Here is a 115343-nt window from a genome sequence, read left to right on the forward strand (position 1 = left end):
TCTTCAAGACTTCCAGATTTAAACCCTTTAGGCTAAATCCTTGTTTCTCAACAAGTTTTAATCAACATCACCGCCGATGGATGTGCATTCTACAGCATTTCAGAGGGGTTGCAATACTTCCGGCTAAGAAATTATTTTGAGTGTTTATTTTTCAAACCAAGAAAAACATAAGTCAATGTTATATATATCTAAATTATATTAATTTTTTTCTAATTTTATTTAACCGAGCTACTCATTCCTACATTTATTCATCTCAAGGCATTGTTTTAATTAACTTTAAAATATAAAAATATTTATCGCACGACTTATATTACTTAATACTTACTCTATTTTTGCTTTATTCTTAGCCAACTTGCTTTTTATATATACAAAACTTGTTTTATTTGGTCTTATTTCTACAGATAAATTCTCAATATAAATATGGCAAAATTAGTTTCAAAGTTCAGAAATTAAAAAACCACTACTTTTTAGCAGTGGTTTTTTAGAATACTTTAGAACAGTTAGAACTTCATACTGACACGCGCCCAGTAGTTACGACCAATATTATTAAATTGCTCATCCGCCGCAAAACCAAAGCCGGCACTACCCGCTTTATTTAAGTGCTCGCTATAGGTTTTATCCAACACATTATCAATGCCTACAGAAAGATCCACTCCATCGCGAATATGGTAGGTGCCATTCAGCGACAAAGTTCCAAAACCGCTGCTTTCACCTAAATCATATCCCACAATATTGCCTTGATCTTGACTGATACGATTTTGACTATCTACCACACGCCACAATGCACCTAAAGTATATTGATCTTGCACATAACGCAGATTGACACGCCCTTCAAGAGGTGAGATTTGGGGTAAAGGTTTATTGTCGGTGGTATTTTCACCCCAAGCATACATCGCGCTTATATCTGCTTGCAGATGGTCGGTAAGTTGATAGCCAATTCCTGCTTCTGCTCCTGCAATGGTCGCATCCACATTTTTAGCTCCTACCGTTTTGCCATGACTCATCATGCCCGGCATGCTATGCATGTCATAGCTCATTAAAATATAATCATTAATTAAGCCAGCATAAGCTGATACCCAAGAACTGAGTGCGCCATGCTCATGCTGATAACCTAAATCAAGCTGTAGGGTTTTCTCTGTATCTATTCCATTAAAGGCATTCACCGTACCGGGATTACCATGTGCAGTACTGAACAGTTCCCAATAGTCTGGCATGCGCTCGACATAACCCAGGCCGATATAAGTTTTGGCGTCATGTTCTGGATGCTGGCTTTCTAAACGTATAAATGTGCTTGGTAAGGTTTCAGAACGACTATCATTCAATTTAAGTGCATCAATTTTGACTTGATCAACGCGTGCACCCGTCACCAATTTATTTTGTTCACTCAATTGATAACTGAGTTCACCAAAAGCACCATAAGATTGGAAACGCATATCACTGCTAAATGGAACATTCATCGTTGGCATTGTCGGCGATGACATACTGCCACCATGTTTATTAAACTGAGCATCTACCCCAGTGATCAAATTCCATTTATTCCATTCACTGGTCATCGCTAAACGTGAATTCAAGGTACGGCGCGTGACTTGCATTTCTGATGGGTTTGGCATTTCCATCAGCATTCCACCATGATTCATTTCTACCATTGGTGGCGTACGTAAATGGAAATTATCCATTACATGATCGTTATAGCTATAGTTTACTTGCCCTTCAATTTTCTTGATGACGTCGGTAACATTTTTCTTTTCAAACCTTAAACCGAGGCTTTCACGGGCAAACTGCGTGCCATCCATTTCACGACCTGCATAGACCGCTTCGCCATCTGCTTTGCCGCCAGTAAGTTCGATCCAGGTATTTTCATCCGGTGTCCATCCCAAAGCTAAATCAGCATTCCAGCGTTGCCAATCTGAAGGAACGGTTTTGCCATCCCCATCTTTATAGCTATCTGAAACAGAGCGGTTGGCATTTAAACGAATATATTTTTTCTCATCTCCAACTGCCGCTTCAATATTATGATCCAGACGACCATATGAACCCATCAGCACACTGGCTTGACCTCGGTAAGGCTTATCGTGATTCAGTTTTTCCGCTTCGCGCTCAAAAATGACGGTTGCAGCCGAACCGGTATTGGCATATTGAACCGTTTGCGGACCTTTAATCACCGAAATACGGTCATAGCTTTCTGGTGAAATATAGGAAGTTGGCGCATCCATACGGTTTGGGCAGGCACCTAGATTTTCTGTGCCATCCGCTAAAATTTTAATCCGCGAACCAAACATGCCACGGAAAGTGACATCACCATTGGTGCCACCATTTTTGATAGAACTAAATCCCATGATGCTTTGCAGATAATCAGCACCATCGCTGGCTGGAATCGGCTGGATAGGCTGTTTCGGATCGGCACGCACAATCAAACCATTGGCATCATTGCCTGAATGGGCCGTTGCCACAATCGGCGCTAAAGTTTGAACGATGGTATTTTGTTGCTCGGCAAATACCGAAGCTGAATAACAAGCCATACAAATTGCAGCCGCAAGAGGCTGTAAATAAAATTTAGGCTGAGCCATTTTTAAATCTCACTAATACATAAATACAACTGGGCTGGAGTCATTCAAGACCCAGACATTCCAAATGGTTGAATTATGCAAATAGTGGTGGAGCACGCCCTTGCGGCAGCAGAAAGAGTCGTTGTAAAACAAACCAGACATGACTAAAGGTCTTTTGGAATGCCAATAAACGAATTTGAATACGATCTAAAACTTCTTTCACATCCAATTCTGGCGGTAAAACCAAATTACCGTAGACGGTACAGTACTGACACTGATGGCTGGCATCATGATCATGCCCGGCATGCGAATCATGCTGTTGAGTGTCATGATTGACTTGATGATGGGAATGTTCAGAAGCAGAAGAATGAATAGAACTAGGGCTGAGTAATAATGCACGCGTAATGGTTTCACAGACCGGCGCAATCTGATATTGCTCCGGCAGCAAAGGCTGTAAAAAAACAGCAATCTGTAAAAATACGGCCATACAAGCGAACAGTAGACCACTACGCAGAAGCACCAGCAAACCCTAAAATTTGTCTAACCCAAGTATAACAAAGCCCAATCGAAATTGGACTTGTAAATTTTTATTTTATCTACATCGTTGGGCTTAACGTTTGACGGTAACTTTGTCTTTTTGACGTTGACGAACAGTTTTTTCGACTTTTTCACGTGCCCGTTGACGCTTTAATGGCGATAAATAATCAACAAATAACTTGCCATTTAAGTGATCCATTTCATGTTGAATACAAACAGCGAGAAGTTCGTCTGCTTCTATCTCAAATGATTGACCTTCAAGGTTAATTGCCTCGATTTTTACACGTGACGGACGCTCAACTTTATCGTATATTTGAGGGACTGACAGGCAGCCTTCTTCATAGGGCTGAGTTTCTTCAGTTAACGGTGTGACTTTGGGGTTAATAAATACCATGGGTTGATCTTTATGTTCAGATAAATCCATGACAATCAGCTGAATATGATGATCAACCTGTGTTGCTGCCAGACCGATACCGGGTGCTTCGTACATGGTTTCAAACATATCTGCTACAAGCTGACGAATTTCATCAGTGACTTCTTCGACTGGTTTAGCAATGGTACGAAGACGGGGATCCGGGAAACTTAAAACAGGTAATAAGGCCATACGGTGTCCTCACTTATGCCATTGATCAAAAAACAAAATGAAGGAATGCTTCATCAAAAAAATGTGTGTAATATCGTTATTATAACGCAACTACATACATAATTTTAGGAATTATGATAATGAAAAAGGTTTTCAAGGGCGCACCAAATTTTAGTGCCTTGGGGTTTAAAAAACAATTATTGGCACTTGCCGTATGTGTAAGTGTTGGAATCGGGATGGTCAGCCTTGCTGAAGCCGCCCCTGCCCGCAATGTCAATCCACCTGCCTTAAAAGCCGGAGCACCACAAGTTTATGTGGTGAAAAAAGGTGATACTTTATGGGATATTTCCAAAAGATTTTTGAAAAATCCGGTACGTTGGCCTGAAATCTGGGCAAGCAACAAACATGTGAAAAATCCGCACTGGATTTTCCCGGGCGATCGTCTGCTGATGTGTACCTATAACGGCAAACCAATCATCGGTAAAGATGAAGGTGATGGCTGTGAAGGGATTATCCGTCGCTATACCGGTGGCAGCACCAAGCTACAACCTCAAGTCCGCATCGAGTCTTTAAATAACGCTATTCCCGTAATTCCACTGGAATACATTCAACACTGGTTAGAACGCAGCACCATTGTGGCACCTGAATCGATTCAAGGTACGCCATACATTTTAGGTACAGCCGATCAACGTGTAATGGCTGCCAAAGGTCAAACTGTTTATGCACGCGGCAATGGGCTGGAAGTGGGACAACGCTATGCCGTTTACCGTGAAGGCGAACCGTATATGTTTACCGATGCCAAAGGTAAAAAATACAATGCTGGTCTTGAGTTAATTCAAGTCGCCTCAGGTGTTGCAGTTCGCGGTGAAAATGACATTACCACCCTTGAACTGACAGATACTTATAATGCTGAAGTTCGTCGTGGTGATCGCGTTCTGCCTGAATATGATCCAATGCTGCCAACCTTGTTCTACCCAACCAATGCAGAAGATGTGGTTGCAGGGGGCCAAATTGTTCGCGTGATGGGATCAATCGGTACTGCAGCAAAACACAGTGTAGTGACGATTGACCGTGGTAGTTTGCAAGGAGTTCAAGTTGGACACGTGCTGACTGTTAACCAAAAAGGTGAAATCGTTACCGATCCAAAAACCAAAGAACGTGTTCAATTACCTGGACAGCGTATTGGTAATATTATGGTATTCAAAAGCTTCGAAAACTTAAGCTATGCCTATGTGCTTGATAGCGAATTACCGATTAAAGTCGGTGCTGGCATTCAGCCGCCGCTTATGGATGACTAATCATTAAATCAAAATCTAGAAATGAGGCTGAGATTCAGCCTCATTTTATTTTTAAACAATAAAAAGAAGACATCATTAAAGGTCTCGTTATGCTCAATTCATTAAGCTCCGTGCAGCTGGACTATATTCGTTTATGGTTTCTGGTCCACCACTCGCTGACCAGCTTTTATAAAATCAGTAAACACTATACCCATCTGGCTGAGGCAACACAGCCTGATCAAATTGAAACATGGAAAAAGCTGGGCATTCACAAAAACCATATTCAGCGTCTGCAAGATTTTCATCTTCCTGAAGCACAGCTGCAATTTCAGCGTTGTGTTGCTCTGATTCAAAAACATAGCGACTTCATTCTGACTTTCGACCATCCTGACTATCCCACCCAACTACTACCCTATGCTGAAAAACCGCCCATTCTGTTTGGTCAAGGTGATGCTCAAGCCTTGTTGCAACCGCAAGTTGCCATCGTTGGCAGTCGAAAACCGAGTAGCCACGGACGACAGGTGGCTTATGATTTTGCCTATTATTTAAGTGATCAAGGTTTTTACATTATTAGTGGTTTAGCTGAAGGGATTGATGAAGCCGCACATCAAGGTGCTTTACGCCACAGTCGAACCATTGCTGTCATGGGCACAGGATTAGACCAGACCTACCCGACCCAACATCAGCAACTGCGACAACAGATTATTGCCCAGTCAGGTACAGTGGTGACTGAATTTTTACCCGGAACACCGCCTTTACAACAGCATTTTCCACGGCGCAATCGCCTGGTGAGCGGTTTAAGTCTGGGTGTTATCGTTGCAGAAGCCGCACTGAAAAGTGGTTCTTTAATTACGGCAAAATGGGCAGCCGAACAAGGCAAATTGATCTTTGCTATTCCAGGTCATATCTATAGTGAGCATCATCAAGGCTGCCATCAACTGATTCGTGAAGGGGCTATTTTGGTCGACCATCCGGAGCAGGTGATTGAAGATTTGGCACTGCCCACGCAATGGCAAAATCAACAACAGATTGAACAGGTAAAAAATTCAAATAGCCTTCAAGCACCCAACGAAGCACCCACTGCATTATCGCCCCACCTAACTCACCTGTATAACCAGCTGGATTGGGTCGGGCAAAACATAGATAACATTGTCGCTAAGCTGCAATCAGATATCGGCACAGTGACCAGTCAACTGATGGAATTAGAATTACTTGGATTATGTATGCAACAGGCGGGCCTGTATCTACGTTGTCGTCCAAGCAAATAAAGTTCACAATAAGCCTTTAAATGTATTTGAAGGGATAAAATTCAATGATTACCACCTCTGTTGCCGAAGCTGCTGAATGTTTAAAACAAGGACAGGTTTTAGCATATCCCACAGAGGCAGTTTGGGGCTTAGGCTGTGATCCCTTTAATGAACAGGCTTTCTTGGAAATTCTACGCTTAAAGCAACGCCCGATTGAAAAAGGGGTGATTTTATTGGCCGCACAGATCGCGCAAGTTGAGCCTCTATTAGAATCCCTCACTGCAGAAATGCATCAAAAAGTGATTGATTCTTGGAGTCATCGTTCTCCCACTGAACGAGCAAGCACCTGGTTATTGCCTGCAGGTGACCATATTCCCCACTGGATTAAGGGCAACCATCCTAAAGTGGCGGTACGTGTCACCACCCATCCTTTATGCGTGGCGCTATGCAATGCGTTTAATGGTTTTATTGTATCGACCAGTGCCAATCCTGCCGGTGGCAAACCTGCCCACTCACTGCAAGAAGCCAATCAATATTTTTCAACTCAGATCAATTATTTGAATGGTGATTTGGGTCTCAGCCAAGAACCGAGCCGTATTATTGATGCTGAAACAGGTGAAGTGATTCGCGCTTAATGCGGATCATTTTTTTAGTAGAATCATAGCAATTTTCAGGCAAAAAAAAGCTCAACCATATAGGGACGGCTGAGCATAAAAAAGGATGTGCATAAATCACATCCAGAGGGTCTGTGAATCTGGTTGCAAAAGTTTAAATTTGTTAATAATCACTTAAACATTCACTATATAAATATTATCTAATAAATTGTTTTATTATACAAATAGATTATTTATCTCATAAAACACTTAAAAACTATGAGACATTTAGCATATTTTCTTAAAAATTTAAATTATCTCACTATTTTTTAATCATCTTTTTTAAAAAAAATCGTTTCAATCTATTGGCAAAATGCTTAGGCCTTTCCCACTTCCATTAAATAACAAGTAAAAAAATAAATGTGTTTGTTGGTTTTTTCATCTATTTTTCACTTAAGCATTCAATTTTTCTGCTGCTACTGCGGGTACTTTCTTCTGGGCCAATAAAATTCCCAGTAAAATAATGACTCCCCCAATACTGTGATAAATCGTCCAAGCTTCTGCTAACCACACATAGGCAATAATTGCGGTGCAGACCGGCATTAAGTTCATAAAAATACTGGTCCGGTTCGGCCCAATCATTTGTACTGCCAGCATCCAGACTAAGGGTGCAATCAAGGATGGAAAAATACCGGCATACAACACACTACCGACATTATGCTGATCAATGGCATCGAGTCCTAAATATAAAACAAAGGGTAAATGGTAAAGCAGGGCAAAAGCGATCTGCACATACAAACTAATCATCAATGGAATTTGCAGTTGCCACTTTTTAAGAAATACACCATAAAAAGCATAGAAAAATACCGCCAGTACCATCATGGCATCGCCCAGATGGCCGCCTGACTGTATCAAATTAAGCAGACTCCCCTGCGCCATCACATAGAGCAAACCGGCAAAAGATAAAATACTACCCACCACAGCAAAACGGTTAGGAATCTCCTTGAGCATGAACATGGAAACAAAAATGGTAAACACGGGAATGAAGGCATTGATAATGCCCATATTGGTTGCCGTCGTATAATGTGCTGCGGTATAGCCCAGCCCTTGATACAACACCATGCCAAAGGCGCCCAATACGGCGAGCTGTTTCCAGTGTTTAACAACCAGTTGACGTTCATGCCAGACCTTATTCAGCATAAAGGGGGTTAATACCAGAAACGCCACTAGCCAGCGATAGAAACTGATGCTCACTGGAGAGATATAATCTGCCACATAGCGTGTCACGGTGATATTCATGGACCAGATTAAAACCGCCAGCAATGGCAAAGCGAGTGCCCACCAGAGTGGTTTGCTTTGCAGTGTCATCCCCTTTCCTCACACTAGAATATTTATTATCCATTTTCACCGAAGTCTGAAATAATTAGAATATCGGATTTCAGACATCAATATTGAGCTACAGACACATCTAGATCGTTTCACTGCTGTGCAATTAAAATTCATTCTTTTTATGAAATGGATGTAGGAATATAGAAGAACCTAGAACAAGGATATAGACATGCTGGAACATATTGAGCGCTATATAGAAGTAGATGATTTCTTTTATCAAAAGGATGAAATTGTTGCGCCACACAGTTCGGTATGGGGCGATTTTAATTTCAGCTTGAACGGTATTTTGGAATATGAAATAGAGGGACAAATTTATCTGTCGCCACCGAATTATGGCCTCTGGTTGCCACCCCAAACAGCGCATACCTCTATCGCACTGGATGAACAAATCACCCACTATGTCTGTATCCGCATCCATCCTTCGCTATGTGAGCATTTTGCATCTTGTACCAAGACTTTAAGCATACGCCCCTTTCTTCGGCATCTGGTGCATGAAATCCTGAAGCAAAAACAGCAAGGCATAGTGACCCCACATTATTCGCACTTATTACAGGTGTTATTCGATCAGCTGAAAACTGCACCAGCGTATGAGCATTATTTACCACAAACCAATCATGTTTTGCTTCAGCCCCTATTACAGCAATTGGCCAGTCCAGCGCTATTTCACAAAAGCTTGCAGCAACTTGTTAGCGACTCATCCATCAGCGAACGACATTTACTGCGTTTAAGCCAGCAGGAATTGCAGTTGAGTTTATCGGAATGGCGCAATCGGGCCAAAATCTTATATGCCATCACCCAGATTCGCCAAGGCAAAACAGTAAAAAAACTGGCCTATGAATTGGGCTATCAGCACAGTTCCAGTTTTATTGAATTCTTTAAGCGTTATACCGAACAAACCCCTGCACAATTACGTGATATCTAAATTTCCATGTTATTAAATAAGTAACTCTTTTTGCAATTTGCAGCAGCTTACCAACAAAAACACCATAGTCAGCAGCCAGTCAGATATGCGACTTTAACAGTTGGACTCCACCCAGTATGTGCAGTATTTTTTAAATTTGAATGAATAGAATCAGGTTTAGTGATGTAAACCTGTGAGGATGCATTATGAAAAAACGATTATTAGCTTCACTGTGTTTTGCCGCTTTGGCATTAACAGCATGTGATAAAAAACCAAATAATGAAGCACCTGCATCGTCAGCGACGAGTAGTTCAGCGGTATCTACGCCTGCTAGTACTCAGCCCGCAACTGCTGTCTTAAGCACAAACAATGCTGCAGATATTAAAAATGATTTAAACCAGATCGAAACCCTCTCTACGAGCCGAACCAAAGAAGCTTCTGCTTTGCAAAATAAAGCCAATGAAGCTGCACAAAAAGGTGACAAAGCTGCTTTAAATACAATTGTTGCCGAAATGAAAACCTATATTGGACGCTTTAACCAAGACCTTGATGCTTTAAACCTGAAAAGTTCAGAAGTCGATGCATTACGAGGAAAAATTAAAGAATCTAATAATGTCGGTGTAGAATTTTCTGAAGCAAGTATTGCCAATCCCCAGGATAAGGCGAAAATCACCGAGCTTCAAAACCGTGTCACTGCATTGCAGAAAGAATTGGTCTCTGAAACCCAGGCTTTGCAAAATAAAGCCAAAACAGCAGCTTAATCTAAGCTTAATATTAAAAAACAGGTCTATTGGCCTGTTTTTTATTTCTTTTATCCTACAATAAAATTAATCTACAAATCAAAATAAAATAAAGGCTTGTCGATAGCGTTAATAACCGTTAAAACAAAACAGTGATTATCTCAAGTATTTAAGGACAATAGAATGAGCCATTCCGTTTATGACATTCCTGTCAAAACTATTCAAGGCAACGAAACGACACTGAACCAATATCAAGGTAAAGTTCTGCTCATTGTAAACACGGCCTCTAAATGTGGATTAACGCCACAATATGAAGGTTTAGAAAAACTGTATAAGGACAAGAAAGATCAAGGACTTGAGATTTTAGGTTTTCCGGCCAATAACTTCCTGGCACAAGAACCAGGTTCTGATGACGAAATTCAAGAATTCTGTTCACTCAATTATCAGGTGGATTTCCCGCTTTTTTCTAAAATTTCGGTTGCTGGTGAAGACAAGCACCCGCTTTATCAAACTTTGACTCAAGCCATACCAGAACGTATGGGTGAAGGGCCTTGGTGGAAAGATCTGGTCGATTATGGTTTAACACCGAATCCAAAACCGGAAGTGCTGTGGAACTTTGAAAAATTCCTGGTGAATAAACAGGGTGAAGTGGTAGCGCGTTTTGCACCGGATATTACTGCAGATGATGCACGTATTGTTGATGCAGTAAATGCCGAACTTGCCAAGTAGTTGGTAATAATAGTAAGCATTGACACCTTGTGTAGATGCTTACTATTTTAAATTGAAAACAATAATTTAATACCATAAAAATAATGTTCTCTGCTTCACACTTCATCCTTTATTTTAATGATTCAACAACATCACGTTCACTATTTATCAAGGGCTTAGGTATAGGATGAATCTATAAACCAACCGCCATGAATGAAAGGTGAAGTATGAATATTCTCGTGAAAGCAATTGTTTTATCATTTTCCACTGCTTTAGTGGCTGCACCTGCAATGGCTGCCCCACAAGATCATTACGGTCAATCTCATCAAATTCAAAATCACCATAAAGCACCTGTTCAACAGCATCAACATGCGATTCATAAAAAAGCAGTAAATCCGTCCCATGACTGGAGAGTCGGTCAAAAAGTTCCAACTCAATACTATGGTCAAAGCTATAAAGTGGATCACAAAAAATTTAAAAAATTGAGCAAACCTGGTAAAAACCAGCAATGGATTAAAGTGAATGGCGATTATGTGTTAACCAATGTCATGAGTCACAAAATTATTAAAATTATTGGCGGTTAATTCCAACAATCTTGGTGCTAAAAGAGTACTTCGGTACTCTTTTTTAATGCCAAAAAATAAATTTGTTATTGCTTTGCAACAATCATTTTTTTCTCCACATTTCACCCTTATATTAACCATCATTAAAGTAATGATATGAATTGGTTATGAAAAAATTCATCCAAAATGTGGTTTCTCCTTTTGTGATGTTTAGTGCGGGTCTGTTATTGATTGGTTGTGAACAAGCAAACTCACCTGATTCAACAGAAACCCAAACTTCACAATCAAACGAAATATCTGAACCGGTATCTCAAGAATCAGCAGTAACATCTAAGGCTGAACTGAAAAGTGGCAACATGTTTTATATCGTGCGTGATGTTGCGGATATGCAACTGAAAGCCGGTGATTATGTTGAGCAGCTCAAGCAAACTCAAAGTGAGTTGCAAACTGCGATTAATGATAAAGATCAACAGCAGTTACAAGCGACTGCGAAAAATCTGCGACACGAACTGACTGGATTTAATCAGGCATTGACTGGCTTGAACCTGAAAAGTCAGGAGATTGATTCGATTCGTCAAAATATTATGCAAGCCAATCAGCAAGTTCTGGCTACCCCATTGTTAAATGGAGATGTCGATTTGAGTCAGGTGGATTTCAAGAAAATTGAGAAACAGATGGGCAGCATCCAGATGGAAATGATCAAACTGGCTGGGATGATGATTCCACAAGGTCAGGATGAAGCAGAACAGAATGAAGCTGATCAGGAAAGCTAATATATAAAACCATTTCGACAGACCAATTCAGCATCATTGAATTGGTCAGGTCAAATTGATCATGACTTAACAATAACGAAAAATCGTGCATTTAAAATCCTGCTATTCACATTAATTTTCGCCATCTCGGTCATTGCATGATTTAATCAAGATTGTGTTTTATAAATCGCAGATTTTTCATGCAACTGATTATTTTTAGCGGTGTTCAGGCTTCGGGTAAATCCTCTTTTTATTTACTGAATTTACATCATAGCCACTTGAGAATTAATCTGGATATGCTGAAAACGCGGCATCGTGAAAATCTCATTTTTGAAGCGTGCTTAGCCAGTCAAGCCAAATGTGTCATTGAATACCAACCCGAGCAAAGCAGATCGTGCACGTTATATTGAGCGTGCTCAAGCCGCCGGGTTTGAAGTGATTTGCTATTTCTTTGAAACAGATTTAAACAGTGCTTTAGAGCGAAATAGCCACAGAACGGGCAAAGCCAATATTCCTGAAGTGGGTGTTCGAGCGACTTATAAAAAATTAGAATACCCCACTTTAGACGAAGGATTTGAGGCAATCTTTAAGGTGAAAATTGTGGGGAATGGAGAGTTTCTGGTCAAACCTATTTAATGCCATGGAACCTAAAAAAGCGATCCGAAGATCGCTTTAAGACACAACCTTAATGTCTAACAACCACCAGTTTTTTCTGTACAAACTCGTTAAAACCTAAATCTGCCAGCTCATGACCATAGCCTGAGTTTTTAACACCGCCGAAGGGCAACTCTGGAGCAGAATCGGTTAACCAGTTAATCCACAACATACCCGTTTCTACACGTGACGCTAATTTCTTCGCACGCTCAATATTTTGCGAATGAATTGCACCCCCTAAACCATAGTTTGAATCATTGGCAATCTTCACGATTTCATCATCATCTTGTGCCACATAAATTTGCGCCACCGGGCCAAAGAATTCTTCGTACCATGCTTCATTTTCTCGGCTGATATTTTCTAAAATTGTAGGTTCATAGAAGTAACCGTCATGATCAATCGCTTTACCGCCTAAAACTAGGGTCGCGCCTTGCTGAACTGCTTTATCAACCTGTTTAACCAGATTTTTTAATGCACTTTCAGAGGATAAAGGACCCAAGGTTGTTGAACGATCCATCGGATCACCGGTTTTTAATGCTTTAAATGCATCTACTAAACCTACTTTAAATTGTTCAGCAATATCTTTATGCAAAATGAAGCGTTTCGCTGCCGTACAAACTTGCCCCGTGTTGTTGACCCGCGCTTTACAACCAATCTGTATCGCTTTTTCTAAGTCTGCGTCATCCAGTACAATGAACACGTCATTTCCGCCCAACTCGAGTGTCGACTTCTTAGTATATTTACCTGCTTGCTGCGCCACCGCACTACCTGCACCTTCTGAACCGGTGAGTGCCACACCGCGCACACGTTTGTCTGCAATAATATCTGCAACTTGATCCGTGCTAATAAATAAATTCGTCCATACGCCTTTGGGCGCACCTGCTTCCAACACTAAATTTTCAAACGCTTCAGCACATTGCGGTACAATTCCGGCATGTTTGGCCAACACTGGATTACCAATCGCGCAGTTCGGTGCGAAGACACGCATGAGTTGGTAAAACGGGAAATTCCACGGCTCTACCGCCATAATAATACCCAGCGGATGATGTTCCACCCATGCTTCACCATGATCTGTCGGATAGTTCACCGGCGCCAAAAACTCCTTAGCTTTCTTGGCATAGTATTCTGCAATTTGAGCGCAGGATTCAATTTCGCCTTCGCTTTGTTCAATCAGTTTTCCCATATCCTGAGTCATGAGCTTGGCCAGTTCAGACTTTTTCTCTCTTAATAGCCTGGCCATGTTCTGTAATACGTCGACTCTTAAATCAGTTTTTTGCGACCATTCTGACTTTAAAATTTGCTGGGCTTGATCAAGCGCTTTTTGAATATCTTGTTCTGTGTGGGAGGAATATTCTTTATTTTGTTGATTGGTAAATGGGTTAATTGATTGATACGTCATAATTTTTCTCTTCTTCTTTGCCAAAAATAAAATTTGCATAGGCTTTATGCGTTAGGCGTAATGAATAAAATTTCCTGCGTGTTATATATAATAATTAACTTATCACGTATTTTTTTGATGTGAATGTAGCTTTACAGTTTGGTTCAAAACATTACGTATAGAGGGTAAAAGCTATGAGTAGTTGAACAAATCCTCGACCTATTTCATATGCTGATCAATCTAAATACGATACTTCCCCCTACCCATGCTCCTAAAGCTGAAAAATTAAAGCAATTGATTAGGAGGTAAAATGACAAGTGAATCGAATGTTGTTAGCTCAGGTCAGCCCTATTAAAAGACAATAAAAATTAGAATTTTAGTTCAGGAAAATAGCTCAAACAGTTTTGATGAAATTTTTAAGGTGAAGATTGTGGGGAATGAAAAATTTTCTATTTCCCCCTTCTCCTTTTAAATAAATCAATTTAATACAATCTGCTGAGACATCAGGTCTGAAATACTTTCATCATATTGATTTACAATTATTGGTAGTTGCTCTTTTAAATTTTTAGCATCATAAAAATGTTCAGAATGATGAACATTTCCCTGTCTTTCATTATATTGCTCTAAAATTGGATCTAACACTTTATCTAGTTCGGCTTTAAATTCTTTAATGGTCTGGCCATAAGTTTTATCTTTAAAAATAATTGCATAATAATCAAATGTATTCGTTATTTCCTTCAAATGGATTTTGACCTTGTAAACGCCTTTAATTAGTCCACCATCCTCACAATCATCAATGTGACACCGATATCGATCCATATCTTGAATCCAAGAATTATGAATATTTTGAAGCACATAAATAGCATCTTTTAACTCTATATATTTATTAAAAGTTTTCTGAAAATAGGCACTTTTTAAGTTTTCTCTATGCTGAATTTTCCAATTATCAAGTAATAGATATGCAACCACAGCAGCATATAAAGTTGCCCCAAAACTTAAACAGGAAGCTAGAGTAGCTCCTCGATCAACAGAGATGGGTAAAATAAAAAAAATTGCTATCAATACTGTATAAGAAAAAATAAGCAAAAACATAGAAAACATCTTTCTATAAAGACTAAATTCTGAAAACTTTTTCAACTTATATTCCTTTTTATTTTTAATTATTTATAGCATAAAAAAACCACCCTTCCGGGTGGTTTCTTTAATCTCGAACCGTCTCTTATTGAGCGCGGTTTTTGATTTTGCGGATCGTTTCTAACTGAGCAACAGTTTCTGCCAAAACAGCAAGTGCAGCAGCAGTATCCAACTCGCTCTTTTGATTCGCAAGCAATGTTTCAGCGTGTTTACGCGCTTCAAGAATTGCAGCTTCATCTAAATCGTGTGCACGAACTGCAGTATCTGCAAGAATCGTAACCACGTGAGGTTGAACTTCAAGAACACCACCTGATACATAGATTAACTCTTCTGTACCATTTTCAAGCAAAACGCGAATTGCGCCTGGCTTGAGCAAAGTTACCAACGGAGCATGGCCAGGCATAATACCCAACTCACCGCCAGCACCTTTTGCAATTAGCATCGTTACAGTGCCCGAGTACAAAGACTCGTTTACACTTACAACATCACACTGCATAGTCGCCATGAGAATCTCCTAAATTAGAGTAGCTAATTAAAGTTTCTCGGCTTTAGCAATAACTTCGTCAATACCACCAACCATATAGAACGCTTGTTCTGGAATGTGATCGTATTCACCAGCAAGAAGACCTTTAAAGCCACGAATCGTTTCTTTAAGAGATACTAATTTACCAGGCGCGCCAGTAAATACTTCAGCTACGTGGAACGGTTGAGAGAAGAAACGTTGGATTTTACGCGCACGGTAAACAACCAATTTATCTTCTTCAGCAAGCTCGTCCATACCCAAGATCGCGATGATGTCTTTAAGCTCTTTATAACGTTGCAATACGTTCTGTACAGAACGTGCAATTTCATAATGCTCTTGACCAACAACTAACGGATCTAATTGGCGTGAAGTTGAGTCTAGTGGATCGATCGCTGGGTAAATACCAGATGATGCGATGTCACGGCTCAATACAACAGTTGCGTCTAAGTGAGCAAACGTTGTAGCAGGCGATGGATCTGTTAAGTCATCGGCAGGTACGTATACCGCTTGGATTGACGTAATAGAACCAGACTTAGTCGATGTAATACGTTCTTGAAGAACACCCATCTCTTCTGCAAGAGTTGGTTGGTAACCTACTGCAGATGGCATACGACCTAGAAGTGCAGACACTTCGGTACCAGCCAATGTGTAACGGTAAATGTTGTCAACGAACAACAATACGTCACGGCCTTTACCGTTTTCGTCTTTCTCGTCACGGAAGTATTCTGCCATAGTCAAACCAGTCAACGCTACGCGTAAACGGTTTCCTGGTGGCTCATTCATCTGACCGTAGACCATTGCTACTTTGTCTAGAACGTTAGAATCTTTCATTTCGTGATAGAAGTCATTACCTTCACGAGTACGTTCACCAACACCAGCAAACACAGATAAACCTGAGTGAGCTTTCGCGATGTTGTTGATCAATTCCATCATGTTTACAGTTTTACCAACGCCGGCACCACCGAACAGACCAACTTTACCACCTTTCGCAAACGGGCAAAGTAAGTCGATGACTTTAATACCAGTTTCTAAAAGGTCAGTAGAAGCCGCTTGTTCAGCATAAGAAGGTGCTGCGCGGTGAATCGGCAAACGTGCTTCTGTCGCAACAGGACCAGCTTCGTCGATTGGGCGACCAAGAACGTCCATGATACGACCCAAACATGCTGTACCTACAGGTACAGAGATTGGAGCACCAGTGTTAACTACGTTCAAACCACGCTTAAGGCCTTCAGTAGAACCCATTGCAATAGTACGAACTACGCCATCACCAAGTTGTTGCTGAACTTCTAAAGTAGTTTCAGTACCTTCAACATGGAGAGCGTCATAGATCTTAGGAACGCTGTTGCGTTCAAACTCGACGTCGATTACCGCGCCGATGATCTGAATGATACGACCGCTATTCATTGCTGTCTCCTCAATTCAAAATAATGTTAAACGGCAGCGGCACCACCAACGATCTCAGAAATTTCCTGAGTAATCGCGGCTTGACGCAGCTTGTTATAAATAAGTTGTAGGCTCTTGATGATGTCACCCGCATTGTCGGTAGCAGCTTTCATTGCCACCATACGTGCAGATTGCTCACATGCGATGTTTTCAATCACACCCTGATACACCACAGACTCGATATAGCGAACCAATAAACCATTTAATAGCTCTTCAGCTTCTGGTTCATAGAGATAATCCCAACCGTATGAACGGTTCAGATTCTCGCCTTCTTCAGCAGCTGCCAAAGGAACGAGTTGCTCAATCTTTTGATTTTGAGTCATGGCATTCACGAAGCCGTTAGACACTAGATAAATACGATCTAACTCGCCTTTATCAAATGCATTCAACATCACCTGTACAGAACCAGATAACTGTTCAAGACTAGGAGAATCACCCACTTGAGTGTTTGCACCAAGCACTTTACCGCCGTAGTTTTTAAAAAACGAAACCGCTTTTTGACCAATTAAAGCAAATTGAACTTCAATTGACTGCTCTTGTTGCTGTTGGACGTGTTTAACCACTTTCTTGAACAGGTTAATGTTCAAACCACCAGCAAGGCCACGATCTGAAGAAACAATGATATAGCCAACCCGTTTTACCGGACGTTCAACCATATAACGGTGTTTGTATTCAGGATTCGCTTGGACCAAATGAGCAATTACACGGTGCATATTTTCGGCATACGGACGGCCTTGAGCCATGCGCTCTTGCGCACGACGCATTTTAGAAGCAGCTACCATCTGCATCGCACGCGTAATTTTCTGCGTCGACTTGATACTAGCTACTTTGGCGCGAATTTCTTTTAAATTTGCCATACGCTTAACCTAGTATTCGAAGGCTTTTTCAAGCCTCCGAAGGTTGATTCCGTGAACCAAGCCTACTAGCTTTTAGCTATTGCTAAAATTAGTAAGTTTGAGTCGCTTTAAAGCTTTCAATACCAGCTTTGAATGCAGCTTCGATTTCTTTATCCCAAGCACCAGTCTCGTCAATTTTTTGCATTAACGCAGCGTTTTCTGAACGGAAGTAAGAAACAAGCGCAACATCAAATGCAACGATTTTATTCACTTCAACGTCAGTCATATAACCTTCGTTAGATGCATAAATTGAAACAGCTTGGTCAGCAATTGAATATGGAGCATATTGTTTTTGCTTCATTAATTCAGTTACACGTTGACCATGTTCAAGCTGTTTACGAGTTGCTTCATCAAGATCAGAAGCGAACTGAGCAAACGCTGCCAATTCACGGTATTGCGCCAAAGCGGTACGGATACCACCAGACAATTTTTTGATGATCTTAGTTTGCGCAGAACCACCAACACGAGATACAGAGATACCCGCGTTTACAGCAGGACGAATACCTGCATTGAATAATGATGTTTCCAAGAAGATCTGACCATCTGTAATCGAAATTACGTTAGTCGGTACGAATGCAGATACGTCACCGGCTTGAGTTTCAATAATCGGTAATGCAGTTAATGAACCAGTTTTGCCAGTAACTTCACCGTTAGTGAATTTCTCAACGTATGCAGCAGATACACGTGAAGCACGTTCAAGTAAACGTGAGTGTAAATAGAATACGTCACCAGGATATGCTTCACGACCTGGTGGACGGCGTAAAAGCAATGAAATTTGACGATACGCAACAGCTTGTTTAGACAAGTCATCATAAATGATAAGCGCGTCTTCACCACGGTCACGGAAGTATTCACCCATTGTACAGCCAGAGTACGGAGCCAAATACAGCATTGCTGCTGGATCAGATGCACCTGCTGCGACAACAGTTGTATACGCCATAGCGCCAGTTTCTTCTAGCTTGCGCACAACGTTAGCGATAGTCGATTGTTTTTGACCGATTGCTACGTATACACATTTAATGCCAGAATTTTTCTGCGCGATGATCGCGTCGATCGCCATTGCTGTTTTACCAGTTTGACGGTCACCAATGATCAACTCACGTTGACCACGGCCTACAGGGATCATTGTATCTACTGATTTATAACCAGTTTGTACAGGTTGATCCACTGATTGACGCCAAATTACGCCTGGTGCTACTTTTTCAACAGCATCAGTTAATTTAGCATCAATTGGGCCTTTAGCATCAATTGGGTTACCCAAAGCATCTACCACACGGCCTAAAAGTTCTGGACCAACCGGAACTTCTAATACACGACCTGTGCAACGCGCTTTTTGACCTTCTTGAAGGCTTAAGTAGTTACCTAAAACAACGACGCCCACTGAATCCTGTTCTAGGTTCAGTGCCATACCAAATAAGCCGCCGTCGAATTCGATCATTTCACCGTACATTGCATCAGCAAGGCCGTGAATACGCACAATACCGTCGGAAACCATAACAATGGTCCCTTCGTTCTTAGCGGTTGCGCTGGTGTCCAGATCGCCGATACGCTGTTTAATGAGCGCACTGATCTCGGATGGATTCAGTTGTTGCATTGCGCTATACCTCAATCTTTTTAAAGTTCAGTCTTCTTCTATGCAGTAATTTTTAAAAAAAATTACGCAAGAAGACGAGTCCGCATTTTTTCAAGCTTGTTAAGTGCAGAGTCATCTATCACTTGGTCGCCTGCACGAATAACAACACCTGCAATTAACGCAGGATTCACTTCTACAGTTACATTTACCGCAGCGTTAAATTTTTTCTCTAACGCATGAACCAGTAATTGTTCCTGTACAGCAGTTACAGGGAATGCTGATTCAATCACAACATCCACAGTATTGTTATTCTGTGATTTGAGCAGTTCGTATTCTGTTTCAATTTCAGGTAACAACGCTAAACGATCGTTGTCTGCAAGAAGAGTCAAAAAGTTTGACACTTCTTGAGTTTGATTCTCACCTAAAACTTTTGCAAAAACACTCACCTGCTCAGCAGGAGTAAGCTCAGGGCGATTCAAATAAGCGGAAAATGCTTCGTCTTGCACCGCAGCACTGAGCACTTGTAACACATTCGACCAATTGTCAGTTGCACCTTGCTCAGAAGCGAAAGCAAATGCTGCTTTTGCGTACGGGCGTGCCAACGTCAAGAGTTCAGCCATAATCGCCTCGCTTAAAGTTTAGCAGCCAGCTGAGTAAGCATGGCATTGTGAGCTTCCGCATCAACTTGCTGGTTCAGAATTTTTTCTGCACCAGTAACTGCCAAGGCAGCAACTTGTTGACGTAATTCTTCGCGTGCAGTATTGATTTCAGTATCAACAGTTTCTTTCGCCTGTTGACGGATACGCTCACCTTCAGCAGATGCTTGGGTACGCGCTTCTTCGATCAATTGTGCACCACGACGGTTCGCTTGTTCGATCAATTGAGCCGCTTGTGCTTTTGCTACATCTAATTCAGCTTTCACTTGAGCTTGCGCATCGGCAAGGTCAGCTTTTGCTTTTTCAGCAGCATTTAGCCCATCAGCGATACGACGCTGACGTTCACTAATCGCATTGATTAGTGGTGGCCATACAAACTTCATGCAGAATGCGACAAACATCGCAAACGCAATTGCTTGGCCAATCAATGTGAGGTTGATATTCATAGCTATTCCTCAATAGTTTAATTTAGGAATTAAGCTGATTAACCTACAAATGGATTAGCGAAGATGAAGAACAAGCCAATACCAACACCGATCATAGGCACAGCATCAAGAAGACCTGCGATTAAAAACATACGAGTTTGAAGTTGTGGAGCCAATTCTGGTTGACGTGCAACAGCTTCAAGGAAACGGCCGCCTAAAAGACCAAAACCAATCGCAGTACCTAAAGCACCAAAAGCGATCAAGATAGCAGATGCAATTGCAACTAGACCTAAAGTGAGTTCCATGAAAAATTCCTCAGAGGTTAGGTTTTACCCAATTAAATTAAAAATTGTACCCAACCATCTTATGATAGTTAGGCAATTACCATTAATGCTTTTCGCTTGCCATGCTCAAATATACGATAGTCAGCATCATGAAAATAAATGCTTGTAGCGTGATAATTAAGATATGGAAAATAGCCCATGGCACAGACAATGCCCATTGGATCCAGAACGGTAGTAACGCGATAAGGATGAAGATTAACTCACCCGCATACATGTTACCGAACAGTCGTAGAGCCAATGAAATTGGACGTGCAAGGAAAGTTACCAATTCCAAAAGCAAGTTAAATGGAATTAAAAGCGCTTTAGCGATTGGATTCTTTGGATTGAACGGGTTCAGCGCCAACTCACCAACAAAGCCACTCAAACCTTTTTCACGAATACTGTAGAAAATAATGAGAGCGAATACAGATAAAGACATCCCTAATGTGATGTTTGGATCTGTTGTTGGTACGATTTTGAAATACACACTATGTGGATCCATTCCGAATACATTGCTACCAATAAGTGTAGCTAAATGAGGAATGAAATCTACTGGCATCAAATCCATTAAGTTCATGAGGAAAATCCACACGAAAATGGTCAGTGCAAGCGGTGCAATCAAACGTGACTTTCCATGGAAAGTATCACGAACACTTGAATCAACAAACTCAATGATCATTTCAATTGCTGACTGGAACTTGGTAGGAACACCAGAGTTTGCAGCTTTCGCTACACACCAGAACAACAAACAGAAAATCACACCCAGCGTGATTGACCAACCCATTGAATCCAAGTGAATAGCAGTGAACCCCATCTGTTGAGCTTCATCAGTAGTCTCAGCCAACTTCCACGAGCCATCAGGCATCTTGCCATAGGTCATATTGGTCAAGTGATGCTTGATATACTCGGTCGAAGTAAGCGCATGTTCTTCAGCAGCCATAAATCACACCTGGTCAATGTCAAATACTAAATAGAGTGAACGAACATCGCGTGCTGCCTGATATCTCGTCCATCTCCTAAAAAACTTTTCAATTTTTTGTTGTGCTTAAACCCGTTTTTGTAGACGTGACGCTAAAAAAGGAGCGACCCACGACATGGCTTGAACGAGGATAAAACCACAAAACAACGCTCCCGCTGACAACGGTTTAACGTTACTTAAAATTAAAATGAAACCAACGATCACAATTGCAAACTTGCCCATCAGGCCTCTATACATGTTCGAAAGAACCTGCTTTGAAGCTCGTGCACCTGCGGCTCGAAATGATTGCCAAGAAAAATAACAACTTGCAAGCCAGCACACCAACGCACCAAGCGCAGCGCTGTAAGCTGCAGTTGAGTCTTTCAGGACCCACCCTATCAAGGCTGAAACAGGAATCATACATGTTTGTAAGATGACCAAAGCTTTCGCTAATCGTCGATCAATCATGCGACTAGTTCGGCTCATTATTTATTCACTCACAGCAATCATGCTTGACAAGTTTAGCTGATGATCGTTTTAATCGCAGGCATTATAGAGTTACACCCCTGAACATGCAATCTTTTCCCGACCTAAGTCTTGTTTTTTTCAACGATTAAGTTGCTTTGTTACTAATCAATAGTTGTTTATTTTTTGTATTACTTTCGTGCATTTAGCACGCAGTTATGGGTTTGCTCGGCAAGTTTCTTCCACGCCACCACAAAATCCCCTGCCCCGCGCATACTTTCATCTACGGCCTGAAAGGTAATCGGATTTAATTTTTGGTACTGGTTTTTACTGGCATGCCCTTCTGCCAACAGACACATATTGCGACTTGGACGACTATCATTTAAGTATTTAATTTGCGCCATAGTCGGTGCAACATGCGGATCATCGGTTAATGCACCGGCAAATTTCACATTTAAGGCACGTTCTAAATATTGATAAGCATCGTGATACGACCAGTAGGTCTTTGCAGGTGAACTCGTATTATATTGTTGTGTAGCCTGAAACATCTCTTGTGCAAAGCGCTTGGCGTTCGCCCAATAGACGTCTTTATATTCAGGTAATTGTTGTGAACGCAATGCAGCGATAAAGAAGCCAATCCGTACTGCATTATTTGGATCAAGCCAAACATGAGTATCGACCGTATTATTTAAAGCGACCCCACGGGTATTGCGCTGCGGCAACGTTTGCACGATACCTGAATCTAAAATTGAAATGGCTTTGGGATTATCCGACAACAGCTTATCAAGCGGTGCTTCATGTGCTTTGCCCAACCAGATCACCAATGATGCATCTAGAATGGCTTTGCGATGTGCAGGTGTAAGCGTGACATCGTGTCCGGTTTGATCTGCCAATAACAATACAGGCTTTTCAACCCCTTGCGTGATTTCTTCAGCAATAAGATAAATTGGATGCGTAGAAACCACTAAACTCTGTGACCAGCTTAAGCTACTGAATAAAGCAAGCGCACAAAATGCAAAGAAACGGGACATGAAAGAAGATCACCAAATATTCAACAGGTGTTATAATATAACAATTCGACAAAAATACCTACGTCTAATCGAAACCAGTATCGCTTCATGTTAAGATTTAGAGTTCGTTTGTTTTTATAAATTTCGCACTTGAGGTTAGCTATGAGCTCATGTTCTCATGAACATCACAATGCATTACATGGCGTACATGACCATCATAATGTCGAAACACGTCTTGCTGAAGCGGAAAATCTCTGTGCAATCACTGGTGCGCGTTTAACCCCCTTACGCAAAGAAGTATTAGGACTGATTTTAAATGCTACAGGTCCCATGGGCGCATATGACTTACTGGCTAAAATCAAGAGCGATTCAGACCGCCCTGCTGCCCCACCGACGGTTTATCGTACTTTAGACTTTTTATTAGAAAAAGGTTTAATTCATCGGTTAACTTCTATTAATGCCTACATTCCTTGTTGTCATCCGCGTGAAGGACATCAGGCTGCATTTTTAATTTGTACCGATTGCAAAAATGTGACCGAAGCTTCTGCACAGGGTTTATTAACACAATTAGATGCGCTTTCAGCATCTGATCAATTTACTGCACATCACAGTATTATTGAAATTTCTGGGATATGTCAGCAGTGTCGCAACAAATAATAACCGCCCTTCCACTGATTGCATTAGACAAAATCAGTGTACGTATCGATGAGCGTGACATTTTAAAGAATGTCGATTTCGCCTTGCATGAGCGAGAAATTGTCACGCTGATTGGTCCGAATGGCGCAGGAAAATCGACCCTAATTAAAGTCCTTTTAGGGATTGTAAAAGCCAATGCAGGCAAAATTCATAGCAATAAAAAATTAAAATTTTCTTATGTGCCGCAAAAGTTTAATCCCTCGCACAGCCTGCCTTTGCGTGTAAAAGACTTATTGGCTTTAGAAAAATGTGATGCCGATAGAAAAGCAGAAATTATTTACGATACCGGTATTACTAAATTACAAGATGCTAAAGTTCAGCAACTTTCAGGTGGTGAACGGCAACGTGTCTTGCTGGCACGTGCTTTACTGCGCCAACCCGATGTTCTGGTTCTGGATGAGCCGATGCAAGGCTTAGACATTCAATCTGAAGCTGAACTGTACGAATATGTTAGAAGCTTGCCGATCAAATATGGCTGTGCCGTATTAATGGTATCGCACGACCTGCAATGGGTGATGCAAGGTACGCACCGCGTGGTGTGTTTGAATAAGCACATTTGCTGCAGCGGTTTACCTGAAAATGTACAGAAGCATCCAGAGTATCAAGCCATTTTCGGTACCAATCGCGCTTTCTATCAGCATCATCATGATCATTGCGCGCATGGTGACAGTGCAACTCCGTGCCAGCATGACCCACGCCCTCATATTCACCCAGAACCGGAAGCTTAAGCCATGATGGAATGGTTACAACTATTGTTACCTGCATGGACCATGGGAACATTACTGGTGTTTCTGACTGCGCCACTGGGTTGTTTAATGTTATGGCGACGGATGTCGTTTTTTGCCGACACCATGGCACATGGCACTTTACTGGGTGTTGCTATTGCCGGTGCCTTAAGTCTGCCACTGTGGTTAGGCGTGACCTTTTTGGCATTTTTATTGGTCGGTGTTTTATGGGTGCTGCATGACCCTCGTCTGCCCAATGATGCTTTGCTGGCGCTCTGTTCAGCCACCCTGCTCTGTTCAGGATTAATGTTTATTCAGCATATTCCAAGCTTAAGACCGGAACTGCTCAGCTATTTGTTTGGTGATCTGCTACAAATTTCCTGGTCAGATCTACCGATGTTTGCTTTTGTCATTCTTGCTGCACTGGCTGTGCTATATAAAAACTGGCAAGCGCAAATTCAAATGGCAATTGATCCTGATATGGCCGTCAGTGAAGGTGTGAATGCCAAATGGCAACGTCTGGTGTTTATGTTGTTATTGGCACTCTTTACCGTATTGGCTTTACGTGCGGTAGGTTCATTATTGATGGGTGCTTTACTGGTGATTCCGGCATTAACTGCACGCTTACTGGCACATTCTCCGAAACAGATGGTGATTTGGGCTTTTGTGATTGCTCAAATTGGAATAACCGTTGGTCTATGGTCTAGTGCAGGTTTAGATACCTCCACCGGCTTAACCATTGTGCTGACCATGGCGATTTTATTTGCACTGATTTTTGCAGTGCAAAAAGTGAAGAAGATGGCTTAGTCTTTCCTTTATATGCATTATTTTTAAGATGCTTTTTATTTTCCAACAAACTCTGCCTAACCCTCTCCTTTTCAGGAGAGGGAAAAAGTCTTTACTGATGACTGATCAAACTCAGTAATCCGGCTGCACAGCTGAATAATATCGCAAAAGTACGGTTCATATACTTTTGCTGTTTTGGCGATTTCAGTAACCGTAAAACTTTAGCTGCCAGTCCGGTATAGCCCGCCATGACAATCAAATCAATTGTAATCATGGTTATCGCCATAATCAGATATTGGATCCATTGCGGTTTGGACAAATCCAAAAACTGCGGCAACACTGCAAGTAAAAATACAATGGCTTTGGGATTACTCAGATTAACCAAGAAACCATGCAAGACCAATTTAGCAATTGATTTATCCGGTTGTTCCTGTTGAATCTCAATCGACTGGGGCGCTGCGTTCCATTGCAAATATGCCAGATACAATAAATACAGCACGCCAAACCATTTCACCACTAGAAAAGCCCAAGGCGTAGTTGCAAACAGCACCCCTACCCCAGCAGCTACAATACCAATTTGCAGCAACAAGGCAACTTGCAGACCTAAAGCATTCCAATAGCCGCGTCGAAAACCATAGTTTAAACCGCTCGACATTGAGGCAATTGCACCTGCGCCAGGAGAAATACTAATTACCCAACACGCCAGCATATACGCCAGCCAAACTTGGTAAGACATAAAATATAAGCAGATAAAAATTTGTGACTATTATAAGACTTTTCACGCTTATGAAACGTTAAAAATCAATAATCAAAATAAAACTTTGGACTATTCACCTTGGCAGTGATAGGGCACAATAAAGCCAGCCACATATTTTGCAAAAATTGTTAGGAGCCCTGTATGACTGCCCAATCTGTAATTTTACCGTTACCTTCAGATCATGCGCGGTTTATTGTTTTGCGTTTAAAAGACTTAACAATTGATGAGTTAAAAGAAAAACTTGAAGATTTATTTACGACACGTGATCGTTTAATCACCCAGCATCCTAATGCACAAATTAAAACCGCTGTAGCGTTTGGTCCCGAACTTTGGGCAAAACTCTATAACCAGACACCTGCAGGTTTTAAACAGCTTGAGCCGATTCAAGGTTCATTTCAAATGCCTGTTTCTATTGCTGATATATTGATTCATGTGGCATCGCAACGCACAGACATCTGTTTTGCATTAAGCCAATCTTTCTTTGAAGGCATTCAGGATAAAGTTGAAGTACTGGATGAACGTGTATGTTTCCGTTATTTCGATGGGCGTGACATTACCGGTTTTATTGATGGAACTGAAAATCCACAATTCCCCGATGACCGTGCCGAAGTCGCTTTATTGGGTGAAGATGCGGGAATTTTTGCCGATGGTTCTTTTGTATTTGCACAGCGCTATACACATAATCTGGAAAAATGGAAACAGCTAAAAGTTGATGCGCAAGAAAATGTAATGGGGCGAAGCAAGTTAGAATCGATTGAAATGGACGATGAGGTTAAACCAAAGAATGCTCATATTGCGCGCGTAGTAATTGAGGATGAAAAAGGCGAAGAAATGGAAATTTTACGTCACTCTCTGCCATATGGTGAAGGTCGAGGTGACCAAGGTTTATTCTTTATTGCTTATACCAAGAACTTAGAAATTGTCGACCATATGTTGCAACACATGTTTGGTACAGCTGGTGATGGTATTCATGACCGCCTGCTTCACTTTGTAACTCCAGTAGATGGTGCTTATTACTTTGCCCCAAGTGAGGAGTTGTTAGAGGAAGTGTTGGAAGGGTGAAGTAAAATGTAGCTATTATTTGCATTAGCCTGAATCCCAGGAAAAAATTTAATGTTAAAGAAAGATAACTAGAAGCCATTTAGAAAGTTAATTTACACCTTAAAGCTTCTAGTACACTTTTTTTAATTTAATTTAATTTTATCAATTATTCAGATTATTTATAATTTTCTAAAAATTTTATTCGTTTATGATTTTCTTGTGCATAACAATCAATTAAATAAATGGGTGCTTCTCTCCCCCCTTCTGCCTCTTTATATTCAGCTGTACATTTATTTTTTCGGTTTTTCAACCATACTCTTTGACTTATTAATAATTCTTTTTTCTTAACTTTATTCATTAATTTAATTTTGTCTTTATATTTTATATTTAAAAACTCATCTGACTCTAAATAATCCCTTGAGACACAATACATTAAGTCCTCTTGCATAGAGCTTCCTTCTTTACATTTCACTTTCAGAGCATCTTTGTATAAAAAATCTTCAGGAATAACTGCATGAGTATTTAAAGAAACCAATAAAACTAAGCAAAATAAAAATTTATTTATAACAATCACATTTTAATCCTTTTTCAAAAATTTTTGCTTCATCTTCTCGTCTCGCTTGTAAACCTCTATTTTGTTTTGTTGTCCACAAACGTTTCATATTTCTTAAAGATATAGAAACATTACTTCCACTTTTTTTCAAATCATCCTGAATTTCTCTCATTTCTTTTCGTCTATTTCCTTTAAGACCTATATATCGATTATATACAAGCGATAAAATCGCACCTTGACAATGAGGATGATATTTTAAAATATCAGGGTAAATTTTTAATGTATCTTTTGCATATCTTTTCTTTACTATCATTACCATATCATAAGCTTTATTTTTACTTATCGTAATATCAGATAGGCTACTAACTAAGGCTTGTGCAGATACGCCTTTTTTCCCTTGAGCTTTTAATAAGCGTTGGATTTGATCTGGATTATAATATAAAGCTAAATCTTTTTTAATTTGTTCTATACTCTGTTGTCCTAAATCATAACCATATCCTAATGTTACCCCACTTCTACCATCTCCCCCTTTACTCGGCACATAAGGTTTAAATTCATATTTTTCCCATTTTAGAATTGATTCAAGAGATTCTTTGGAAATAATCATTGTTCCTAAAGATGTTTCAAAAGAATATGTTTGAATAATGCATTCAGAAGAGCACTTTTTATGATTAATGCTTTTATTTATAACTGGTTCATCTTGTTGAGTAATTCCATTCGTTACATCCACGTCTAAATGCAACTTAACTGAACTTTCATTTATTATTTTTGGTAAATAGTTTATAGATTTTAATGGTGTACCATCAGGTTTATATACTGTTATCCTTAGCCACTTTCCAATATGACCACGAACTACAATTTTTCCATTTGAAGTAGTGATTATATTCTTTTCTCTACTCTCTAAAGCCAATATTTCAACGTTCGTTTTTTCTACAATATAGTTATTATCATTTCTATCTAGCAGAGTTATTGTAAATAAACTTTTAAAATTATCATATGGTTCATCTAATTTAATAAGAATTGGCTGTTGTGACCCATTGCCGGAATTTACAGATTTTTTTAAAAGAAATCTATCACTCGATGTAAGCACTAAAATTTCTATTTCTCTATTTGGAGAGGATTCTATTTCTACAATCCCATCTTTATTAGTAGAACGTTCAAAAGCTTTTTTACCTTTGGGTCTAGATTGAACAGGAAAATTAACCATAACTTTTCCTTTACTATCTATAACTTTAAAGAGAGTAATCACTATTCCATTTGCAGGCTGTTTTACCTTTCCCGTTTTATATTCCTCAATAGTTTTTGGCAATTGAACTTTTATCGGATTAAGTTCAGATGAAACTATCGATGAGCTGATCGTTTTAAAAACTTTATAATCGCTAGTATTCGGTGGTTTAGCTAAAATCTCGATTGTCCTATTTGGAGATGCGTGAAAGATGAAAAATCCTTTTTTATCTGTATTTTGCTGATTTTCTTTGGTTGATCCATGATAACGAGACTTTACATTTAAATTGATAATTCGACGTCCCGATTTATCATAGAATTTAGAGGTAATAGTGACTAAATTACTCATTAATCAAAGTCCTCTTCCGTATAAACTTCATCATCCTCAAAAATCTCTTCTTCAATTTCTTCCATCAGTTCATCAATATTGTCATTTGGTATTTCCTGACTTAAATAAGTATTTAAAGAGTTAAATCCCACTGCGGTAAATTCTGATTGTTGTGCAGTATAGAATCTTAAGGAACTAATATTTTTTTCGCTATCTAATTCATTTTTAGTATTTTTAATTAATTTTCCATCTGATTTACCCACAATGAAAATTTCCTTTTCACCTGCAGATGATCTGCTCCAACTATAATCAATTTGATTGCTATACGGAGTTTCAAGCATTGGTAAACTTACCTGAGGTGTTAATACTTTCCCCCCTCCCACAAAACTATGCTGCCCCGCCTTGCTCTCAAACTTGCCACCCGTGGTGGTAAAAATACCTTCACTATTAATTTTTATTTGTGAACCACCAGCGGTCAGTACAATCTCTTTCGGACTGGTGATCTCAATCTTATCTTCAGTCGAAATCAGCTTAATGACTTTGCGAGCAATGACTTCAATTGCATCATCCTGTGCTTGTAATTCAACTTTTCCTTTTCCTGCATAAAACTTTGCTCCTTCTTGTGCGGCAAAAAGACTAATTTTTTTATGTGCATGCCCAATCAAAGACTTTTGTGTACTGAAGTTAATACTTTCGCCTGCATTATGGTTAATCTGTTGATCTGCTGAAATATGAATATCTGCATTTGTCGCCAGGGCAATCGAATGAGGGGCAGCGAGTAGCATTAAAGCCTGTTTAAAATTATCCGCCCTTTCTTTTTCCCCACTTTCAATTTGCTCAAGAAAAACCTTTAAATTTTCTAAAACATCTAACGGATCTGTCAGCTGATTCTTTGCGATTTGACTCAATGCTTCAGAATTATTTAGACTCGATTGCAGTTGAGTTCTTGCTTCATTTGTACTGAGATGATGAGCACTGGCTTGATCTTGAGGATGTGTCGAAATCAGTAGCCCCTTACCCGCACGAACAGCTCCATATTGGTCGGTTCTTAGCTCAAATCCTTCACCACGACCGCTACTGGTTTCGGCAGCTTTAGGATGGCTCAAGTTACCCAAATTCAACTGACTGGCACCATGACTGCTCTGCAATTGGCTACTGATCTGTCCTGTTGTGTCATCAAAACGGAGTTGGTTAAAGCCCGCACCACCGACCTCTTGAGAGCGAATACCACTCAGTTTTTTGGTATCAGGCAACTGACCTTTAATATCGAACATGGTCTGATGACGTTCAGCCTCATGAATACGCCCGACGACAAATGGTCGATCAACATCACCTTCAAAAAAGTCGATCACCACAATTTCACCAATTCGAGGATGAAATCGCGCGCCATACCCTTCACCGGCCCAAGGGGTTAACACATCCACCCAAGCGGAATCGGTATCGTTGTCATTACTCCCTGCACCGCCATCGTGATCATGGTCGTCCACACGCGTAAACATGAAACGGACTTTGATACGTCCCCATGCATCCACAAAAATAGTTTCACCTTCAGGACCCACCACTTTGGCACGTTGCGGATAGGCTACCGGTCTATGCACTAAAGGATTATATTCAGGTATCACGGGAATATTGCGACGAACCACATACAGCTCATTGGCTTGTCGTTCATCGCCCTGATGCTGCCAGCGACTCAAGCTTAATAATGCATCTAGCTGACGAAGAATGTCTTTGGGTAAATTATTTTGGTTATAAAAAGCTTTGCCCAGAATTAGAAATTCTTTGTCCGAACCTGAATGCAGGTCAATTTCTGGATGATCAGTTAATTCAAACCAATATCCCACCTGTGCATCACGCACACTGCTATTGGCCGTGAAGTATTTGGCCTGCAAGTCTTGATATTGAGACAACTGCTGATTGAGTTTTTCTAACTGCTGACTGCCCGAAGTCGTGGTCTGATCCTGACCGGTTAAATCTGCTGTCCATGCCGGGCTGATGCTCCAGACTTGCTCCAAGCTTAAGGTTTCATTGTCTTGTACATCACTATGCCGATGATTAGTCAGCAAACTATTGGCTTGATCTTGAGACTGACTGCTAGGTTGCCAGCGTTGTAGCTGAATAGCGGTAGACTGCAAAGAGCGTTCGGCAACAAAACTGGTAATGCTGTCTAAGCGCTCTGTGGCATGACTGCGATGGAATCGGATCGATCTTCTGCTTAAAGCACTATATTGATTGTTATCATCAATTAAACGTAGTTTCTGCGGCTGAATTGCGGAGCAGGAAACTGCAACGCGGTGTTCAGTCTCATCAATCAGCCAGTTAATGCCTTCACTGCGCCACAGTCGGGTCAGAAATTCATAATCCGTTTCATTGGATTGCATCACAAAAGGACGGATATCGTATTCTCGGATTAAGCCTTGAGTATTTAGACTTAAGCTGGCTGCAAATAAGCTACTTTTAGCTTGCCACTCCTTGAACAGTATTTCACTGATATCGCGCACACTTTTGTTCATAAACACACGACTATTCCGGCGCTTGTGCCAGAGTGCTGTCGCATCTTCAATGGTCAGCTTATACAGGGTAAGTGCCCCATCACTTTGACCTTGGCTGGCGCCCGTCACCATACCCGTAATTCGAGCGAGTTCACCGAGGTCCGTCACCTGATCGACCGCTACTCGTCCACCAATAAATTGCTTGAGGGGAATATAGGCATTGGTCGACAGGCAAATCAGTTCAGCCTTGAAGCCATGATTAACCCGATGTTGTCCTTCAATTCTTTGAATAAAGACCTGCGGATTGAGCAGTTCGTTGGAAAAAGATATATGCAGGGCGCGTTTTTGCAAACTTAAGCCCATAGCTTCAATTACAGTCTGAATAGTGTTTAACATAATAATTTATTGTTTTAAGAATATTATTTTAATAAGTGGCTGCATTCTAGGAAATGTTGTTTTTTTAGTCTAGTGAGTTTTTTGTTATTTTGATAAAACTGCATTCTTAAATGGATAAGATGAGCTTAAAAATGTAGCGATTAAATCTGGAGTTTTATTTTTCCAATCCATGCTTGCTGCTACACTGAAAAGAATAACAATATTCAAGAGTTCGGGTCATGCTTGACTTCCATTCCAAATTACCTGCACAAGGACTGACTATTTTCAGCGTGATGACTGCAATGGCACATCGTCTGAATGCGTTAAATCTCTCTCAAGGTTTTCCCGATTTTGCAGCTCCGCCGGCATTATTAAAAGCTTTAAGCCAAGCGACTTTAGAGGGTTTTAATCAATATGCACCCAGTGATGGACTGATTTCGCTACGTGGACAATTGGCACATCAATTTTTAAAACGCGATCAACTGGTGATTGATCCCATCACTGAAATCACCATTACTCCAGGGGCAACCATCGGGATTTTTTGCACCATTCAGGCCCTCATCCATGCCGGTGATGAAGTTATTATTTTTGATCCCTGTTACGACAGTTATGGCCCCAGCGTGAAACTGGTGGGCGGCAAAGCCATTCATATTCCGCTGCTTGCGCCTGAGTTTTCCGTAAACTGGAATCAGGTTAAGGATGCCATTAACCACAAAACCCGAATGATCATTGTGAATACTCCTCACAACCCCACCGGTGCAATTTGGTCACATCAGGACTGGTTGAATTTAATTGAACTGATTCGGGACAAGAATATTGTGGTGCTGTCCGATGAAGTCTATGAACATCTGGTTTATGACGGTCAAAAGCATTATTCAGCGCTTTCTTTTCCTGAATTGCGTGACCGCAGTATTGTTGTGGGGTCCTTTGGTAAAACCTTTCATGTCACGGGCTGGAAAACTGGTTACTGCATTGCCTCACCCGAATTGATGAAACTATTTAGACAAGTGTATCAATTTGTCAGTTTCTGCGGTGTCACTCCCATACAAATGGCACTGGCGACTTTTATGCAGCAACATCCTGAACATATCGATCAGCTGGCCGATTTTTATCAAGACAAACGCGATCTTTTTAATGCTGGTATTCGCAACTCTCGCTTTTACTTTACCCCATCGCAAGGAACTTATTTCCAGAACCTAAATTACAGTGCCATTCGCCCCGATTTAAACGATGTCGAGATGTGTAAATTTCTTGCAGAGCATCATGGTATTGTTGCCATTCCAGTGTCGGTTTTTTATCAGCAAGCGCCCGAAAATTTACGTTTAATCCGTTTTTGTTTTGCCAAAAAAGATGAAACCTTGGAACAAGCCTCTGCCATTTTATCTGCTGTTTAGGTTCATGATTACTTCATAAGTTTAAGCCTTAGTTACTTAACAACTAAGGCTTTTTTAAGCTAATTCAGGTAGGGTGAGCTTAAATCTGAAAAATGATAAAAATACTTTTACAGGACGCTCAATGGCTCACCATAAATCACTGCTCACTCAACAGAAATTATGGAAAACTTTTTTAGTTTTCCTGCTGCCGTTGATTGCGACCAATATTTTGCAAAACCTGTCAGGAACGATTAATACCGTTTTTGTAGGGCAAATGATGGGAGTGAATGCCATTGCCGCCGTGGCTGTGTTCTTCCCGATTTTGTTCTGTTTGATGGCTTTTGTGATTGGCCTTTCAGCGGGTGCAACAGTATTGGTTGGACAAGCTTGGGGGGCTAAAAATGTTGAAAAAGTGCGCTGTGTGGTTGGTTCGACCCTGTTTATGACTTTAATTGGCGGCAGTATTATTGCCCTGCTTGGGGTGCTTTTTGCTGAACATATTTTGCTTGCCTTAGGCACAGATCCGGACGTCATGCATCTGTCCCTGCCTTATGTACAGTGGATGCTTGCCGGCAGTCCGTTGCTGTTTATTTATATTATTTATACTTCTATTTTGCGCGGTGTCGGTGATAGTACCACCCCGCTGATTGCATCTGGCATGACCATTCTGATTGGTGTCATGATCACCCCAGTGCTGATTGCAGGATATTTTGGTTTTCCGAAAATGGGCATTGTTGCACCTGCCATTGCCACCATTGTCGGATACCTTGCGGTACTGATCTTTTTGGCTGTGTACTTAAATAAAAAGGATCATCCACTTAAACCTGACCGTCATCTGCTCGGCCATATTCGTCATCAACCTGAACTCAGTAAAATTATTCTGCGTTTAGGCGTTCCAACCGGGATTCAAATGGTCACGACATCCGTTGCCGGTTTAGTGATTGTCGGCTTGGTGAATCATTATGGTTCTCATGCAACCGCAGCTTATGGTGCAGTCAATCAGGTGCTGAATTACATTCAGTTCCCTGCCCTGTCTATATCTATTGCTGCTTCCATTTTTGCCGCTCAAGCCATTGGTGCGGGTAAATCGGAACTCCTGAACAAAGTGACGCGTACCGCACTCGGTATGAATATCATCATTACAGGTGGCCTAGTAGCATTGGCCTATCTGTTCTCAAAATATCTGATGGCACTCTTTATCACTGACCCGACAGTGGTGGTACTTGGCCAGCAACTTTTATTTATTGTGTTGTGGTCGATTATTTTCTTTGGGGCGAGTGCCATTTTTGCTTCAATTATGCGTGCCAGTGGCACCGTAACTGTTCCTATGATTATTAATATTGTTGCGATTATTGGGATTGAAGTGCCGTGCGCCTATTTGTTCAGCCAATGGTGGGGCTTGCAAGGCATTTGGTATGCCTATGCTTTGGCTTTTGTCTGTTTATGTATTCTACAAGGTCTGTATTATCAGTTTGTGTGGAAGAAAAAAACGGTTGAAGCCCTGATTTGAAATTTATGTAATTAAATTATTTCTCTTTACAAAGCCTGGATCAAAAGGTTAATTGATATGTTCTTTTTCCTTATCCCCTATCGTGGATAAGGATTTAATTTTAGCGTATTTTCCACACTTCTGATTCTTGGATATCACCCTATATAAATTAATAATTACAACAGGATATAAACAGGTCTAAGCAACACATTAAACTTATTGCCTTTTATTCGCAACATGCAAATGGCTAGCCTCATCCTAAATCTTGTCCTCAAAATTCCTTGAATCTTGATTACCTTATTGAACTCGCAAAAATCGCTAAGAAAGGCTGATTTAATGCTTAATTCTGGCAGATGAACTACACATTAGGTCCCACCAATCAGGTACTCAAACCACGGCGCACAATAGTTCGCGCCATAATCAGCAAATGGCTTTATATCACCACGCACAATCAAGCCATTTTTGACGGGTAAATAGCCTTAATAGGTTGCTGCTGTTACAGCCTAAAAGTCGGGCTTAAGTTTTCAGGTAACTATTCATCTAAACGCCAAGGCAGCAGTCGCTGAGCTAAAATTTTATTTCGCTGCCACCCTGCCAGCTACATAAATTATTTTTCTATTTAATTTATTATTTTAATTTAATTTAGACTCTTGGCTTTACCGTGCTCTGCCTGTTGATATTTCCACACTTTCTTATTTAAATTCAGCTTGTTTCTGTATGTTTATTTCTTAATTTTAGATCCCCGCTCTTTTTAGACTTAAATCCTGTTTTAGTCAGTTTTGCAGTATTTTAGGTATAAAAAAACCCGCTATTTGCGGGTTTTAATATCTATGTTTTAAGCTGATTTCTTGTTCTTATTGCCTAATTTTGTAGCCAATGCAATAACACGCTGATAACCGCTCGGCAAAATACGCTGCATCAAATCAACCGCTTTAGCATCATTACCAATCAATAAACGGCGCTTGTCTTTTTGCACCGCTTCAATAATTTGACGAGCTGCTTCTTCAGGTGGACAGCGCAATAATTTATTAAAAGCTTTGGCTGATCGTTCCGGATGCATGCCTAAGCTTCGAATGCTGTCATTCATTTTTGCCGCATTGGCAATATTGGTCCGAATCCCGCCTGGGTGAACACATAGCGCACTCACGCCACAGTTTTCCATATCCAGTTCCTGACGCAAGGATTCAGTAAAACCACGTACCGCAAACTTGGTGGCATTATAGGCAGACTGGGTCGGTTGAGCCGTTAAACCAAACAGACTGGAAATATTAATGACATGTCCTTCACCGGATTTCTTGATTAAAGGCAAAAACTCTTTGGTGCCGTAAACTACGCCCCAGAAGTTAATATTGACGATCCATTCCAGTTCTTCGTAACTTGCCCCTTCAACGGTTGAACCCAATGCGACCCCGGCATTGTTAAAAATCATGTTGACTGAACCGTGATTTTGCACGGTATCTGCAGCCCATTCTTTCATGCCATCACGGTCAGCCACATCCAGCTTCTTGGTGGTTACCCGTACATGACTGTCTTTAACCAGTTCGACTGTTTGCGCCAAACCTTGCTCATTCACATCACTTAAGGACAAATGACAACCTTGCTTTGCCAACAGAACCGCCAATTGCTGGCCAATCCCTGAACCTGCACCAGTAATTGCCGCAACTTTATTTTTAAAATTTTTCATGACACATCCTTATCCAGTTTTTTCTGCACCATTCACCTAAACATCTCGATTGTTTTTCTGTTGATGAGGTACAGTTCATTGATCCAATATAATTTTGACAATACATATTGTCAATATAATATATGATCAATAGTAAGATCAAAGTGCATCTGGTCATTTGCAGCATAGGTCTACGAGTAAATTATTGTTAATATAAGGCGAAACCTAGATTTAATTCGGCACACTACATTTATGACTGAAGCATACGAAAATCTTGAAGAAAAACAAAATAAGCCGTCGCAAAGCAAAGAACGTCAATTTAAAGGTTTGTCTTTAACTGAGCGTAAACAGCTACGTCGTGAAAAGCTGATTGAAGCCGGCATTGAAGCCTATGGTACCCATGGTTTTTTTGCAGTGACGGTAAAAGATATTTGTAATGAAGCCAAACTGACCGAACGCTATTTCTATGAATCTTTTAAGAAAAGTGATGAACTTTTTCAAACCATTTTTTTAAAATTGATCGACCAATTGCAGCACAATGTCATGCAAGCCATCATGCAGGCATCCACCGATCCGCGAAAAATGATTGAATCCGGCTTAACCGCGTTGCTGACCACTTTAAAAGATAATCCACGTATGGCACGGATTATTTATATCGATGCCATGCTGGTGCAAGAACTGCATAATCAAGCCACCATTCATGAAACCATGTTGCGTTTTGACCGTATGATTCATGCCTTTGTCATGTTAATGATGCCGCATATTGACCGTTCTGAACGTGAAATTTCTCTGGTTGCAACCGGGCTAAATGGTTATGTCACTCAAATTGCCATTCGCTGGGTAGTCAGTGGTTTTAAACAGTCGATGCAAGAGGTTTTATCGGCTTGCAGTATTGTTTTCCTATCACTGCTGGATACTTTTTCAGAAAAAGACAAAATAGTGAAAAAAGAAAGTTTATCTTAGGCTTGAGTTTGAAATATATACAAAGCGTTGAATTCATTATATTTATATGACTGATTTATTTTAATTTATTCATTTAGGAATATAAAAATTGTCACATTTCTTTGCGAAAATTGGCAGATAGCCCCTTTCTGCAATGATACTGTCATAATTAATCTTTGTAATAAGCCTGTCATAAATACAAAACGGTTCACCGTTAACATCAAATAGGATATTGCGTTGTGAAAGATGACTATATATTAATCGTCGATGACGAACTTCCCATTCGAGAGATGATTCACACCTCTTTAGACATGGCAGGCTTTCAATGCTTACAGGCAGAAGACGCCAAACAAGCCCACCAAATGATCGTGGATCAACGTCCTGCGCTTATTTTATTAGATTGGATGTTACCGGGGGGGATTAGCGGGGTTGACCTGTGCCGTCGCTTAAAACGCGACGAAAGCTTAAATGAAATTCCGGTGATTATGCTGACTGCACGCGGTGAAGAAGACCATAAAGTACAAGGTCTCGATGCCGGTGCAGATGACTATATGACCAAACCGTTCTCGACCCGGGAACTGGTGTCACGTATTAAAGCGGTATTGCGTCGCGCCAATGCCTTGAGTGGTGAAAAAACCATTGATGCCAACGGTCTGATACTTGATCCGGTCAGCCAGCGCGTCAGTTTCGGTGATAATATTTTAGAGATGGGCCCTACAGAATATCGTTTGCTGGCATTCTTCATGACCCATCCCGAACGTGCCTATACCCGTGCTCAATTGCTGGATCAGGTGTGGGGTGGTAACGTATATATTGAAGACCGGACCATTGACGTGCATATTCGCCGCTTGCGTAAAGTGCTGGAACCTTTTGGGGTAGACCGCTATATACAAACCGTTCGTGGCACAGGTTACCGTTTTTCTACCCGCGCAGATGTCGCTTTAGGTTAGTCGTTTTTTTAGGTAAATCGCGTTTTATGTATGAGCCCTATCCCATCCCGGAACTAGCACGAGAACATAAACGGTTCCGCTACAGCAGTTTATGGAATTTTGCCAAGCAAGATTTACGTTTACTTGCCTTTTTACTGCTGATTGCAGGTTTAATGGGTATCGGGATTGGGTATTTCTGGATTTTTATTTTCATCGCTTTTGCGATATTTTTCGCTTTTCAATTACGTTCATTATATTTGGTCAATGAATGGATTTCCAATCGCCCTTACGATGTCCCACCAAATTTAGATGGAATTTGGGGTGCATTACTGTTTAATGTTTATCGCGCACAGCGCCAAGAACGTATTGTACAAGCAGAAATGGTCGGCTTAATTGATCGTGCTCAATCTTCACTGGTTGCACTGGCCGAAGCGGTAGTTTTGATTGATGAATTACACCAGATTGAATGGTGGAATCCCGCAGCGGAAAAATTATTGGGAATACAGCCTCTAGATCGGGGGCGTAATATCTTAACCCTGCTGCGTCAGCCAAATTTCATTGAATATTTCAACCATATTGACGAGGCGCCTGATGGCTTAAAAATGAAATCTTCTGCCTTTGAAGATCATTATGTACAAGTCAAAATGACCCGTTTTGGTGGCGAAAGTCGTTTATTGGTGGCTTATGATGTCACCCGTATGCATAATCTGGAACAAATGCGTAAAGACTTTGTCGACAATATTTCCCATGAACTGCGTACTCCCCTGACCGTACTCAGTGGTTATATTGAAACCTTTACCGATCAGGAAGATTTAAATCCGCGCTGGAAACGTGCTTTTGACCAGATGCAGGCACAAACCAGACGTATGAATGCCTTGGTCAATGACTTATTGTTGCTCTCTCGTTTAGAAAGCAACAAGCAGATTGCAAAGAATCAGATTATTGAAATGCCAAGTCTGATGAACCAGCTGTTTGATGATGCTCAAGCCTATAACGTTGATTATCACCATACCTTGAATTTAGATATCGACAGTCATTGCGACCTGATTGGTTCAGATACCGAACTGGCCAGCGCCTTCAGCAACCTGATTACCAATGCCATTAAATACACGCCTAAAGGCGGAACCATTACCATGGGTTGGCATGATGATGGCGAGCACGGCATCTTTACGGTTGAAGATACCGGCATCGGGATCGACCCCAAACATTTGCCGCGTTTAACCGAGCGTTTCTATCGTGTCGATAGTGCGCGTAGCCGTCAAACCGGCGGAACCGGTTTAGGATTGGCCATTGTCAAACACGTACTCATGCAACACGGCGCACATTTAGAAATTGAATCGAAAGAAAATAAAGGCTCAACCTTTAAAGTGATCTTCCCGAAAGAACGTCTCTACTACATGAGTTAGATGTACAGTACATCTAACTCAATCTAAACCAGGTTCTGTTCTTTAAACTTTGCGCGCTGATAAGCCGGACGCTCCGCCAAACGTTTTACATAGGCCGCAATATAAGGATATGACCCTGATGTTCTTGTCTGAATGGCCTCAAGTGGAAAGCCCATCTGAATATCGGCAAAAGAAAATTCACCTGCTACATATTCATGCTTCGCTAAATAATCTTCCAGATAGCTAATATGATCTTTTAAACGCGGTTGAATAAACCCGGCCTTCACTCCTGCTGTAATTTTTTTTGCCACCGGCCTTACCAGCCAGGGTACCTGTTTGGGTACATTATTCATCACCAATTGCATCACCAGTAAAGGCATGAGTGAACCTTCTGCATAATGCATCCAATAGCGATATTGCTGCTGATCTTTATTATTCTGCTGTTTAAATTGCTGTTTTTGATCATAGGTTTCTTGCAGATATTGCAAAATCACCGCAGATTCGGCAATGGTTTGATCCGCATCGGTCAACACCGGCGCTTTGGCTAAAGGATGCACCAGTTTTAATTCAGGCGGTGCAGCAAAAGTCGGTAAGCGTTTATAAAACTTGACCTGATAATTCAGGGCCAGTTCTTCTAAGGCCCATAAAATTCGAAAAGAACGTGATTGATCTAAATGGTGCAATGTAATCATTATTTTGACCTCTATTTTTTCTGCTCTGACTATACGCACAGCGCTAAAAAAATGACATCCTGCTTTACACAAAATGTCATTTCGATCTGTTGATCAAATTAAATCAGTACAGTATGAATCTCTAAACTACGTAACAAGGTTTTGGTCACCGGCGTTTTACTGCTGATGTCTAAAACCTTTTGTTTAAGCTCATCCGATAGAGAATGCGCAAAAGACAAACGCCGTTCAATCCATTCTTTACCTTCTTTATTGGCATTAAAATCGGCTTCAACAGAAAATTCGCCCAATTCTATGCCTTTATGACTGGCATACATGCGTAGCGTGATCATGGTACAGGCGATCAGACCCGAACAAATCAAATCGTAAGGTGCAGGCCCTTGATCTTGCCCACCAAAAGATTCGGGTTTATCAGTCATAAACTGGTGTATGCCACTTTTGATCTCGCCTGACCAGGGTTCAGCCAGGCTATGTACTTCTGCATTTGCAATAATGGCCATGAGAGTGATGGTTCCTAAATATTAGCTTTATTTTAAATTTTATCTTTATTTAGAGGCACGCATTTTGTCAGGAAATGCCGGGGCTTCCAAACGTGGTCCTGGATAATCAGCGATCTTGCCAAAACGTGCATGTTGTTCAATCCAGTGGTCACGCGCCTGGCAAAGTTCTTGCTGAGTACGACCGACAAAGTTCCACCAGAGTAATATTGGCGACTCAAAAGGTTCACCACCCAACAGCAGAATACGACTGCCCTTATGCAGCTGGATTTCAATTTGGGCCACGCCCGGCTCCAGAACGACCATATTGTCTTCAGTCAGTTCATGACCATTTACCACAGCAGCGCCATCCAACGCCATGAAACCGTATTCAAATTTTGGATTAAGTTTAATTTGGGTGGTGGTCGATTCTGTTGCCGTTAAATCCACCCCAACTAATTCTGTATGCACGGCTACCGGTGATTTGGTGTTTAAAAACTCACCGACCAATACGGTAAATTCGACCTGATCTTTTTCTACCACTGGAAGTTCTGGATAATGCTCAAAACAGGGTGCCATATTCATTTGATCATCTGGCAACGCAATCCAGAGCTGTGCAGCATGCATATGAGTTTCAGTTTCTGGTGCAACTTCAGTATGTGAAATACCATAACCCGCCGTCATCAAATTGACCTGCTTTGGGCGAATCAACTGTTTCGTGCCCAGACTGTCGGTATGCATCATGGTGCCTTCAATCATCCAGGTGAAGGTCTGCAAGCCGATATGTGGATGCGGTCCAACATCCAGTCCATCGCCTTGCGGAAACGTCACGGGACCGGCATGATCCAAAAAACACCATGCTCCAATTAAGCGTTTATGGCGGCTGGGTAAAGCACGTTTAATCACGGTGCCCTGTCCAATTTCCGCGCTCCGCAAAGGAAATTCCTGAATAAACTGATTTACGTATTTTTCACAATCGTCTGAATCAGAAAGCTCTGTATAGTTGCTATTGGTCATATTTTTATCCTGAATTGTAAGGACTAGACTGTTTTTAATGTCTGACTTATTCATATGATCATATAGGCTCTTACTGATTCAGCCTATAGCCAAATTAATATGCTGAATATCATGTATAGGACAATATTAGTTTTAAAATTTTCCTTAATAAAACAAGCCCTTCATTTTTCATTTGCTCCTTTATTCATCTCCTATTCATATGAATTTTATACATAAATAAAATTTTGTCACAATTGTCTGCCCCATTGATTGTTTAAGCTGTATACAAAATTTCTTACTGTCCCTATTATTCTTGCTTTACGAATCCCACATAGAAAGGGGTATCTCCATGTTGAGCGGAGATCAAGAAAATCCTTATAACAACAATGATAAAAATCCTCATCAGATTGGCACGAATGAGGACAAAAATTCACATCATGAAACTGCTTATATTTTACCCAAGCAGCTGTGTACAGTTGAAAATAGAAAATCAATAGAACAGGAATTACAAAATCCCACTACCCGTATTCCAGATCAATTTCAACCATACTACTTGGACTATCAAAATACACACCAACGACAATTTTTAAAATGCGTCAATTTTATTGGCCAGATTACATTTTTAAGTTATTTCTTTATAGACTGGTTGCTCATACCTGAAATTGGCATGCTTTCCGGTATTTCACGGCTCATTCTTGTGCTCTGTGCCATCATAATCAACTGGCTGGCCTTTCGTTACTGCAAAAATATTAAAATTCTAGATAGCTTGCTTCCCCTATCCGTCGCAGCAGCGGCTGCACTGTGGCTAGGTCTGCTGATTTTGTCACATAGCGCACTTGTGACAACGTATATATATGCTTCTGTAATTTTTATTTTATTGGGCAATTTATGTGTACAAGTCTCCTTTCGAAATTCAATCTTTACTTCTTTGCTGATTAGTGCGGTCATTTTTTATGGCGTATTTCAGCTGGTCAGCTTTGATGAAGTGGTTTTATTTTCGCTCATCTATGCCCCGGTTTTATTACTCAGCATGTATATCAGCTGGAATAATACTTTAAATTCAAAACGCAATTTTTTACGGGTGCTATTAAATGACTGGAATTACTATGCCCTAACTGAACTGGCACATACGGATGAGTTAACTCAACTCAATAATCGTCGCCAGTTTTTGCAGGTGGCTGAACAAACCATCCAGAAATGGCCAAAATATAATTTAGCCTGTTTATTGATGCTGGATATCGACTTTTTCAAAAACATTAATGACACTTATGGACATGATATAGGTGATGAAGTCCTTCGAGTGCTTGCTGAACTTGCGCGTAAAGAAATGCGATACACCGATGTGTTAGCACGTTTTGGCGGAGAGGAGTTTATTGCATTACTGCCGAATACCACCTTGGATGATGCAGTCGCGATTGCGAATCGCTTGTGCCGAACCATTGAAAGTCATCAAATCTGTATTAAAGATAAGTTGTTTTTAAATTTTAGTGTCTCGATTGGGGTGTCCCAATTACAACCAAATCAAAATGATTTGAGTTTACTGATTAAAAACGCCGATATTGCGCTGTATCAAGCCAAGAAAAATGGTCGCAATCAGGTGGCGATTTATACCTGTGAATGATTAAAAACCAATAAAAATTGAATAAAAATAAAACAAATCTGTATAGTTGATTTTTAGACTATGTCTGTGGGAAATTAATGAAAATCAAAAGAATAGCAGAAATACAGAACTTTTCGATTTTTAAGGACTTTGATTGGTCGCAAAACCTTTCGCTTGGAAATAATCAATTTTATGACTTTAAAGATATCAACATATTTTATGGTCGAAATTACTCAGGCAAGACAAGCCTTTCAAAGATTATTAGATCTTTAGAGAAGAAAGCTTTACCTCCTAAATATGATAATCCTAACTTTAAAATCCAATTAAATGATGATAGTGAAATTAATCAGTCTACACTTTCGAACTTTCAGCATTCAATACACGTTTACAACTCAGATTTTGTAAAAGAAAATCTAAAATTTATTCACAATGAAAACGAAAATATTGAATCTTTTTCAGTGACTCTCGGCGATGATAACGATAAAATTTTAACTCGTATCCAAGAATTAAAAAATGAATTAGGTTCAAATGAGGAAAATATTGAATCCAACCTCAATTTAACAATAAAAAATAAAAATTCAGAATTAAAAATAGCAAAAAAAGCACATAAAAATGCTGAAGATAAAATTGAGAATATTTTAAAAAACAAAGCTTCAGGTAATTTCAACTCCATTCGCTCTCAACCAAATCTTTTTGGTGATCAAGAGTATAATGTCGGTAAGCTAAAACGAACAGATATTCCTTTAATACTTAATACAACATATCAAGCTTTGACTAAAGAAAAAGAATTTGAGTTCCATCAAATTTTAGATCAGCGTAAAATAGATTCACCACCTAACATCTCGACATATTCACTAAACTTTTCATTATTCATTAAATCAACTAATGAAACTTTAAAAACAGTTGTTAGCCTGAGCAATAAAATTGAAGAATTAACAAATAACCCCACACTAAACTCATGGGTACAAACAGGTCTTCCTCTTCACAAAAATCGAGCTACCTGTCTATTTTGTAATAATAAAATTTCAACTAAAAGATATGAAGAGCTAGCGCAACATTTTGATCAAGAAACCCAAAAAATTCAATACAGAATTTCCGAAGGTATCGAACGCTTAGATCAGCTACTAACTGGTAATGAGCTTAAAATTAGCTTCGATATTAATCATTATTACTTACAATATCACCATGAACTCTCAGAGCTAAAATATGAACTAGAAAAATTTTTACAAAAGCAAAAATCATCAATTGAAGAGCTAAAAATGCTCTTAACACAAAAAATTAGCAGCCCATTCACTGCCTTAACGGCTGAATACCCTCAAGATTTCTCAGAAGAAATTATCAAGATTCTGGCAAAAGTTTCTGAAATACGGACGCATTGTATAAAACTGAATGATGAGCTTTCCAACACACAGAAAGAGGCAAAAGAAGCTCTGCGCTTAAACCATATTTATCATTTCTTACAAGATATTAATTACACGCAGTTAAATACGGATATAAGTCTAGCTTTTCAAGCCATTGGGCCATTAGATGCAGAACTTACAACACTGCAAACTCGCAAAAATGAAATTGAAGCTGAAATAAAGAGAGAAGAAGATAAATTAAAATCTGAAGGTGAAGCGTGTAACCGGATCAAAGATATTCTCAATCATGACTTTGGACATCAAACATTAAGTTTAGAACCACTCGAAATTCATACAACAAATGGGGAAGAAATTAAATTTGAAATTCAACGTAATGGTATGAAAGCTCATAACCTCAGCGAAGGTGAATGTAGCCTCATTTCTTTTTGTTATTTTTTAGCAAAAATTCAAGATGATTTGGATCAAGATAAACAGCCTATTATTTGGATAGATGATCCAATTTGTAGTTTAGATAGTAATCATATTTTCTTCATTTACAGCCTAATAAATGAAAAAATTTGTAGATCAAAAAAATTCTCTCAGTTGTTTATTTCCACACATAATTTAGATTTTCTGAAGTATCTAAAAAGATTGGATAATAGTTTCCATAATAACGGTATAACACCAAGTTTAAAGAGAGCCTCTTTCTTAATTCAAAGAACAGAAAGTAACTCTATTATTTCAAAGATGCCTAATTACTTGAGCGAATATGCAACTGAATTTAACTACCTGTTCAACCAAATTCACACATGTGCTAGCACGGATACTTTAAGTGATGAAAATCACTCAGTTTTCTATAATTTTAGTAATAATGCGCGAAAATTTATTGAAGTTTATTCATTCTATAAATTTCCAACCTATTTCAAAGAAGATGATGAAAGGTTAAAAGCTTTTTGGAATGATGAAATTTATAGGCTATTTATTGGAAGAGTAAATAATGAATACTCTCATTGTGCAGGTGTTTTAGAACGAGGAATGTCACTGATGGATGTTCCTGAAATGCATCGAGTTGCGAAAGCCATTATCCATAAAGTTAAACAAGACACTAATCAATATAATGCTTTATTAGAAAGTATTAATGTTACTGATGATCCATTAAGTCGAATTGAATCGCCAGCAGCTTAAATAAAAAAGAGCGCTTAGGCGCTCTTTTTTATTTAATAATTTCCGTTAGGAAATTATTCCCATTCAATCGTAGCGGGTGGCTTAGACGACACGTCATAAACTACACGTGAAACATCTTTAATTTCGTTCATGATACGGGTTGAAATTTTATCTACCAATTCGTATGGAAGATGAGCGAAACGTGCTGTCATAAAGTCAACCGTTTCTACCGCACGAAGCGCAATAACCCATGCATAACGACGACCATCACCGACTACACCCACAGATTTAACTGGTTGGAATACAGCAAATGCCTGAGCAGTTTTATCATACCAACCGCTGGCATGAAGTTCTTGCATGAAAATGTCATCCGCTAAACGAAGGATGTCAGCATATTCTTTTTTCACTTCACCCAAAATACGCACACCCAAACCTGGACCCGGGAATGGATGACGGTAAAGCATTTCGTGTGGCAAACCTAAAGTGGTGCCTAAACGACGTACTTCATCTTTAAACAAGTCGCGAATTGGCTCAACCAACTCAAATGCTAAATCTTCTGGTAAACCGCCCACATTGTGGTGGGATTTAATTACGTGTGCTTTACCGTTTTTAGTCGCAGCAGATTCGATCACGTCAGGGTAAATTGTCCCTTGAGCAAGGAAGTTCACGCCATCTAAAGCACGTGCTTCTTCAGCAAAGACTTCAATGAATTCACGGCCAATAATTTTACGTTTTTTCTCAGGATCAACTTCACCGGCCAGTGCAGTTAAGAAACGCTCTTCAGCATCGGCACGAATTACGCGAATACCCATGTTTTTAGCAAACATGTCCATCACTTGCTCGCCTTCGTTCAAACGAAGCAAACCGTTGTCTACAAATACGCAAGTCAATTGGTCGCCAATCGCACGATGTAAAAGTGCAGCGACTACAGATGAATCTACGCCACCTGAAAGACCAAGCAATACTTTTTGATCACCGATTTGAGCACGCAATTGTTCAACACGCAGGTCGATAATATTTTCAGAGTTCCAAAGATTACGACATCCGCAAATGCTGTGTACAAAGTTAGATAATAACTCTGCGCCTTTTGCAGTATGAGTCACTTCTGGATGGAACTGGACACCGTAAAAACGACGTTTTTGATCGCTTACCGCTGCAAATGGACAGCTTGGCGTGCTTGCAGTTACAGAAAAACCTTCTGGAATCGCACTGACTTTATCGCCATGGCTCATCCAAACATTCAGTTTGTTTTCGCCATCGTCCAAATCGCCAAGAAGCTGGTCACGGACTAAAACGTCAACCGCAGCATAACCAAATTCATGCACTGTACCTGGCTCTACTTTACCGCCAAGTTGTTCAGACATGGTTTGCAAGCCATAGCAAATACCCAATACAGGTACACCTAAGTTAAATACAACTTCAGGTGCGCGTGGACTACCTTCTTCATGAACACTTTCAGGACCACCAGACAAGATGATACCGTTTGGATTAAATGCGCGAATGTCTTCTTCAGACATGTCATAGGCATACATTTCAGAATATACACCAGCTTCACGTACACGACGTGCAATAAGCTGACTGTATTGAGAACCGAAGTCCAAGATCAGGATGCGGTCTTCAGTGATTTGAGTATTGGTAGTCATGACAAACAACTATGTAAGGCAAACGAAATAAGCGCTGCATTCTATCATTTTTCGTCGCATTAAGCACACTATTCGCGCAAGGCCTGCATTCAATTGATTGCGTTATATTTCGATCATAAAAAAGCACCCTTCTAAGTACTTTTTTATGCAGCATTTTTTCTATATTAACAGGATCATTACCCGCCGGTTTATTGCAATGCGTCTGGACTTGACCAATTACCTTAATTTGATCAAAGTTTAAAAGCCATAGCTTTGCAGAAACCCCCTCTGCCTCAAATCCGATGAAACCACGTCCATTTATCAGCTGAATTTTCCATTTTACCGATTTGAATCACCTCAATATCAGTTGATTGACCATTATGGGTATCAACTTCACCAATCACCTTAACGTTATCACCTGCTGTCAAGCGCATTGATTTTGATAAGTTAGCATCCACTTGGATACCAATTTTACCCGAGCTATCTTTCAGTTCAAAACGATCCTTATGGGTTTTTCGAACAATCACCCCGGAAAGCGTGACCGCAGTCTTATCGGGAAGTTGTTTTGCCTGTGCAATAGTCACCATATTTTGAGCAGCTTCAGCAATAATGACCTGATCACCTTGAGCTGCCCATACAGGTGCTGTAGAAAGCATTGAACCGGTAACAAACAGTGCCAATAATATTTTGTTCATGATTGACTCCTCTATTGCAGTTGCAATCATGATATTGAAACAACATTTAGGCAATTTGTACGCAGCTTTTATGTAGGGTAAGCAACTATTGTGTAATTACAAAAAAGTAATATTACAGCTTAAATCATGCTATTTTTTAGATTTAATGCTTATTTTCAATCCTCTACTTCACAGTCAACTTTCCTGTGCCATACCACCTCAGCAACAATAATCCTCCCGTCATAGCCATGTTTTTCATCAAGTGAAGTGTATTTATCCGAAGTGTCCGTCCATGAAAAATAAAGCCGAAAATAAAAGAGAAAATGGCTAAATCTAAAGCAGCCACCAGATTCAGCCAAGCATCGGGTTATAGGGATAAAACCTTATTTTTATAGCCATCTTGGGATTAAAGATCGAGTGACATTTTAATTTTTTTAATGATCTGTTCATCCTAAGCCTGTTTTTCTGTTTCTAGAGGAGTTCAAAAAATAATGTGCAAGATAAATCCGGACAAAAAGGAAAGGATGAAAAAGCAATTAATTTCTTTTCTGATACTGACTTTCATGTCCCAGACTGCTAGGATTTCAGCACATTTTTGTTGCCTGTAGCCCCATGGAACTGCTTGATTTTATCTTACATGTCGATACCCATCTGCTCGAATTTATCACCAATTATGGCATCTGGATTTATGCCATTCTCTTCCTCATTATTTTTGTGGAAACTGGTTTGGTAGTTATGCCATTTCTACCCGGTGATAGCTTATTGTTTGCTGCGGGCGCATTAGCGGCTTCAACCGGGGCAATGGATCCTGTCGTTCTGGTGATCCTGCTTTTTGTTGCTGCGGTATTGGGCGATACCCTGAACTATCATATTGGTAAATTTATCGGGCCACGAGTTTTTGAAATGGAATCCCGTTTTATTAACAAACAACATTTAGCGTATACACAAAAATTCTTTGAAAAGCATGGCGGTAAAACCATTATTTTCGCCCGTTTTGTGCCTTTTGCCCGTACTTTCGCTCCCTTTGTTGCCGGTGCCGGCAGCATGAATTATAAATTCTTCCTCAGCTTTAATGTGATTGGAGCGATTTGCTGGGTCGGTTCATTTATTACCTTGGGTTATTTATTTGGCAACATGCCGATTGTCAAAGACAATTTCACCCATCTGATTTTTGGCATCATTATTATTAGTGTACTGCCTGGCATTATTGGTTTTATCCGCCAAAAGCTGAAAAAGGCACATTAAACGAGTGTGTTGCAATAGCTGTGAAATTTAAAAGAAACGAATCATCACAGGCAACATCCCGAGCAACAGCAGCATGGCCGATCCTTTATATAAAAGATTGGCTTTTATTTGCTTCGATTGACCTGCCAAAATAACGCTTCCAAATGACATCCAGAACGCCACGGTAGGCAATAGCACCAAACTGAATGCGGCAAATACCAAGATAAAATTGGCTGGACTGTTCCAGGTTTCAATCGGTAAAACACCAGTGGCAAATAACAAGGCTTTCGGATTTTTAAAAGTCGAAAAAAACAGTTGTCGGGGTCGGATAGAAGGGTGACGTTGATTATGCGTTACTAAATCAGAAACTTTCCATAAATGGAAGGCCATCCAAATCACATAGAGGGCGCTAAAAAAATGCACAATATGAATAAAGTTCGGCCAAACTGGACTACATAAGTGAATCAGTAATGCCCATAAATTAATGGCATAAAAATAGCCAAGCAGCTCGGCTGGAATAAATAAACTGGTTTTGGCAATGCCTTGTTGGTGTGCAGAGCTTGCAAGTAATGCGTTAGTTGGACCCGGAATCATCAGAACCGCAATCACTGCCAACACAAAAAGCCAACTCTCAATCATAAAGACCTGATATCACCATTAGAAGAGTGGCACACCTTATACGAAAGTCACAAAAAGTGACAAGTATTTCGATCAGGAAATCATAACCTTATGCGTCTAAATTTCACCCTAAAAATTATTAAGCACTTGATAATAATATTATTTTCTTGAAACATTTTGCTAAGATTTCATCATCCTGCTGTACATTTAATATGCACAACAGAATGATTATGCGAAAGATTATGGCGCTTTATGACGAATAATAATCGGACAATTTTTAAATTGGGCTGCCTGAACTACAGCTTCTTGCTCACCCAACAAACGGGCTAATTCAGTTTTTTTGGTATTTGAAGACTGCCCCATGTTGACTGAAACACTTGGCCCAATGCCCCAACCACCACGACTGCCCCAACCTCCCCCAACGCCTACACCAACACCCACGCCGCTACGCTTAGGAGGTTGTACACCATTGTCAACATATTGCTGGATACGGTTATATTCACTTTGTAATTGCTGACAGTTCAAGGCCTGATATTGCGTCGGTGATACATAAGTCGGTTTGACGGTTGTCGCACATGCAGCTAATAAAAGCGTACTACCCACTAACAGGCTTAAATACATTGTTTTCATGGGAAACCTCAAATTTTATTTTGTTCAATTTCATTGAACAATGATTGATAGGCTTGCGTCAATTTATGTTCGGTAGCCAAATAAATGAGAGGCTGATTTTTAAGATGAGATTCTTTCATTAAAATTGACGGGGGCAACATACTGTCTAAAACAGGCAAACCTTCATCTTTAAGTTGCTGTACCACTTCACGTGGCAATTTTGCCTGAGCCTGAAACTGATTGACGATAATCCCTTCAATTTCCAGACGGTCATTATGATCATCTTGGGTTTCAATGACATTTTCAATCAGGGTTTTTAAGGCACGTTTTGAGAATACATCACAATCAAAAGGAATCAGCACCCGCTCTGCGGCAATCAGTGCAGATAAAGTAAAGAAGTTGAACGCGGGTGGCGTATCAATATAAACCCGGTCATATTGTCCAGCCAACTGTTGCAAGGCATCACGTAATTTATAAATTTTATGTTTCGATTCTAAAGCATGTGCCAGTGCGCCTAAAGTTGGACTGGCCGGAATCACATGCAGATTTTTAAATGGCGATTGATGCACATAGCTTTCCAGACCTTTGGAGCGATTCTTTAAAATCGAACCAATGGCATTGCCTAAAAGCCCTTTACTTTGGTTAGCACCCAGTACTTCTTCAAAATAGTTTTCAACATTCGGCTCCAATGCAGGTTTATCAACCGAGTAAGTCGCATCATCTCCCAACACATATTGACTGGAATTGGCTTGAGGATCGAGATCAATCAGTAAAGTTTTAAAACCTTGATGTGCACTGATTGCCGCTAAATTTACGGCAATACTTGACTTGCCCACCCCACCTTTTTGATTAAAAACCACACGTGTCCGCATTGCAGTCCTCTATGCTTTATATTTATTTATTGCTGGCAGTTTAACCTACCTGCCTTGCTTCAAAAACAATTATGTCTAACAATCAACCGAAATTTGGCTTAATGATGACGAGGCCAATAATCCCAATTAGTGCCACGATAGCAATGGCTAGGCCTGCACGGCGTTGTGCCAATAAAATACGGTCATCTTTTTTATATGCTTTGATTAAAGATGAAAACAAAACCAGAAATAAAACCACTTTGGCATAGAACCACGGCTGCACGTCAAAGTTTTTAATTACTAAAGATGTAACACCAGTCAATATAATCAAGGTCATCGACAAATGTTGAAGTGCCACCAAGAGTTTCCGTGCTACAGGATTAGGCTGATTACCCTGAACTCCGACAAACAGAGTAAAAGCCCGAGCAATCACCACCCCAATCAGCAATGCCACAATGCTCATATGTATAATTTTAACAGTCAGCTGCATGTCCATTGTTCAATATCCCTTATTCAGGTTTAGGTGCATGGGCACAGTCAGGACTCGGCGTGGATTGTCCTTGCCATTCCGACGGAACAAAAGCGTGGATTGCCAGTGCATGAATACGGCTTGGGCTCAGTAAATCACCCGCAGCAGCATAAATTTTTTGATGACGTTGCACTAAACGTAAACCTTGAAAAATATCACTGACCACAATCACTTTAAAATGTGATTCTTTACCCGGGAAATAACCGCCATGACCTGACGATTCATTTACCACTTCTAAATGTGTCGGGGATAAATCCTGAAGGCGTTGAATCAGTTGTTGTTCTAAAGTCATAATAATACTCCCAAATTACTTAAGCGCTGGATTGATTATAGCGTGTTCCGCTTCAATCTTTACCCAGACCTCGCTAAATCATTCAACAGTTTTATTAAGTAATCATTCTGATTTATAGTATTTTTGCTTACAAAATCATCAAAATCCTGGAAAATGGTTTTATTTTATGCAATTGATACAAGTTTTCTCACAAAGTTATTGACCCTGTTTTTGCATACTGTATTATACACGGCATGCGGGAATAGCTCAGTTGGTAGAGCATAACCTTGCCAAGGTTGGGGTCGGGAGTTCGAGTCTCCTTTCCCGCTCAAATTTTTTAAGTGTAAGTTTTTTATAAAACTGCTCAATTTGCGGAAATAGCTCAGTTGGTAGAGCATAACCTTGCCAAGGTTGGGGTCGAGAGTTCGAGTCTCTTTTTCCGCTCCAAATTTAAAAAGCCCTTATCGAAAGATAGGGGCTTTTTTTATGCAATAACAGTTTAAAATCTCGCCATTCCTGACCATTTTGCATAAGCTTGTCAGGAATTATGTATTTTAACTGCTTAAAAATTGGGCACAATCACGGCTTTTTAAAAGAAAGTCCTCTTTTCAAGCTTTCTATGACTGTGTATAACAATGGGCAGTTAGGGAAATCAATAAGCATAGGCAAATGACGTCAAAACACGTTAGACTATGCAGCAATCAATGCAAGCAAAATGTCATTTGAGACAAAAAGAAGGTGAAGGTTGATGCCGCTCAATACCGTTGAAGAGCTCGTAGCAGATATCCGTGCAGGAAAAATGGTCATCCTGATGGATGATGAAGATCGTGAAAATGAAGGTGATTTAGTCATTGCGGCGACACACGTACGTCCGGAAGACATCAACTTTATGATCACCCATGCACGTGGTTTGGTCTGCCTGACTTTGAGTAAGGAGCGTTGCCAACAGTTAAATCTACCGCTTATGGTGGATGCTAACGGCGCACAACACGGCACTAACTTTACCTTGTCAATTGAAGCGACGAATGGCATTACTACAGGTATTTCACCTGCTGAACGTGCCCATACAATTCAAACTGCGGTTGCAGCCCATGCAAAACCTGCAGACATCGTGCAACCCGGACACATCTTCCCGCTGATGGCGCAGCCAGGCGGTGTATTGCACCGTGCCGGTCATACTGAAGCCGGTTGTGACTTATCTCGTCTAGCAGGTCTTGAGCCCGCTTCTGTGATTTGTGAAATTATTAATGAAGATGGTACGATGGCGCGCCGTCCAGACCTTGAAGTTTTCGCAGAAAAGCATGGTTTGAAAATTGGTACGATTGCCGACCTCATTCACTACCGCATGACCAATGAGCAAACGGTAGAACGCATTGATCAACAAACCCTAGATACCGAATACGGTACCTTTGAATTGTTCCGTTACCGTGAACTGGGTAATCCAGATATTCATTTGGCTTTGGTCAAAGGTCAGCCGAAAGAAGGGGTGACGACTGTGCGTGTCCATGGCTTCAATCCGGCACGTGACTTACTCAAACTCAATAAGCAAGACGGCGAACCCGCGTGGAACTTAGACCGTGCCCTGAAAGAAATTGCACACAGTGATCGTGGTGTCTTGGTCTGGATTGGTCAACGCCACCTACAAGATTTAGGCCCGGCACTGGACAGCTTAACTGCACCGAAACCAACAAAATCCAATGCTGCCCTTTCACAGCAATATCAGACCATTGGTGTTGGCGCACAAATTTTACGTGATTTGGGCGTTGAAAAAATGAAGCTGCTGAGCTCTCCATTACGTTTCAATGCACTCTCAGGCTTTAACTTAGAAGTGGTGGAATATGTCACCGCACAACAAACATCTTAAGAAATAAACGAGGTTGCTATGGCAGTTCGCCGTATTGAAGGTATGTTACATCTCGCGAGCGAAGGCCGTTACGCGATTTTAGTCGGTCGCTTTAATAGCTTTGTGGTCGAACATTTGCTAGAAGGTGCAATTGATACATTGAAACGCCATGGTGTATCGGAGGATAATATCACTGTTGTTCACGCACCTGGCGCTTGGGAACTTCCTGTCGTTGCAAAAAAACTTGCCGCTTCAGATCGTTTTGATGCGATCATTGCACTTGGCGCCGTGATTCGTGGTAGCACGCCTCACTTTGATTTTGTTGCTGGTGAATGTGCCAAAGGTTTAGGCGTTGTTGGCCTGGATACTGGCTTACCAGTGATCAACGGTGTATTGACTACGGATAGTATTGAACAAGCGATTGAACGCTCTGGAACAAAAGCAGGTAATAAAGGTGGCGAAGCTGCCCTTACTGCAATTGAAATGGTTAACTTGTTAAAGGCTATTTAACGCTATGTCGCAAACACTTCAAGCAACTTATGCAGCAAAACGTAAAGCACGTCGCTTTGCTGTACAAGGAATTTATGAATGGCAAATGAGCCACAATCCGGTGCATGAGATTGAAGCACGTACGCGTGTGGAAAATGCCATGCATAAAGTGGATCTGAGCTATTATCATGAATTGTTGACTCAAGTGGTTGCCAATCATGAAGCATTGGATGCGCTCTTAATCCCTGTACTCGATCGTGAACTTAGCGCCCTTGACGGCGTTGAACTTGCGACCCTTCGTCTGGGTGCCTATGAATTGAAAGATCATCTTGAAATTCCATATCGCGTCGTTTTGGATGAATCAATTGAGCTGGCTAAACACTTTGGCGGTGCAGATAGCCATAAATACATCAATGGTGTATTGGACCGTTTAGCAACCAGCTTACGTGCAGCAGAAAAGCAATAAGCCAATTAATTTTTAAGTGGACTTGTTGCATGGCTGAGTTTTCGATTATTGACACCTATTTCAATCGTCAGACTGTTACATCTACTGATGTCAATTCTGTCGATTTGGGTGTTGGTGACGACTCAGCCTTGCTCACCCCCCCACCCAACCAGCAACTAGTCATCTGTGCCGATACCCTGGTTGCCGGCCGACATTTCCCTCTAGATACAAATCCCCATGCTATCGGCTGGAAATCTGTTGCCGTCAATTTATCTGATATTGCTGCAATGGGTGCCAAACCGCATAGTATTCTTCTTGCATTGAGCCTACCCCAAATTGATCATGACTGGCTGAAAGGCTTTAGCCAGGGTTTATATGAGTGTTGCGATCAATTTGGTGTGAGTTTAATTGGTGGTGATACTACCCAAAGTCCCCATCTGACCATTTCAGTTACTGCCCTGGGCTGGATCGAAACAGGTCAAGCCGTAACACGTGCTGGCGCCCAAGTGGGTGACTATGTTTGTGTGAGCGGAACTGTGGGTGATGCTGCATATGCTTTGCAACATTTGGGACATCCGCTACAACAACGTCTCGATTATCCAACGCCACGTTGTCAGCTTGGTCAACAGCTAAAAGGCTTGGCATCAAGTATGATTGATGTGTCTGATGGCTTGGCCCAAGACTTAGGGCATATTCTTAAAACATCACATGTCGGTGCAACTTTGGATTTAGGCCAACTACCGGTTAATGCCGCTTTAAAAAAATTACCACAAGAAAAGCAATGGCAATACGCACTCGCGGGTGGCGACGATTATGAATTATGCTTTACAATAAGCCCAGATAAGTATCAGCAGCTATTGCAACAAAAATTAGATGTAAATCTAACAATTATTGGACAAATTACCAAGAATTTGGGATTAACTTTTTCTCAGAATGGCGTAGATTGTTCCATTCAATTTCATGGGTATCAACATTTTGCATAAACCCAGCATCAACTTTAAAGACATGTCATGGTCAAACCGCTGCATCGTGTTTTGTGGTGTGGGATTCGGTTCTGGTTTATTACCCAAAGCTCCTGGGACTTTTGGTTCTGCTTTTGCATTGCTGTTTATTCCCGCATGGTTAAGTCTGGGTTTTTTAAATAGCCTTTTTGCCATTGTCATCATGTCCTTGATAGGTATATATATCTGCGGGCAAACTGCCAAGATCATGGGTGTTCATGATGATGGTCGTATTGTCTGGGATGAGTTTGCCGGGCAGTCCATTACCTTTTTACCGCTCATTTATTTAGGGCACATGAGCTGGTTATGGATACTGGTTGGATTTGCCTTATTTCGTTTGTTTGATGTATGGAAACCTTGGCCTATTCGCGTAATCGATCGTCAAATCGGTGGCGGCTTTGGTATTATGTTTGACGATATTATCGCCGGCATTTGGGCTGCACTATGCATTTACATTTATTTATCGTTCCTGATGGCTTAAGCTAAAAATTGTAGGATTACACATGTCTACTAGCGTTATTATTCTTGCTGCAGGTAAAGGGACACGTATGCGTTCCAATTTACCGAAAGTATTACAACCTCTTGCAGGACGTCCTTTACTGGGTCATGTGATTGAAACTGCAAAAAAACTCAATGTGGCAAATATTATTACCATTTATGGTCATGGTGGCGATAAAGTACAACAAGCCTTTGCGCAAGAACAAATTCAATGGGTAGAACAAGCAGAACAGCTCGGAACAGGTCATGCGGTAAAAGTCACCCTTCCTGTCCTTCCTGCTGAAGGTGTATCTCTTATTCTTTCGGGGGACGTACCTTGCGTCACTCAAAATACCTTACAACGCCTACTTGATGCCTCAGCACAAACCGGTATTGGTATTGTGACTTTAACTGTTGATGATGCAACAGGCTATGGTCGTATTGTGCGTGAAAATGGTCAAATTCAAGCCATTGTCGAACATAAAGACGCCAGCGATGAACAACGTCAAATTAAAGAATTTAATACGGGTATCTACTGTGTCAGTAATGCCAAATTGCATCAATGGTTACCCAAGCTTTCCAATGAAAATGCGCAAGGTGAGTATTACCTGACTGACATTATTGCTATGGCGATTGCAGATGGCTTAGAAGTTGCTTCTGTTGAACCGGACCTTGCTTTTGAAGTTGAAGGGGTCAATGACCGTGTACAACTGGCAAGATTGGAACGTGAATTCCAAGGCGACAAGGCAAAAAAACTCATGCAGCAAGGCGTGCATTTAATCGACCCTGCTCGTTTTGACTTACGTGGTAACTTAAGCGTTGGTCAGGATGTTCGTATTGACATCAATGTGATCATTGAAGGTGATTGTGAATTTGGTGATGATGTTGAAATTGGTGCAGGCTGTGTGATTAAAAATACGAAAATCGCATCGGGCACCAAAGTTCAGCCTTATAGTATCTTTGATCATGCTGTAGTGGGGAGCGATGCTCAAATTGGGCCATTTGCACGCTTACGTCCTGGTGCAAAATTGGCAAATGAAGTGCATATCGGCAACTTTGTTGAAGTTAAAAATTCAAGTATTGGACTTGGCTCTAAAGCCAATCACTTCACCTATTTAGGGGATGCAGAAGTCGGTGCAGGTTCAAATATTGGTGCGGGGACCATTACCTGTAACTATGATGGTGCAAATAAATATAAAACGATAATTGGCGATGCTGCTTTTATTGGTTCAAATAGCTCCTTGGTTGCTCCTGTCAGTATTGGCAATGGTGCAACTGTGGGTGCCGGTTCAGTCATCACACACGATGTTGCCGAGAATAGCTTAGCTTTTGAACGTTCAAAACAAGTGGCTAAAGAAAACTATCAACGCCCCCAAAAATTGAAAAAATAAGAGGATTATAAATATGTGCGGAATTGTCGGTGGCGTTGCTGAACGTAATATTAGCAATATTTTAATTGAAGGCTTAAAACGTCTTGAGTACCGTGGTTATGATTCAGCAGGTATGGCGCTGATTAGTGGCGGCCATGTTCTGCGTGAACGTCGTGTCGGTAAAGTCGTCAACCTGGAACAGGCAGTCGCTGAAGCTGACATTCAAGGTTCACTCGGTATTGCCCACACCCGTTGGGCAACGCATGGCAAACCGACTGAAAATAATGCTCATCCGCATATTTCAGGCACGGTAGCTGTGGTTCATAACGGTATCATCGAAAACTATCAAGAACTTAAAGATGATCTTGAAGCACTCGGTTATGTGTTTACTTCACAAACAGATACGGAAGTGGTGGCACATTTAGTCAATGATGCATTGCAATCGGCGACTAACCTGTTAACTGCAGTACAGCAAGTCGTTCCGCAGCTTAAAGGTGCGTATGCTCTCGGGATTGTACATACCGATTATCCTGATGAATTGATTACCGTTCGTGAAGGCTCGCCACTAGTGATTGGTGTCGGGATTGGTGAAAACTTTATCAGTTCGGATCAATTGGCGTTACTTCCCATTACCAACCGCTTTATTTACCTCGAAGAAGGTGATATTGCGCGTTTAACTCGTAATAGCATTGAAATATTTGTAGATGGTCAATTGGTTCAGCGTTCTGTGAAAGAATTGGATGCCACGGTAAGCAATGCTTCTAAAGGTGAATACAAACACTACATGCTCAAAGAAATTTATGAGCAGCCAGAAGCGATCCAGCAAACCATTTCCCAGGCATTAAATGGCAATGTTTTGCGTGAAGATTTCTTAAAAAATGCTGTCGTTGATTTTGAAAAAATTCAACAGGTACAAATCATTGCCTGTGGTACCAGCTACCATGCGGGGATGATCGCAAAATACTGGTTCGAGCAACTGATTGATTTACCGTGCCAGGTTGAAATTGCCAGTGAATTCCGCTATCGCACCCCTGTGATTGTAAATAACACACTCTATGTGTGTATTTCACAGTCAGGTGAAACGGCCGATACTTTGGCTGCGCTTCGTGATACGCAAAAACGTGCTGTTGCAAAAAATTTAAACATTGCAACCTTGACCATTTGTAATGTTGCAACCTCTTCAATGATTCGTGAAACCAACCATAGTCTACTGACGTTGGCTGGGCCAGAAATTGGGGTTGCATCGACTAAAGCTTTCACTACGCAACTTGCCGCACTCATGTTGTTGGTTTTAAAAATTGGGCAAGTGAAGCAAAGTATTACTGCTGAAAAAACCACGGCGATCATTACCGACTTATGGCATGTGCCGAAAGTCATTTTAGATACTCTGCAAAAAGATAAAGATATTTTGCGCTTATCTGAACTTTTTGTAGAAAAACAACACTGCTTATTCTTGGGTCGTGGTACAGAGTTCCCTATTGCACTTGAAGGCGCTTTGAAACTGAAAGAAATTTCGTATATCCATGCTGAAGGTTATGCCGCAGGTGAACTGAAACATGGTCCACTGGCATTGGTCGATAATGACATGCCTGTGGTGATTCTTGCACCTCAAGATGACATGCTGGATAAACTCAAATCCAATATGGAAGAAGTTCAAGCCCGCGGTGGTGAGTTATTTGTATTTGCCGATGAAAACAGTGGAATTAAAGGAAAAGACCGTCAACACGTGGTACATGTCCCAAGTATCAGTCCGATCCTTGCTCCAATTGTTTACAGTATCCCGGTGCAACTACTGTCTTACCATGTAGCCGTATTGCGTGGTACCGATGTTGACCAGCCACGTAACTTGGCAAAATCGGTCACTGTAGAATAAAGATTCATTTAATATATAAGAGGCTGGTAAAAACCGGCCTTTTCTTTATAGTGAGAAAATAAAAATGACGCAACTGACGTGTTTTAAAGCCTATGATATTCGTGGCAAGCTTGGCAGCGAATTGAATGAAGACATTGCCTATAAAATTGGCCGTGCTTATGGCCAGATTTATCAACCAAAATCAGTCGTCATTGGTTGTGATATCCGCTTAAGCAGTGAAGCATTGAAACAAGCCACCATCAAAGGCCTCAATGATGGGGGCGTCAATGTTCTTGACTTGGGCATGACCGGTACAGAAGAAGTCTATTTCGGCGCTTTCCATTTGGATGTACAAGGGGGTATCGAAATTACCGCCAGCCATAATCCAATGGATTATAACGGCATGAAACTGGTGCGTGAAAATGCACGCCCCATTAGTGCCGACACCGGACTTAAACAGATTCAAGCTTTGGCAGAAGCAGAAAACTTTACTGAGGTTGCAAAAAAAGGTACCACTCAAAATTACAATATTCTGCCTGAATTTATTGAACATTTGATGATTTACATCGACCCGACCAAAATCAGCCCAATGAAATTAGTGATGAATGCGGGTAATGGTGCAGCAGGTCATGTGGTCAATGCCATTGAAGAAAAATTTAAACAGCTGCATATTCCGGTTGAATTTATCAAAATCAACAATCAAGCTGATGGAACTTTTCCGAATGGTATTCCTAACCCGATTTTAATTGAAAACCGTGATAGTACCCGTGATTCAGTCATTCAGCATCAAGCAGATATGGGCATTGCCTGGGATGGTGACTTCGATCGTTGCTTCTTGTTTGATGAAAAAGGTCAGTTTATTGAAGGCTATTATATTGTTGGCCTACTTGCACAAGCCTTCTTGCTGAAGCAGCCTGGGGAAAAAGTTGTTCATGACCCTCGCCTGGTTTGGAACACCTTAGATGTGGTCGAGCAATATCAAGGTACTGCGGTGCAATCAAAATCAGGGCATGCCTTCATTAAAGATGTGATGCGTGAGCACAATGCAGTTTACGGTGGTGAGATGAGTGCGCATCATTATTTCCGTGATTTCGCCTATTGTGATAGTGGCATGATTCCGTGGTTACTGGCGGTTGTGGTTTTATCTGAAACCAAACAATCATTATCCAGTCTGGTCGAAGAGATGATTGCGAAATTCCCTTGTTCAGGTGAAATCAACTTTAAAGTTGTAGATACTCAAACCACCATTCAAAAACTTTTTGATCATTATGCCGATCAAAAGCCAGCAATTGACAAAACGGATGGCGTTAGTCTGGACTTTGGTGCATGGCGTTTTAATGTGCGTGCTTCAAATACCGAACCGCTATTACGTTTAAATATCGAAAGCCGCCGCGACAAAAATCCAAAACCGATGCAAGACTATGTGGATGAATTAACTTTACTCATTCAAAGTTAATTTAATTGGAGCAATAAAAGGGAGCCTATAAGCTCCCCTTTTTATTTAGATGATTTAGTTTTGATAACCCGTTGGGTTTTGCTTTTGCCAGTTCCAACTGTCCGCCAACATATCTTCCAAGCCATATTGGGGTGTCCAACCGAGTTCGGCCACTGCACGTGCATTATCGGCAAACGAGGTGGCTACATCCCCTTCACGGCGAGGTTCAATGCTATATGCCACTGGAACATTATTGACCCGCTCAAATGTCTTTACCACGTCCAACACCGAAGAACCCTGACCTGTGCCAATATTCCAGGCACGACAACCTTGAGTATTTAGACGGTTATTCAAGGCACATAAATGCGCATTGGCCAAATCGACCACATGGATATAATCACGCACTCCGGTGCCATCAACGGTATTGTAATCATTGCCATAAATGGCTAGTTTTTCGCGACGGCCTACTGCCACCTGAGTCACATAAGGCATCAGGTTATTGGGAATCCCGTGTGGGTCTTCGCCAATGCGACCACTTTTATGTGCCCCGACTGGATTAAAATAACGCAGTAAGGCAATCGACCAACGCTCATCAGCAACTGCTAGTTTTTGCAACAGCTGTTCAACCATCAGTTTGGTATAACCATAATTATTACTTGGCATACCTGTAGGCATCTCTTCATTCAAGGGAGATATATTGGCTTCATCATAAACTGTTGCAGATGAACTAAAAACCAAATTAAAGACTTCGGCCCGCTCCATTGCTCTGACCAGGCTAATCGAACCTGCAATATTATTGTCAAAATAGGTTAAAGGAATTTGCTGACTTTCACCTACAGCTTTTAAACCGGCAAAATGAATGACGGCATCAATTTGATGTCCAGCAAAGACAGTATCCAAAGTTTGCGCATCTCGAATATCACCTTCGACAAAGGTCAAATTTTTACCCGTCAACTGTTGCACACGGTGAAGAGACTCTTCGGAACTGTTGCAAAGATTATCCAGAACCACAACCTCATGCCCTGCATTTAACAATTCAACACAAGTATGCGAACCGATATAGCCGGCCCCGCCTGTCACTAAAATTTTAGCCATTCTTTTTTCCCAATAATATCTGGATTAAACCTTGAGTAGAGGCGTCTAAACGTGAAATATCCTGCACTTCCCCGTTTAAAATCGGTAACAGCTGATTGGCAATTTCCTTGCCTTTTTCAACACCCCATTGATCGAATGGATTGATATTCCAAAGTACAGACTGTACGAACACCTTGTGCTCATACATGGCAATCAGCATACCGAGGCTATAAGGATTCAATTCTTGTAGCAAGATGGTGGTGCTGGGCTGATTACCGCTATATTGCTGATACAGAGGCAAAGACTCGAGTTCTGCTTGATCAAGTGCCTGATTACCAAATGCCAATAAGCGTGACTGTGCTAAGCAATTCGACAATGCTAAATGGTGCTGCTCAATCAAGGCATCAGCATTTTCTGCATAGGTAAACTGATTGGAGTTATAACGTTGCACCGGGGCAATAAAGTCACAACTCACCGCCTGTGTGCCTTGATGTAATAATTGATAAAAGGCATGTTGGGCATTGGGTCCCACTTCACCCCAGACAATCGGGCAGGTATCTAATTGTACTTTTTCACCATTGCGCTGAATCGACTTACCATTCGATTCCATTTCTAGCTGTTGCAAATAAGAGGCAAAGTATTTCAAGCGGCCATCATAAGGCAGTACTGCATGGGTTTGAATATCAAGAAAGTTATTGTTCCAAACCCCAAGCAGGCCCATCAGTACCGGAATATTTTGATTTAAAGGTGCGGTTTGGAAATGTTGATCAATCGCATGCGCACCGGCAAGCAATTGCTTGAAACCTTCCACCCCGATGGTTAAAGAGATTGGCAAACCAATACATGACCAGAGAGAATAACGTCCTCCGACCCAGTCCCAAAGTAGAAACTGGTTTTCCTCGGCAATGCCCCACTCCGTCATTTTTTCAGGTTTGGTCGAAATACCGACAAAATGATGTTTCAGCATCTGACTATGTTGACCAAAGGCTTTTTCCAGCCACAAACGCGCTGTTTGGGCATTGGACAAGGTATCGATGGTGCCGAAGGACTTGGAAGAAATAATAAATAAAGTGGTTTCTGGACGCAGTTTGTGCAAGAGCTCGGACAACTGACTGCCATCAATGGTTGACACAAAATGGACATCCAGGGATTTTACAGTCGCCTGCTTAAAATCCGATAAAGCTTGCGTTACCATCAATGGCCCAAGGTCTGATCCCCCCACCCCGATATTGACCACATCCTGAATCACTTCACCAGTTGCCCCGCGACATTGTCCTGCATGGATTTTTTCCACCAGACTAAACATGCGTTGTAACTGTTCATGCACCTGACCTGAAAGTTGTGAATGTACTTGATCATTTTCAGGCAGCCGCAATGCCCAATGCATGGCTGCACGCTGTTCAGTGTAATTAATCTGTTGTTCGGAAAAAAATTTCTTAATCCACTGCCCTAAGTTTTGGGTTTCAGCAAACTCAATCAAATGATCTAATACACTTTGATCAATACGATGTTTACTAAAATCAACTACAAGCTGTTCAAATACGACTGAAAATTTTTCGAAACGCTGCTCATCTTGTGCAAACAGGTTATTTAAATGTAGTTTCTGAAATTGTTGTTTTAAATGTTCAAGCGTCGTTAAAATAGGCTGCTCTTCATTGAGAGCAAAAGGCTGAATTGGCTGAGTCATTAGCGTCCTACTCCCATATAAGCAAAGCCTTGTGCCTTCACATAAGCCGGATCAAAAATATTACGCCCATCTAAAATTAATGGATGTTGCATGGTATGTAATAATTTTCTGTAGTCTGGACTCCAATATTGTTTCCAGGCGGTGAGTAAACACAATGCATGGGCATTTTGCACTGCTTTATACTGATCATTACATAAGATCAGATCATCCCGCTGCCCATACAAGGCTTCTATTTCAGCCAATGCTTGTGGGTCATGCAGTTGAACTACCACGTCTTGTGCCCATAAGGCTTCCAGCATCACATGGATCGGCGATTGCTGAATCCGTGAAGTATTTTCTTTAAAGGATGCGCCCCAAATAGCGACAGTTTTGCCTTTTAGATCACCTTGGAAATAATTCCATAATTTTCTGAACAACAGCTCTTTTTGTTGCTGATTAATTTCCCACACTTGCGCCAAAAGCTGACTTTTCACCCCACTTCCAGACACGGTATGAGATAAAGTTAAAATATCATGCGAGAAATTTTCACCACCAAAACCGGCACCCGGACTTAAATAAGACAGGCCAATGCGACTGTCTGCGCCCATCCCCTGACGCACATGCTCAATATCGATGCCTAATTTTTCTGCGACCATGGCCAAATCATTAATATAGCTAATACGGGTGGCCAACATCCCTGAAATACTCAACTTGGTAAATTCAGCATCCAAAATTGGCATAAATAAATAATTTTGCTCTAGGGGAAATAAAGGACGCATTAATTCCTTAATTTTTAAGCGCGCAGAGTCTTGGGTTAAACCGACAATCAGTTGTTTGGCTTGGGTTAGGCTGACTAGAGCGTTGCCTTCCTGCACGGTATCCGGCAAATAGACCCATTCATCTTGAGCAAGAATCTGCTGAAATTTCTCTGTGCTGTGTAGTCCCAAAGTAGAGGCATTAATCATTAACTTTGGATGAATAATCGCACGCTGTTGTAATTGTGCTAAAAGTTCTAGTCCTGCCTGTTCTTCTGTCGGGCTAAAACTGAATAAATAGGTATCGATATCTAAGGGCAGATCAATAAATTCACAAAATTTTAAAAATCCGCTGCGCACTTGTTTTTTTAATAGATGATTAACCGATTCATCTTGAAAGTAATGGGCCTGCTGGCGCAAATCTGGACAGCTATCGCACCAATAGACTTGATGTCCACATTCAGCCAATAAGGCGGCCATCACACCGGCATATAATGTTTTTCCGAATACTGAGACCTTCATAATCGCGTTCTTTTTTAAAGTAAGAGTTCTTGGATCAGGAGTTTAAAATCTGCACCGAGTTGCGGATGCTCAACCCCATAATGCAACACTGCTTTAAGATAGCCGAGCTTGCTGCCACAATCAAAAGTTTGACCTTTCATGCGATAAGCTTCAACCAATTCGGTCTTTTGCAACTCTGCTATCGCATCGGTCAACTGGATTTCATTTCCCGCACCTTTCGGCGTATTTTCAAGCAGCTGCATAATTTTTGCCGGTAAAACATAACGACCCACCACTGAAAGATTGGAAGGTGCCGTACCTACTGCCGGTTTTTCAACAATGCCCTGCATTACAATGCTTTCACCTTCATTGGGTGAATGCTTAACATCGACAATGCCATATTGATTAACCAAATGATCAGGTACTGCTTCCACCATAATTTGCGCAGCTTTTGATGCATTGAAACGTTGAATCATGAGACTTAGATCATTGATTGGATCATGATCTTTGACCAATACATCTGGCAATAAAACAGCAAACGGTTCATTGCCAATCACAGATTTAGCACACAATACTGCATGTCCTAAGCCTAATGGCTGTGGCTGACGTACACTAATCACACTGATACCGGCAGGTAAAATCTCAGTAATTTCTTTAAGCAGATCAAATTTTTTTTTATGCTCGAGTATTGTTTCCAGCTCAAAATTACGGTCAAAATAATTTTCAATTGAAGCCTTGGACGAATGAGTCACCAGAATAATTTGTTCAATCCCTGCTGCAACCGCCTCACGTACTACATATTCGATCGCAGGACGGTCAACCACCGTGACCATTTCTTTGGGAATGGATTTACTGGCAGGCAAGAAACGAGTACCCAGACCAGCAACCGGGAGAATGGCTTTCTTGATCATCATCATACCTAACTTTAATTTACTTTAATTTCTTTACCACGATGATAGCCATCAACATAATGCTCTAATTGTGTTAATGCCCAATTTACATCATCATCAATAGCAGTAAGTGTATTAATTTTTTCAAAAATTTCAATTAACTCATCTAAAGGATAATGCTTTTCAAAAGATCTTAAAATACGAGTATGTTGCGTAATTTCAGTATCTTCGTGATCGATGAGTAATTCTTCGTATAGTTTTTCACCTGGACGCAAACCGGAATACTGAATTTCAATATCACCATTTTGAGTGCCTGTTTCACGCACTTTTAAGCCACTTAAAGCAATCATCTGGCGGGCCAAGTCCTGAATACGAACGGGTTCTCCCATATCCAACAAAAATACATCACCGCCCTGTCCCAAGGCACCGGCTTGAATCACCAGCTGTGAAGCTTCTGGAATAGTCATAAAGTAACGTGTTACATCAGGATGGGTCACAGTAATTGGACCACCTTTGGCGATTTGCTGCTTAAACAACGGTACGACCGAACCTGAAGAACCCAGAACATTACCAAAACGTACAATACTGACCTGAGTCTGATCTTGCGCTTCTGCCATGGCCTGACAATACAATTCTGCCATACGTTTGGAGGCACCCATCACATTGGTGGGGCGTACTGCTTTATCTGTTGAAATCAGGACAAAGGTTTCTACCCCTTTCTTTACAGCTGCATTTAAGCTAAATGCCGTACCAATCGAGTTATTTTTGAGTCCCGCCAGTGGATTACACTCCACTAAAGGCACATGTTTATAGGCAGCCGCATGATAAACAGTTTGAACTGCATATTGCTCAATGATGCGTTCGAGTTTAGCTTGATCGAGCACAGTACCCAAAATAGGAATAATTTCAATTTCACAGCGTAAATTCAATTCTTTATCAATACTGTACAGCGCAAATTCTGTCAGTTCATAAATCACTAATTTTTTAGGCTGATTTTTAATAATTTGACGGCAAAGTTCAGAACCAATTGACCCCCCCGCACCTGTCACCATCACCACTTTATCTTGGATATTCTTTGCCAATAATTCCTGAATTGGTGGAATCGGATCACGGCCCAGTAAATCAATAATGTCAATTTCCTGAATATCTGAAATACGGATGTCACCATCGACCAGCTTGGTCAAACCTGGAATTTCAGTAATTTTAAGATGTGCAGGTTCCAGAAATTTAACAATTTCACTTTTACGGATACGGCCCACTGAAGGCAGGGCGATAAGTATTTCATCCACCTGCTGTTTGGCAAATAAATTTAGAGCATGTGAAGGAGGATAAACCCGTAACCCTCCAATCATTTGACTTGATAAAGAAATATCGTCATCAATGAAAAATACCGGAAAATGTTCATTAGAGCGATAGAGCGTAGCAGCAACCTGCTGCCCAGCATAACCTGCACCGTAAATAGCCACACGTTTACGTGGAATATCAGACTGCAGGTAAGACTTTACAAGGGCCCGAATTAAACCGCGACTCAACCAGATCCAGGCAAACATCATAAAACCGAACATCATGGGAATAGATGTAGGAATAAATGCATGGGTAAAATATGCCATGCCATATAAACCAATGACTGTCAGTATTGTAGCTATTGCCAATTTAACAATAAATGCTTCATTAAATGTACGAACAATAAAGCGGTAAACACCGCAAATAAATAAAGCTAAAACTGCTAAAAAACTGACCCATAAAGTACCAAAAGCTAGATTGGGAACAACTTCTGTACCTAGGTCAAATTGACGAATGGCATAGCAGAGCCAGATAAGTATAGGAAAGATCACGAAATCTAAAGCAATAAGAAAGCTTTGTTTTAGGTGTCTTGGTGCGGTAGCAAATGGAACAATCATTGATTTCACGGGGCAAAGGCTTCTTTTTCAATTCTATTAGATAGCTAGCTTAGATAACCTTCTTAGATAAGCTTGTGTTTATCCAGATTCCCAAGCATTTAATTAATTATTTACATGATATGGAGAGTATATATTTTTATTCTCCATATCCATGGATAAAATGTTAAAGCTGATTAATGACTTGCTGAGTTACCGTTACCGTTTTATGCATACTTTCCTGGCTTAAGGTCGGGTGAACTAAAAACATTAAGCTGGTTTCCCCTAATGTTTTGGCATTTACAAGTCTTTCAACTGGACGCCAAGGTGTACCATCAAAAGCATGCTCTAAATAAACTTCCGAACATGAACCACTAAAACACGGCACACCTAAAGCTGCAATTTCATTCATGATACGGTCACGTGACCAACCGTCAGGTAAGGCTTCAATATTGACCTGTACATAACATTTATATGCCGCATGTACATAATCTTCAGATGGGCGATGTACGGTAAAATATGGACTGTTCTCAAATACAGCTAAAATCTTTTCCATATTTGCATTACGTTTCTGCGTCCACTGTGCCATTTTTTTCAGTTGAATTCGTCCAATGACCGCCTGCATTTCCATCATGCGCCAGTTGGTACCAAATGAGTCATGTAGCCAGCGAAAGCCTGGTGGGTGCTGCTTGTTATAAATGCTGTCAAAGTTTTTGCCATGGTCTTTATAGGACCACATTTTTTTCCAAAGTGATTCATCATTGGTGGTGACCATACCGCCTTCACCGCCTGTGCTCATGATCTTGTCCTGGCAAAATGACCAGGCAGCAATATGACCAATTGAACCTGCCGGCTTGCCTTTATATTGTGCACCATGCGCTTGAGCACAGTCTTCAATCACATAAAGACCTTTTTCCTGCGCCAGTTGCATGATTGGATCCATATCACACATCCAACCCGCCAAATGCACACAAATGATGGCTTTGGTATTTGGGGTAATGACGGCTTCAATAGTGCGACGCGAGATATTTTGAGAATCCAGTTCGACGTCGGCAAAGATTGGATTTGCACCTGCTGTGACAATTGAACTGGCAGAAGCTAAAAAAGTGCGCGAAGTAACAATCACATCATCCCCTACCCCAATGCCTAATGCCTTGAGTGCAACATCTAAAGCGACCGTACCGTTGGCAAGTGCTACTGCATATTGAGTTCCCGCGAACTGTGCAAATTCTTTTTCGAACTCACGGCATTCTTGTCCCGTCCAGTAATTGACTTTATTGGAAAGCAAGACTTGCGATACGGCATTAGCTTCTTCTTGGGTAAAGCTTGGCCATGGTTCAAATGCAGTATTTAACATTACCTATTCCTAGATTTTAAAAAGTTTAAAAATTATTTTTTCTCTAAAATTCGTGCCGGATTTCCGACAACGGTTACCCCTGCAGGTACACTTTTAGTCACTACTGCCCCCATACCCACAACCGCACCCTTACCAATCACTAAAGGTTTTTCGGGGGTTCCTTGTTTAATCACGGCACCCGTACCAATATAGGCATGGTCTTCAATATGAATATTACCATTACATTTCACCCCAGGCGCAAAGGTGACATAGTCTCCAATCACACAGTCATGAGCGACATAGCTATAAATATTGGCATGGAAGAATTTGCCAATTTTAATATTTGACGTCAGACAGGTGAAAGGACAAAGTAGGCTTCCTTCACCAATACTTACTTCATCTAGAATCACAGTATTCTTTGACTGAATCTCCAAATGCTGAATTTGATCTTCTGTTAAACGTTTAACCAGTTTTTCACGAACCTGACTGTTTGCTATAGCAATCGTTACAGCCTTATGGGTATTCGGTTTAGCAAGAAAATCCTGATAACTTAAAACGGTATAACCGTTTAAACTATTACCAGCTTGACCATCATCAATAAAAACAAAGCTATCTTTAGCTAAAGTTAGAAATTGCTGACGAACTAATGGCATTACTTCCTTACCAAAACCACTAGCGCCATAAACACCAATATATAAAGCTGTCATTATGTTTCATCCTTGTTTTGTGATCCAGTAAAGCGTGTCATGGTGGCTTCACCCTCGGCACTAATATCATCTTTTGCTAAAACTTTATGTACCGTTTTAAACATGATCTTAAAATCAAGTAGTGTCGACTGATTTTCCACATACCATGTATCCAGCTTAAACTTTTCTTCCCAACTAATCGCATTACGCCCATTGACCTGCGCATGACCTGTCATGCCCGGACGCACATTATGGCGTTTTGCCTGTTCTTGATTATATAAAGGTAAATATTCTGTCAATAATGGGCGCGGGCCAACAATACTCATATCGCCTTTAATCACGTTCCACAGTTCAGGCATTTCATCCAGACTGGTTGAACGCAGCATTTTACCGAATGGCGTTAGACGTTCAGTGTCGGGTAATGGATTACCTTGAGCATCCACCGCATCTTTCATGGTGCGGAATTTAATCATTTCAAAGGGTTTGCCATGTAAACCTGGGCGCAATTGGCGGAATAATACAGGTGAGCCTAAGTTTTTTTTCACTTTATAAGCGACAAAAGCATAAAGCGGTGAAAGCAAGATCAGGGCAATGGAGGCGATGATAATATCGAGTAAACGTTTAATCATGTTGCACCTTTTTAAAAACTCCAACGAACTGCTCAACTCCACTTTCTAAAGATAATTCTTGTAGATAATAATTACGCGCATTTAAGCCCATTTGCAGCTGTTCATTCGCAGACAAGTGATAAATTTTCAAAACAGCATCCTGAATACTTTCTACATTTTCAGATATTGCGACACAGCCACATTCAGCACTTCTTATAAGATCAGCAGCATCGCCCGCCACTGCCATTAATACTGGTTTACCCATTGCCATATAAGCCTGAGTTTTAGAAGGAACTGTTATTTCAAATAAAGGATCTTTTTTTAAGTGTACCAACAACAAGCTGGAAAGCTTTAAGACTCCCCCTACTTCTGCCATAGGCATACGAGGGATAAAAACAGTATTAGAAATATTTTCAGTAATTAAACGTTGTTTTAAACGCTCAGTTTCTGTTCCTCCGCCGACAAACACAAATTGAATATCCTGAATAGGCTGGACTTTTTTAGCAACATCTAAAATGCTATCTAAAGCCTGTGCTTTTCCCATATTTCCTGCAAAAACAATATTAAATTTATCTTGCATTAATTGTTGATATTCAACTTTTGCTGGTTGAGCCTGAGTTAAGCCTTGCTCATCACACCAATTATAAATAATACTGATTTTTTCTTCTGGAACGCCTCTTTCTATAAGTTTGTTTTTAAACCCGGGACATAAGACCACAATATGATCAACACATCGATAAACCAGCTTACATACCAAGCCAATAATATTTAAAATTTTATTGTTATTCAGCATTCCTGTAGACTGTAAGGTATCTGGCCACATATCCTGAATGTCATATACAATGGGTGTACGGCGAAAAAATTTAATAAAAATTGCAGCAATACCCACCGTTAATGGAGGGTGATAAGCATAAATAACATCCGCTTTCTTGGTTGTAAAAACACCAAACAGCATTGCCATAAATGCAAAGCTAATATAGTTAAAAATTCTCTTTAACGCAGAGCTATCATGATTTGGATATAGAGCTACGCGCAAAATAGAAATACCCTCTATTTCTTCTCGTTGATAAAGTTTTAATTTATATCCATCATAAATTTTCCCACCAGGATAATTAGGAAACCCTGTAAGAACCTGTACTTCATGACCCTGTTGCTTTAACTCTCTTGCAAAAGCAAGTCCTTTAAAAGTAGGCTCCGGATCAAACCACTGCGTTAAAAGAAGAATTTTCATAGCTTAGTACTTCTTCCACACCACACGGTTGATATAATCAGTATAGCTTAAAATAATTCGCGCAACCTTTTCACTCACGTTTGGCATACTGTAATCCGCTACTAAACGCAGTAATCGTTCTTCGCCACGTGGTTGATGATCTAGAATCTCCAAACCTTGCAAAATACGCTCTGCAGTTAAACCGACCATCATCACCGCAGCTTCTTCCATACCTTCAGGACGTTCATGGGCCTGACGCAAGTTCAAAGCTGGGAAATTCAGAATTGAAGATTCTTCATTAATGGTGCCACTGTCAGACAAAGTTGCTTTTGCAGCAAGTTGCAATTTGTTGTAATCACTGAAACCTAATGGTTTTAATAATTGAATTAAAGGATGAAATTCAATATTCAGCTCTTCAATACGCTTACGAGTACGAGGATGTGTTGAAACAATTACAGGATATTGATATTTTTCAGCAACTGCATTTAACATTTCAACCAAATCTAAAAAGTTTTGATCTGAATTAATATTTTCTTCGCGATGAGCACTCACGATAAAATATTCATATTCTTTTAAACTTAAATGCTCAAGTATCTCTGAAGATTCAATTTTTGCTTTATAGTGATTTAACACTTCAAACATCGGACTGCCTGTTTTAATTACTTGATCTGCTGGCAAGCCTTCAGCCAGTAAATAATCACGTGCAATTGTGCTATAGGTTAAATTGATATCAGCAGTGTGGTCGACAATGCGACGATTAATTTCTTCTGGCACACGCATATCAAAACAGCGGTTCCCTGCTTCCATATGGAAGGTTGGAATCTTACGACGTTTCGCAGGAATGACTGCCATACAGCTATTGGTATCACCTAACACCAACAATGCTTCTGGCTGAACTTGTTCCAAAACTTTATCGACTGCAATGATGACATTACCAATCGTTTCAGCACCCGTGGCACCCGCCGCATTTAAAAAATGATCAGGTTTACGGATACCTAAGTCGGTAAAGAAAATTTCATTAAGTTCATAATCATAGTTTTGACCGGTATGTACCAAAACATGATCAAAATATCGATCACACGTAGCCATCACACGGGATAAACGAATAATTTCAGGACGTGTACCCACCACCGTCATTAATTTTAATTTTTTCACAACTTTTACTCTCAATTAGTCAATGACATTGCATAAGTATCAGGCTTTTCACGGTCAAAAATTTCATTTGCCCATAACATGACCACCATTTCTTCATTACCAATATTGGTAATGTCATGCGTCCAGCCCGGTACAGTTTCTACAATTCGTGGTTCACTCCCACAAGTTTCAAGCTTATAGAACTCACCTGTCACCACATGCTGAAACTTAAATAATGCCTTACCTTTAATGACCAAAAATTTTTCAGTTTTAGTATGGTGATAATGGCCACCACGAGTAATACCCGGATGTGCAGTAAAGTAAGAAAATTGCCCTGCATCTGGGGTTTTCAACATTTCGACAAACACACCGCGCTGATCGCCATATTTAGGTACGCTATAGTCAAATTGTTCAGGTTTTAAGAAACTTAAATAGGTTGAATAAAGTGCGCGAGTCAAACCTGTTCCGACAGGACCGGTAATTAAGGTATTGCGAGATTTTTTAAAATCTTGCAGTGTTCGTGCGAGTTCACCGACAGTGATTTGATATTCTGGCTCAATACTAAACAACTGTTCTACTTGTAACTCACCCTGAATAATATGCCAGAATGACTCTACAACATCATCGACATACACTAAACGAATAACTGCCTTTTCATCATGAATCTGGATCGGTAAATCATTTGCAGTGTTATAGCAGAATGTCGCTACAGCCGAATTGTAGTTTGGACGTGACCACTTACCGAACACATTGGCTAAACGGCAAACATAGACCTGATTGCCCTGCTGTTGCTGCAGCTCCACTAAAGCCTGTTCACCACCCAATTTACTCTGACCATAGGCATTATCACGATCTGCCTGAATAGATGAAGAGAGAATAATCGGGGTTTGCTTTTCTGCTTGTCTAAGAATGTCTGCTATTTTTTGTGTGAGCGTAACATTCCCATCAACAAATTCTTGTTCATTTAAAGGACGATTAACTCCAGCTAAATGCACAATCCAGTCTGCAGCGAGTACAGATTGCTCTAATTCTTCTGAACTAGACTCTCGATTAAACTTTAAAACTTCGATTTCTGATTTTTCAGACAGAAATTGAGTTAAGTTTTTTGCAATAAAACCGTTGGAACCTGTGACTAAAATTTTCATGTTTAAGCCTCTGGATCAATATATTGACCTTGAGTTAAGGCACGTATAAATTCCAGCTTGAGTAAAAGCTTTTGCATACCTTCGACATCTAAGCGTTCAGTATTATGGGAGTTATAATCTTCATATTGAGTAATTTTTAAATCACCATCTTCAACATATTTTGAGTAGTTGAGGTCACGTTGATCGGCTGGAACGCGATAATAATAACCCTGATCTAAAGCAACTGCCATTTCTTCACGGCTCAATAAAGCTTCAAATGCCTTTTCACCATGACGAGTACCCATAATTGAAATAGGATGCTCTGGGACATTTAATAACTGAGTCAAAGCTTGCGCTAGAACATGGATGGTGGCTGCTGGTGCTTTTTGTACAAAAATATCACCGTTTTGACCATGCTCAAATGCATATAAAACCAGGTCTACAGCATCATCCAGAGTCATCATAAAACGTGTCATATTTGGATCTGTTATTGTCAAAGGCTTCCCTTGACGAATTTGATCAACAAATAAAGGAATGACAGAACCACGAGATGCCATCACATTACCATAACGCGTACAGCAAATAGTCGTATCTAATTCTTCTAAATTACGTGATTTCGCTACAATGACTTTCTCCATCATTGCTTTTGAAATACCCATGGCATTGATTGGATAAACAGCTTTGTCTGTACTCAAACATACAATACGTTTTACATGGTTTTGAATGGCCGCTTCTAAAACATTTTCGGTTCCCAGCACATTCGTTTTAACTGCTTCCATTGGGTGAAATTCACATGAAGGTACTTGTTTAAGTGCAGCCGCATGATAAATATAATCTACTCCACGCGTGGCATTTAAAACACTGTTATAATCACGCACATCACCAATATAAAATTTTAGCTTAGATGACTGATATTTTTTCCGCATATCATCTTGCTTTTTTTCATCACGGCTAAAGATACGAATTTCTTTAATATCTGTTTCTAAAAAACGTTTTAGGACAGCATTTCCGAATGAACCTGTACCACCTGTAATAAGAAGGGTTTTTCCTTTAAACATTTATATCTCTCTATTTACGCAATTTGTCCAAATTTTTTCATATTGGTGACATACTGTTTCTAAGGTATATTCACTTTTTACTTTCAAATATGCATTGTGTGCAAAAATTTTAGCTTGATCTGGATTTGAAGTTATAAAATCTAGCGATTCAGTTAGAGCCTCTACATTTTTAGGCTCTACTACTAATCCTGCAGGATTAGAATATCCATCATTCAACATACTCGCTACAGCACCAACCCTTGTAGCTACGATAGGGCATTGCATAGCCATGGCTTCAATAATTACATTGGGAAAACCTTCTGTATAGCTTGGAAGTACGAGAACTGTAGCTCGTTTCATTGCATTCAGAACTTCAACTTTGTCTAAAGCACCAGTAAACGTAATTTTATCCGATTTTATACCCGCTAATTCAATAATCTGATTTTTAACCTCTAATTCAAAAGGTCCTATTAATATTAATTCATCAACATTACTTAATGAGGAAAAAGATTGGACCAGCTCAAATATACCTTTATTTTTTGTCACATGTCCTACAAAAAGAATGTTTCTATAAACACGTTTATCATTCCATATGCCATCTTCCTGAGTATTCATTACATTTTCTACTGAGTCTGAAATCGGATTAGGAATAGTATATATATGCTTAAAACCTTGACCTGTAAGCGTGTGCTCTGAAGTATCATCAAGCACAATGACTGAGGAACTTAGTGAAACAACTTTTTGTAAAATCTTCCATTCCCAATTATTCAGTTTACTAATTTCAGGAATACGCCCAAAACGAAAATGGATAGTTAAAGGGATATTAAATAACTTCGCAATATAAACAAAAAGAACATCCTTCCATAAACCAAGGGAACCACTACTAGTTAAGTGAATTACATCGGGCCTATATTTCAATAAGTAATAAAAAAAAATAATAAATGTTCTTATCCCATCTTGAACACCTGAAATTACTCTTGAAAAAAAACTAAGCTTCGTTATTTTTCTAAAACGAATTGCTGTGTTTTGATGAATAATATTTACGTCAGACTCTTTTTGCTCTTTTAATTCATAATATTTAAGTATATTCACAGTCCAAGTAGCGATCCCTCCAACAGGAGGTGGCAGCGGAGATAACAATAAGACTTTCACAATAATTTACTCAAAAAATCAACTCATTAGCTCTAAATATTTATCTGAAATAAAATTTTCATCAAAAAGCTCTAAAGCTTTTTCTCTATTCTGAAGCCCTAGCTGTTGAAGTTCATGTTTATTCATTTGTAATATTTTTTCTAACAATTGACTTAACTCTACGGGATTTTCAGGGTTGAAAATAAAACCCTCATCAATAAGTCTACCTACATCCGACACATTTGACGCTATAATAGGTTTAGAATTAACCATTCCCTCACAAACAGTATTGGGAAGTCCTTCATAGAAACTAAATAATCCAACTACGTCAGCCTTATTCACGATTTGATTAATCTCTGAAACAGGATCATGAAAAAAGAATACGTGATTCAAACCATATTCTGATATTTTTTTAACTGCATCAGTATAAGAATGATCTTCTACACGACCATACCACTCAATATGTAAGTGATCCTTATCCTCAGTATTCAGTAAATGAACAGCTTCAACCAATACGTTTAAGTTTTTAAGATAATGATGTCTTGCTGCAATAACAATTTTTAACTTTCCATTTTTTCTAAAAATATATTCACTTCGATTAGGGGCCCATTTATCAAAATCTACCATATTGTAAATAACATGGCATTTAGAGCTAGATAAAGCAGGATTAACCTTTCTAACTATATTTATATTTTCAAACGAATTAGCTACTACTGCATCTGCAAAAAAATGGAATTTACGATATAACTTTAATTTCTTAGAGAAAAATATTTTAGGATTGGCACTACGTTCTCCTACAACCAATTTCCACTCTTTAAAGGGAAAGCTTGCTAGCTCACAAATTAAGTTGGGTACTTCTAAGAATGATAAAATAGAGTCGTATTGACCTGATCGAATTATTTTTCTCATCTTTAATATGCGTTTTAAATAATTACCTTCGATAGCCTGAATAACATTTATTTTATTTTTTTCCAAGTAGTCTAAATAAAAATTATCTTTGTAATAAACTAAAAAATCAACATCATGTCCCTTTTTTTTAAAGGAGACTGCTAAGTTAACTAGTTGACGTTGAGCACCACCGGAACCAAGGCTATCAATAACACAAAGTAATTTCACTTCACACCTGAAAAATAATAAATTTAAACTTTTAAAAATAAGTAAATTACGATCAAAAAACAATAAAGGAAACAACCATAGAAAGTTGTAACTTTAAAATTCTGCCTAGTTATAGCCACCTCTTTAAACCAAATGTACAATAAAAAAATGAAAGGATAAAATACAATAATACGTCTAAGAGTCATATTAGCTGTATTAGCTATTAGGAAAATTAAACACAAAATACTTAAAACAAGAATTTCATTTTTTAAAAGTAAAACTCTTCTTTCAAAAAAAAGCCACTTACATAGCGAGAAAAATATAATAAACCAAAAAAAGGCATATATTATCTGCAATAACCCCTCAATAGTTTTGTAGACATTTGTAGAAGATTCCAATAATAACCATGAAGGAAAAGGCTGTATTTGTGAGTTAATAATTACACCAATTTCTTTTGTTATAGGTGGTAATTGATAAATATATTTAGCAAAAGAGTCTTCCTTAGAATCAACACTAGTCTGAGTAAATTCACTGTACATATCCAACCTTGATGACAACTTACTCACATGATTAAAAAACAAAAAACTCAATATTGAGATTGAAACAATAGAAACCAAAATCAATATATTTTTATTATTCTTAAAAACCTTAAAACAATAAAATAGAATAAATAAAGAAAAAAACAAACCATGCTCAAAACGAAGTTGCCAAATTAGCAATAATAAAAATAACAATAAAAATAATTTTAAATACTTTTTATTTAAATTTTTACTAATTAAAATATATATTCCGATTGTGTAAAAAAAAGCAATAGGAATATCTCTTAACAAATTAAAAGAGTAAAAACTAAAAACAGATAAGAACATAAAAATCAAAGTATAATAAAAAGATTTTCTAGTGTCGACATATATATTTAATATTTTAAAAACTAAAACTGAGGTTAGTATTCCAAATAGTGTTGTGCCTAAAAATTGTAATAAAAGATGATTTCCATCAAAAAAACTATTTGCTATTGAGGCTAAAGTAGATATATAAAACACATATCCAGCATATTCCAAATAATCTCTAGAAATATAACTATCTTTAAAGTTTTCAGAAATACTTTTATATTGATTAGTATCTGTTAATAAGTAGAATTTATATTCATCTAACCAATCTTGTGTAAAGAGAGACCAATCAACTTGATAACCTAAAAAATGATTAATCGCTAATAATACATAAAAGCAAAAAACTATATTATAAACTTTATTTTCTGCATAATTATTCCTTCTATCACCAACTAAATAAGCAAATATATTTCCTAATATAAGCATAAATAAAGAAAAGTAAAAAGTTGATGATGATAAAGTGATAAAAAAAGCAAATAGACATATAGCACCAGCTAAAACAAATGAAAGTGCCAAATTATTCAAACTATTCATAATTAAACCAAAATTATTTTTTTATAAATCATTTAACAATCTCTTTTCTTAAATTTTCCATTATCCAAAATTGTGGGTTAAACTCATCTTCATGCCATATTAAATTTTCATCCCAATAACCAGGACAAAGATCATAAGCTAAACTAGTAAATCCATAACTAATTTCAACAATCAAGGGTCTTCCATTGTAAAGTACAAAATCAAAGGCAGTACATAATGATTTAATTTTATTATTAACTTCAAATGCTAATTGAATACAACTTTCATTAATTTCATTTTTATCATAAACAATATTACCACTTCCTGAAGCACGGAAATCATTCTCCCTAATCATTCGCTTAATTGCAAAAGCTTTATCACCTATTATGATTACCCTTATATCAGAATCATTATTGGGGATAAATTCTTGAAAATAGATATAACCTCTTTCTGCGGGCAGTTGTTTAGCAAATTTAGGAATAATAAAAATTCGAGCAAATCCTTTTAGAACTCCAATAAACGTATCTTTTCCACTTTTAAATTTATTAAATCTTTCCTTGAAGTAACCTAAACGATCAAACTGAGCAAAGCCACGACCAAATGCTGTATTAATTAGCGCTGTTGCTTGTGAATAACTTCTGACCAGCTTTACATTAGACGCACCTGCACCACCTTTAAGTTTAAAAACTTTCGGGTATTTAATTTGTTTGGCCCAATTTAGAGCCTGCTTTTTATCATAGAATACATAGCTTGGTACTAATGGTGCTTCTATTGCTTCTAACAAATATTTTTGAGCTACTTTATCATCAAAGTGCCAACCCGTTTTAAAATCTGGAAAAACTTTAATACCAGCATGCTCTAGAGCAAACAATATTCTCTTAGCTGTTAAAACATCTTTATATTGCGCATGATGATGATGCCACATAAAAATATCATAACCCTTAAGCTGCTCAACAATATTGCTATCAAAAGCATTTACTAATCTATATTCAATTTTTTCTTTTTCACAATATTTTATCCAGCGATCAGAAAAACTATGAGGATTATGATGGATAGCAACCTTCATTTTGCTAATATACTCCGTTGAATAGCTTTAGCTTTAAACATAATAGATAAACCTAATAGAACTCTCGTTCCCGTTATCAAAATGGCTGCGCCCAAGAAATTATAAAAATAAATAAGTGGAAAAGAGACAACAAAACCAATCATTGAACATGCAATCGTAATATTTCTTAAAGATTTTTCAAACCCGTGAATTATCATATAATTTAAGCCATAGGTACTGATGAGTGTCTGAAAAATTAAAGAAAATGCAATAATTTGTAAAACAAGTATTGCATCGTAAAATTCAGCAGTAAAAAATATTTTAATAATAAAGGGCGCTAAAATAATTAATAAAATAGCGGATATCATTGTAATTAAAATATTGATTTTAGCATAGATACTATGGTTGTTTGACTTTCTAGATAAAAATGGGAAAAAAACTCGTGATAATATATTAATAAACTGTTGAGCAATATTAGCAAATTTACTACCCGCATCTAATAAGCCATTAGCTATGCTCCCCCCCAAAAAACCAAGAAGTACTGAAGAAAAACTATTATAAAAATTTGGAACAATATTATTTATAAAGACATCTTTACTATTTTTTATAGTCTCCACTACCTCTTTACTTTTAGGGGCTATTATTTTAACCTTCCATTTAAACAAAATTAGGTAAAATGAAACTATGCCTACTAATATCGAACCTAGACTTAAAAATAAAGGCTGTAAAATGAAATCAGATTTTTCTTGAACAAATATAAAAATACATAAGGTAAAAATTAATTTAGAAATTAAATCAAAAATAGTAATAAATTTCATTTTTTCAATTGCTTGAAAAAACCAATCTGCAAATAAAATTTTTGCTGGTACTAGCATGAAAGTAATGAATAATAAAGTCTGATTTTCTTTTAGATAAGGAATATACTCAGTAAGAATAAAAAGTATAATAAAAGAAATTAGTGCAAGTAAAATTTTAGCCCATAGTACATTAGAAAAAATTTCTGAAACCTTTTCTAGATTTCCTCTATTACGTGCTATATCACGGGTCGCCGTATAACTAAATCCCCAATCAGTAATAGTCTGAAACCAGACTATTACTGCTGCTGCAAAAGCAATTTTTCCAAAACCCTCTACCCCTATTACCCGTGCTAAATAAGGAATAGTGAGTAACGGAAAGATGTAGCCAGTAATTTGCATTATCATGAGATAACCAAAGTTACTGGCTAAAGCTTTACTATCTTTATTAGCACTTAAACGATTTTTAAGTGCCTTAATTCTATTTCGCATATTTACTTACTGAAATTGATATACCAAGGCATGGCTTGATCAATTCCTTGCGAAATTACAAATTCTGGTTTGTATTCTAATAAGTTTTTTATTTTTTCAATACTTGCCTGTGAATGACGCACATCACCAGCACGGAAGTCCCGATATACAGGCTCTTTCGTATAAGTCACGCCATTTTCATTTAAGGCAGTTTTAATGGCATTAAACAAATCATTTAACGTGGTACGATCTCCGACTGCCACATTATAAACCTGATTTTTAGCTTCATCATTTTGCGTAGTAGCTGCCAGAATATTGGCCTGAACCGTGTTTTCAATAAAACAGAAATCACGACTGGTTTCACCATCACCATTAATGAAAACATCATTACCAGCAATCATGGCTGCTGTCCATTTTGGAATGACTGCCGCATAGGCCCCATTCGGGTCCTGACGCTTGCCGAAAACATTGAAGTAACGCAAACCTATGGTTTTAAACCCATAGGTTCGGGCAAAGACTTCAGCATACAGTTCATTTACATATTTGGTGACCGCATAAGGTGAAAGTGGCTTACCGATATTTTCTTCAACTTTAGGCAGTGCCGGATGGTCACCATAAGTTGAACTGCTGGCGGCATAGGTAAAGCTTTTCACTTCTGCATCACGTGCAGCAGTCAGCATATTTAAAAAGCCGGTAATATTGGCTGCATTGGTGGTAATCGGGTCAGCAATCGAACGCGGTACAGAACCTAAAGCGGCCTGATGCAACACATAGTCCACTCCTGCACAGGCTATCTGGCAATCTTCAAAATTACGGATATCACCTTCGTAAAATTTAAAGTTCGCCCATTGTTCAGGAGTCACCAGACCCTGCACTTCATCCAAGTTATGCTGATGACCTGTGGCAAAATTGTCCAGACCCACCACATTTTGGTTCAGCTTTAACAGGGTTTCCAGTAAATTTGAGCCAATAAAGCCTGCCACACCGGTAATTAACCAGGTTTTAGGTGCTTGTTGTAGTTGCTCGCATACAGTTTGATATTGGCTCATGTTTAAGGTCCCTATAAATTACAGACGAAGGTCAGATTCAGATTGATCCAGTACATATTTCAGGTCATATAAAATATGTGCTGACTTGCCCAGGGCACGTAATGCTTCGGCACCCATGGCTTTAAACTGATCATGGGCAACGGCTAGAATCACCGCGTCATACTGCCCCTGTTCCAGATTGGAGACTGGAGTAATCCCGTATTCATGTTGAGCTTCGTTTGCGTCCACCCATGGGTCATACACATCTGCAGCAATATTGTATTCTTTAAGCTCATGCACAATATCAATAATTTTAGTATTACGAATATCGGGGCAGTTTTCTTTGAAACTTAAGCCGAGTACCAAAACTTTAGCACCTTCAACCTGAATTTTTTTCTTGATCATCCCTTTGACAAGCTGAGTCACGACATAAGCGCCCATAGAATCGTTTAAACGACGACCTGCCAGAATAATTTCAGGATGATATCCAATGGCTTGAGCTTTATGGGTTAAGTAGTACGGGTCTACACCAATACAATGTCCACCGACTAAACCTGGACGGAAAGGTAAAAAGTTCCATTTTGTACCGGCAGCTTCTAATACAGCTTCAGTATCAATACCCATTTTATTAAAAATAATGGCAAGCTCATTAATTAAAGCAATATTTACATCACGTTGCGTGTTTTCAATGACCTTTGCTGCTTCAGCAACTTTAATACTTGAGGCTTTATGGGTACCTGCTTCAATCACCAAGTTATAAACCTGGTCTACAAAGTCAGCGACTTCTGGAGTAGAACCCGAAGTAATTTTTAAAATATTAGTGACACGGTGCAGTTTATCACCCGGGTTAATACGCTCCGGGCTATAACCGGCAAAGAAGTCCTGGTTAAAAGTCAAACCTGAAACTTGCTCTAAAACTGGAATACAGGTTTCTTCGGTTGCACCCGGATATACAGTGGATTCATAAACCACTACATCCCCTTTATTTAACACCTTGCCAATACTGGTTGAAGCTTTTACAAGCGGCGTTAAATCTGGCTGTTTAAACTCATCAATAGGGGTTGGAACCGTTACAATAAAGAAATTACAGTCTTTTAAATCATCTAAATTCGCTGAATAAGTTAAATGAGCCGATTGTACTAATTCTTCTGGTGATACTTCTAAGGTATGGTCTTGACCACTTTTTAACTCATCAATCCGTTTTTGATAAATATCAAAACCCACAACTGGTACTTTTTTTCCAAATTCAACTGCTAAAGGTAAGCCGACATATCCTAGACCAATTACGGCAATCTTGAGTTCTGACAAAGTGAGCATTTTTGAGCCTTGCTTATTTATATAATCTAAGAGGTGAATAAAAACGCTAAGAACTATATCAGAAAATCAAGTATTTTTTGTTGCTAATTTATATAAAAATCAATTAAAAACTTGAACAAATATTTTTTAAAAGATGCATTTTTATTGAATTTATAATAGATTTGTCTTCTTTTATCTAACACCTTTCATCTATTTATAAATAGTAAATAGCTTACAATTTGTTATATTTTTTTCGTAATTAGAAAGGTAGAATAACTTAAGTTGAAGTTTTTAATAATTTTTAAAACAGGATTTAGAGTGAGAAAAATTCAATATACTGCTTTACTGGTTTTAAGTTGTGCCATGACAGGTTGTGCAATTACTTCTGGTTTACAAACTTATGATTTACCAAGTGAAGGAGTTTACCAAACGGATTTAGGCACTCAGGTGAATGTCATCAGACTCACTCAAGAATCTTTATTTGCGGTACAACCGGCCGAAATTAATCTTCGTCAAGATTATGCACATTTATTTAATGCTTCCCATAAAAACTATAAACTCAGTGCCGGTGATGTTCTTTCCATTTATTTATGGGCGTATCCAGATATTACTCCACCCACCACAACTATTAATAATGAACAATCTGTTCAAGCCAATGGCTATCAAATTGATCAAAATGGCTATATCCAGTTTCCCATGATTGGTCGTTATAAGGCTGCAGGAAAGTCTTTAACTCAGGTCAATCAGGAGATGCGTAGCCAGCTTGCGCGTTATTTAAAGACCCCTGATGTAATTGCGCGGGTGTTGTCTTATCAAGGCCAGCGCTTCTCTGTGCAAGGTAATGTGACCAAAGGCGGACAATTCTACTTAAGCGATCAACCTGTCAGTGTGTATACAGCTTTAGGCATGGCGGGTGGTGTAAATTCTCAACAGGGTGACAATGCCTCTATTACTCTAATCAGACAAGGCCGTAATTATCAACTCAATACAATTGAGCTGGAAAAAGCCGGACTTTCTTTACATAACTTACTCATACAACCCAATGATACCCTGTATGTCAATTCACGTGAAAACCAGAAAATTTATGTGATGGGTGAATCGGGTAAAAACCAGTCTTTGCCTATGCGGGACCAAGGCATGAGTCTGAGTGATGTTTTAGGTGAGAGTTTAGGTTTAAATCCGCTCTCTGCCAGCCGCAGTAAAATTTACGTCGTTCGAAGCAATACTGTTGATACTTCTACAGAAGTGTATCAATTAGATTTAACCAGCATTGCCGATTTTGGTTTAGCCAATAAGTTCAAAATGCGCAGCAATGATATTGTCTATGTGGATGCTTCAGGCTTGGCGCGTTGGCAGCGTGTCGTGAACCAGGTTATTCCGTTCTCAAACGCACTTTATAATCTGGATCGCCTGGGGCAATAATGCAAATTCAGAATATTCTTGTGGTTTGCGTAGGCAATATCTGTCGTAGTCCAATGGCTGAATATTTATTAAAACAGCAGTATCCGCAGCTTGATATAGTGTCGGCAGGTATTTCCGGTTTAACTGGTCATGCTGCGGATGAAAAAGCCATACTCTGTATACAGCGTTTAGGTATCAATATGAGCACTCATATTGCCCAAAAGTTGAATACAGAGCTGATTAAAAAAGCCGATTTAATTTTGGTCATGAGTCAAAATCAACAAAAGCATTTAGAGCAGACCTGGCCTTTTGCGAAAGGAAAAACTTTCCGACTAGGACATTGGCGAGGCAGAAATGTGCCTGATCCTTATCAGCATGAGCAATTGGTCTTCAATGAAACCAGTCAGTTAATACAAGATTGTATCAGCGACTGGACACAACATATTTAACTTTTTGATAGCAAAATTATGAGCCAAAATACCAATACTGAAGATACAATTGATTTAAAAGAGCTGTTTTTCTCACTCATTGCGCAATGGAAACTCATTGCGCTGTGTGTGATTTTAAGTTTGGTCTGTGCGTTGTTATATTTAAGAACCACACCCGACACTTATGCGGTCGATGCATTAGTACAAGTCGAAGAAAGTAAAGGCACCTCTGCTGCGTTATTGGGCGATCTCTCCAGCATGATTGAGCAAAAACAGCCGGCTCAAGCTGAAATTGAACTGCTGAAATCACGTCTAGTGCTGGGTTCTGTCATTAAACACTTGAACTTAGATATAAAAATTTCCGGTACCGAAACCAGTTTCTTTAAACGTTTACTTAGCCCCCATGATTATCAAACTCAATATCAAGCCAAATCAGTTTTATTCCAAGACGATGCTAAATCTTTTGATGTGCGAAAATTTGAAGTTCCAGCTTATTATTTAGACAAGAATTTGTTACTTAAGTTTAATGCAAACAAATTTACTTTAACCGATGCTGAAACTAAACAAATTGTTTTTAGTGCACCCATCAATCAAGAGAGTTTACACACTGCAGAACATGGCACGTGGAAAGTTGCTATTTATACTCAAGATCAATTCAAACACACTTATAATATTCAAAAAATGTCTTTGCCTGCAGCTATGGGCTCAATTACAGATAGTTATTCTGTGGCTGAAAAAGGCAAGCTTACCGGTATTTTAGGACTGAATTATCAAGGTCAGGACAAACAACATATCACCAAAGTTCTGAATGCTATTCTGGTGGCTTATAGCCAACAAAATATTGAACGTCGTTCTGCAGAAACAGCTCAGACGCTTAAATTCCTTGATGAACAGTTGCCAGAGTTAAAACAGCAGCTTGATGTGGCAGAACGTGAATTCAACAAATTCCGTCAACAATATAATACCGTCGATGTCACCAAAGAATCTGAATTGTATTTGACTCAAAGCATTACCCTAGAGACGCAAAAATCACAGCTGGAACAGCAACAAGCTGAAATGGCGGCAAAATATACCAATGAACACCCAGTGATGCAGCAAATGAATGCACAGTTGGGAGCAATTAATAAAAAAATAGCGGAGTTGAATGGTACCTTAAAACAACTGCCTGATTTACAACGTCGCTATTTACAGTTGTATCGTGAGGTTGAGGTTAAAACCCAGCTTTATACGGCATTACTGAATTCTTACCAGCAACTGCGTATTGCCAAAGCAGGTGAAATTGGTAATGTGCGTATTGTAGATACAGCCGTTGAGCCAATTAAACCCATTGCGCCGAAAAAATTACAGATTCTTATTTTAGCCCTCTTCCTGGGTGGTTTCCTCGGAACCTTGCTAGCCCTGCTGCGCAATATGCTGCGCTCTGGCATTAAAGATGCAAGTCAAATTGAAAATGAACTGGACTTACCCGTTTATGCAACAGTTCCGCGCTCATCTATTCAAGAAAGCCGCGTTAAACTGCTGAAAAAGAACAAACATATTCCTATTTTAGCCATTAAAAATGGCGATGATATTGCGATTGAAAGCTTACGCAGCATGCGTACTGCAATTCACTTTGCCATGAGTCAGGCCAAAAATAATATCATTATGATTTCGGGCCCTGCACCAGAGGTAGGAAAATCCTTTATTTCTACAAACCTGGCGACCATTTTGGCGCAAAGTAATAAACGCGTATTGATCATTGATGGAGATATGCGTCGTGGTTATCTACATAAATATTTCAATTATGACACCCAGCCGGGTTTGGCTGAATATTTAAATACTCAGCAAACATTAGAAAGTATTATTAAATCAACTGAAGTTGACAATTTAGATGTCATTACGCGTGGTAAGAGTCCGGTGAATCCTTCCGAACTTTTAAGTTCGGCAAAGTTATCAGAACTTTTAGATCAAGTTTCACAGCTGTATGATCACATTATTATTGATACCCCTCCTGTACTTGCCGTGACTGACGGAATTATCATCTCACAATATGCCGGTGTGAATTTAGTCATTGCACGTTATGCAAAATCACAGATGAAAGAACTTGAATTAACAATTAACCGCTTTGAACAAGTCGGCGTTAAGGTCAATGGCTTCATTCTGAATGATATTCAACGCGCGACTGGCGGTTATGGTTATGGTTATAACTATGCCTACGGCTATAAAGCTTCAAAAGACAATGACTAAACAGATTTGATCCAGATCGATTGAATGGGTTTATTGTAAAAGCCAGTGATTTTCACTGGCTTTTCTTTTTAAGATCATTTTCATCTAAAATAATCTGGCTTGGAAAGACAGTAGCAAAGAAAATAATTTATAATTCACTATCGAATTAAATAAAAATTTGATATTTAATTGTATTAAAAATGTTTTATATATTCAGTCTGTTATAGAATAACTGGCTTGATAAGAATATATTGGACTTCTGTACAATAGCGCTTCCGCGAAACGTGTTGGATAGAAAAGTCTGCTAAAATTAATGCAACTTTTGAATATAAAATGAATTTGGGAAAACCTATGAGTAAAGCCTTACCCATCGCTGTCGCTGTTCTTTTAGGCGGTGCTGCACTTGTACCTGTTTATTATGCAACTCAAAACCCGGCTACTATGACATCAAAAGCATCAAAGAATGCATCTGCTGTCGAGAAAATCAGTTATGCACTTGGCTATGAAGTTGCACATCAAACCCCACCTGAATTAAACATCAATAGTTTCGTTACCGGTGTACGTGAAGGCCACGCTCGAAATAAACCTGCTTATACAGAACAGGAACTGCAACAAGCCTATGAGCAATTCCAAAAGGAAATGCAACAGAAGCAAGTTCAGCAAGCACAGCAAGTGCAAACTGCCAGCGACTCTTTCCTAACTGAAAATGCGAAAAAACCGGGTGTAAAAACCACAGCTTCTGGATTACAGTACAAAATGATCAAGGAAGGTACAGGTAAACAACCTGCTGCCAACGCTATGGTGACTGTACATTACAAAGGTCAATTAGTTGACGGTAAAGTATTTGATAGCTCGATTGAACGTGGTGAACCGATTGAGTTCCCATTAAATCAAGTCATTCCGGGTTGGACGGAAGGTCTGCAATTGATGAAAGAAGGCGGTAAAGCGACCCTTTATATCCCTTCTCAATTGGGCTACGGTGAACAAGGCGTTCCGGGAATGATTCCAGCCAACAGCACCCTGATTTTTGATGTTGAACTGATCAAAGTAAAATAAAAAATTCAAGGAGAGCTTTTGCTCTCCTTATTTATCTTGGGATAAGAGAATGAAAACACCTATAACATTGCTTTGTTTCTGTCTTTTTAGCACGGTTAGCTTTGCAAAACCCGTGACCAATAGCAGCAATTTAAATGAACAGGTCGGCTACAGCTTTGGCTATCTGATGGGGCGTAGCAATGCTGAATCTGTTAAAGATTTGGACCTGGATGCTTTCATGCTCGGTTTAAAAACTGCAGCTCAAGGCGGTAAATCTTCTCTTACCGATGAAGAAATGGCACGTGTTCTGACCCAACATAAAAAGCTGAGTGATGCCAAACAACTGATTGAAGTTAAACAAAAAGCCGATAGCAATGCCAAAATCGGGACAGAGTTTTTAAAAGCCAATGCTAAAAAAGATGGTGTCCAAACCACCAAGTCTGGCTTGCAATATCAGATATTAAAACCAGGCACAGGAAAATCACCTCAAGCCAATTCCGTAGTCAAAGTCAACTATGAAGGTCGTTTAATAGACGGTACAGTGTTTGATAGCTCAATTGCCCGAAATCAGCCGGCTGAATTTCAGGTCAGCCAAGTGATTCAAGGCTGGACTGAAGGCTTACAATTGATGAAAGAAGGCGCTCAGTATCGCTTCTTTATTCCCCCACAACTTGGCTATGGTCAAATTGGCTCTGGGGATGCAATCGAACCGAATAGCACTTTAATTTTTGATGTAGAACTTCTTGAAGTGCTGCCGAAATCATCTAAATAACCCCTATTTATTCTGTATTGCAAAGTTGCGGGTAGATCAATATGAGCGCAGACCGTACTCATTCCCTACTCGCTATTTTTTAAAGATTTAATCTATCACTTTTCAATACTGGCTTTTAATATAAACATGTATGTTCTTTTTCAAGCCATCGCTACTACCCTACTTAATCAGTACAATATAATAAAAACCTATATTTATTAATTATTTATATTTTTAAAAAGCTTTATTTAACAGCATGTTTCAATTTATTGATAATAATATGCAATCAAAATAAATCGATCTTGTACAATCATTAAAGACATTAATTTTCATATTTTAATCAATAATATTTTCTTCACTCATTACAAGGATTGAATCCATGGCTCTCACCATCAAAACTCGCGAAATTCAGTACACTGCTGCAGATGGAACACATTTGATTGGATACTTTGCAGCACCTGAATCAGAAACACCCATCGCGGGCGTGATTGTAGCACCTGAATGGTGGGGACGTAATGAATACACCGAACAGCGTGCTCGTGAGCTTGCGGAACATGGCTATGCAGCCCTTGCCATTGATATGTATGGCGATAAGAAAGTCACCACGGCAGTGCCAGAAGCCAGTGAATGGATGATGCAAACCTTTGAAGATCCTGAAACAATTGTGACTCGTGCGTCCGCAGGTTTGGTCACATTAGCAGCGCAACAAGAAGTAAATGCAGATAAACTGGCTGCTGTAGGCTTCTGTTACGGTGGCAAAGTGGTGCTTGATCTGGCACGTTCTGGTGCTCCTTTACAAGCGGTGGTCACGTTCCATGGCAACTTGACACCGAAAGCACCGGCACAGCCCGGAAAAGTCAAAGCGGAAATTTTAGTACTCCACGGCGAACTCGACAGCATGGTCAGCCTAGATGATGTTGCACGTTTTAAAGAAGAAATGCATGCAGCTCAAGTCGAGCATGAAGTGATTGTCTTTGAAGGTGCCAAACATGGTTTTAGCAACCCACTTGCTGATGAACGTGCCAAAGCCAATAATGTCGATCTTGGCTATAACGCAGCCGCAGAACAACAAGGCTTATCTGCCATGTACGAGTTATTAAAAACTCGACTTGGTGAATAGCAATAAAGCTAAAGATGGCTCTACCATCTTTAGCCCTCCAGTAAGCTGGATATTTTAAAAATTATATTTTTAAAGAGGATAGAATAATGACTGAAAACAACTGCCCCTATTGCAACTTTGATGAATATGACATCATTGATAAAAATGACTTTGGTGTGATTCTACCTGAGCCCAATGCATTATCCAAAGGTCACTCTGTCATTGTTCCTCTACGCCATGTCAGCTCTTTTTTCGATGTTACTGACAAAGAACGTAAAAGCTTAATGTCCTTACTTGAGCTTGCACGTAATGAGCTGCAGCTGCGCCACCACCCTTCTGGCTTTCATATTGGTTTCAATGATGGCAGTGTATTTGGTGAAGCCTCTGAACATTTGCACATTCATATTATCCCGCGTTATGAAGGTCAAACCTTAAAACTGGATGAACGCTGGGGCATGACCAGTGAGTAAATAATAGATTTTAATAATTTAAAAATGATGCTGCGGCATCATTTTTTTATGTCATGTCCTAACCGCAATGCCGCACAGTTTTCGTTATACTATTCATCTATTCCCAATACGCGGTTCGCATGTCACAGTTTTCTTTTTCCGATGCCCTTCTTTCCTGGTTCGATGTCCACGGTCGTCATGATTTGCCGTGGCAAGTGGTCGATGATCCCTATAAGGTTTGGGTCTCTGAAATTATGTTACAGCAGACTCAAGTCAAAACCGTACTACAATATTTTGATCGTTTTATCACACGCTTTCCCACGGTTAAAGATTTAGGCCTTGCCAGTTGGGATGATGTTGCACCCTATTGGGCTGGGCTGGGTTACTACGCACGCGCACGAAACTTACATAAAGCTGCGGGAATGGTGGCACGTCAGGGACATTTTCCAGCTACATTGGAACAATGGATCGAACTTCCCGGGATTGGCCCTTCGACTGGCGGTGCACTCATGTCGCTGGGTTTGCGTCAGTACGGCGTGATTATGGATGGCAATGTCAAACGGGTCTTGGCGCGTTTCTTTGCCATTGAAGATGATCTGTCTAAACCGGTGCATGAACGTGCGATGTGGCAACTGGCAGAACAGCTGTGCCCTGTTGAGCGTAATCATGACTATACCCAGGCGATTATGGACTTGGGCGCAACCGTATGCACCCCGAAAAAACCGCTGTGTTTATATTGCCCGATGCAACCGCACTGCAAAGCCCATCAACAGGGTTTAGAAACTGAACTGCCGTTTAAAAAACCGAAAAAAGCCGTACCGGTCAAATCGGCACAGGTTTTAGTGATTCAGTCGAATGGTCAATGGTTATGGCAACAACGTCCGAATAGCGGCTTATGGGGCGGCTTATGGTGCTTGCCGATTATTGAAAATCCAATTGAATTTGAAACTCTGTGCAAGACTTTAGGACTCAAAAAAGTCATTCAAAGAGCTGAAATCACGCATAGCTTTACTCATTTCACCTGGCAACTTGAAGCCATCTGCTTTGAGGTAGATGCAGACCAACAAGAACATCTTTTGATTGAACTGAATGGCACATGGTTAGCTACACACATTGCCAGCGAAATAGGCATTCCTACCGCGATGAAAAAATTGATCTCTGCCATAAATTTATGACATAGTCAGGCGCTGTAACTCTTATAATTTTCACATAGATGAGAATCAAAAAAGGATGAATTGTGCTGCGTTTTATTTATGCCTTATTACTGGGTTTTAGCGTGTTATGGATTGCTGCATGTACCTCAAGTCCGAAAAAAACTTCAACAGCTCCTCTTCCGCCTGCTCAGGTACAAAAGCTGAAAAGTATGCAACTGAAGTCCTCCCTGCCTATTCCAGTGCAAAATATAAAAGCCAGACAGTTACGCGACACCTGGGCAGCTTCGCGAAGTAACGGCCGCAGCCACGAAGGCATTGACATCATGGCTCCACGTGGAACAAAAGTGCTGAGTGCCACAGAAGGTTTAATTGCTGACTTACGCAATAACAATTTGGGTGGTAAAGTGGTTTGGATTATGGGGCCTGGCGGGACCTGGCATTACTATGCTCATTTGGATAAGCATAAACGCGGCTTAAACGTCGGCGATTATGTCAAAAAAGGTCAATTGATTGGTTATGTCGGCAATAGCGGTAATGCCCGTCATACGGCACCACATTTGCACTATGGAATTTACCTCGAGGGTAAAGGTCGTGGTGTGGTCAATCCCTATCCTTATTTACGTTAATTTTTTAGGAACTATTCATGTCAGAAGCGTTGATCAATCGTCTGGTCGAATTTGCTGAATCAGGCAATCAACAAAAAATTGTTTTGGCTGGACAAAGCCATCAAGGCTGGGTGATGGAAATTACCGAAGAAGCGCTTTTGATTAGCACCGGTTTTGCCGAAAAAACCGGACAAGACAGGTGGATTCAATTCAGCGACTTGCCCCAAGCAGAGCTTTATTATTGGGATAGTCAACACGATCAGTGGGCTGAATTCAAGTTTTAAACCGCTTCAGGAGCAGCAGAAATGTCGATTCAACGCTGTGGTTGGTGCTCAAATGATGCTCTTTATATCGCTTATCATGATCATGAGTGGGGCAAAGCCAGTCATGATGAAGCACATTTATTTGAAATGCTGTGTCTGGAAGGACAGCAAGCAGGTTTGTCCTGGATTACCGTGCTGAAAAAGCGCGACAGTTATCGACAGCATTTCTTTCAATTTTCAATTGAAACCATTGCATCCTTTACAGATGAACAACTTCAGCTGAAATGTGAAGATGCTAGTCTGATACGGCATATCGGCAAGCTCAAAGCCATTCGTGACAACGCTATTGCCTGGCAATATTTAACCCAAGAATTAAAGCCACAACAAAGCAATGTCAGTGAATGGTTATGGCGTTTTGTTGAACATCAGGTCATTCACAATGATGTACCGGACTATCGTCAGGCACCAGCCCAGACCGAAATCAGTATTGCCCTGTCCAAAGCCTTAAAGAAGAAGGGCTTTAAATTTGTTGGCCCCACCACCTGTTATGCTTTTATGCAGGCAGTCGGTATGGTCGATGATCATGAAAATCATTGCTCTTTTAAATCATTTTAAAACATCAACAAGATAATAAAAGGATTCTCTCATGAGTGACAATATCATCCAGGCCTATGCCGCCATGAAAGCGGGTGCGGAACTTAAACCCTATCAATTTGATGCTGGAGAATTACAAGCGCATCAGGTTGAAGTCAAAGTTGAATATTGCGGTTTATGCCATTCTGATGTTTCTGTAATTAATAATGAGTGGAGCTCGTCGGTTTATCCGGTGGTTGCCGGTCATGAAATTATTGGCACCATTACCCAGCTGGGCTCAGAAGCCAAAGGCTTGAAAGTGGGACAACGTGTGGGCATTGGCTGGACAGCAGAAAGTTGCCAGCATTGTGATCCGTGTGTATCAGGCCAACAAGTGTTATGTACTGGTCACCCAGTAGCCACCATTGTCGGTCATGCCGGTGGTTTTGCCGACAAAGTCCGTGCCGGCTGGCAATGGATCATCCCCCTGCCTGAAAATTTAGCTCCAGAAAGTGCGGGTCCACTTCTTTGTGGAGGTATTACGGTATTTGATCCGATTCTTAAACATCAAATTCAGGCCATTCATCATGTTGGGGTGATCGGGATTGGCGGTTTGGGTCATATGGCGATTAAACTCTTAAAAGCTTGGGGCTGTGAAATTACTGCTTTTACCTCAAATTTAGATAAAAGTGATGAACTCAAAGCTATGGGCGCTGATCATGTGGTCAATAGCCGTGACGGCGCAGCGCTCAAAGCACAGCGTGGCAAACTTGATTTATTATTAAGTACTGTCAATGTGAGCCTAGATTGGTCAGCTTACCTCAATACGCTGGCGCCAAACGGCACCATGCATATGTTGGGTGCTGTTTTAGAACCGATAAAAGTTTCTGCTTTCATGCTGATTGGCGGTTCAAAATCGGTTACTGGCTCACCTACCGGTTCACCTGCTGCATTACGTCAATTGCTAAAATTTGCGGCACGTAAAAATATTGCGCCACAAGTTGAACTCTATCCAATGTCACAAGTGAATGAGGCTTTAGAACGACTCCATTCTGGCAAAGCGCGTTATCGCATTGTGTTAAAAGCGGATTTCTAATTTTTATTTGATCCCGCTGAATTTAAATCTGCCTAGCTGCAAGGGTGGGGCAGATTTTTTATACTGTTACACTTGCCGCTTGAATCCGCCTTTCCAACTTCAATATTGAACTGACTCATTGGAGTCGGTTTTTCTATCGGCAATCATTGGGGCGGTAAATTTGCCGATCTGTCCTTAGATAAAACCCTGATTGGATTTTTACTGCTGTTAATTGCAATGATGTTTCTGTTCCCTGTTTTGGCCACCACAACTCTAGGAGCAGCAGTTGCATTGATTATTTGGGGGGCTGCTGCTTTTGCCGTAGTTCCTCCGCTGCAAATGCGAGTAATGTCAGTAGCACATGATGCGCCTGGTTTGGCTTCTTCGGTGAATATTGGTGCCTTTAACTTGGGTAATGCATTAGGTGCGATTGCTGGAGCCAGTGTGCTGAATATGGGACTGAGCTATACTGCAGTTTCATTCACCGGTGCAGGATTGAGTGCACTGGCGTTACTGTTGGTATGGCTTCAAATGAAAATTGCAGCTAATAAAGCAGTGCATTATCAGCCCTGTGCATAAAACTCATCTCAACATATATCCTAAAAAGTCCGCATGATGCGGACTTTTTAGTGTTATGGATTAGCGTAAAGCTTCGGGTAAAGCAGCAATACTGGATGGTTTGCCGAGTTCGGTTTTCATTTTTTGCAGCATCTGATAGGGTTGCTGCTGTACAAACATATTCACAAAGCTTAAAGGAATAGCGCCTTCAGGATTGGCATATCCATAGGTTGAAACTTTAATTTTATTATTGGCCAGTTTCTGAAAGGTCCAGTCGCCTTCATAATGAGTAAGACGTACATAATCGGGGTTTTTAGCATAGTCTTTATCGACGGCTTTATTTTTAATCGTGATGATCCCTTGAGCATCTTTCATCATTTTGCCTTGTACCACCAAATCACGATCTTTCAGCGGAAAAGGGAAATCCAGCACCATATACAATAAAAATTCGCCTTTTTTGTCATCCCGCGCCAACACTTTGATACTGCCCATATACGGCACCCATTGCACTGCATGGTCAATATCTAAAATCAGACCAACCGCTTTTTCTAAAGGAGCATCATAGGTGGTTTCAGCTTTGTATAAAAATACCGGGTTTTGACTGTTTTGAAAGGTCCACACTTTAATATTGTTTTTATTAATGCTGAGCTTGGCATTATCAACAGGTTTAGCCTGTACTGTAGCCAACATTGCTACAGCACAAGCCATCAATATCACTTTTTTCATTCCGTTGAACATCTTATTTTAATTTTGTTGTCTTGTTATAAATGATTTTGATGTATTTTTATACTTGAATGTCGTTAAATCCAAGTACATCTTTCATATCATATTTACCTGCTTCACGGCCCACCACCCATGCAGCAGCACGGATTGCACCTGAAGCAAAGTTCATGCGGTTAGTGGCTTTATGGGTAATTTCAACACGTTCACCATCGGCAATAAACATGACGGTATGCTCACCCACGATGTCGCCACCACGGATGGTCTGGAAACCGATACTTTTGCGCTCACGCGGACCGGTATGCCCTTCACGGCAATACACAGCATCTTCTTTTAAGTTACGCCCCAAAGCACCGGCAATCGCCTCACCCATCATCAGCGCTGTACCCGATGGTGCATCCACTTTATGGCGGTGATGTGCTTCGATTACTTCAATATCGACCGTGTCACCAAATACTTTAGAGGCAAGTTCCAACAGTTTGATTGAAACATTGACACCAACCGAATAGTTCGCGGCATAGACTACTGGGGTTTGGGTTGCACTTTCATCAAGAAAGGCTTTTTGTTCATCATTCATGCCTGTGGTACCGATCACAATGGCCACGCCTGCTTCACGGCACAATTTTAAATGCTGCGCAGTGGCAAGCGGTGCAGTAAAATCCACCACTACGTCACAGTCTTTTAATACGTCTTGCAGATTGCCAACCACCTTAACCCCAACAGCACCAATACCGGCAAGCTCGCCTGCATCTGCACCAATCAAGCTGCTTTCCGGGCGTTCCACAGCCGCTGCAAGTTGGTAACCTGCTTCTTTTACCGCTTGAACAAGGATGCGTCCCATACGACCGCCTGCACCCAATACACCAATGCGTGGAGCTGCTGACATAACATATTCCTAATGTTGATTCTAAATTGTTCTTACTATAGCAAAACTCTGTACTAACACTAAATTTCAGTCTGAAAAAATTTTATTGAAAGCCGGTTAACCCGTCATCGCGGATCTTGATGTCAAAGCACAATAAAATGGCTCAGTCCAGGCCGATTGCTGTATGGAAAGTTCAATATTAAAAATAAATGATTTTGCTAAGGATTTTCATCTCCCTGTAAACATCACTGCGCAGACTACGCGACACGAATGATCAAAAGATGAATTATAAGGAGATCAGCATGCATTCGAAAAAAATCGCATTAAGCGTTTTGATAGCAACAACCCTCACTACCGCATGGGCAGAACCGGCAATCCAAGCCGGAGATACTTTAGAAAGCCTATCGCAAGTGAAAATAAATATTCGTACCCATAGCGCTACACCGGCTCAAGCTGCAAATCATCCGGCAGCGACCAAGCAAGAACCGGCTGATCAAGCAGCAACGCAAAAGGTAGATGTCGGGGCGATTGATCAACCCATCAGCAATGAACCAATTTAAGCGCATAAAAAAGGGTGATATCAATATCACCCTTTTTTAACCGTCATTTGAAATTAATCAAACAGGCCGAAAAACGATTTTTTCTTTGGAGATGATTTGCTGTCTTCACCATCCATCGTTTCTTGCAATTCTTTTAACAGCTCACGTTGGCGAGCAGTCAAATTCACCGGTGTTTCGATCACGACACGGCAGAGTAAATCACCTTGCATACTGGTACGCACGGGTTTAACCCCTTTACCACGCAGACGGAACATTTTACCGGTTTGAGTTCCCTCAGGAATTTTCAAACTGACACGACCATCGAGGGTTGGAATTTGAATTTCTTTACCCAAAGCTGCATCAGCAATGCTGACAGGCACATCCATATACAGGTCGGCACCATCGCGTTGGAAAATTTCATGTTCACGAACCACAACTTCAACGTATAAGTCGCCTGACTGACCATCACGAATCGCTTCGCCTTTGCCAGTTAAACGTACGCGGTCGCCATTATCCACGCCTGCAGGAATAGTGACTTCCAGCGTTTGTTGACGATCCGAAACACCCGAACCATGACATTTATTACATGGGTTCTTGATGATGGTGCCTTGACCACGACAGGTGCTACAGGTTTGCTGAACAGAGAAGAAACCCTGTTGCATACGCACTTGGCCTGCACCATGACAGGTTTTACAGGTTTCAACATCTTTCGGATTTTTTGAACCTTTACCATCACAGGCATCACAAGGTGCAGGTGCACTAAAGGTAATGGTTTTTTTCACGCCCTTGACTGCTTCTTCAAGAGTCAATTCCATGACGTAGCGAAGGTCGGAGCCACGACGTGCGCGTTGTTGTTGACGACCACCGCCACCAAAAGCGCCACCAAAGATATCGCCAAACTGGCTAAAGATATCTTCTGCACTGAAACCACCACCAAAGCCGCCACCGCCGCCCATACCGCCTTCAAAGGCATTGTGCCCCATACGGTCATACATACTGCGTTTTTCGCCATCGGATAAAATTTCATAAGCTTCAGCAGCTTCTTTAAATTTATCTTCAGCTTCAGGGTTGTCTGGATTGCGGTCCGGATGATATTTCATCGCCAACTTACGGTAGGCTTTTTTAATTTCATCATCACTAGCGGTTTTAGCGACGCCCAAAACCTCATAATAATCACGTTTAGCCATGTCTGGCGATGCTCCTCACGGAATTTGATTAATGCTTAACTGTGGACTGAAATTGGGGGTCAATCCAAATTTTACAAGGGGAATGATGGAAAAAAATTTAGCCAGCTTAGAAAACGGCTTTATTTTTTAAAAATCGAGAGATACCTTTAAGCCATGCATTAAGCAAAAACAAAAAGGCGATAATCGTAAATATTACCCCAGCAACGGTACAACCGGTTACCCAAAGTGCGCTATCCCAATAAAAGAAAATCAGTGGAATAAACCAAAGGGCAGCAAATACCACTAAAATAGAGTAAATCACAATATTTCGCATCACCCAAAGCCCTTGAGCTTCAAGCCATACTTCAGCACTATCCACTTGTGTGACTTTGCGCGCAAACCAGTAAGCAAATATGCCACTAATCACGGTAAATAAAGCAAAGAACATGAAGACATAAGAGATCGCAATGGAACGGCGAAGTCGGCTTAAGTTGTCTTGCTTCATGTGCTTTTTAACCCCATTCACTACACGTTTAGTTTTTTAATACGCAGTAAATTGCTTTATAGAAATGTATACAAATATCAAGTGCTACTATATTGAAATTTTCAATATTTCGCACCTGGTTATTATCAAAAATTTATGTACTTTGCTTATTTTTTTTCACTTTAAAGCATTGTGCATACAATGCAGGCAAGAAGAACAAGGTTAACAGGGTGGCAACGATCAATCCGCCCATAATGGCAACCGCCATCGGACCAAAGAAAATACTGCGCGATAAAGGAATCATCGCCAGTACCGCGGCCAATGCCGTCAGCACAATCGGACGACAACGGCGCATGGTCGCATCCACAATGGCTGACCAAGGATCATGTCCTTCTTGAATATCCTGTTCAATCTGATCAATCAGAATTAAAGAATTTCGCATGATCATGCCAGAAAGTGCAATCGTGCCCAACATCGCCACAAAACCAAAAGGCTTATTGAACAATAACAGGAATAACACCACCCCGATTAAGCCCAAAGGTGCCGTTAACAAAACAATCAGCGCACGCGAGATACTCTTGAGCTGAATCATCAACAAGGTCATGACCACCGCCAGGAAAAAGGGCATACCGGCATTGACCGAGTTTTGTCCGCGTGCCGACTCTTCTACGGTTCCGCCCACTTCAACCAGATAACCCCCTGGCAGTTCGGCTCGCAGCTGATCCATTTTGTCAACCAGTTCGCCAACCACGGTGGCTGGCTGTAATTTACTGCGGATATCGGCCCGTACGGTAATGGTCGGCAAGCGGTTACGATGCCAAATCAGACCATCTTCAAAGTCATATTCAATTTTGGCAATTTGCGCCAGCGGTACGGAACCCCCATTGGCAGTGGGTACCGCCAGACTGGACAAGGCCTCAACATCAACTCGTTCAGCCTGATCACCCCGCAGACGAATTTCAATCAATTCACGTTTTTCACGATATTGATTAATGGTGGCACCACTGATTGAACCGTTTAAAAAATTGGCTAAATCTAGGCTCGACACGCCCATTTGACGGGCACGATCTTGGTCAATATTCAAATGAATGACTTTGCTTGGCTCACCCCAATCCAGATGCACATTGCTGGTATTGGGATTATCTCCCACCACAGCAGCCACTTTGTGCGCCCACTGACGGACCAGATGCAAGTCTTCACCAGAAACACGATATTGCAGTGGATAACCGACCGGCGGACCATTTTCCAGCAAGGATACCCGGGTACGCACATCCGGCAACAATTTACGGATTTCCTGGTCTAAAGATTGACGAATTTCATCACGGTCATCCAGGGAAGACGCCAAGACCACAAACTGGGCAAAACTGGCCTGTGGAAGCTGTTGGTCTAGCGGTAAATAAAAACGGGTTGAACCTGTGCCGACATAGGCCACATAGTTATCAATCCCCGCTTTGGTCGACAAGAACTTTTCGACTTTTTTCACCGCATTTTCAGTTGAAGTCAGCGATGCGCCTTCTTCCAGTTTTAAATCCACCAAAATTTCGGCACGATTTGATGGCGGGAAAAACTGCTGCGGCACCAGTTTAAACATCAGGACTGACAAGACAAAAATGCCCACTGTTGCGGCAATCACCGTTTTACGGTAGGTCAGACAAGTATCGACCCAAGCTCTAAATTTTTGATAAAACTTGGTCTGGTACGGATCATGATGTTCACCGGCATGATGCTGCACCGGTTGCGGTTCAGGCTGCTTGCGCAACCGTGCCCAAAGACGCTGATACCACGGCGCTTTTTGGGGCAAATTTGAAAAATCGGGCAGCAGTTTATCACCCAAGTAAGGGACAAAAAGCACTGCGGCAAACCACGACACAATCAGCGCAATGGTCACCACCTGGAAAATGGAACGCGTATATTCACCGGTACTGGATGCTGCGGTTGCAATCGGCAAGAAACCTGCGGCGGTAATCAAGGTCCCGGTCAGCATTGGAAAAGCGGTGGTCTTCCAGGTAAAGCCTGCGGCCTCAAGCCGGCTATAACCCTGCTCCATTTTAATCGCCATCATCTCGACAGCAATAATGGCGTCGTCAACCAATAAACCGAGGGCTAAAATCAGTGCGCCCAATGAGATTTTATGCAGCCCGACATCGAATAAATTCATGCCGGCAAAGGTCATTGCCAATACCAGTGGAATGGAAAATGCCACCACCAGTCCGGTACGGAAACCCAGTGAGAAGAAGCTGACCAGTAAAACGATAATTACCGCTTCAGCCAACACCTTCATGAATTCATTGACGCTGCGTTTTACCGCAACCGGCTGATCAGAAACCTTTTGCAGCTGCATGCCTAAAGGCAAAGACTTTTGCAATTGCGCAAATTCCGTTTCCAGGTTTTTACCTAAAGCCAGAATATCACCGCCTTTACGCATCGAGACTGCTATGCCAATGCCGTTTTCCCCCATAAAACGCATACGCGGTTGAGCCGGTTCACTAAAGCCGCGATAGACCTCAGCGACATCGCCCAATTGAATGGTTTTACCGGCCACCAACAGTGGCATTTGCTTGAGTTCATCGACACTTTGCAGCTGACCGCTGACCCGCATTTGAATACGGTCAGCACCGGTTTCAAAGAAACCGGCGCTGGCCACGGTATTTTGCTGTTGCAGCGCTTGTTGAATCGCCGTGACTGGAATGCCGAGCTGAGCAGCTTTGGTATTGGACAGTTCAATCCAGATTTTCTGGTCTTGTAATCCCACCAGATTCACCTTGCCGACATCTTTCACCCGTTGCAGCTGGAGCTGCAAGCGGTCGGCATATTCTTTCAATACCCCATAATCAAAATCTTTGCCGGTCAAGACATAAATATTGCCGAAGGTATCGCCAAACTCGTCGTTAAAAAACGGACCCTGTACGCCACTGGGTAACTGCTGCTTGATATCACCGACTTTTTTTCGGACCTGATACCACACATCGGGAATTTGACTTGAGGGTAAAGAGTCCTTGGCAACAAAAGTCACCATCGATTCGCCCGGACGTGAAAATGCCATGATGCGTTCATACTTGCCCGTGCTCATCAGTTCTTTTTCAATACGGTCAGTGACCTGCAATGAAACTTCTTCAGCGGTTGCGCCGGGCCAATAGGTTTGAATCACCATCACCTTAAAGGTAAACGGAGGATCTTCACTTTGCGCCAGTTTGGAATAGGAAACGATTCCGACTATGCCCAAGAGCAGCATAAAATAAAGGATTAAGCCTTTATTTTTCAGTGCCCATTCCGACAGGTTATAACGTGATTGAGAATTCAGGTCTTGCTTCATGATGCAGTCCCTGCCTGAATGTTTACGGCACGATTGTCACGGTCAATCGGCTGAATTTTTTGTTTTTCACGCAGCAAATGCACCCCGCCAATCACCACATAATCATGGGCAGTTAAACCCGACAATACCGGCACACTGTCACGGCCATAGGCACCCAAAGTGACCGACACTTTACGAATGGTCTGATCAGGTTTCACCACCCAGACATATGCCTGCTGACCGTTGGCAGAGACACTGGATAAAGGCACACTCAATACATTGTGCTCAGTCTTGTTAAAAAACACCCGCGCGCTTTGACCCAGTTGAATGGCAGCATTGCCTTCACTTAACGCTACTTTCACACTAAAGGTTCGGGATTGATCGGCTGCAGGTGAAATTTCACGCACATAGGCTGCAAATTTATCTTCCGGTTTAGACCACAAGGTCACCCATGCACTTTGACCCACTTTAATCTCGGAAATGGCCTGTTCAGGCACCCCAATCACCACTTCACGATCACCGGCAATCGCCATTTGATAGGCTGCCTGACCTGCAGCAACCACCTGCCCCACTTCAATATTACGTGCAGTGATCACGCCATTTTTATTGGCCAGCAACTGGTTATAACCGGTTTGGTTACGGCTGACGTCATAATTGGATTGCGCCTGCTTTAAGTTCGAGAGCGCCGCTTTATACTGGTTATCCACCGCATCATATTGCGAACGACTCACCGCATTCATGGGAAGCAACTGCTTAAAGCGTTTCAGTTCATCTTCAGCATTTTTTGCCGCAGATTGTGCACTTTCCAGTTGAGCATTGGCCGCATTGAGTTGGAGTTGTGCATCTTTAACATCCAGTTTTGCTAGCACTTGACCGACTTTCACCTGATCACCGACATCCACATAACGTTCGATGACCTGTCCCCCCACCCGAAATGCCAAAGCGGTTTGCTGGCGTGCCTGCACATCACCGGCATAACTTTTCTGCTCATTATGCGTGCTATTTGGCTGAGTCACCATCACAAAGGGAACCTGTTCTGGTTCCGCGGTATCCGTGCTGCATCCCCACAAGGTCACACTGCAAACGATGATCATGCTAACAACTGCGGTCTTAATTATGCTCATGAATTCGCTCTTATTTAAAAATGTTTTTTAGGGCAAAATAAGGAGTATCTTAAATTGATTATTTTTTAATTAATATACTCACTGGTACATTAATTAAACCTCGCTGGTCAAAGCAATGACCTTTTTGATTTTTTTGGAAAAAATTGTGCAAATAAATGTGGGTCGCCCGAAGGATTTGGAAAAACGTCAGCAAATTTTAACTGCGGCAAAAAAGTTATTTTTGAAGTGTGGCTATCAGGGTTCCAGCATGAATCAGATTGCCCAAGAAGCAGGCGTAACCAAACTGACGGTCTACAATCATTTTCAGGATAAAGCCAATTTATTTGTCTGTGCCATTGCAGCGACCTGTGAGGAACTCATCAGTGCTCGGCCACTAAATTTGCAGCCAGACAGTGATTTTAATAAAGAATTTATCCATGCCTGTGACTTGGCACTGAATATTATTAATTTGCCCGAAGCCATTAAGCTGGAACTGTTGTTACTGGAACTGGCGGCTGAACAAAATCCACTGGCGCATAAGTTTTATAATGCTTCGCATCTGCGTATGCATGCCGTTTGGGAAAACTTTTTTCAGCAGGCAATTGAGCTGGGTTTTATTCAAGCAGAAGAATTAAAAACCCTGACCTGGCTGATTGTGTCTTTATTGCTGGGGGTGCGTCATCACGAAGTACTACTCGGCATTCGTGCCATCCCCACTGCCGCAGAAAAACAGCAGATTATTTTAAGCAGCATTGAATTGTTTATGCTGAAATATCAAAAAACAGCTTAAAAAAATCACGTAAAAAATCATTTAAAAATCATTTAAAAATCAGCTTTCATTTTTCGAACAGCATACGAGGCAGATCAAGTGCTATTTTATCAGCCACAGATTACATACTTTTGTCTTCCCCTACTTGGAATGTCATCGAATCGGGGTATATTCAAAACAGAAGCCTAGGGAGAATGAAAAAAATGATTCAACAAATTGATGCTCCACTGCGTGAGGATGTACGCTTACTCGGGAATTTACTGGGAGAGACCCTCAAGGAACATGCAGGTCAAGATTTGTTTAATCAGGTTGAACAAATTCGTGCGCTATCTAAAGGTGCCCGTGATGGTCAGGTTGAAGCAGAAAAACAACTCGAACAACTTTTTTTAAGTCTGGAAGATGAGGAAATTCTTCCCCTGACGCGTGCATTTACCCACTTTCTGAACTTTGCCAATATTGCCGAACAGTACAATGTAGTGCGCAGCCGTCGTAAAAGTGAATTTGATGAACATGCGCCTTCACCAAACCCACTGGATCATCTGTTCCAAAAATTCAAAGCGCATGAAATTTCATCAGACACGCTATTCAAGCAAATTTGCGAACTGAACATTGAACTGGTGCTCACCGCGCATCCAACAGAAATCAGCCGCCGTACCCTGATTCAAAAATATGACGGTATTAATGACTGCTTATTCAAAGCGGATCAACAAAAACTGACCCCGCGTGAACGTAAAGCGGTGCTCGAAGAATTAAAACAGCTGATTTGTTCTGCATGGCAAACTGATGAAATTCGTCAGCACCGCCCGACCCCGGTCGATGAAGCAAAATGGGGTTTTACCACCATTGAACAGACCTTATGGAATGCGGTACCGAAGTTCGTTCGTGAACTGGATGAAATGGTTGAAGCGCACTGTGGACAGCGTTTGCCTTTAAGCATTGCACCGGTTCGTTTTGCTTCCTGGATGGGCGGCGACCGCGATGGTAATCCGAATGTCACCCATAATATTACTCAAGAAGTACTGTGGCTTTCACGCTGGAAAGCCGCCGACTTATACCTGCGTGATATTGAAGACCTGCGCTGGGAACTCTCGATTCAAAACGCAAGCGATGAACTGATGCAAGCACTGGGACATCCACATGCAGAACCGTACCGCGAATATCTGCGTGATACTCGTGAACGTCTCAAAGCCACCCGTCATTGGCTGGCTGAAAAACTACAAGGTCAAGATTCCGACGGTAGTCTGGTGATTAAAAGCAAAGATGAATTATTACAGCCATTATTGCTCTGTTACCGTTCATTGATTGCCTGCAACTTGCCCGAAATTGCCAATGGCAAACTGCTCGACTTTATTCATCGGGTCAACTGTTTTGGTATTGAATTGCTCAAACTGGATATCCGTCAGGAATCCGGTCGTCACCGTCAGGCCATTTCGGCCATTACCGAATATTTAGGCTTGGGCAATTTTGAAACCTGGACCGAACAGGCGCGCCAAAACTTCCTGTTGCAAGAGTTACAAAGCAAACGTCCTTTGCTGCCGAAACATTTAAATGAACCTGCACAAAGCCTGATTGAACATCCGGATGTGCAGGAAGTCTTTGCCACCATGCGCACCTTAGCTGAACAACCTAAAGAAAGCTTAGGCGCTTATATTATCTCGATGGCTGAATATCCAAGTGATGTGCTGGCAGTTTTACTGCTGCAAAAAGAAGCCGGTATTAAGCATGCACTTCGGGTAGTCCCATTATTTGAAACGCTGAAAGACTTGGATGGTGCAGCCGACACCATGAACACCTTGTTCAATATGCACTGGTACAAACAGCATATTCAGGGCAAGCATGAAGTGATGATTGGCTATTCGGATTCTGCCAAAGATGCCGGATTTATGTCGGCCAACTGGGCACAATACCGTGCGCAGGAAGAACTGACTTCGGTTGCACAAAAACATGCGGTGCAGTTGACACTGTTTCATGGTCGTGGCGGTTCCATCAGTCGCGGTGGTGCACCGACCCAGCAAGCGCTGTTTTCACAGCCACCGGGTTCTATTTCTGGTGCGATTCGAGTCACCGAACAAGGTGAAATGATCCGCTTCAAATTCGGTCTGGAAGGCATTGCATTACAAAATCTGGAAATTTATACCGCTGCAACATTGGAAGCAACCTTGTTGCCACCGCCCGTGCCTAAAGAGGAATGGCGTCAGTTGATGCACAGCATGACCGATTTGTCGGTACAGGTCTATCGTGAAACGGTACGTGAAAACCCACATTTTGTGAAATATCTGCGTACTGTCACCCCAGAACTAGAACTGCAAATGTTGCCTTTGGGTTCACGTCCGGCAAAACGCAAAGTTAGCGGCGGCATTGAATCCTTACGTGCCATTCCCTGGGTGTTCGCCTGGACGCAAATTCGTTTAATGTTGCCTGCTTGGCTGGGTACAGGCGCTGCAATTAATCAGGTGCTTGATCAAGGTCAAAAACCGCTGCTCGATGAAATGTTGCAACAGTGGCCGTATTTCCAGACCCTGATTGATATGCTGGAAATGGTGCTCTCTAAAGCCGACAGTCATGTGGCCTTATATTACGAATCGCATTTAACCGATGATGAAGATTTAAAAATACTGGGTGAACAGCTGCGTCAACGTTTAAAAGATGCGGTCCAAACCTTGTTGGCTTTAAAAGGTGAATCGCAACTGCTCAGCAGTAACGAAGTCCTCGATCAATCCATGAAAGTGCGTAAACCCTATTTACTTCCGCTGCATTTATTACAGGCCGAACTGATGAAACGCCGTCGTCGCTATTTGGCGGAATATCCGGCTGAACATACCCCGGTCGATCACGCTTTGATGGTCAGTATTGCCGGAATTGCCGCAGGTTTGCGTAATACCGGTTAAACATTTCATCTATACAACAAAGCACATCTTTATGATGTGCTTTTTTTTTGAGCATCCATTAGCAAAAAACATCATATGGTTTATCAGTGGAATAAGTATGCTTATAAATAATAAGCAGGCGGAATTCATTCATCAATTCGCTGATTTAATGCTAATTTTCCAATACCAAAACTTTTACCATACGGTAAAAAAACTAGAAAACTCAGTAGATTAATTTGAACAAATATATTATCAAAACGATTAAATCTTCTAAAAAACAAGAGTATGATGTGCACAATTTATCTTTTGAGTGCTCATTTTATGTCCAGCTGGTTTCCCAAATGGCGTCCTTATTCAGGTCAAATCGATGCACGTCCAGTCGGTACCAATGAGTATCTCCCCCCTGCTCAAAGCGTAGTCTTAGGGGTGCAACATGCTTTTGCCATGTTTGGCGCAACAGTTCTTGCACCTTTTTTGATGGGTTTTGATCCCAACCTGGCCATTTTAATGTCCGGTATTTGTACCATTCTGTTTTTCCTGATTACAGGTGGCCGTGTACCGAGTTATTTAGGTTCAAGTTTTGCTTTTATTGGTGTGGTGATTGCCGCTACCGGCTATGCCGCATCGGGTACAGGCGCACCCAATGCCAATTTAGCTGTGGCTGCTGGCGGCATCATGGCCTGTGGTGTGTTATATGCCATTTTTGGTTTTATTGTCATGGCAACCGGCACCAACTGGATTGAAAAACTGATGCCTCCAGTCGTCACCGGTGCTGTGGTCATGATTATTGGTTTAAACCTTGCACCCGTTACGGTGAAAGGTGTGGCAGGCAATAACTTTAACATGTGGATGTCACTGGTGACCGTGCTGTGCATGGGCTCGATTGCAGTATTCACCAAAGGTTTGTTGCAACGTCTGTTGTTACTGATTGGATTGCTGCTGGCTTATCTGACCTATTATATTGTTTCCAATGTGATGGGCTACGGTACACCGATTAACTTTACCCCCATTCAGCAAGCGGCATGGTTTGGTATGCCAACGTTCCACTCCCCGGTCTTTGACTTCAATGCCATGCTGATCATTGCTCCGATTGCCTTGATTTTAGTGGCTGAAAACTTGGGTCATATTAAAGCTGTCGGTGCCATGACCGGTGAAAACCTGGATCCGCATATTGGTAAAGCCTTTGTGGCGGATGGTATTGCCACCACATTATCCGGTGGTGTCGGTGGCCCGGGCATGACGACCTACGGTGAAAATATTGGGGTGATGGCAGTGACCCGAGTCTATTCCACTATCATTTTTGTATTTGCTGGTGTATTTGCAGTGTTTTTGGGTTTGTCGCCTAAATTTGGTGCAATTATTCATACCATTCCGACTGCAATTTTAACCGGTGCATCGATTGTGGTATTCGGCTTAATCACCATTGCCGGGGCAAAAATCTGGATTGAAAACAAGGTTGATTTCTCTAAAAACAAAAATCTGATGGTGGCTGCGGTAACCATTATTTTAGGCACAGGTGACTTTGCACTGCAATTTGGTCATTTTAACTTGGGCGGTATTGGGACGGCTACGTTTGCAGCCTTGATACTCAACTGGTTCTTTAGCTTAGGCGATAAATCATAAATATAAATACATATTTTCAGGCAGCCGCAAGGCTGCTTTTTTTATATCTGATACCAACACAATTTTAGTATGATGAGCTGACTTTCACTTCAATGACACAGCACATGCGACTGGACTTTTTTGATCTACAGCTGTTTTTAAATATTGTAGATACTGGCAGTTTAACCAAAGGTGCTGAGCGCTCGTCAATTTCCTTACAAGCCGCCAGTGAGCGGATTAAAAAACTTGAACAACAGTTCGCAGTGCCTTTATTTACCCGTCATGCATCGGGGGTCAAACTGACCATCGCTGGGCAGACTTTTGTGGAACAGGCACAGTTACTGATGCAACAAAGCAGGCACCTTGAACAGGTCATGGCCGCTTTTGCCGAAGGCTTAAATTCGCAAATGACCTTATGGTGTAATTCTTCTGCACAAAGTGAATACCTTCCCCTGCTCGTTCCGCAATATCTGGTCGAAAATCCCCATATACAGATCGATTTAAAAGAAGCGGAAACCAACGATATTATTCAGGCCCTGGAAAAAGGCACGGCACAATTGGGCTTAATTTCGAGTTTTTTTAATTCTGAGCATTTACAAACACTGGAATTTATCGATGATCCTTTAGTCCTGATTTGCCCCCTGAATCATGAACTCAAAGATAAATCAGCACAGCCATTAGTCGATGTGCTGCATTATCCCTTTGTTGGTTTAATGCAATACCATTCCCTGCAACAATCTATTGAATCACAGGCTAAATTACTCGGATGCGCAATACAGTACCGTTTGCGTTTACCCAATTTTGCCGCGATTGCCCAAGTGGTGGCCAATGGGGTCGGTATTGCAATTATGCCGAAACGTGCAGCCCTTCGTTTAAAGACGGTTTATTCTTTTCATCATATTGAACTAACTGGAGACTGGGCCAATCGCAAACTACTCTTGGCAGCGAAAAATTTTGATCAATTGCCGGTGTTCTATCAACATTTTAGTCAGTTTTTACTCTCACAAAAATCCAACTTATTGATTTAATTTTAGCAAAAACACTCACCCTTAAAGCTTAATTTTAGATCATACCAAACTGATGCAGCATCATATAACCACCAAAAATTACCAGACCACAAAAGAACACTTTACGGAATTTTTGTTCCGGAATGCGAGAGCGAATTTTTGTGCCCAGCCACATCCCCACCAGAGCAGGTAATAATGCAATCAGTGACATTTTGTAGTCGATAGCACTATTTTCAACTGGATTCTGCTGCAGAAATACAGCCAGACAAAGGGTAGAAATGGTAAATGACAAACCTAAGGCCTGCACCAGTTCATCACGTTTTAACTGTAGTGACTGCAAGTAAGGCACAACTGGGATTACCACTACACCGGTGGCTACCGTCAACGCACCGCCCAGATAGCCGATAATCGGAGATAACCATTTTTCATGCGGTGCAAGATTCGGCATATTTTTTGAGAATAGACCGTACAACCCATACAATGCCAGCATTCCACCGAGTAAAGCTTCACTTTGAAATTCGCTATGTCCGAGGGTAGGGAAAATGCTCCAGATCGAACCGACAATAATACCCAGCAATAAGGGCCAAAAACGGCGAATCAATTTGAGCACATGACCTTCTGCAAACAGCTGCCAAAAGTTGGTCACCATAGAGGGCACAATAAGCAAAGTTGCGGCTTGGTATGGGCTGATAAAAATGGTCAGCAAGCCCATGGAAACTGCAGGTAAACCCAGACCAATGGTACCTTTAATCATGCCGGCAATGGCAAATACTGCAATAACAAACCCAATCATGCTCGGCACTCTTTAAATGGTAATGCGATGCTAGATGAATCGAAAAAAATGTAAAATCATTGTTTTTTGGACTCAGCCTCAAGCAAAGATTGAGCCTATTTTTTACCTTGCAGATGTTAGAAATTTACAGGTCAAATATGACAAAATGTTAATTTTTGATCAAAAAATCACCAATTAATTGCATGATTACATAAAAATTCACTCAATTAATAACATATTTATAGGTTTTGCTTAACTGACTGATTTCTAAATTGTCCCTTCTGCTCTTCTGGCGTTAATCACCTCAATTTAACCGCCTTTTGGCTCTCTTTTTTACTATTTTAAGCGGTGAAGCGGGTGGATATTTGATCAAAAAGCTTTTAAAGTACCAATTCCTGATGAGCAAGCGATATGTAATAACATATCATTTGAACCAATTTAAGGAAAAAAAATAGGTATTTCAGTTCTGAAAAATGTTGTCTATTTTTTTCTAAGAGCAATTGAAGATAAGGTAGAAATTTAAGAATGATTTATGATGTACAGCATAGCAATATGATGAATGCTACAAACCAGAATACTGCAGTAATCTCCCAGCAATATCAAGATAATCAATCAGCGTTAACAGCCAAGAATCCCCAGAAGAATAAAGGTATCCCCTATCTTGATGTGCGTAAATTTACGCAAAAGTTACATAGTATGTCATCCGCCACCAGTACCAAAAAATGTGCACGAAGCATTCGTATTGCACTGCAGTCAGCAGGCGCCAAAATTTTAAACCATCCTGTAGCAGCTGCAGATTGGGGTCGTACGCTCCAGACCATTGGCTACAAGAAGATCAAAGCGTCATTTGATCAACCGCGGGAAGGTGACATTTATATTATTAATAGAACCCAAAAACATGTGTATGGTCATATTGCTGCCTATACCGGCCGCCAGTGGGTTTCTGATTTCCGCCAAAACAGCCATGCGGTGTATAAGAGTGATCAGGTGAGCTATACCTATTACCGACTGGCCTAATAGATCTATCGTACCATTCGAATAGACACCTTAAAAGGTGTCTTTTTTATGGCATGCTGGGCATTCACTGAAAGCAAATTAGGGTCTAATCTCTTTCAGTTCGCGCTGAATAAAGCGTTGAATCATTTCTCTATACAGGTGTTCAACCAAATCCGGATCGGTTCCCAATTCAATGGCTTGTGCGCGCACTTTGCTAATCACCTGCTCAACCCGTTCCGGTGACTGCACATCCTGCACCGTACGTTTAAAGCGTACTGCCTGTTCCACATAAAATTGACGCGTTGCAATCATTTCAATCAATGCCGTATCAATAGCATCAATTTTTTCACGGACTTGTTCTAAAGACTCACACTTTTCTTTCTTCATCTTTTCTATCATCATTTTCACTTTTATATTGGTCTTCTAAAACATTACTAAAAATGCTTTCAATCATCCAGACACGGTACAAGCTGTTAAATACATAACTTTGACCATCAATGCGAAGTTCAAGCACAGGAAAATTAGGCTGTGATTTCATTTCACAGCGTATGTCATTTTCTTTTAATTTGGCAGTGATATCTTCTTGGGTTAATTCACTGATCTCTAAATCACGCTGTATCTGCTCGAAATGTGATTTAAACGACAGGTCTTTGCCTTTGGTCCATACCGCCTGCAAAATGCGATACATCGCATCCACACGCTGCTCTTCAGGCACACTGTAAAACAGTTGCGCCATCTCAAAAGTGGCAGATTGTGTGGGACGGCAAAATGGGGTAAATTTCACGTCTGTGCGTTTGGAAAGACGCGTCGCCAAACTCCAGTCAAACAGATCGCGTCCATGATAAGAAAGTGGATAGACATTGAGCTGAATATTATAATAATTCGCCAGTTCTTCTTTAATATAAGCCAATAATAACCACGAGATCGGGTCTTCAAGCGCAATATACAAATCCAGTTCCGGATCTAGTGCCTGAATTTCATTCAGCTCTTCTGCATCACTAATTAAGTGTTCGCGCCAATCAATATGATTAATCAGGAAGATAGGATTTCCGGTCAGCAGTTTCTGTTGTTTTAAACGACGCATCAACCGAAGTAAATCATCTACCGCATGGTATTTGCGCTGACCAAATTCAAAATAACTGGCAAGGACTTCGTCATCATTAAAAATACGTTCTGCAAACTCTTGAGCACGATGATGTCGGCTGGCCATAGCATGTAATGTACGTAATTTTCCATACTGTTTTTGCCACAACATGTGAAATACATCTTCGAGTAAATAGAGAAAGTCTTGACCGCGTAATGGGGTATTGCGAAGGATGGTTTCTGCTTGTGTTATGGCATCAAGCGGTGGTTGTTCTGGGGTTTCATGGAAACTAAAGCGATGCTGTTTAGATAGAATTTTGGCATCATTCAAGCAGTAATTTTGCCACTCCATTGCAGACATACGATTGGGGGGTTCCGCCGTTCGGCTGGAAATAATCACTTTTAAAGGTTTCAGTTCATCACTTAAAATTTCTTCAAGTTCAGCTAACTGCTGTACAGCCAAATAACTGTACACATCATCCAGACGTAAATGGATACTTAAACCCTGTTCCGTAGATAACACCACTTTACGAGTCGGCTTTTGATAAAACCAACGCGATCGAAGTGGATCAAACCAACGGCGCAACAGTGACATGAGATAAACCTCGAAAAAAAACCCTTGTAGTGCTACAAGGGTTTATAACAATTTGTTAGGGAATGATCAATTATACATCTAAATTTAAATCCGTTACTGCCCCTTTTTCAGCCCCTGTGGTCAATTTGGCAAACTTCGCCAAAGCACCATAGGTGTAATTCGGTTTTGGCTTCACCCAGGCGGCTTGACGTACTGCCATTTCTTCATCAGAAATATGTAAAGTCATTTCTCGGGTTTCAGCATTAATGGAAATTTTATCACCATTTTTAACCAAGCCGATCGGACCGCCTTCATAGGCTTCCGGAGTCACATGACCAATGACAAAACCATGACTCCCCCCAGAAAAACGACCATCTGTAAGGAGTGCAACAGATTTACCCAAACCTTTACCAATAATCGCAGAAGTCGGTTTCAGCATTTCCGGCATCCCCGGACCACCTTTTGGCCCTTCACCGCGAATGACGACTACCTCACCTTCTTGCACTTCGCCATCCATAATTCCGCGCATCGCACCAATTTCACCTTCGAATACCCGTGCCGGACCTTCAAAATACAGCCCTTCCTTACCGGTAATTTTTGCCACTGCACCGGTTGGTGACAGGTTGCCTTTTAAGATCACCAGATGCGAGTCTTTTTTGATCGGCGCATCAAAGGGCAGAATAATTTGCTGCCCTTCAGGATAGTCTTCAACATCTGCCAGATTTTCAGCCAAGGTTTTACCGGTGACGGTTAAGCACGAACCATCCAGCATGCCGGCATCCAGCATACGTTTCATCAATGGCTGAATACCGCCAATCGCAATCAGTTCAGACATCAGGTATTTACCTGATGGACGCACGTCTGCCACCACAGGAATGTCCTGCCCAATACGGACAAAGTCGTCCAGTGACAGTTCCACACCTGCAGTATGTGCCATCGCCAACATATGCAGTACACCATTGGTCGAGCCACCCAGTGCAATCAACACTTTAATCGAGTTTTCAAAGGCCGCTTTGGTCATGATGTCGCGGGGTTTAATGTCTAAACGCAGCAAGTTCATTACCGCTTCACCGGCACGGTTACAGTCAAGCAGCTTCTCGTCTGACACCGCTTCCTGTGCAGATGAACCGGGCAAGCTCATACCTAGCGCTTCAATGGCAGAAGCCATCGAGTTTGCCGTGTACATACCGCCACATGAACCCGGGCCTGGCAAGGAAACTTCTTCAATATGCTTCACCTGAATTTCGTTAATCTCGCCTTTGGCATATTGACCAACCGCTTCAAATACCGAGATCATATCGGTATGGCCGGCACCCGGTTTAATGGTTCCGCCATAAATAAACAGACCCGGACGGTTTAAACGTGCCAGCCCCATAATGCAACCCGGCATGTTTTTGTCGCAGCCACCAATGGCAATCACGCCATCATAAGCCTGACAACCCACCACCGCTTCAATCGAATCTGCAATAATTTCACGCGACACCAAGGAGTATTTCATGCCTTCGGTACCATTAGAGATACCGTCAGAAATAGTAATGGTATTGAAGATAATACCCTTACCATTGGCAGCATTGACGCCCTTTTCCACTTCACGTGCCAAACCATCAATGTGCATATTACAGGGTGTGACATTGGCCCAGGTCGAGGCAATCCCAATAAATGGACGGGTAAAGTCTGCATCTTTAAATCCCGTGGCACGCATCATGGAACGTGCCGGTGCATTTTCAATACCTTCGTAAACCGGTGCGGAATGCTCGCGGATATTTGCTTTACTCATTATTTTATTCCTTGGCGATGACCGATGTTAAGCTTCAGTCTGGAGCAATTTATTTTAAGATCATTGTATAGAAGGCAGACAGCACATAAAAGCGAAACTCTGTTATGGCATTACGCCATTTAATGCTTTTACCCCCAACCAAATCACATGATGAAGCGACATGGATGTCGCTGTTTTTCTGTGCAGCAAGGATGCTGCATCAGGAAAACAAAGGCGTTTTGTTACTTTTGCGCCGCCAAAAGTAAAACATCGTCTAGGCAATATCATTGCAAGATCACAAAGTAAAATACGACCGTGTTATTTTCAATCATCAATAAAAAAGCACTCCATCTGGAGTGCTTTTTTAATCTGTACAAACTACAAATTAGA

At 40.7% G+C, this 115343-nt stretch carries 108 protein-coding genes, 2 tRNA genes and 2 pseudogenes (1 of these 112 running past the window's edge); 51 read left to right on the forward strand and 61 right to left on the reverse strand.

The features are described 5' to 3' along the window. Positions 1-500 precede the first annotated feature (500 nt). The 3 genes from AY606_RS03010 to def form a co-directional block, all read right to left on the reverse strand. Positions 501-2567 carry a TonB-dependent copper receptor gene (locus AY606_RS03010; RefSeq protein ID WP_067864545.1) on the reverse strand — a complete coding sequence of 689 codons (2067 nt, stop codon included), beginning with the start codon at positions 2565-2567 and terminating at the stop codon, positions 501-503. 73 nt (positions 2568-2640) lie between these two features. Further along, positions 2641-3066, reverse strand: coding sequence for a DUF2946 family protein (locus AY606_RS03015; protein ID WP_067864548.1), 426 nt, complete (start codon positions 3064-3066; stop codon positions 2641-2643). Positions 3067-3156: 90 nt separating this feature from the next. Beyond that, a complete protein-coding gene (gene def / locus AY606_RS03020; RefSeq protein ID WP_067864551.1) occupies positions 3157-3687 on the reverse strand; it encodes a peptide deformylase in 531 nt (176 codons plus the stop codon). 119 nt (positions 3688-3806) lie between these two features. Here def and AY606_RS03025 point away from each other — a divergent pair, with 119 nt between their 5' ends. The 3 genes from AY606_RS03025 (at position 3807) to tsaC (ending at position 6825) form a co-directional block, all read left to right on the forward strand. After that, positions 3807-4964, forward strand: coding sequence for a LysM peptidoglycan-binding domain-containing protein (locus AY606_RS03025; protein ID WP_067864554.1), 1158 nt, complete (start codon positions 3807-3809; stop codon positions 4962-4964). Positions 4965-5053: 89 nt separating this feature from the next. After that, a complete protein-coding gene (dprA, locus tag AY606_RS03030; RefSeq protein ID WP_067864557.1) occupies positions 5054-6211 on the forward strand; it encodes a DNA-processing protein DprA in 1158 nt (385 codons plus the stop codon). A 44-nt stretch (positions 6212-6255) separates the two neighbouring features. Then, a complete protein-coding gene (gene tsaC / locus AY606_RS03035; RefSeq protein ID WP_067864560.1) occupies positions 6256-6825 on the forward strand; it encodes an L-threonylcarbamoyladenylate synthase type 1 TsaC in 570 nt (189 codons plus the stop codon). Positions 6826-7236: 411 nt separating this feature from the next. Here tsaC and AY606_RS03040 read toward each other — a convergent pair whose 3' ends face one another. Then, a complete protein-coding gene (locus tag AY606_RS03040; RefSeq protein ID WP_067864563.1) occupies positions 7237-8151 on the reverse strand; it encodes a DMT family transporter in 915 nt (304 codons plus the stop codon). 190 nt (positions 8152-8341) lie between these two features. Between AY606_RS03040 and AY606_RS03045 the strand changes: the two genes are divergently transcribed. The 6 genes and pseudogenes from AY606_RS03045 to AY606_RS03070 all read left to right on the forward strand — a co-directional run bounded on the left by AY606_RS03045 (position 8342) and on the right by AY606_RS03070 (position 12472). Then, positions 8342-9094 carry a helix-turn-helix transcriptional regulator gene (locus AY606_RS03045; protein ID WP_067864566.1) on the forward strand — a complete coding sequence of 251 codons (753 nt, stop codon included), beginning with the start codon at positions 8342-8344 and terminating at the stop codon, positions 9092-9094. Between the two features lie 185 nt (positions 9095-9279). Beyond that, a complete protein-coding gene (locus tag AY606_RS03050; protein ID WP_067864569.1) occupies positions 9280-9834 on the forward strand; it encodes a PM1805 family lipoprotein in 555 nt (184 codons plus the stop codon). Positions 9835-9996: 162 nt separating this feature from the next. After that, positions 9997-10542 (forward strand): glutathione peroxidase, encoded by a 546-nt coding sequence (locus tag AY606_RS03055; RefSeq protein ID WP_067864572.1) that lies wholly within the window; start codon positions 9997-9999, stop codon positions 10540-10542. A gap of 206 nt (positions 10543-10748) precedes the next feature. After that, complete coding sequence (locus AY606_RS03060; RefSeq protein WP_067864575.1) at positions 10749-11105, forward strand: RcnB family protein; 357 nt, start codon at positions 10749-10751, stop codon at positions 11103-11105. A 146-nt stretch (positions 11106-11251) separates the two neighbouring features. Then, positions 11252-11857, forward strand: a complete 606-nt coding sequence (locus AY606_RS03065) for a PM1805 family lipoprotein (RefSeq protein WP_067864578.1) — start codon at positions 11252-11254, stop codon at positions 11855-11857. Between the two features lie 179 nt (positions 11858-12036). Continuing rightward, positions 12037-12472, forward strand: a pseudogene (locus tag AY606_RS03070) (AAA family ATPase). 49 nt (positions 12473-12521) lie between these two features. On the opposite strand, the gene AY606_RS03075 reads toward AY606_RS03070, so the two are convergent. The 12 genes from AY606_RS03075 to AY606_RS03130 all read right to left on the reverse strand — a co-directional run bounded on the left by AY606_RS03075 (position 12522) and on the right by AY606_RS03130 (position 23295). Further along, entirely contained in the window at positions 12522-13889 is a 1368-nt protein-coding gene (locus AY606_RS03075; protein WP_067864581.1) for an NAD-dependent succinate-semialdehyde dehydrogenase, read from the reverse strand. A gap of 456 nt (positions 13890-14345) precedes the next feature. Then, the gene (locus tag AY606_RS03080) at positions 14346-15005 is read right to left on the reverse strand and encodes a hypothetical protein (RefSeq protein ID WP_155858112.1); all 660 of its coding nucleotides are present in this window, start codon (positions 15003-15005) and stop codon (positions 14346-14348) included. 82 nt (positions 15006-15087) lie between these two features. Continuing rightward, positions 15088-15507 (reverse strand): F0F1 ATP synthase subunit epsilon, encoded by a 420-nt coding sequence (locus AY606_RS03085; protein ID WP_067864587.1) that lies wholly within the window; start codon positions 15505-15507, stop codon positions 15088-15090. Positions 15508-15534: 27 nt separating this feature from the next. Then, entirely contained in the window at positions 15535-16929 is a 1395-nt protein-coding gene (gene atpD / locus AY606_RS03090) for a F0F1 ATP synthase subunit beta (protein ID WP_067864589.1), read from the reverse strand. A gap of 26 nt (positions 16930-16955) precedes the next feature. Next, positions 16956-17825: a F0F1 ATP synthase subunit gamma gene (atpG, locus tag AY606_RS03095; RefSeq protein ID WP_067864593.1), complete on the reverse strand. Its 870-nt coding sequence runs from the start codon at positions 17823-17825 to the stop codon at positions 16956-16958. 88 nt (positions 17826-17913) lie between these two features. Beyond that, positions 17914-19458, reverse strand: a complete 1545-nt coding sequence (gene atpA / locus AY606_RS03100) for a F0F1 ATP synthase subunit alpha (protein ID WP_067864594.1) — start codon at positions 19456-19458, stop codon at positions 17914-17916. Positions 19459-19520: 62 nt separating this feature from the next. Continuing rightward, on the reverse strand, positions 19521-20057 hold the full coding sequence (locus AY606_RS03105; RefSeq protein ID WP_067864597.1) for a F0F1 ATP synthase subunit delta: 537 nt from the start codon (positions 20055-20057) through the stop codon (positions 19521-19523). Positions 20058-20068: 11 nt separating this feature from the next. Next, positions 20069-20539, reverse strand: coding sequence for a F0F1 ATP synthase subunit B (locus AY606_RS03110; protein ID WP_067864601.1), 471 nt, complete (start codon positions 20537-20539; stop codon positions 20069-20071). Between the two features lie 38 nt (positions 20540-20577). Continuing rightward, positions 20578-20823: a F0F1 ATP synthase subunit C gene (atpE, locus tag AY606_RS03115; protein WP_000424060.1), complete on the reverse strand. Its 246-nt coding sequence runs from the start codon at positions 20821-20823 to the stop codon at positions 20578-20580. 82 nt (positions 20824-20905) lie between these two features. Continuing rightward, positions 20906-21781: a F0F1 ATP synthase subunit A gene (gene atpB / locus AY606_RS03120; protein WP_067864605.1), complete on the reverse strand. Its 876-nt coding sequence runs from the start codon at positions 21779-21781 to the stop codon at positions 20906-20908. Positions 21782-21886: 105 nt separating this feature from the next. Continuing rightward, on the reverse strand, positions 21887-22285 hold the full coding sequence (locus tag AY606_RS03125) for an ATP synthase subunit I (protein WP_067864608.1): 399 nt from the start codon (positions 22283-22285) through the stop codon (positions 21887-21889). A gap of 170 nt (positions 22286-22455) precedes the next feature. Further along, on the reverse strand, positions 22456-23295 hold the full coding sequence (locus AY606_RS03130; RefSeq protein WP_067864611.1) for a metal ABC transporter solute-binding protein, Zn/Mn family: 840 nt from the start codon (positions 23293-23295) through the stop codon (positions 22456-22458). Between the two features lie 141 nt (positions 23296-23436). Between AY606_RS03130 and AY606_RS03135 the strand changes: the two genes are divergently transcribed. Genes AY606_RS03135 through znuB form a run of 3 tightly spaced genes read left to right on the forward strand, consistent with a single transcriptional unit; the run spans position 23437 to position 25502 of the window. Next, positions 23437-23931: a transcriptional repressor gene (locus AY606_RS03135; protein ID WP_067864614.1), complete on the forward strand. Its 495-nt coding sequence runs from the start codon at positions 23437-23439 to the stop codon at positions 23929-23931. Next, on the forward strand, positions 23907-24698 hold the full coding sequence (znuC, locus tag AY606_RS03140; RefSeq protein WP_067864619.1) for a zinc ABC transporter ATP-binding protein ZnuC: 792 nt from the start codon (positions 23907-23909) through the stop codon (positions 24696-24698). Before AY606_RS03135 ends, znuC begins: the two co-directional genes overlap by 25 nt. A 3-nt stretch (positions 24699-24701) precedes the next feature. Next, complete coding sequence (gene znuB, locus AY606_RS03145) at positions 24702-25502, forward strand: zinc ABC transporter permease subunit ZnuB (RefSeq protein ID WP_067864622.1); 801 nt, start codon at positions 24702-24704, stop codon at positions 25500-25502. A 91-nt stretch (positions 25503-25593) separates the two neighbouring features. Here znuB and AY606_RS03150 read toward each other — a convergent pair whose 3' ends face one another. After that, complete coding sequence (locus AY606_RS03150) at positions 25594-26217, reverse strand: LysE family transporter (protein WP_067864625.1); 624 nt, start codon at positions 26215-26217, stop codon at positions 25594-25596. A 162-nt stretch (positions 26218-26379) separates the two neighbouring features. Here AY606_RS03150 and AY606_RS03155 point away from each other — a divergent pair, with 162 nt between their 5' ends. Beyond that, positions 26380-27300 (forward strand): Dyp-type peroxidase, encoded by a 921-nt coding sequence (locus tag AY606_RS03155; protein WP_067864628.1) that lies wholly within the window; start codon positions 26380-26382, stop codon positions 27298-27300. A 154-nt stretch (positions 27301-27454) separates the two neighbouring features. Here AY606_RS03155 and AY606_RS03160 read toward each other — a convergent pair whose 3' ends face one another. Genes AY606_RS03160 through AY606_RS03170 form a run of 3 tightly spaced genes read right to left on the reverse strand, consistent with a single transcriptional unit; the run spans position 27455 to position 32269 of the window. Then, the gene (locus AY606_RS03160) at positions 27455-27853 is read right to left on the reverse strand and encodes a lysozyme inhibitor LprI family protein (protein WP_067864631.1); all 399 of its coding nucleotides are present in this window, start codon (positions 27851-27853) and stop codon (positions 27455-27457) included. Then, a complete protein-coding gene (locus AY606_RS16510) occupies positions 27837-29405 on the reverse strand; it encodes a pesticin C-terminus-like muramidase (protein ID WP_249409210.1) in 1569 nt (522 codons plus the stop codon). The genes AY606_RS03160 and AY606_RS16510 overlap by 17 nt, the downstream gene beginning before the upstream one ends. Next, complete coding sequence (locus AY606_RS03170; RefSeq protein ID WP_067864634.1) at positions 29405-32269, reverse strand: type VI secretion system Vgr family protein; 2865 nt, start codon at positions 32267-32269, stop codon at positions 29405-29407. The genes AY606_RS16510 and AY606_RS03170 overlap by 1 nt, the downstream gene beginning before the upstream one ends. 218 nt (positions 32270-32487) lie before the next feature. On the opposite strand from AY606_RS03170, the gene AY606_RS03175 reads away from it, so the two are divergent. After that, positions 32488-33642 carry a methionine aminotransferase gene (locus AY606_RS03175; RefSeq protein ID WP_067864636.1) on the forward strand — a complete coding sequence of 385 codons (1155 nt, stop codon included), beginning with the start codon at positions 32488-32490 and terminating at the stop codon, positions 33640-33642. Positions 33643-33763: 121 nt separating this feature from the next. Beyond that, entirely contained in the window at positions 33764-35131 is a 1368-nt protein-coding gene (locus tag AY606_RS03180) for an MATE family efflux transporter (protein ID WP_067864639.1), read from the forward strand. A gap of 814 nt (positions 35132-35945) precedes the next feature. Here the strand turns inward: AY606_RS03180 and AY606_RS03185 are convergent. Further along, the gene (locus AY606_RS03185) at positions 35946-36794 is read right to left on the reverse strand and encodes an SDR family NAD(P)-dependent oxidoreductase (protein WP_067864642.1); all 849 of its coding nucleotides are present in this window, start codon (positions 36792-36794) and stop codon (positions 35946-35948) included. Between the two features lie 231 nt (positions 36795-37025). On the opposite strand from AY606_RS03185, the gene AY606_RS03190 reads away from it, so the two are divergent. The 3 genes from AY606_RS03190 (at position 37026) to phoR (ending at position 40050) form a co-directional block, all read left to right on the forward strand. Next, a complete protein-coding gene (locus AY606_RS03190; protein ID WP_067864645.1) occupies positions 37026-37736 on the forward strand; it encodes a TetR/AcrR family transcriptional regulator in 711 nt (236 codons plus the stop codon). 218 nt (positions 37737-37954) lie between these two features. After that, complete coding sequence (gene phoB, locus AY606_RS03195; RefSeq protein ID WP_067864648.1) at positions 37955-38665, forward strand: phosphate regulon transcriptional regulator PhoB; 711 nt, start codon at positions 37955-37957, stop codon at positions 38663-38665. A gap of 26 nt (positions 38666-38691) precedes the next feature. Then, the gene (gene phoR, locus AY606_RS03200) at positions 38692-40050 is read left to right on the forward strand and encodes a phosphate regulon sensor histidine kinase PhoR (protein WP_067864651.1); all 1359 of its coding nucleotides are present in this window, start codon (positions 38692-38694) and stop codon (positions 40048-40050) included. 23 nt (positions 40051-40073) lie between these two features. On the opposite strand, the gene AY606_RS03205 is transcribed toward phoR, so the two are convergent. From AY606_RS03205 to AY606_RS03215, 3 genes are all read right to left on the reverse strand, one after another. After that, positions 40074-40721 carry a glutathione S-transferase gene (locus AY606_RS03205; protein WP_067864654.1) on the reverse strand — a complete coding sequence of 216 codons (648 nt, stop codon included), beginning with the start codon at positions 40719-40721 and terminating at the stop codon, positions 40074-40076. Positions 40722-40819: 98 nt separating this feature from the next. Continuing rightward, positions 40820-41218: an OsmC family protein gene (locus AY606_RS03210; RefSeq protein WP_067864658.1), complete on the reverse strand. Its 399-nt coding sequence runs from the start codon at positions 41216-41218 to the stop codon at positions 40820-40822. 45 nt (positions 41219-41263) lie between these two features. Continuing rightward, the gene (locus tag AY606_RS03215) at positions 41264-42211 is read right to left on the reverse strand and encodes a pirin family protein (protein WP_067864661.1); all 948 of its coding nucleotides are present in this window, start codon (positions 42209-42211) and stop codon (positions 41264-41266) included. A 328-nt stretch (positions 42212-42539) separates the two neighbouring features. Between AY606_RS03215 and AY606_RS03220 the strand changes: the two genes are divergently transcribed. Together AY606_RS03220 and AY606_RS03225 are read left to right on the forward strand one after the other, a co-directional pair. Next, positions 42540-43811, forward strand: coding sequence for a GGDEF domain-containing protein (locus tag AY606_RS03220; protein WP_067864663.1), 1272 nt, complete (start codon positions 42540-42542; stop codon positions 43809-43811). Between the two features lie 77 nt (positions 43812-43888). Next, positions 43889-46315: an AAA family ATPase gene (locus AY606_RS03225; RefSeq protein WP_067864666.1), complete on the forward strand. Its 2427-nt coding sequence runs from the start codon at positions 43889-43891 to the stop codon at positions 46313-46315. Between the two features lie 53 nt (positions 46316-46368). Here AY606_RS03225 and guaA read toward each other — a convergent pair whose 3' ends face one another. Both guaA and AY606_RS03235 read right to left on the reverse strand, forming a co-directional pair. Further along, positions 46369-47937 (reverse strand): glutamine-hydrolyzing GMP synthase, encoded by a 1569-nt coding sequence (gene guaA, locus AY606_RS03230; protein ID WP_067864669.1) that lies wholly within the window; start codon positions 47935-47937, stop codon positions 46369-46371. A gap of 272 nt (positions 47938-48209) precedes the next feature. Next, the gene (locus tag AY606_RS03235) at positions 48210-48611 is read right to left on the reverse strand and encodes a NirD/YgiW/YdeI family stress tolerance protein (RefSeq protein ID WP_067864672.1); all 402 of its coding nucleotides are present in this window, start codon (positions 48609-48611) and stop codon (positions 48210-48212) included. A 591-nt stretch (positions 48612-49202) separates the two neighbouring features. Here AY606_RS03235 and AY606_RS03240 point away from each other — a divergent pair. Then, a complete protein-coding gene (locus AY606_RS03240; RefSeq protein ID WP_067864675.1) occupies positions 49203-49835 on the forward strand; it encodes a DedA family protein in 633 nt (210 codons plus the stop codon). 27 nt (positions 49836-49862) lie between these two features. Here the strand turns inward: AY606_RS03240 and AY606_RS03245 are convergent, their stop codons facing one another. From AY606_RS03245 to AY606_RS03265, 5 genes are all read right to left on the reverse strand, one after another. Further along, positions 49863-50453 carry a LysE family translocator gene (locus AY606_RS03245; RefSeq protein ID WP_067864678.1) on the reverse strand — a complete coding sequence of 197 codons (591 nt, stop codon included), beginning with the start codon at positions 50451-50453 and terminating at the stop codon, positions 49863-49865. Between the two features lie 219 nt (positions 50454-50672). After that, complete coding sequence (locus tag AY606_RS03250; RefSeq protein WP_067864681.1) at positions 50673-51062, reverse strand: hypothetical protein; 390 nt, start codon at positions 51060-51062, stop codon at positions 50673-50675. 8 nt (positions 51063-51070) lie between these two features. Further along, positions 51071-51913: a ParA family protein gene (locus AY606_RS03255; RefSeq protein WP_067864684.1), complete on the reverse strand. Its 843-nt coding sequence runs from the start codon at positions 51911-51913 to the stop codon at positions 51071-51073. An 82-nt stretch (positions 51914-51995) separates the two neighbouring features. Beyond that, entirely contained in the window at positions 51996-52388 is a 393-nt protein-coding gene (locus AY606_RS03260; RefSeq protein WP_067864686.1) for a SirB2 family protein, read from the reverse strand. A 13-nt stretch (positions 52389-52401) separates the two neighbouring features. Next, on the reverse strand, positions 52402-52713 hold the full coding sequence (locus tag AY606_RS03265) for a BolA family protein (RefSeq protein ID WP_067864689.1): 312 nt from the start codon (positions 52711-52713) through the stop codon (positions 52402-52404). Positions 52714-52948: 235 nt separating this feature from the next. Here AY606_RS03265 and AY606_RS03270 point away from each other — a divergent pair. From AY606_RS03270 to AY606_RS03315, 10 genes are all read left to right on the forward strand, one after another. Beyond that, a tRNA-Gly gene (locus tag AY606_RS03270) sits at positions 52949-53021 on the forward strand. 42 nt (positions 53022-53063) lie between these two features. Next, a tRNA-Gly gene (locus AY606_RS03275) sits at positions 53064-53139 on the forward strand. 301 nt (positions 53140-53440) lie between these two features. Then, complete coding sequence (gene ribBA / locus AY606_RS03280) at positions 53441-54556, forward strand: bifunctional 3,4-dihydroxy-2-butanone-4-phosphate synthase/GTP cyclohydrolase II (protein WP_067864692.1); 1116 nt, start codon at positions 53441-53443, stop codon at positions 54554-54556. A gap of 18 nt (positions 54557-54574) precedes the next feature. Continuing rightward, a complete protein-coding gene (ribH, locus tag AY606_RS03285) occupies positions 54575-55045 on the forward strand; it encodes a 6,7-dimethyl-8-ribityllumazine synthase (RefSeq protein WP_004649641.1) in 471 nt (156 codons plus the stop codon). Between the two features lie 4 nt (positions 55046-55049). Further along, a complete protein-coding gene (nusB, locus tag AY606_RS03290; protein ID WP_067864695.1) occupies positions 55050-55490 on the forward strand; it encodes a transcription antitermination factor NusB in 441 nt (146 codons plus the stop codon). Between the two features lie 29 nt (positions 55491-55519). After that, on the forward strand, positions 55520-56452 hold the full coding sequence (gene thiL / locus AY606_RS03295) for a thiamine-phosphate kinase (protein WP_067864699.1): 933 nt from the start codon (positions 55520-55522) through the stop codon (positions 56450-56452). After that, on the forward strand, positions 56430-56951 hold the full coding sequence (locus tag AY606_RS03300) for a phosphatidylglycerophosphatase A family protein (protein ID WP_067864702.1): 522 nt from the start codon (positions 56430-56432) through the stop codon (positions 56949-56951). The genes thiL and AY606_RS03300 overlap by 23 nt, the downstream gene beginning before the upstream one ends. A gap of 22 nt (positions 56952-56973) precedes the next feature. Further along, entirely contained in the window at positions 56974-58338 is a 1365-nt protein-coding gene (gene glmU, locus AY606_RS03305) for a bifunctional UDP-N-acetylglucosamine diphosphorylase/glucosamine-1-phosphate N-acetyltransferase GlmU (protein WP_067864705.1), read from the forward strand. A 13-nt stretch (positions 58339-58351) separates the two neighbouring features. After that, on the forward strand, positions 58352-60190 hold the full coding sequence (glmS, locus tag AY606_RS03310) for a glutamine--fructose-6-phosphate transaminase (isomerizing) (protein WP_067864708.1): 1839 nt from the start codon (positions 58352-58354) through the stop codon (positions 60188-60190). A gap of 64 nt (positions 60191-60254) precedes the next feature. Further along, positions 60255-61625 (forward strand): phosphohexomutase domain-containing protein, encoded by a 1371-nt coding sequence (locus AY606_RS03315; protein ID WP_067864711.1) that lies wholly within the window; start codon positions 60255-60257, stop codon positions 61623-61625. 54 nt (positions 61626-61679) lie between these two features. Here AY606_RS03315 and galE read toward each other — a convergent pair whose 3' ends face one another. The 19 genes from galE to tviB form a co-directional block, all read right to left on the reverse strand. Next, a complete protein-coding gene (gene galE / locus AY606_RS03320) occupies positions 61680-62699 on the reverse strand; it encodes a UDP-glucose 4-epimerase GalE (RefSeq protein ID WP_067864713.1) in 1020 nt (339 codons plus the stop codon). Next, a complete protein-coding gene (pgi, locus tag AY606_RS03325) occupies positions 62692-64365 on the reverse strand; it encodes a glucose-6-phosphate isomerase (protein ID WP_067864716.1) in 1674 nt (557 codons plus the stop codon). The genes galE and pgi overlap by 8 nt, the downstream gene beginning before the upstream one ends. Further along, a complete protein-coding gene (locus tag AY606_RS03330; protein WP_067864719.1) occupies positions 64365-65621 on the reverse strand; it encodes a nucleotide sugar dehydrogenase in 1257 nt (418 codons plus the stop codon). The genes pgi and AY606_RS03330 overlap by 1 nt, the downstream gene beginning before the upstream one ends. 14 nt (positions 65622-65635) lie before the next feature. After that, on the reverse strand, positions 65636-66511 hold the full coding sequence (gene galU, locus AY606_RS03335) for a UTP--glucose-1-phosphate uridylyltransferase GalU (protein WP_067864886.1): 876 nt from the start codon (positions 66509-66511) through the stop codon (positions 65636-65638). Positions 66512-66525: 14 nt separating this feature from the next. Further along, on the reverse strand, positions 66526-68391 hold the full coding sequence (locus AY606_RS03340; protein ID WP_502692104.1) for a polysaccharide biosynthesis protein: 1866 nt from the start codon (positions 68389-68391) through the stop codon (positions 66526-66528). A gap of 163 nt (positions 68392-68554) precedes the next feature. Beyond that, positions 68555-69724 (reverse strand): DegT/DnrJ/EryC1/StrS family aminotransferase, encoded by a 1170-nt coding sequence (locus AY606_RS03345; protein ID WP_067864725.1) that lies wholly within the window; start codon positions 69722-69724, stop codon positions 68555-68557. Between the two features lie 32 nt (positions 69725-69756). Continuing rightward, positions 69757-70410, reverse strand: coding sequence for an acetyltransferase (locus AY606_RS03350; RefSeq protein ID WP_067864728.1), 654 nt, complete (start codon positions 70408-70410; stop codon positions 69757-69759). Then, on the reverse strand, positions 70410-71018 hold the full coding sequence (locus tag AY606_RS03355; protein WP_067864732.1) for a sugar transferase: 609 nt from the start codon (positions 71016-71018) through the stop codon (positions 70410-70412). Before AY606_RS03355 ends, AY606_RS03350 begins: the two co-directional genes overlap by 1 nt. After that, complete coding sequence (locus AY606_RS03360; RefSeq protein WP_067864735.1) at positions 71011-72228, reverse strand: glycosyltransferase family 4 protein; 1218 nt, start codon at positions 72226-72228, stop codon at positions 71011-71013. Before AY606_RS03360 ends, AY606_RS03355 begins: the two co-directional genes overlap by 8 nt. A 3-nt stretch (positions 72229-72231) precedes the next feature. Next, positions 72232-73362 carry a non-hydrolyzing UDP-N-acetylglucosamine 2-epimerase gene (gene wecB, locus AY606_RS03365; RefSeq protein ID WP_067864739.1) on the reverse strand — a complete coding sequence of 377 codons (1131 nt, stop codon included), beginning with the start codon at positions 73360-73362 and terminating at the stop codon, positions 72232-72234. 11 nt (positions 73363-73373) lie between these two features. Next, a complete protein-coding gene (gene wbjC, locus AY606_RS03370; protein WP_067864741.1) occupies positions 73374-74486 on the reverse strand; it encodes a UDP-2-acetamido-2,6-beta-L-arabino-hexul-4-ose reductase in 1113 nt (370 codons plus the stop codon). 2 nt (positions 74487-74488) lie between these two features. Further along, positions 74489-75523 (reverse strand): polysaccharide biosynthesis protein, encoded by a 1035-nt coding sequence (locus AY606_RS03375; RefSeq protein WP_067864743.1) that lies wholly within the window; start codon positions 75521-75523, stop codon positions 74489-74491. Then, a complete protein-coding gene (locus tag AY606_RS03380; protein WP_067864746.1) occupies positions 75524-76654 on the reverse strand; it encodes a glycosyltransferase family 4 protein in 1131 nt (376 codons plus the stop codon). A gap of 18 nt (positions 76655-76672) precedes the next feature. Continuing rightward, complete coding sequence (locus tag AY606_RS03385; RefSeq protein WP_171255352.1) at positions 76673-77749, reverse strand: glycosyltransferase; 1077 nt, start codon at positions 77747-77749, stop codon at positions 76673-76675. Positions 77750-77772: 23 nt separating this feature from the next. After that, entirely contained in the window at positions 77773-79149 is a 1377-nt protein-coding gene (locus AY606_RS03390) for a hypothetical protein (RefSeq protein ID WP_067864752.1), read from the reverse strand. Positions 79150-79177: 28 nt separating this feature from the next. Next, a complete protein-coding gene (locus tag AY606_RS03395; RefSeq protein WP_067864754.1) occupies positions 79178-80194 on the reverse strand; it encodes an ATP-grasp domain-containing protein in 1017 nt (338 codons plus the stop codon). Then, the gene (locus AY606_RS03400; protein ID WP_067864759.1) at positions 80191-81459 is read right to left on the reverse strand and encodes a flippase; all 1269 of its coding nucleotides are present in this window, start codon (positions 81457-81459) and stop codon (positions 80191-80193) included. Before AY606_RS03400 ends, AY606_RS03395 begins: the two co-directional genes overlap by 4 nt. A gap of 2 nt (positions 81460-81461) precedes the next feature. Beyond that, positions 81462-82487, reverse strand: a complete 1026-nt coding sequence (locus tag AY606_RS03405) for an NAD-dependent epimerase/dehydratase family protein (RefSeq protein WP_067864762.1) — start codon at positions 82485-82487, stop codon at positions 81462-81464. 18 nt (positions 82488-82505) lie between these two features. Then, positions 82506-83783 carry a Vi polysaccharide biosynthesis UDP-N-acetylglucosamine C-6 dehydrogenase TviB gene (gene tviB / locus AY606_RS03410; RefSeq protein WP_067864765.1) on the reverse strand — a complete coding sequence of 426 codons (1278 nt, stop codon included), beginning with the start codon at positions 83781-83783 and terminating at the stop codon, positions 82506-82508. A gap of 342 nt (positions 83784-84125) precedes the next feature. On the opposite strand from tviB, the gene AY606_RS03415 reads away from it, so the two are divergent. The 13 genes and pseudogenes from AY606_RS03415 to AY606_RS03475 form a co-directional block, all read left to right on the forward strand. Continuing rightward, on the forward strand, positions 84126-85184 hold the full coding sequence (locus AY606_RS03415) for a polysaccharide biosynthesis/export family protein (RefSeq protein ID WP_155858113.1): 1059 nt from the start codon (positions 84126-84128) through the stop codon (positions 85182-85184). Further along, positions 85184-85612, forward strand: coding sequence for a low molecular weight protein-tyrosine-phosphatase (locus tag AY606_RS03420; RefSeq protein ID WP_067864775.1), 429 nt, complete (start codon positions 85184-85186; stop codon positions 85610-85612). Before AY606_RS03415 ends, AY606_RS03420 begins: the two co-directional genes overlap by 1 nt. An 18-nt stretch (positions 85613-85630) precedes the next feature. After that, positions 85631-87817: a polysaccharide biosynthesis tyrosine autokinase gene (locus AY606_RS03425; RefSeq protein ID WP_067864778.1), complete on the forward strand. Its 2187-nt coding sequence runs from the start codon at positions 85631-85633 to the stop codon at positions 87815-87817. Between the two features lie 330 nt (positions 87818-88147). Further along, on the forward strand, positions 88148-88852 hold the full coding sequence (gene bamJ / locus AY606_RS03430) for a BamJ family beta-barrel-assembly machinery protein (RefSeq protein ID WP_067864889.1): 705 nt from the start codon (positions 88148-88150) through the stop codon (positions 88850-88852). 49 nt (positions 88853-88901) lie between these two features. Then, positions 88902-89603 carry a BamJ family beta-barrel-assembly machinery protein gene (gene bamJ, locus AY606_RS03435; protein ID WP_067864781.1) on the forward strand — a complete coding sequence of 234 codons (702 nt, stop codon included), beginning with the start codon at positions 88902-88904 and terminating at the stop codon, positions 89601-89603. Between the two features lie 358 nt (positions 89604-89961). Further along, positions 89962-90702 (forward strand): dienelactone hydrolase family protein, encoded by a 741-nt coding sequence (locus AY606_RS03440; protein WP_067864783.1) that lies wholly within the window; start codon positions 89962-89964, stop codon positions 90700-90702. Positions 90703-90788: 86 nt separating this feature from the next. After that, positions 90789-91151: an HIT family protein gene (locus tag AY606_RS03445; RefSeq protein ID WP_067864786.1), complete on the forward strand. Its 363-nt coding sequence runs from the start codon at positions 90789-90791 to the stop codon at positions 91149-91151. A 119-nt stretch (positions 91152-91270) separates the two neighbouring features. Next, entirely contained in the window at positions 91271-92305 is a 1035-nt protein-coding gene (gene mutY / locus AY606_RS03450; RefSeq protein ID WP_067864789.1) for an A/G-specific adenine glycosylase, read from the forward strand. A 62-nt stretch (positions 92306-92367) separates the two neighbouring features. Further along, on the forward strand, positions 92368-92910 hold the full coding sequence (locus AY606_RS03455) for a M23 family metallopeptidase (RefSeq protein WP_067864792.1): 543 nt from the start codon (positions 92368-92370) through the stop codon (positions 92908-92910). Positions 92911-92927: 17 nt separating this feature from the next. Beyond that, on the forward strand, positions 92928-93173 hold the full coding sequence (locus AY606_RS03460) for a hypothetical protein (protein ID WP_067864795.1): 246 nt from the start codon (positions 92928-92930) through the stop codon (positions 93171-93173). A 21-nt stretch (positions 93174-93194) separates the two neighbouring features. Then, the gene (locus AY606_RS03465; protein WP_067864798.1) at positions 93195-93767 is read left to right on the forward strand and encodes a DNA-3-methyladenine glycosylase I; all 573 of its coding nucleotides are present in this window, start codon (positions 93195-93197) and stop codon (positions 93765-93767) included. A gap of 31 nt (positions 93768-93798) precedes the next feature. Then, positions 93799-94821, forward strand: coding sequence for an NADPH-dependent aldehyde reductase Ahr (ahr, locus tag AY606_RS03470; protein ID WP_067864801.1), 1023 nt, complete (start codon positions 93799-93801; stop codon positions 94819-94821). A gap of 114 nt (positions 94822-94935) precedes the next feature. Next, a pseudogene (locus AY606_RS03475) lies at positions 94936-95379 on the forward strand (MFS transporter); the annotation flags it as partial. A gap of 60 nt (positions 95380-95439) precedes the next feature. Here AY606_RS03475 and AY606_RS03480 read toward each other — a convergent pair. Beyond that, positions 95440-96084, reverse strand: a complete 645-nt coding sequence (locus tag AY606_RS03480; protein ID WP_067864806.1) for an START domain-containing protein — start codon at positions 96082-96084, stop codon at positions 95440-95442. A gap of 58 nt (positions 96085-96142) precedes the next feature. Further along, positions 96143-96964, reverse strand: a complete 822-nt coding sequence (gene dapB / locus AY606_RS03485; protein ID WP_067864809.1) for a 4-hydroxy-tetrahydrodipicolinate reductase — start codon at positions 96962-96964, stop codon at positions 96143-96145. A 281-nt stretch (positions 96965-97245) separates the two neighbouring features. On the opposite strand from dapB, the gene AY606_RS03490 reads away from it, so the two are divergent. Then, a complete protein-coding gene (locus AY606_RS03490) occupies positions 97246-97503 on the forward strand; it encodes a hypothetical protein (RefSeq protein WP_067864812.1) in 258 nt (85 codons plus the stop codon). Between the two features lie 53 nt (positions 97504-97556). On the opposite strand, the gene dnaJ is transcribed toward AY606_RS03490, so the two are convergent. The 4 genes from dnaJ to AY606_RS03510 form a co-directional block, all read right to left on the reverse strand. Next, a complete protein-coding gene (dnaJ, locus tag AY606_RS03495) occupies positions 97557-98669 on the reverse strand; it encodes a molecular chaperone DnaJ (RefSeq protein ID WP_067864815.1) in 1113 nt (370 codons plus the stop codon). Between the two features lie 106 nt (positions 98670-98775). Continuing rightward, positions 98776-99153: a hypothetical protein gene (locus tag AY606_RS03500; protein ID WP_067864818.1), complete on the reverse strand. Its 378-nt coding sequence runs from the start codon at positions 99151-99153 to the stop codon at positions 98776-98778. A 133-nt stretch (positions 99154-99286) separates the two neighbouring features. After that, positions 99287-102445, reverse strand: a complete 3159-nt coding sequence (locus tag AY606_RS03505) for an efflux RND transporter permease subunit (protein ID WP_067864821.1) — start codon at positions 102443-102445, stop codon at positions 99287-99289. Beyond that, positions 102442-103548: an efflux RND transporter periplasmic adaptor subunit gene (locus tag AY606_RS03510; protein ID WP_067864824.1), complete on the reverse strand. Its 1107-nt coding sequence runs from the start codon at positions 103546-103548 to the stop codon at positions 102442-102444. Before AY606_RS03510 ends, AY606_RS03505 begins: the two co-directional genes overlap by 4 nt. A 145-nt stretch (positions 103549-103693) precedes the next feature. On the opposite strand from AY606_RS03510, the gene AY606_RS03515 reads away from it, so the two are divergent. The 4 genes from AY606_RS03515 (at position 103694) to AY606_RS03535 (ending at position 109793) form a co-directional block, all read left to right on the forward strand. Then, complete coding sequence (locus AY606_RS03515; RefSeq protein WP_067864892.1) at positions 103694-104317, forward strand: TetR/AcrR family transcriptional regulator; 624 nt, start codon at positions 103694-103696, stop codon at positions 104315-104317. A 182-nt stretch (positions 104318-104499) separates the two neighbouring features. Next, positions 104500-107184: a phosphoenolpyruvate carboxylase gene (ppc, locus tag AY606_RS03520; RefSeq protein WP_067864894.1), complete on the forward strand. Its 2685-nt coding sequence runs from the start codon at positions 104500-104502 to the stop codon at positions 107182-107184. 300 nt (positions 107185-107484) lie between these two features. Continuing rightward, a complete protein-coding gene (locus AY606_RS03530; protein ID WP_067864831.1) occupies positions 107485-108786 on the forward strand; it encodes a solute carrier family 23 protein in 1302 nt (433 codons plus the stop codon). A 104-nt stretch (positions 108787-108890) separates the two neighbouring features. Continuing rightward, entirely contained in the window at positions 108891-109793 is a 903-nt protein-coding gene (locus tag AY606_RS03535) for a LysR family transcriptional regulator (protein WP_067864833.1), read from the forward strand. A gap of 34 nt (positions 109794-109827) precedes the next feature. Here AY606_RS03535 and AY606_RS03540 read toward each other — a convergent pair whose 3' ends face one another. Beyond that, on the reverse strand, positions 109828-110565 hold the full coding sequence (locus AY606_RS03540; protein WP_067864835.1) for a sulfite exporter TauE/SafE family protein: 738 nt from the start codon (positions 110563-110565) through the stop codon (positions 109828-109830). Positions 110566-111069: 504 nt separating this feature from the next. Here AY606_RS03540 and AY606_RS03545 point away from each other — a divergent pair. Beyond that, positions 111070-111561, forward strand: coding sequence for a hypothetical protein (locus AY606_RS03545; RefSeq protein WP_067864838.1), 492 nt, complete (start codon positions 111070-111072; stop codon positions 111559-111561). 78 nt (positions 111562-111639) lie between these two features. Here AY606_RS03545 and AY606_RS03550 read toward each other — a convergent pair whose 3' ends face one another. From AY606_RS03550 to ilvD (AY606_RS03560), 3 genes are all read right to left on the reverse strand, one after another. Then, entirely contained in the window at positions 111640-111927 is a 288-nt protein-coding gene (locus AY606_RS03550; protein WP_067864841.1) for a chorismate mutase, read from the reverse strand. Then, a complete protein-coding gene (locus tag AY606_RS03555) occupies positions 111908-113218 on the reverse strand; it encodes a hypothetical protein (RefSeq protein ID WP_067864844.1) in 1311 nt (436 codons plus the stop codon). The genes AY606_RS03550 and AY606_RS03555 overlap by 20 nt, the downstream gene beginning before the upstream one ends. A gap of 70 nt (positions 113219-113288) precedes the next feature. Then, the gene (gene ilvD / locus AY606_RS03560; protein WP_067864847.1) at positions 113289-114974 is read right to left on the reverse strand and encodes a dihydroxy-acid dehydratase; all 1686 of its coding nucleotides are present in this window, start codon (positions 114972-114974) and stop codon (positions 113289-113291) included. A gap of 104 nt (positions 114975-115078) precedes the next feature. Between ilvD (AY606_RS03560) and AY606_RS16260 the strand changes: the two genes are divergently transcribed. Then, positions 115079-115219, forward strand: a complete 141-nt coding sequence (locus AY606_RS16260; protein WP_171255353.1) for a hypothetical protein — start codon at positions 115079-115081, stop codon at positions 115217-115219. A 119-nt stretch (positions 115220-115338) separates the two neighbouring features. On the opposite strand, the gene ilvD (AY606_RS03565) is transcribed toward AY606_RS16260, so the two are convergent. Then, positions 115339-115343, reverse strand: the 3' portion of a protein-coding gene (ilvD, locus tag AY606_RS03565) for a dihydroxy-acid dehydratase (protein ID WP_067864852.1). It continues 1825 nt past the right edge of the window; the window shows 5 of its 1830 coding nt (coding positions 1826-1830); its start codon lies off the right edge, out of view; the stop codon is at positions 115339-115341.

This window comes from Acinetobacter sp. SFB, assembly GCF_001647545.1.
GTDB lineage: Bacteria > Pseudomonadota > Gammaproteobacteria > Pseudomonadales > Moraxellaceae > Acinetobacter.

Bases quoted from the DNA above. Each gene is read 5' to 3' on its own strand.
- AY606_RS03010 (WP_067864545.1), bottom strand. From the start codon at position 2,567: ATGGCTCAGCCTAAATTTTATTTACAGCCTCTTGCGGCTGCAATTTGT.
- def (WP_067864551.1), bottom strand. From the start codon at position 3,687: ATGGCCTTATTACCTGTTTTAAGTTTCCCGGATCCCCGTCTTCGTACC.
- AY606_RS03025 (WP_067864554.1), top strand. From the start codon at position 3,807: ATGAAAAAGGTTTTCAAGGGCGCACCAAATTTTAGTGCCTTGGGGTTT.
- dprA (WP_067864557.1), top strand. From the start codon at position 5,054: ATGCTCAATTCATTAAGCTCCGTGCAGCTGGACTATATTCGTTTATGG.
- tsaC (WP_067864560.1), top strand. From the start codon at position 6,256: ATGATTACCACCTCTGTTGCCGAAGCTGCTGAATGTTTAAAACAAGGA.
- AY606_RS03040 (WP_067864563.1), bottom strand. From the start codon at position 8,151: ATGACACTGCAAAGCAAACCACTCTGGTGGGCACTCGCTTTGCCATTG.
- AY606_RS03045 (WP_067864566.1), top strand. From the start codon at position 8,342: ATGCTGGAACATATTGAGCGCTATATAGAAGTAGATGATTTCTTTTAT.
- AY606_RS03050 (WP_067864569.1), top strand. From the start codon at position 9,280: ATGAAAAAACGATTATTAGCTTCACTGTGTTTTGCCGCTTTGGCATTA.
- AY606_RS03055 (WP_067864572.1), top strand. From the start codon at position 9,997: ATGAGCCATTCCGTTTATGACATTCCTGTCAAAACTATTCAAGGCAAC.
- AY606_RS03060 (WP_067864575.1), top strand. From the start codon at position 10,749: ATGAATATTCTCGTGAAAGCAATTGTTTTATCATTTTCCACTGCTTTA.
- AY606_RS03065 (WP_067864578.1), top strand. From the start codon at position 11,252: ATGAAAAAATTCATCCAAAATGTGGTTTCTCCTTTTGTGATGTTTAGT.
- AY606_RS03075 (WP_067864581.1), bottom strand. From the start codon at position 13,889: ATGACGTATCAATCAATTAACCCATTTACCAATCAACAAAATAAAGAA.
- AY606_RS03085 (WP_067864587.1), bottom strand. From the start codon at position 15,507: ATGGCGACTATGCAGTGTGATGTTGTAAGTGTAAACGAGTCTTTGTAC.
- atpD (WP_067864589.1), bottom strand. From the start codon at position 16,929: ATGAATAGCGGTCGTATCATTCAGATCATCGGCGCGGTAATCGACGTC.
- atpG (WP_067864593.1), bottom strand. From the start codon at position 17,825: ATGGCAAATTTAAAAGAAATTCGCGCCAAAGTAGCTAGTATCAAGTCG.
- atpA (WP_067864594.1), bottom strand. From the start codon at position 19,458: ATGCAACAACTGAATCCATCCGAGATCAGTGCGCTCATTAAACAGCGT.
- AY606_RS03105 (WP_067864597.1), bottom strand. From the start codon at position 20,057: ATGGCTGAACTCTTGACGTTGGCACGCCCGTACGCAAAAGCAGCATTT.
- AY606_RS03110 (WP_067864601.1), bottom strand. From the start codon at position 20,539: ATGAATATCAACCTCACATTGATTGGCCAAGCAATTGCGTTTGCGATG.
- atpE (WP_000424060.1), bottom strand. From the start codon at position 20,823: ATGGAACTCACTTTAGGTCTAGTTGCAATTGCATCTGCTATCTTGATC.
- atpB (WP_067864605.1), bottom strand. From the start codon at position 21,781: ATGGCTGCTGAAGAACATGCGCTTACTTCGACCGAGTATATCAAGCAT.
- AY606_RS03125 (WP_067864608.1), bottom strand. From the start codon at position 22,285: ATGAGCCGAACTAGTCGCATGATTGATCGACGATTAGCGAAAGCTTTG.
- AY606_RS03130 (WP_067864611.1), bottom strand. From the start codon at position 23,295: ATGTCCCGTTTCTTTGCATTTTGTGCGCTTGCTTTATTCAGTAGCTTA.
- AY606_RS03135 (WP_067864614.1), top strand. From the start codon at position 23,437: ATGAGCTCATGTTCTCATGAACATCACAATGCATTACATGGCGTACAT.
- znuC (WP_067864619.1), top strand. From the start codon at position 23,907: ATGTCAGCAGTGTCGCAACAAATAATAACCGCCCTTCCACTGATTGCA.
- znuB (WP_067864622.1), top strand. From the start codon at position 24,702: ATGATGGAATGGTTACAACTATTGTTACCTGCATGGACCATGGGAACA.
- AY606_RS03150 (WP_067864625.1), bottom strand. From the start codon at position 26,217: ATGTCTTACCAAGTTTGGCTGGCGTATATGCTGGCGTGTTGGGTAATT.
- AY606_RS03155 (WP_067864628.1), top strand. From the start codon at position 26,380: ATGACTGCCCAATCTGTAATTTTACCGTTACCTTCAGATCATGCGCGG.
- AY606_RS16510 (WP_249409210.1), bottom strand. From the start codon at position 29,405: ATGAGTAATTTAGTCACTATTACCTCTAAATTCTATGATAAATCGGGA.
- AY606_RS03170 (WP_067864634.1), bottom strand. From the start codon at position 32,269: ATGTTAAACACTATTCAGACTGTAATTGAAGCTATGGGCTTAAGTTTG.
- AY606_RS03175 (WP_067864636.1), top strand. From the start codon at position 32,488: ATGCTTGACTTCCATTCCAAATTACCTGCACAAGGACTGACTATTTTC.
- AY606_RS03180 (WP_067864639.1), top strand. From the start codon at position 33,764: ATGGCTCACCATAAATCACTGCTCACTCAACAGAAATTATGGAAAACT.
- AY606_RS03185 (WP_067864642.1), bottom strand. From the start codon at position 36,794: ATGAAAAATTTTAAAAATAAAGTTGCGGCAATTACTGGTGCAGGTTCA.
- AY606_RS03190 (WP_067864645.1), top strand. From the start codon at position 37,026: ATGACTGAAGCATACGAAAATCTTGAAGAAAAACAAAATAAGCCGTCG.
- phoR (WP_067864651.1), top strand. From the start codon at position 38,692: ATGTATGAGCCCTATCCCATCCCGGAACTAGCACGAGAACATAAACGG.
- AY606_RS03205 (WP_067864654.1), bottom strand. From the start codon at position 40,721: ATGATTACATTGCACCATTTAGATCAATCACGTTCTTTTCGAATTTTA.
- AY606_RS03210 (WP_067864658.1), bottom strand. From the start codon at position 41,218: ATGGCCATTATTGCAAATGCAGAAGTACATAGCCTGGCTGAACCCTGG.
- AY606_RS03215 (WP_067864661.1), bottom strand. From the start codon at position 42,211: ATGACCAATAGCAACTATACAGAGCTTTCTGATTCAGACGATTGTGAA.
- AY606_RS03220 (WP_067864663.1), top strand. From the start codon at position 42,540: ATGTTGAGCGGAGATCAAGAAAATCCTTATAACAACAATGATAAAAAT.
- AY606_RS03225 (WP_067864666.1), top strand. From the start codon at position 43,889: ATGAAAATCAAAAGAATAGCAGAAATACAGAACTTTTCGATTTTTAAG.
- guaA (WP_067864669.1), bottom strand. From the start codon at position 47,937: ATGACTACCAATACTCAAATCACTGAAGACCGCATCCTGATCTTGGAC.
- AY606_RS03235 (WP_067864672.1), bottom strand. From the start codon at position 48,611: ATGAACAAAATATTATTGGCACTGTTTGTTACCGGTTCAATGCTTTCT.
- AY606_RS03240 (WP_067864675.1), top strand. From the start codon at position 49,203: ATGGAACTGCTTGATTTTATCTTACATGTCGATACCCATCTGCTCGAA.
- AY606_RS03245 (WP_067864678.1), bottom strand. From the start codon at position 50,453: ATGATTGAGAGTTGGCTTTTTGTGTTGGCAGTGATTGCGGTTCTGATG.
- AY606_RS03250 (WP_067864681.1), bottom strand. From the start codon at position 51,062: ATGAAAACAATGTATTTAAGCCTGTTAGTGGGTAGTACGCTTTTATTA.
- AY606_RS03255 (WP_067864684.1), bottom strand. From the start codon at position 51,913: ATGCGGACACGTGTGGTTTTTAATCAAAAAGGTGGGGTGGGCAAGTCA.
- AY606_RS03260 (WP_067864686.1), bottom strand. From the start codon at position 52,388: ATGGACATGCAGCTGACTGTTAAAATTATACATATGAGCATTGTGGCA.
- AY606_RS03265 (WP_067864689.1), bottom strand. From the start codon at position 52,713: ATGACTTTAGAACAACAACTGATTCAACGCCTTCAGGATTTATCCCCG.
- ribBA (WP_067864692.1), top strand. From the start codon at position 53,441: ATGCCGCTCAATACCGTTGAAGAGCTCGTAGCAGATATCCGTGCAGGA.
- ribH (WP_004649641.1), top strand. From the start codon at position 54,575: ATGGCAGTTCGCCGTATTGAAGGTATGTTACATCTCGCGAGCGAAGGC.
- nusB (WP_067864695.1), top strand. From the start codon at position 55,050: ATGTCGCAAACACTTCAAGCAACTTATGCAGCAAAACGTAAAGCACGT.
- thiL (WP_067864699.1), top strand. From the start codon at position 55,520: ATGGCTGAGTTTTCGATTATTGACACCTATTTCAATCGTCAGACTGTT.
- AY606_RS03300 (WP_067864702.1), top strand. From the start codon at position 56,430: ATGGGTATCAACATTTTGCATAAACCCAGCATCAACTTTAAAGACATG.
- glmU (WP_067864705.1), top strand. From the start codon at position 56,974: ATGTCTACTAGCGTTATTATTCTTGCTGCAGGTAAAGGGACACGTATG.
- glmS (WP_067864708.1), top strand. From the start codon at position 58,352: ATGTGCGGAATTGTCGGTGGCGTTGCTGAACGTAATATTAGCAATATT.
- AY606_RS03315 (WP_067864711.1), top strand. From the start codon at position 60,255: ATGACGCAACTGACGTGTTTTAAAGCCTATGATATTCGTGGCAAGCTT.
- galE (WP_067864713.1), bottom strand. From the start codon at position 62,699: ATGGCTAAAATTTTAGTGACAGGCGGGGCCGGCTATATCGGTTCGCAT.
- pgi (WP_067864716.1), bottom strand. From the start codon at position 64,365: ATGACTCAGCCAATTCAGCCTTTTGCTCTCAATGAAGAGCAGCCTATT.
- AY606_RS03330 (WP_067864719.1), bottom strand. From the start codon at position 65,621: ATGAAGGTCTCAGTATTCGGAAAAACATTATATGCCGGTGTGATGGCC.
- galU (WP_067864886.1), bottom strand. From the start codon at position 66,511: ATGATCAAGAAAGCCATTCTCCCGGTTGCTGGTCTGGGTACTCGTTTC.
- AY606_RS03340 (WP_502692104.1), bottom strand. From the start codon at position 68,391: ATGATTGTTCCATTTGCTACCGCACCAAGACACCTAAAACAAAGCTTT.
- AY606_RS03345 (WP_067864725.1), bottom strand. From the start codon at position 69,724: ATGTTAAATACTGCATTTGAACCATGGCCAAGCTTTACCCAAGAAGAA.
- AY606_RS03350 (WP_067864728.1), bottom strand. From the start codon at position 70,410: ATGACAGCTTTATATATTGGTGTTTATGGCGCTAGTGGTTTTGGTAAG.
- AY606_RS03355 (WP_067864732.1), bottom strand. From the start codon at position 71,018: ATGATTAAACGTTTACTCGATATTATCATCGCCTCCATTGCCCTGATC.
- AY606_RS03360 (WP_067864735.1), bottom strand. From the start codon at position 72,228: ATGAAAATTCTTCTTTTAACGCAGTGGTTTGATCCGGAGCCTACTTTT.
- wbjC (WP_067864741.1), bottom strand. From the start codon at position 74,486: ATGAAAATTTTAGTCACAGGTTCCAACGGTTTTATTGCAAAAAACTTA.
- AY606_RS03375 (WP_067864743.1), bottom strand. From the start codon at position 75,523: ATGTTTAAAGGAAAAACCCTTCTTATTACAGGTGGTACAGGTTCATTC.
- AY606_RS03390 (WP_067864752.1), bottom strand. From the start codon at position 79,149: ATGAATAGTTTGAATAATTTGGCACTTTCATTTGTTTTAGCTGGTGCT.
- AY606_RS03395 (WP_067864754.1), bottom strand. From the start codon at position 80,194: ATGAAGGTTGCTATCCATCATAATCCTCATAGTTTTTCTGATCGCTGG.
- AY606_RS03400 (WP_067864759.1), bottom strand. From the start codon at position 81,459: ATGCGAAATAGAATTAAGGCACTTAAAAATCGTTTAAGTGCTAATAAA.
- AY606_RS03405 (WP_067864762.1), bottom strand. From the start codon at position 82,487: ATGAGCCAATATCAAACTGTATGCGAGCAACTACAACAAGCACCTAAA.
- tviB (WP_067864765.1), bottom strand. From the start codon at position 83,783: ATGCTCACTTTGTCAGAACTCAAGATTGCCGTAATTGGTCTAGGATAT.
- AY606_RS03415 (WP_155858113.1), top strand. From the start codon at position 84,126: ATGACAGGTTGTGCAATTACTTCTGGTTTACAAACTTATGATTTACCA.
- AY606_RS03420 (WP_067864775.1), top strand. From the start codon at position 85,184: ATGCAAATTCAGAATATTCTTGTGGTTTGCGTAGGCAATATCTGTCGT.
- AY606_RS03425 (WP_067864778.1), top strand. From the start codon at position 85,631: ATGAGCCAAAATACCAATACTGAAGATACAATTGATTTAAAAGAGCTG.
- bamJ (WP_067864889.1), top strand. From the start codon at position 88,148: ATGAGTAAAGCCTTACCCATCGCTGTCGCTGTTCTTTTAGGCGGTGCT.
- bamJ (WP_067864781.1), top strand. From the start codon at position 88,902: ATGAAAACACCTATAACATTGCTTTGTTTCTGTCTTTTTAGCACGGTT.
- AY606_RS03440 (WP_067864783.1), top strand. From the start codon at position 89,962: ATGGCTCTCACCATCAAAACTCGCGAAATTCAGTACACTGCTGCAGAT.
- AY606_RS03445 (WP_067864786.1), top strand. From the start codon at position 90,789: ATGACTGAAAACAACTGCCCCTATTGCAACTTTGATGAATATGACATC.
- mutY (WP_067864789.1), top strand. From the start codon at position 91,271: ATGTCACAGTTTTCTTTTTCCGATGCCCTTCTTTCCTGGTTCGATGTC.
- AY606_RS03460 (WP_067864795.1), top strand. From the start codon at position 92,928: ATGTCAGAAGCGTTGATCAATCGTCTGGTCGAATTTGCTGAATCAGGC.
- AY606_RS03465 (WP_067864798.1), top strand. From the start codon at position 93,195: ATGTCGATTCAACGCTGTGGTTGGTGCTCAAATGATGCTCTTTATATC.
- ahr (WP_067864801.1), top strand. From the start codon at position 93,799: ATGAGTGACAATATCATCCAGGCCTATGCCGCCATGAAAGCGGGTGCG.
- AY606_RS03480 (WP_067864806.1), bottom strand. From the start codon at position 96,084: ATGAAAAAAGTGATATTGATGGCTTGTGCTGTAGCAATGTTGGCTACA.
- dapB (WP_067864809.1), bottom strand. From the start codon at position 96,964: ATGTCAGCAGCTCCACGCATTGGTGTATTGGGTGCAGGCGGTCGTATG.
- AY606_RS03490 (WP_067864812.1), top strand. From the start codon at position 97,246: ATGCATTCGAAAAAAATCGCATTAAGCGTTTTGATAGCAACAACCCTC.
- dnaJ (WP_067864815.1), bottom strand. From the start codon at position 98,669: ATGGCTAAACGTGATTATTATGAGGTTTTGGGCGTCGCTAAAACCGCT.
- AY606_RS03500 (WP_067864818.1), bottom strand. From the start codon at position 99,153: ATGAAGCAAGACAACTTAAGCCGACTTCGCCGTTCCATTGCGATCTCT.
- AY606_RS03505 (WP_067864821.1), bottom strand. From the start codon at position 102,445: ATGAAGCAAGACCTGAATTCTCAATCACGTTATAACCTGTCGGAATGG.
- AY606_RS03510 (WP_067864824.1), bottom strand. From the start codon at position 103,548: ATGAGCATAATTAAGACCGCAGTTGTTAGCATGATCATCGTTTGCAGT.
- ppc (WP_067864894.1), top strand. From the start codon at position 104,500: ATGATTCAACAAATTGATGCTCCACTGCGTGAGGATGTACGCTTACTC.
- AY606_RS03530 (WP_067864831.1), top strand. From the start codon at position 107,485: ATGTCCAGCTGGTTTCCCAAATGGCGTCCTTATTCAGGTCAAATCGAT.
- AY606_RS03535 (WP_067864833.1), top strand. From the start codon at position 108,891: ATGCGACTGGACTTTTTTGATCTACAGCTGTTTTTAAATATTGTAGAT.
- AY606_RS03540 (WP_067864835.1), bottom strand. From the start codon at position 110,565: ATGATTGGGTTTGTTATTGCAGTATTTGCCATTGCCGGCATGATTAAA.
- AY606_RS03545 (WP_067864838.1), top strand. From the start codon at position 111,070: ATGATTTATGATGTACAGCATAGCAATATGATGAATGCTACAAACCAG.
- AY606_RS03550 (WP_067864841.1), bottom strand. From the start codon at position 111,927: ATGAAGAAAGAAAAGTGTGAGTCTTTAGAACAAGTCCGTGAAAAAATT.
- AY606_RS03555 (WP_067864844.1), bottom strand. From the start codon at position 113,218: ATGTCACTGTTGCGCCGTTGGTTTGATCCACTTCGATCGCGTTGGTTT.
- ilvD (WP_067864847.1), bottom strand. From the start codon at position 114,974: ATGAGTAAAGCAAATATCCGCGAGCATTCCGCACCGGTTTACGAAGGT.
- AY606_RS16260 (WP_171255353.1), top strand. From the start codon at position 115,079: ATGGCATTACGCCATTTAATGCTTTTACCCCCAACCAAATCACATGAT.